The organism is Streptomyces formicae, from assembly GCF_002556545.1.
GTDB lineage: Bacteria > Actinomycetota > Actinomycetes > Streptomycetales > Streptomycetaceae > Streptomyces > Streptomyces formicae_A.
The window spans coordinates 3673250-3755000 of sequence record NZ_CP022685.1 but is presented as its reverse complement, the minus strand read 5'-3'; the positions used below and the strand labels follow the sequence as shown (position 1 = coordinate 3755000).

The 81751-nt window shown below is 72.3% G+C and carries 51 protein-coding genes and 2 rRNA genes (2 of these 53 cut by a window edge); 22 read left to right on the top strand and 31 right to left on the bottom strand.

Annotation, left to right across the window (positions count from 1 at the left end; translation table 11 throughout):
- Positions 1-1415, top strand: a 23S ribosomal RNA gene (locus KY5_RS16070); it begins 1708 nt to the left of the window's first position.
- An 88-nt stretch (positions 1416-1503) separates the two neighbouring features.
- Positions 1504-1620 (top strand): 5S ribosomal RNA (rrf, locus tag KY5_RS16065).
- Between the two features lie 102 nt (positions 1621-1722).
- Here rrf and KY5_RS16060 read toward each other — a convergent pair.
- From KY5_RS16060 to KY5_RS16040, 5 genes are read right to left on the bottom strand one after another with little or no spacing between them, the layout of a single operon-like run.
- A complete protein-coding gene (locus KY5_RS16060) occupies positions 1723-3033 on the bottom strand; it encodes a DUF58 domain-containing protein (protein ID WP_098242895.1) in 1311 nt (436 codons plus the stop codon).
- Positions 3033-4022, bottom strand: a complete 990-nt coding sequence (locus KY5_RS16055) for an AAA family ATPase (protein ID WP_098242894.1) — start codon at positions 4020-4022, stop codon at positions 3033-3035. Before KY5_RS16055 ends, KY5_RS16060 begins: the two co-directional genes overlap by 1 nt.
- Complete coding sequence (locus KY5_RS16050; protein ID WP_098242893.1) at positions 4022-5302, bottom strand: DUF4350 domain-containing protein; 1281 nt, start codon at positions 5300-5302, stop codon at positions 4022-4024. Before KY5_RS16050 ends, KY5_RS16055 begins: the two co-directional genes overlap by 1 nt.
- Positions 5299-6024 carry a DUF4129 domain-containing protein gene (locus tag KY5_RS16045; protein WP_418952783.1) on the bottom strand — a complete coding sequence of 242 codons (726 nt, stop codon included), beginning with the start codon at positions 6022-6024 and terminating at the stop codon, positions 5299-5301. Before KY5_RS16045 ends, KY5_RS16050 begins: the two co-directional genes overlap by 4 nt.
- A gap of 4 nt (positions 6025-6028) precedes the next feature.
- A complete protein-coding gene (locus KY5_RS16040) occupies positions 6029-7327 on the bottom strand; it encodes a hypothetical protein (RefSeq protein WP_098242892.1) in 1299 nt (432 codons plus the stop codon).
- Positions 7328-7467: 140 nt separating this feature from the next.
- On the opposite strand from KY5_RS16040, the gene mtnA reads away from it, so the two are divergent.
- The 7 genes from mtnA (at position 7468) to KY5_RS16005 (ending at position 16290) form a co-directional block, all read left to right on the top strand.
- Entirely contained in the window at positions 7468-8634 is a 1167-nt protein-coding gene (gene mtnA / locus KY5_RS16035) for an S-methyl-5-thioribose-1-phosphate isomerase (protein WP_098247283.1), read from the top strand.
- Between the two features lie 4 nt (positions 8635-8638).
- Complete coding sequence (mtrA, locus tag KY5_RS16030) at positions 8639-9328, top strand: two-component system response regulator MtrA (protein ID WP_189176211.1); 690 nt, start codon at positions 8639-8641, stop codon at positions 9326-9328.
- 1 nt (position 9329) lies between these two features.
- Positions 9330-11441 carry an MtrAB system histidine kinase MtrB gene (gene mtrB / locus KY5_RS16025; RefSeq protein WP_098242891.1) on the top strand — a complete coding sequence of 704 codons (2112 nt, stop codon included), beginning with the start codon at positions 9330-9332 and terminating at the stop codon, positions 11439-11441.
- 112 nt (positions 11442-11553) lie between these two features.
- Positions 11554-13311, top strand: a complete 1758-nt coding sequence (locus KY5_RS16020; protein WP_098247284.1) for an LpqB family beta-propeller domain-containing protein — start codon at positions 11554-11556, stop codon at positions 13309-13311.
- A gap of 188 nt (positions 13312-13499) precedes the next feature.
- Positions 13500-14345 (top strand): ComF family protein, encoded by an 846-nt coding sequence (locus tag KY5_RS16015; protein WP_098247282.1) that lies wholly within the window; start codon positions 13500-13502, stop codon positions 14343-14345.
- Between the two features lie 313 nt (positions 14346-14658).
- Positions 14659-15351: a ribosome hibernation-promoting factor, HPF/YfiA family gene (hpf, locus tag KY5_RS16010; RefSeq protein WP_418952782.1), complete on the top strand. Its 693-nt coding sequence runs from the start codon at positions 14659-14661 to the stop codon at positions 15349-15351.
- Between the two features lie 195 nt (positions 15352-15546).
- Positions 15547-16290: a response regulator gene (locus KY5_RS16005; protein WP_055543608.1), complete on the top strand. Its 744-nt coding sequence runs from the start codon at positions 15547-15549 to the stop codon at positions 16288-16290.
- 18 nt (positions 16291-16308) lie between these two features.
- Here the strand turns inward: KY5_RS16005 and KY5_RS16000 are convergent, their stop codons facing one another.
- Both KY5_RS16000 and KY5_RS15995 read right to left on the bottom strand, forming a co-directional pair.
- Positions 16309-17496, bottom strand: a complete 1188-nt coding sequence (locus KY5_RS16000) for a winged helix-turn-helix domain-containing protein (protein ID WP_098242889.1) — start codon at positions 17494-17496, stop codon at positions 16309-16311.
- Positions 17497-17590: 94 nt separating this feature from the next.
- Positions 17591-18163 carry a GNAT family N-acetyltransferase gene (locus KY5_RS15995; RefSeq protein ID WP_098247281.1) on the bottom strand — a complete coding sequence of 191 codons (573 nt, stop codon included), beginning with the start codon at positions 18161-18163 and terminating at the stop codon, positions 17591-17593.
- A gap of 246 nt (positions 18164-18409) precedes the next feature.
- On the opposite strand from KY5_RS15995, the gene secA reads away from it, so the two are divergent.
- Entirely contained in the window at positions 18410-21247 is a 2838-nt protein-coding gene (gene secA / locus KY5_RS15990) for a preprotein translocase subunit SecA (protein ID WP_098242888.1), read from the top strand.
- A gap of 108 nt (positions 21248-21355) precedes the next feature.
- Here secA and KY5_RS15985 read toward each other — a convergent pair whose 3' ends face one another.
- A complete protein-coding gene (locus KY5_RS15985; protein ID WP_098242887.1) occupies positions 21356-21853 on the bottom strand; it encodes an Rv3235 family protein in 498 nt (165 codons plus the stop codon).
- Between the two features lie 295 nt (positions 21854-22148).
- On the opposite strand from KY5_RS15985, the gene KY5_RS15980 reads away from it, so the two are divergent.
- From KY5_RS15980 to KY5_RS15970, 3 genes are all read left to right on the top strand, one after another.
- Positions 22149-22655 (top strand): DUF6912 family protein, encoded by a 507-nt coding sequence (locus tag KY5_RS15980; RefSeq protein WP_098242886.1) that lies wholly within the window; start codon positions 22149-22151, stop codon positions 22653-22655.
- 327 nt (positions 22656-22982) lie between these two features.
- The gene (locus KY5_RS15975) at positions 22983-23654 is read left to right on the top strand and encodes an HAD family hydrolase (RefSeq protein ID WP_098242885.1); all 672 of its coding nucleotides are present in this window, start codon (positions 22983-22985) and stop codon (positions 23652-23654) included.
- Between the two features lie 121 nt (positions 23655-23775).
- Entirely contained in the window at positions 23776-26082 is a 2307-nt protein-coding gene (locus KY5_RS15970) for a LuxR C-terminal-related transcriptional regulator (protein ID WP_098242884.1), read from the top strand.
- Positions 26083-26473: 391 nt separating this feature from the next.
- Here KY5_RS15970 and KY5_RS15965 read toward each other — a convergent pair whose 3' ends face one another.
- Positions 26474-27040 (bottom strand): DJ-1/PfpI family protein, encoded by a 567-nt coding sequence (locus KY5_RS15965; RefSeq protein WP_098242883.1) that lies wholly within the window; start codon positions 27038-27040, stop codon positions 26474-26476.
- A gap of 479 nt (positions 27041-27519) precedes the next feature.
- Here KY5_RS15965 and KY5_RS15960 point away from each other — a divergent pair, with 479 nt between their 5' ends.
- Together KY5_RS15960 and KY5_RS15955 are read left to right on the top strand one after the other, a co-directional pair.
- Positions 27520-32463 (top strand): NAD-glutamate dehydrogenase, encoded by a 4944-nt coding sequence (locus tag KY5_RS15960; RefSeq protein ID WP_098242882.1) that lies wholly within the window; start codon positions 27520-27522, stop codon positions 32461-32463.
- Between the two features lie 269 nt (positions 32464-32732).
- Entirely contained in the window at positions 32733-35006 is a 2274-nt protein-coding gene (locus KY5_RS15955; protein WP_098242881.1) for a bifunctional glycosyltransferase/CDP-glycerol:glycerophosphate glycerophosphotransferase, read from the top strand.
- Positions 35007-35012: 6 nt separating this feature from the next.
- Here KY5_RS15955 and KY5_RS15950 read toward each other — a convergent pair whose 3' ends face one another.
- Complete coding sequence (locus KY5_RS15950) at positions 35013-35804, bottom strand: ABC transporter ATP-binding protein (protein WP_098242880.1); 792 nt, start codon at positions 35802-35804, stop codon at positions 35013-35015.
- Positions 35797-36717 (bottom strand): ABC transporter permease, encoded by a 921-nt coding sequence (locus KY5_RS15945; RefSeq protein WP_098242879.1) that lies wholly within the window; start codon positions 36715-36717, stop codon positions 35797-35799. The genes KY5_RS15950 and KY5_RS15945 overlap by 8 nt, the downstream gene beginning before the upstream one ends.
- 149 nt (positions 36718-36866) lie before the next feature.
- On the opposite strand from KY5_RS15945, the gene KY5_RS15940 reads away from it, so the two are divergent.
- A complete protein-coding gene (locus KY5_RS15940; RefSeq protein ID WP_098242878.1) occupies positions 36867-37487 on the top strand; it encodes a TetR/AcrR family transcriptional regulator in 621 nt (206 codons plus the stop codon).
- Between the two features lie 26 nt (positions 37488-37513).
- On the opposite strand, the gene KY5_RS42150 is transcribed toward KY5_RS15940, so the two are convergent.
- The gene (locus KY5_RS42150) at positions 37514-37678 is read right to left on the bottom strand and encodes a hypothetical protein (protein ID WP_199843100.1); all 165 of its coding nucleotides are present in this window, start codon (positions 37676-37678) and stop codon (positions 37514-37516) included.
- Positions 37679-37869: 191 nt separating this feature from the next.
- On the opposite strand from KY5_RS42150, the gene KY5_RS15935 reads away from it, so the two are divergent.
- Positions 37870-39048 (top strand): sensor histidine kinase, encoded by a 1179-nt coding sequence (locus tag KY5_RS15935; RefSeq protein WP_098247280.1) that lies wholly within the window; start codon positions 37870-37872, stop codon positions 39046-39048.
- Positions 39036-39680: a response regulator transcription factor gene (locus KY5_RS15930; RefSeq protein WP_098242877.1), complete on the top strand. Its 645-nt coding sequence runs from the start codon at positions 39036-39038 to the stop codon at positions 39678-39680. Before KY5_RS15935 ends, KY5_RS15930 begins: the two co-directional genes overlap by 13 nt.
- Here the strand turns inward: KY5_RS15930 and KY5_RS41800 are convergent.
- From KY5_RS41800 to KY5_RS15910, 5 genes are all read right to left on the bottom strand, one after another.
- Positions 39677-39850 carry a hypothetical protein gene (locus tag KY5_RS41800; RefSeq protein ID WP_159072532.1) on the bottom strand — a complete coding sequence of 58 codons (174 nt, stop codon included), beginning with the start codon at positions 39848-39850 and terminating at the stop codon, positions 39677-39679. The two genes, KY5_RS15930 and KY5_RS41800, sit on opposite strands and share 4 nt — an antisense overlap.
- A gap of 473 nt (positions 39851-40323) precedes the next feature.
- The gene (locus KY5_RS15925) at positions 40324-42864 is read right to left on the bottom strand and encodes an FtsX-like permease family protein (protein ID WP_098242876.1); all 2541 of its coding nucleotides are present in this window, start codon (positions 42862-42864) and stop codon (positions 40324-40326) included.
- Positions 42861-43631, bottom strand: a complete 771-nt coding sequence (locus KY5_RS15920) for an ABC transporter ATP-binding protein (protein WP_098242875.1) — start codon at positions 43629-43631, stop codon at positions 42861-42863. Before KY5_RS15920 ends, KY5_RS15925 begins: the two co-directional genes overlap by 4 nt.
- A gap of 115 nt (positions 43632-43746) precedes the next feature.
- Entirely contained in the window at positions 43747-44730 is a 984-nt protein-coding gene (gene galE, locus KY5_RS15915; protein ID WP_098242874.1) for a UDP-glucose 4-epimerase GalE, read from the bottom strand.
- 99 nt (positions 44731-44829) lie between these two features.
- Positions 44830-46503 (bottom strand): glycosyltransferase family 2 protein, encoded by a 1674-nt coding sequence (locus KY5_RS15910; protein ID WP_234362744.1) that lies wholly within the window; start codon positions 46501-46503, stop codon positions 44830-44832.
- Positions 46504-46614: 111 nt separating this feature from the next.
- On the opposite strand from KY5_RS15910, the gene KY5_RS15905 reads away from it, so the two are divergent.
- Positions 46615-48216, top strand: a complete 1602-nt coding sequence (locus KY5_RS15905; RefSeq protein WP_098242873.1) for a glycosyltransferase family 39 protein — start codon at positions 46615-46617, stop codon at positions 48214-48216.
- Between the two features lie 4 nt (positions 48217-48220).
- On the opposite strand, the gene KY5_RS15900 is transcribed toward KY5_RS15905, so the two are convergent.
- Together KY5_RS15900 and KY5_RS15895 are read right to left on the bottom strand one after the other, a co-directional pair.
- Positions 48221-49762 (bottom strand): hypothetical protein, encoded by a 1542-nt coding sequence (locus KY5_RS15900; protein ID WP_098242872.1) that lies wholly within the window; start codon positions 49760-49762, stop codon positions 48221-48223.
- Entirely contained in the window at positions 49759-53268 is a 3510-nt protein-coding gene (locus KY5_RS15895) for a bifunctional glycosyltransferase/CDP-glycerol:glycerophosphate glycerophosphotransferase (protein ID WP_098242871.1), read from the bottom strand. The genes KY5_RS15900 and KY5_RS15895 overlap by 4 nt, the downstream gene beginning before the upstream one ends.
- A 149-nt stretch (positions 53269-53417) precedes the next feature.
- Between KY5_RS15895 and KY5_RS15890 the strand changes: the two genes are divergently transcribed.
- Positions 53418-55517, top strand: coding sequence for a bifunctional glycosyltransferase/CDP-glycerol:glycerophosphate glycerophosphotransferase (locus KY5_RS15890; RefSeq protein ID WP_098242870.1), 2100 nt, complete (start codon positions 53418-53420; stop codon positions 55515-55517).
- On the opposite strand, the gene KY5_RS15885 is transcribed toward KY5_RS15890, so the two are convergent.
- From KY5_RS15885 to KY5_RS15830, 12 genes are all read right to left on the bottom strand, one after another.
- Positions 55505-58321 (bottom strand): stealth conserved region 3 domain-containing protein, encoded by a 2817-nt coding sequence (locus tag KY5_RS15885; protein ID WP_098242869.1) that lies wholly within the window; start codon positions 58319-58321, stop codon positions 55505-55507. The two genes, KY5_RS15890 and KY5_RS15885, sit on opposite strands and share 13 nt — an antisense overlap.
- The gene (locus KY5_RS15880) at positions 58318-59316 is read right to left on the bottom strand and encodes a hypothetical protein (RefSeq protein ID WP_098242868.1); all 999 of its coding nucleotides are present in this window, start codon (positions 59314-59316) and stop codon (positions 58318-58320) included. Before KY5_RS15880 ends, KY5_RS15885 begins: the two co-directional genes overlap by 4 nt.
- A 103-nt stretch (positions 59317-59419) precedes the next feature.
- The gene (locus KY5_RS15875) at positions 59420-60346 is read right to left on the bottom strand and encodes a class I SAM-dependent methyltransferase (protein ID WP_098242867.1); all 927 of its coding nucleotides are present in this window, start codon (positions 60344-60346) and stop codon (positions 59420-59422) included.
- Positions 60347-60394: 48 nt separating this feature from the next.
- A complete protein-coding gene (locus KY5_RS15870) occupies positions 60395-62107 on the bottom strand; it encodes a hypothetical protein (protein ID WP_098242866.1) in 1713 nt (570 codons plus the stop codon).
- Entirely contained in the window at positions 62104-64347 is a 2244-nt protein-coding gene (locus KY5_RS15865) for a bifunctional glycosyltransferase/CDP-glycerol:glycerophosphate glycerophosphotransferase (RefSeq protein WP_098242865.1), read from the bottom strand. The genes KY5_RS15870 and KY5_RS15865 overlap by 4 nt, the downstream gene beginning before the upstream one ends.
- Positions 64348-64394: 47 nt before the next feature.
- Entirely contained in the window at positions 64395-66212 is a 1818-nt protein-coding gene (locus KY5_RS41795; RefSeq protein WP_098242864.1) for a hypothetical protein, read from the bottom strand.
- A 28-nt stretch (positions 66213-66240) separates the two neighbouring features.
- Positions 66241-68487 (bottom strand): bifunctional glycosyltransferase/CDP-glycerol:glycerophosphate glycerophosphotransferase, encoded by a 2247-nt coding sequence (locus KY5_RS15855; RefSeq protein ID WP_098242863.1) that lies wholly within the window; start codon positions 68485-68487, stop codon positions 66241-66243.
- Positions 68488-68547: 60 nt separating this feature from the next.
- The gene (locus KY5_RS15850) at positions 68548-70794 is read right to left on the bottom strand and encodes a bifunctional glycosyltransferase/CDP-glycerol:glycerophosphate glycerophosphotransferase (protein WP_098242862.1); all 2247 of its coding nucleotides are present in this window, start codon (positions 70792-70794) and stop codon (positions 68548-68550) included.
- Positions 70795-70935: 141 nt separating this feature from the next.
- On the bottom strand, positions 70936-71817 hold the full coding sequence (locus KY5_RS15845; RefSeq protein ID WP_098242861.1) for a carbohydrate ABC transporter permease: 882 nt from the start codon (positions 71815-71817) through the stop codon (positions 70936-70938).
- The gene (locus KY5_RS15840) at positions 71814-73094 is read right to left on the bottom strand and encodes a carbohydrate ABC transporter permease (protein WP_098242860.1); all 1281 of its coding nucleotides are present in this window, start codon (positions 73092-73094) and stop codon (positions 71814-71816) included. The genes KY5_RS15845 and KY5_RS15840 overlap by 4 nt, the downstream gene beginning before the upstream one ends.
- A 70-nt stretch (positions 73095-73164) precedes the next feature.
- The gene (locus tag KY5_RS15835) at positions 73165-74556 is read right to left on the bottom strand and encodes an ABC transporter substrate-binding protein (protein ID WP_098242859.1); all 1392 of its coding nucleotides are present in this window, start codon (positions 74554-74556) and stop codon (positions 73165-73167) included.
- 298 nt (positions 74557-74854) lie between these two features.
- Positions 74855-78322: an FHA domain-containing protein gene (locus KY5_RS15830; RefSeq protein ID WP_098242858.1), complete on the bottom strand. Its 3468-nt coding sequence runs from the start codon at positions 78320-78322 to the stop codon at positions 74855-74857.
- A 434-nt stretch (positions 78323-78756) separates the two neighbouring features.
- Between KY5_RS15830 and KY5_RS15825 the strand changes: the two genes are divergently transcribed.
- Both KY5_RS15825 and KY5_RS15820 read left to right on the top strand, forming a co-directional pair.
- Entirely contained in the window at positions 78757-80415 is a 1659-nt protein-coding gene (locus KY5_RS15825) for a serine/threonine-protein kinase (protein ID WP_098242857.1), read from the top strand.
- Between the two features lie 131 nt (positions 80416-80546).
- A protein-coding gene (locus KY5_RS15820) for a serine/threonine-protein kinase (protein WP_098242856.1) crosses the window boundary here: on the top strand, positions 80547-81751 show its 5' portion. 37 nt of this gene lie beyond the right edge of the window; 1205 of the gene's 1242 nt are visible here — the first part of the coding sequence; its start codon is at positions 80547-80549; its stop codon lies beyond the right edge, outside the window.

Here is an 81751-nt window from a genome sequence, read left to right as displayed (position 1 = left end):
GCAAATCCGCCACTCATTAAGGGTGAGACCTGATGCCGAGCCGATTGTGGTGAAGTGGATGATCCTATGCTGTCGAGAAAAGCCTCTAGCGAGTTTCATGGCGGCCCGTACCCTAAACCGACTCAGGTGGTCAGGTAGAGAATACCGAGGCGTTCGGGTGAACTATGGTTAAGGAACTCGGCAAAATGCCCCCGTAACTTCGGGAGAAGGGGGGCCATCACCGGTGATGACATTTACTGTCTGAGCTGGGGGTGGCCGCAGAGACCAGCGAGAAGCGACTGTTTACTAAAAACACAGGTCCGTGCGAAGCCGTAAGGCGATGTATACGGACTGACGCCTGCCCGGTGCTGGAACGTTAAGGGGACCGGTTAGTGCGCTTTCGGGCGTGCGAAGCTGAGAACTTAAGCGCCAGTAAACGGCGGTGGTAACTATAACCATCCTAAGGTAGCGAAATTCCTTGTCGGGTAAGTTCCGACCTGCACGAATGGCGTAACGACTTCTCGACTGTCTCAACCATAGGCCCGGTGAAATTGCACTACGAGTAAAGATGCTCGTTTCGCGCAGAAGGACGGAAAGACCCCGGGACCTTTACTACAGTTTGATATTGGTGTTCGGTTCGGCTTGTGTAGGATAGGTGGGAGACTGTGAAGCGGGCACGCCAGTGTTCGTGGAGTCAACGTTGAAATACCACTCTGGTCGTGCTGGATGTCTAACCTCGGTCCGTGATCCGGATCAGGGACAGTGTCTGATGGGTAGTTTAACTGGGGCGGTTGCCTCCCAAAGAGTAACGGAGGCGCCCAAAGGTTCCCTCAGCCTGGTTGGTAATCAGGTGTTGAGTGTAAGTGCACAAGGGAGCTTGACTGTGAGACCGACGGGTCGAGCAGGGACGAAAGTCGGGACTAGTGATCCGGCGGTGGCTTGTGGAAGCGCCGTCGCTCAACGGATAAAAGGTACCCCGGGGATAACAGGCTGATCTTCCCCAAGAGTCCATATCGACGGGATGGTTTGGCACCTCGATGTCGGCTCGTCGCATCCTGGGGCTGGAGTCGGTCCCAAGGGTTGGGCTGTTCGCCCATTAAAGCGGTACGCGAGCTGGGTTTAGAACGTCGTGAGACAGTTCGGTCCCTATCCTCTGTGCGCGTAGGAATATTGAGAAGGGCTGTCCCTAGTACGAGAGGACCGGGACGGACGAACCTCTGGTGTGCCAGTTGTCCTGCCAAGGGCATGGCTGGTTGGCTACGTTCGGAAAGGATAACCGCTGAAAGCATCTAAGCGGGAAGCCTGCTTCGAGATGAGTATTCCCACCCCCTTTGAGGGGTTAAGGCTCCCAGTAGACGACTGGGTTGATAGGCCAGATCTGGAAGCCCGGTAACGGGTGGAGGTGACTGGTACTAATAGGCCGAGGGCTTGTCCTCAGTTGCTCGCGTCCACTGTGTTGGTTCTGAAACCACGAACAACCGTCGTAGCCATGTGCCACGGCTCCGGTTGACAGTTTCATAGTGTTTCGGTGGTCATAGCGTGAGGGAAACGCCCGGTTACATTCCGAACCCGGAAGCTAAGCCTCACAGCGCCGATGGTACTGCAGGGGGGACCCTGTGGGAGAGTAGGACGCCGCCGAACTATTTTTAGGGAAAACCCCCGCACCACATGGTGCGGGGGTTTTCTGCGTTCCGGGCCCTTTCGCTCTCCCTGGCTCTTCCTCTGCATCTCTTTTCTTCTCTGTCAGAGACGGCCTGCGGCTTTGAGGGACAGGTAGGCGTCTGCCAGTGCCGGGGCAAGCTCGTCCGGGGTGGCGTCCACGACCGTTACGCCTCGGCGCATGAGCTGTTCTGCCGTGCGGTGGCGTTCTGACTGAGCTTGGGCTGCGGCCGCCGCGTCGTACACCGCCTCTGTTGTGCCGCGGGACGTGGCCATCTGCTCGATGTGCGGGTCGGCCACCGAGGCGACCAGGACGGTGTGGCGTTTGGTGAGGCGGGAGAGTACGGGGAGCAGCCCCTCTTCCACCGGGGCCGTGTCGAGGCTGGTGAGGAGAACGATGAGGGAGCTGCGGGGGGCCGTGCGGAGGGCCGTCGCGGTGAGGCCACGGGCGTCGGTCTCGATGAGTTCGGGTTCGAGCGTGGCCAGGGCGTTGACCAGGGAGGGCAGGACTTCTCCTGCCGCTCGGCCCTGGACGAGGGCGCGCACCCGGCGGTCGTACGCGAGAAGGTCGACGCGGTCGCCTGCCCGGGAAGCCAGGGCGGCGAGGAGGAGTGCCGCGTCCATGGAGGCGTCGAGACGCGGGGCGTCGCCGACGCGGCCTGCCGAGGTGCGGCCGGTGTCGAGGACCAGAAGGATGTGCCGGTCGCGTTCCGGGCGCCAGGTGCGGACCGCGACGGTGGACTGGCGGGCGGTGGCGCGCCAGTCGATGGAGCGGGTGTCGTCGCCGGGGACGTAATCGCGGAGGCTGTCGAACTCGGTGCCCTGGCCGCGGGTCAACACGCTGGTGCGGCCGTCGAGTTCGCGCAGGCGGGCCAGCTTGGAGGGCAGGTGCTTCCGGCTGGCGAACGGGGGCAGGACGCGGACGGTCCAGGGGACCTGGTGGCTGCCCTGGCGGGTGAAGAGGCCGAGGGGGCCGTACGAGCGGATGGTGACGCGGTCGGCGTGGTGGTCGCCGCGGCGGGTGGGGCGCAGGCGGGTCGTGAGACGGCGGCGCTCGCCGGCCGGGATCGTGGACCGGTGTCGGGACGCGGCGACCTCGGTGCCCGGCTGCCAGCTGCTGGGGGGCCAGGCGTCACGGAGCTCGGCGAGCAGGGGGCGGCCGGAGGGGTTCGTGACGGTGAGGTCGACGTCGGCGGTTTCGCCGAGGCGTGCGGAGGTGTCGCCGGAGCGGGTCAGACGCAGTCGGCGTACGGGGGCGGCCAGGGCGAAGTCGCAGGCGCAGGCCAGGGCGAGCGGAGCGTTGACGGCGAGCATGCCGGTCCAGCCGGGGGCCCAGATGCCTACGGGGAGGCTGCCGATGGCCGCCAGGAGGGCGGTGCGTCCGGTGAGGGCCATCAGCGGGGGACCGGGACCTGGGCGAGGATCGCGTTGATGACGGAGTCCGCCGTGACGCCCTCCATCTCGGCCTCGGGGCGCAGTTGGACGCGGTGGCGGAGCGTGGGGAGGGCCAGGGCCTTCACGTCGTCGGGGATGACGTAGTCGCGGCCGGTGAGCCAGGCCCAGGCGCGGGCCGTGGAGAGCAGGGCCGTCGCGCCGCGGGGGGAGACGCCGAGCGTGAGGGACGGGGATTCGCGGGTGGCGCGGCAGATGTCCACGACGTAGGCGGTGATTTCGGGGGAGACGGTGGTCTTCGCGACGGCGGCGCGGGCGGCTTCCAGGTCGGCGGGGCCCGCTACGGGGCGTACGCCCGCGGCGCGCAGGTCGCGGGGGTTGAAGCCCTCGGCGTGGCGGGTGAGGACGTCGATCTCGTCCTGGCGGGAGGGGAGCGGGACCGTCAGCTTGAGCAGGAAGCGGTCCAGCTGGGCCTCGGGGAGGGGGTACGTGCCCTCGTACTCCACCGGGTTCTGGGTGGCCGCGACAAGGAAGGGATCGGGGAGGGGGCGCGGGGTGCCGTCGACCGTGACCTGGCGTTCCTCCATCGCTTCGAGGAGCGAGGACTGGGTCTTGGGCGGGGTGCGGTTGATTTCGTCGGCCAGCAGGAGGTTGGTGAAGACCGGGCCAGGCTGGAAGGAGAACTCGGTGGTGCGGGCGTCGTAGACGAGGGAGCCCGTGATGTCGCTCGGCATCAGGTCGGGGGTGAACTGGACGCGCTTGGTGTCGAGTTCGAGGGATGCGGCGAGAGCGCGTACGAGCAGGGTCTTCGCGACGCCGGGGACGCCTTCGAGGAGGACGTGGCCGCGGCACAGGAGCGCGACGACGAGGCCGGTGACGGCGGGGTCCTGGCCGACCACGGCCTTGGAGATCTCGGCGCGCAGGGCTTCGAGGGAAGCGCGTGAGCTGCGGGGATCTCCGGTGGGCCCGGCGTTGTCAGTGGTCGGGTCCATCATGAATGGCGTACCTCTCTTTCGAGGGCGTCGAGTTGGTCGGCGAGGGCGATGAGTGCTGCGTCGTTGCCGGGAGGCGGCCCGAAGAGGAGAGGGAGCAGGTCTCGGTCGGGGGAGGGGAATCGGGTGGAGAGCGCGGGGAGCAGGGTCTCGGGTGCGTGCGCCTGGGCGGGGGAGACGCCGACGAGCGGGGCGAGACGGCTGCGGGTGGCGGTGCGCAGTGCGGTGGCCGCGCGGTCGCGGGCGTTCGCCTTGCGGTAGAGGCGGGCGCGGCCTTCGACGGTTTCGGAGGCGCGGATGGCCACGGGAAGGCGTTCGAGGACGAGGGGGCCGAGGCGGCGTGCGCGCCACAGGGCGGCGAGTGCGGCGGCGAGGGTGAGTTGCAGGGTGGCCCAGCCCCAGCCGGAGGGGATCAGGTCGAAGAAGCCGCGGCGTTCGTCGTCGGTGGCGGCGGAGTCGTCGGAGAGAGAGGGGAGGTACCAGACCAGGTGGGGGCGTGAGCCCAGGAGTTGGAGGGCGAGCGAGGCGTTGCCGCGCTGGTCGAGGCGGTCGTTGTAGAGGATGTCGGGGGCGCCGAGGACGACGGTGTCGCCCTTTCCACGGGGGGTGGGGAGTTGCAGCAGGCTGGGCAGGCCGTCGCTGAGGTAGCAGGCTTCGGCGTCCGGGGCGAGGGCGTCGTAGCGGATGCCGCCCATGTCGGCGTCGCCCGCGCGGCGGGCCGCGGGCAGGGAGCAGCCGGGGGAGAGCGCGGAGTCGGTGCTGGGGACGCCGTCCGCGGTGACCCCGGGGGCGAGGGTGCTGACCGAGGGGGTGCCGGGGGCGACGAGGACGGTGCGTCCGCCGGAGTCCGCCGTGGCCGCGTGCAGGCGGGACTGCTGGCGCCTAGTGAGGACGTCGGGGTTGGCCACGAGGAGGGTCGTGTCGGGTCCGGCCGCGGTCCTTGCCTCGTCGACGGTGGTGACGACGCGGGTGGATACGCCTCGGTCGGCGAGGAGTTCGGCGACGGCCCGGCTGCCGTAGGGGTCGGTGGCGCGCGGGTCGAGGCGGCCGTGCTGGGCGCCGGAGCGGACCGCGGCGATGGCGACGGCCGCCGCCAGGAGGACGACCAGGGCGAGGGCGATGCCGCGGGTGCGGGTCCAGAGCTGGCGGGGGGTGGCCGAGGTCGACGTCGAGGCGGCGGCTGTGCCGGTGGCTGCGGTCGTGGCCGGGCGCGGGGGTGTGCCGGGCTGTCGTGCGGTGTCGGTCTCGGTGGAGCCGGTGGAGTTGGTGGAGCCGGTCATTCGGCGGCTCCCTGGGAGCTGCTGCTCGCTGTGGTGTGGGCGCTGTTCGTCAGGACCGGTTTGGTGCGTTCGAGGTCGCGGTCGAGTTCGGCGATGCGCAGGTATGCCGGTTCGTCGGAGGTGCGGCCGCCGTACGTCACGTCGTCGAACTCCCGGGCGGCGGTGTGCAGTCGACCGGCGTGGGAGGGAAGCGTGCGGCCCGCTTCGGCCGCCGCTTCGTCGGCGGTGCGTCCGGGGCGTACGTCCAGCAGGGCGCGCTCCTCCATGGAGCGGACGACGGCGCGCATGCGTTCCTGGAGGGCTTGGTTCCAGTGGCCCTGGGCCGCGTGTGCCTCGGCGGCCGCGCGGTGTTCCGCGGCGCTGCGGGGGCGGTCGTCGAAGAGGGGCGGCGCGGAGGTGGGTGTGCGGTGCGGGGTGCCGAGGCGCCACCACAGGGCCGCGGCCAGGAGGACGACGGCGAGGACGATGACCAGGAGGCCGAATCCGCCGCCCGGGGTGGCCCCCGAGGCGGCGGAGAACAGGTCCTCGACCCAGCCCCAGAAGCGGTTCAGGGCTCGCTGGAAGAGGCTGGGGTCGTTCTCGTGGTACATCGGCTTGGACAGTTCGCGCTCGGCCGCTTCCCGCGCGGGGTCGCGCGGGATCGTCACCGGAGGGTCGTCGCCGGTGCGCGGCAGGAGCGGTGCTGCCCCGAGCCTCGTGAGAACTGCCCCCGCCGCCGTCACCGCATCAGCTCCCCGGGGTGCCGGGCGTGGTGGGCCTGTGGCCGGGGAGGCCGGCGGCGCGGGCGAGTTCGAGGTCGAGGGCCTCGCGGCGGATGCGCTGGTCGATGTAGAGCAGCACGGTGACCCCGGCCGTGATGGGGAACGTGAGCATGGAGCCGATCACCGAGCCGATGCCGCTGACGATCAGGAAGGTCCAGCCCAGTTCGCCCGCGTTGTCGAGGAAGCCCGTGACGCCGTCGCCGCTGAGCGCGCCCGCGATGAACGTGAACGGGATGACGATGATCGATGCCACGACGTTCGCGATGATCGCGGCGAGCAGCTGGATGCCGAAGACGCGCCACCAGGAGCCGTTGACGAGCTTGACCGAGCGGGCGAGGGACTTCTTGACGCCCTGCTTCTCCAGCATCAGCGCGGGCGAGGCGAGCGAGAAGCGGACCACGAGCCAGAGGGCGGCGACGCTCGCGGCCAGACCGCCGAGTACGGCGAGGCTGGTGCCTGCCTCGGAGGCGCCCGCCAGCGCGATCAGTACGCCGGGCAGGATGCCGATGGCGACGACCGCGGCGCCGATGAGCGGGATGAGCAGGGTCAGGCCGAAGAGCTTGGCGAGCTGGGGCCGGGAGTCCTGCCAGGCTTCCGACGTGGTCACCGACTTACCGAGCACGGCGCGGCTGGTGACCATCGTGAGCAGGGCCGTCGCGACGATCGTGCCGAGCAAGGTGATCCCGAGGACCACTCCGGAGCTGAGCATCGTGTCGCCCATGGCGCGGGTCAGTTCGCCGAGGGTCGCGCTCGGGTCGTTCAGGGCGTCCGTGTCGACGGTGTCGTTCAGGACGAGGCCCTGGAGGAGGACGACGACGACTTCCGTGAGGACGGCGACCGTCAGCGAGATGCCGAGGACCGTGCGCCAGTGGGCGCGCATGGTGGACACCGCGCCGTCCAGGATCTCGCCCACGCCGAGCGGGCGGAGCGGGATGACGCCGGGCTTGGCGGCGGGCGGCGGGCCCTGCCACGCGCCCCAGCCTCGGTAGCCACCGGGGCCTCCCGGGGCGCCGGGACCGCCGGGGCGCTGTCCGCCCCAGCCGCCGCCCTGTGCGGGCGGCGGAGGCGGAGGTGGCGGGGTCTGGCCCGGGCCCGGGGTGCTGGGCGGGGACCACTGGGCGGGCGGCGGCTGCTCCTTGGACCACTTCGAGGACGGGCCGCTCTGCGGGGCGGCGTCCGTGGGCTCGGCGGAGTCCGGCTTGCCGGAGTCCGGTCCGTCGGAGGGGGCAGATCCGGGCGAGGCCCAGCCCGGAGTGTCGTTCATCGTCGCTCCTTCACGGTGCCCGTCCGCGGTTGCGGCGGCAGGTTGTCAGCCATCGTGTCACGGTGCACCGACGCGGGGGCCGGGCGCCGTAGGGGCTGGAGACCTTCAATTGTCCGATGGGTACGGGGCAGACTGGGCGGATGGCTGATCAGTACGCGCAATCCAGCGAGCACACACGGCCGACCGAGCTCCCGGCGATCCCGGCGATCCCCGCGATCCGTTGGGACGAACCCCCTGAAGGGCCCGTGCTGGTCCTCCTCGACCAGACCAGGCTGCCGGGCGAGGAAAGCGAGTTGGTGTGCACCGACGCACCGGCTCTGGTGGAGGCGATCAGGACCCTGGCGGTGCGCGGGGCACCGCTGCTCGGCATCGCGGGGGCGTACGGCGTCGCGCTGGCCGCCGTCCGAGGGTTCGACGTGGACGAGGCGGCGGACGCGCTGGCGGGGGCGCGGCCCACCGCTGTCAACCTTGCGTACGGTGTGCGCAGGGCGCAGGTGGCGTACCGCACCGCGATAGCCGGTGGTGAGGGTGTCGACCGGGCGGCCGGTGCGGCGCTGGCCTCGGCCAGGGCGCTGCACGCCGAGGACGCCAGGGCCAGCGCGGAGATGGCGGCGCACGGTCTGGCGCTGCTCGACGAGCTGTTGCCCGGCGGCGGGCACCGGATCCTCACGCACTGCAACACGGGGGCGCTCGTCTCCGGCGGCGAGGGCACGGCGTTCGCGGTCGCGCTCAAGGCGCATCGGGAGGGGAGCCTGCGCAGGCTCTGGGTGGACGAGACGCGGCCGCTGCTGCAGGGGGCCAGGCTCACCGCCTATGAGGCGGCGCGCAACGAAATGGCGTACACCTTGCTCACGGACAACGCGGCGGGTTCGTTGTTCGCGGCGGGGGAGGTGGATGCCGTGCTGATCGGTGCGGACCGCATCGCGGCCGACGGTTCGGTGGCGAACAAGGTGGGGAGCTATCCGCTCGCCGTGCTCGCGCGGTACCACCACGTGCCGTTCATCGTGGTGGCGCCGGTGACGACGGTGGACCCGGCCACCCCGGACGGGGCGTCCATCGAGGTGGAGCTGCGGTCCGGCCATGAAGTGACGGAGGTCACGGTGCCGTACGCGCCGGTGACCGGGAGGGAAGCGGGAGGCGGTATTCCGGTGGCACCCCTGGGGACCCAGGCGTACAACCCCGCATTCGACGTGACACCGCCGGAGTTGGTCACGGCGATCGTCACGGAAGAGGGCGTTCTGTCACCTGTGACAGCAGAGGGCCTTGTCGAGCTGTGTGCCAGGTCACGCCAGGTAACGATTAGCTAATGGGATGATGTCAGGCATGAAGGGACGAGTCCTTGTCGTCGACGACGACACCGCACTGGCCGAGATGCTCGGGATTGTGCTGCGTGGTGAAGGTTTTGAGCCGTCGTTCGTAGCTGATGGCGACAAGGCGCTGGCCGCTTTCCGGGAGGCGAAGCCGGATCTTGTGCTGCTGGACTTGATGCTTCCCGGTCGGGACGGCATCGAGGTGTGCCGCCTGATCAGGGCGGAGTCCGGGGTGCCGATCGTGATGCTCACGGCCAAGAGCGACACCGTGGACGTGGTGGTCGGTCTGGAGTCGGGGGCGGATGACTACATCGTCAAGCCGTTCAAGCCGAAGGAGCTGGTGGCCCGGATCCGGGCCAGGCTGCGGAGGTCGGAGGAGCCCGCGCCGGAGCAGCTGGCCATCGGTGACCTGGTCATCGACGTGGCGGGGCACTCCGTGAAGCGGGACGGGCAGTCGATCGCGCTGACGCCGCTGGAGTTCGACCTCCTGGTCGCGCTGGCCCGCAAGCCGTGGCAGGTGTTCACGCGTGAGGTGCTGCTCGAGCAGGTCTGGGGCTATCGGCACGCGGCGGACACCCGCCTGGTGAACGTGCACGTCCAGCGGTTGCGCTCGAAGGTCGAGCGGGACCCTGAGCGGCCGGAGATCGTGGTGACCGTCCGTGGCGTCGGTTACAAGGCCGGACCGAGCTGACGTGTCCCGGGACAGTTCCTCCTCGGCGCCCGGGGATCCGGGGTCTCGCTCGGGGCGGACTGGACCGGCGCGGCGCGCGTCCCGGTTCGGGCGGCTCGTCGACGGCGGGCTGTTGTTGCAGGGCGGGGTGCAGGGCAGCCCCGTGCTGCGGCTCTTCGCGCGCTGGGTGCGCCGCCCGTTGCTGCCCGCGGTGCGGCTGTGGCGGCGCAACATCCAGCTCAAGGTCGTCGTCACGACCCTGCTGATGTCGCTTGGCGTGGTGCTCATGCTCGGCTTCGCCGTCATGAGTTCGGTGAACAACGGCCTGCTCAAGGCCAAGGTGAAGGCGTCGCAGAGCCAGGCCGACGGAGGTTTCCGGGCGGCCCAGGACAATGTGAACGCGGCTCGGCAGAGCGGCACCGGGCAGGGGCAGGACGGCGGCAGTACCGCGGACGGGCGCAATGCCGCCGTGTGGATGTCCGACCTGGTCGAGCAGCTCTCCAGCGGTGGGCAGAACGCGTTCGCCGTGGTGACGCTGAGCCCCACCTCGGCGGGTGACGCGGGAAGCGTGCGGGGTTCGCGGGCCTCGGGCGGCGTGGAGCCGATCCTGAGCGTGCCCGAGGAGCTGCGCCGCAGGGTCGACGAGGGCACCGAGGTCTACCAGGCCAATACGCGCATCGTCTACGACGACGGGCGCGCGCCCCAGTCGGGACTGGTGATCGGCAAGCGGCTCAACGACCTCAACGGCGACCCGTACCAGCTCTACTACCTCTTCCCGCTGACGCAGGAGGAGGAGTCGCTCAACCTCGTCAGGACGACCCTCGCGACCGCGGGGCTCTTCGTCGTGGTGCTGCTCGGCGCCATCGCCTGGCTGGTGGTGCGCCAGGTCGTCACGCCCGTGCGGATGGCGGCGGGCATCGCCGAGCGGCTGTCGGCGGGGCGCCTCCAGGAGCGCATGAAGGTCACCGGCGAGGACGACATCGCGCGGCTCGGCGAGGCCTTCAACAAGATGGCGCAGAACCTCCAGTTGAAGATCCAGCAGCTGGAGGAGCTGTCGCGGATGCAGCGGCGGTTCGTGTCCGACGTCTCGCACGAGCTGCGGACGCCGCTGACGACCGTGCGGATGGCCGCCGACGTTATCCACGAGGCGCGGGTGGACTTCGATCCGGTGACCGCGCGGTCGGCGGAGCTGCTCGCCGATCAGCTGGACCGGTTCGAGTCGCTGCTCGCCGATCTGCTGGAGATCAGCAGGTTCGACGCCGGTGCGGCGGCTCTGGAGGCCGAGGCGATAGACCTCAGGGAAGTCGTACGAAGGGTCGTCGGCGGCGCGGAGCCGCTCGCCGAGCGCAAGGGCACGCACATACGGATCGTGGGGGACCAGCAGCCCGTGGTCGCCGAGGCCGATGCCCGGCGGGTGGAGCGGGTGCTGCGCAACCTCGTGGTCAACGCCGTGGAGCACGGCGAGGGCAAGGACGTCGTGGTGCGGCTCGCGGCGGCCGGTGGCGCGGTCGCGGTCGCGGTGCGTGACTACGGAGTGGGGCTCAAGCCGGGCGAGGCGACGCGGGTGTTCAGCCGTTTCTGGCGCGCTGACCCGGCACGCGCGCGTACCACCGGTGGTACGGGGCTCGGCCTGTCGATCGCGCTTGAGGACGCGCGGCTGCACGGCGGCTGGCTGCAGGCGTGGGGCGAGCCGGGCGGCGGTTCGCAGTTCAGGCTCACGCTGCCGCGTACGGCGGACGAGCCGCTGCGCGGTTCGCCGATACCCCTGGAGCCGGACGACTCGCGGCGCCACCGCGGCCTGAACGACGCGGGGCTGCCGCTCGGCGGCACGAGCAAGCTCGCCACGGTGCCCGCGCAGACGTCGGCCGAGAGGGTGCCGCCGCCCGTACCGGCGAAGGGGCCGATACCGCCCCGGCTGCTGCAGGCCGCGGCCGTGGACGTGGATCCGACGGCGCTGCCGGGCAGTGGCGCGCGGGTCGTGTCGCGTCGGCCGGTGGACGATGAGGCGCTGGGGGATGCCGAGTTGGGCGATCCCGAGTTGGGTGATCCCGAGGTGGACGATCCCGAGGTGGACCGTCCCGCGCTGGACGGGGACGGGGCCGCGGAGGAAGAGGAGAGCACTCGTGGGCGCTGACCCCGACGGGAGAGGCCGTGGAACGGGCCGGCGGACGGGCCGAGGGCGGCGTCCGCTGCGTACCGGGCTGCTGCTGACCGGCTGTGTGTCGCTGCTGGCCGGGTGCGCCTCGATGCCCGACAGCGGGAACCTGAAGTCCGTCGACGCCTCGCAGCGTCCGGACTCCCAGTCGCAGGTCAGGGTCTACGCGATGCCGCCGCGCGAGGGTGCCCGCGCCGTGGAGATCGTGCAGGGCTTCCTTGAGGCGCTGACCAGTGATGATCCGCAGTTCGCGATGGCGCGCAAGTATCTGACGAGCGAGGCGTCGAAGAACTGGCACCCCGAGCGGTCCACGACGGTGCTCGCCGACGGTCCGAACACGAGCGCGGATGGCAACGCGGGCAATGACAGCGACGGGCGTACGTTCTCGCTGACCGGCCGCGAGGTCGCGACGGTGGACGAGCAGCACGCGTACCGCCCCCAGGAGCGGCAGTACAAGCAGACCGTCCACCTCAGTCAGCAGGGCGGCCCCGGCGGTCCCTGGCGCATCGACAGGCTGCCGCCGGGCGTGGTGCTCGGCGAGTCCGACTTCCAGCGCATCTACCGGTCCGTCAACAAGTACTACTACGCCACGCGCGCGTCCGGGATGGGTGCGGACGGCCAGCGGGCGCTCGTCGCCGACCCCATCTACATACGCCAGCGCATCGATCCGCTGACCGAGACGGTGAAGTCGCTCCTGCACGGGCCCACCAACTGGCTTGACCAGGTGGCGGATTCGAGCTTCAGCAGTGGTACGAAGCTCAAGGATCCCGACAAGTCGCTGACCCCCGACGACCAGAACAAGCTGACGGTGCAGCTGAACTCGCGGGCCGACCGCACCGGGCAGCGCCGTTGCAGCGAGATGGCGGCCCAACTGCTCTTCACGCTCCAGGACTTGACGTCGTCCGGGGTAGAGGAGGTGCAGTTGCAGCGGTCCAACGGCTCGATGCTCTGCGTGCTGAGCGAGGAGCGCGCCGAGTCGATCGCGCCGCACCGCACCGCGGACCGCCCCGACTTCCAGTACTTCATCGACGACAAGAAGCGGCTTGTGCGCATGCCGGCGGCCGCGGGCAGCACCGCGGAACCGGAGCCGGTCCTCGGCGCCATCGGCAGCGGTGACCAGCCGCTGCGCTCGGCCGCGGTCTCGCGCGACGAGAGGCGTGCGGCGGGGGTGTCGTACGACGGGCGCTCGCTGTACGTCGGGTCGCTCGACGCGAACGGCGAGCTCCACAAGGCGCAGGTGCGCAGCAAGGCCAAGCTGGAGGAGGACCGCCTCTCCACGCCGAGTTGGGACGGCAGGGGCGATCTGTGGGTGGCCGACCGCGATCCGAAGCGGCCTCGGCTGCTCTGGTTCGGTCAGGGCGAGGGCGAGCCGCTCCAGGTCGACGTCTCCGGTCTCGACGGGCACATCGAGGAGGTGCGGGTCTCCGCCGACGGCGTGCGCGTCGCGCTGCTCGTGGAGAAGGGCGGGAAGAAGTCGCTGTGGATCGGCCGGGTCGAGCGGGCCGGTGGCGGAGAGGGCGAGAAGCCGGACATCTCGGTGCTCGAACCCACTCAGGCGGCACCGCAGATGGAGGAGGTCACGGCCATGTCATGGGCGGGCGGCAGTCGGCTCGTGGTGGTCGGGCGCGAGTCCGGCGGAGTGCAGCAGATGCGGTACGTCCAGTGCGACGGATCGGTGCGTCCCGGCACCGCGCTGCCCGGTCTGACCGGCGTGAAGGAGATCGCCGCGTCGGAGGACGAGCGGCAGCCGCTGGTGGCGCACTCGGACGACGGGATCGTGCGGCTGCCCACGGGGGCGCAGTGGCAGACGGTGGTGAAGGAAGGGGCGGCTCCGGTCTATCCGGGGTGAGGCTGCGGGTTTCCCGAACACCCTTGGGCTGGCGGTGAGTTGCCCACCCGGTCGCCTGGGTGGTGTCCCGTGACGTCGCCCCACGATGTCGCTCCTTGACGGCGTCCTTGATGTCGCCCGGGAGGTTGTCCACAGGGGGTTATCCACAGGGGTGGCCGCGTGGCCCGTCGGTTGGCACAGTGGTGGACATGCGGGGCTGGTGGCAGGACCTGACCGACCTGGTGCTGCCGACGGAGTGCGCGGGATGCGGGCGACCGCGTGCGGCGCTCTGTGTCGAGTGCCGTGCCGCCCTGTGCGGGACCGCGCCGCGCCGGGTGCGGCCGGAGCCGGAGCCGCGGGGGCTGCCCGTGGTGCACGCCGCCGCGCCGTACGAGGACGCGGTGCGGGCCGTACTGCTCGCACACAAGGAGCGTGGCGCCCTGGGGCTAGCGAGGCCGCTGGGAGAAGCGCTGGCGGAGGCCGTGTGCGGCGTTCTGCGGGGCGAATCAGGGGTGACGGGTGATAGTGGGGCGCAATCCTGGGTAGGCGGCCCACACGGCGGTTCACAGGGGCGCACGGTGCCGTTGTCGCTCGTCCCCGTCCCGTCGTCGCGTGCCTCGGTGCGGGCGCGTGGGCACGACCCGGCGCGGCGGATCGCGCTCGCCGCGGCGGGTGAGCTGCGGCGTGCGGGTGTCCCGGCGCGGGTGCTCGCGGTGTTGCGTCAACGGCGTGCGGTGGCCGACCAGTCGGGGCTCGGGTCCCGGCAGCGGCAGGCCAATCTGGCGGGCGCCCTGGAGGTGACCGCCATGGGCGCCGGGCTGCTGGCGCCTGGTGGCCGGGTCGTTCTCGTGGACGACCTGATGACCACCGGTGCCTCATTGGCCGAGGCCGCGCGCGCAATACGTGAAGTGCGCACGCAAGAGAACACGGGGATCGAGACCGCCCGGAAACCCGTATCCGGGGCCGCGCGAGGCCCGGTAATGGGCCTGGAGAACAGGATCAGTGCGGCGGTTGTGGCCGCTTCACCGGAATCCTTCGAAATAAACCGGAACTGATTGAGAACTTGCGTCGTTGCAGGTGATGAGAGGGTCGATACACCTGAATGGAGGTACGAGCCCGTAGAGGGTGACGACATCCGTCCGGGCGAGATATGTTCGGTTGTGAGGAATGGCGGACGCCGTACCTCGTATATCGGAATGCCGGTTGCCGGGTTTTCGTAATCACCCGTACCGGTGGGGTGGAGATCTTGTCCACGGGGGAGGAGGAGGTGGAAGTCACCGAGTCCGAGGCTCCGGGAGTCACCGGAGCTTGGTGCAAAAGGGAGTTGCTCCGCCACAGGAGCGGAGCGATCCGGGAACGGAGTTCTGCGTGGACATCGTCGTCAAGGGCCGCAAGACCGAGGTGCCCGAGCGGTTCCGCAAGCACGTGGCCGAGAAGCTGAAGCTGGACAAGATCCAGAAGCTCGACGGCAAGGTGATCAGCCTCGACGTCGAGGTGTCCAAGGAAACCAACCCGCGTCAGGCCGACCGTTCCGACCGCGTGGAGATCACCGTCCGCGGACGTGGGCCCGTGATTCGCGCGGAGGCCTCGGCGGCCGATCCTTACGCGGCGCTGGACCTGGCCACGGCCAAGCTGGACGCCCGGCTGCGCAAGCAGCACGAGAAGCGCCACAACCGGCGCGGCAACGGCAGGCTCTCCGCCGCCGAGGTCGCCGAGCGCGTCCCGGACGCCGCGTACCTCAACGGGGACGGGTCCGTCGCGCGCGACGAGGAGCCGGACGGCGTCCCGGTCAAGAAGATCGGTTCGCTGGAGGTCCAGGGTGACGGCCCCCTCGTGGTCCGCGAGAAGACACACGTCGCGGCCCCCATGTCGCTCGACCAGGCCCTCTACGAGATGGAACTGGTCGGACACGACTTCTACTTGTTCGTCGACTCCGAGACCAAGGAACCCAGCGTCGTCTACCGGCGGCACGCCTATGACTACGGCGTCATCCGCCTCAACACCGACCCGATGGTCACCAGGCCCGAGACGGCCGGTGGTGGCGGTGCCCTCGGCGGCTGACGCTGCCCCGTGACCGCCGCCGTGGTGCCCCTGGAGCGCGTCGTGCGCCCCCAGGGGCACCCTCGTGCGACCAGTGCGCGCACCGTACCGGCGCCGGGCATGAAATCATGGGCGGGCCGGCCAACCGGTGTGCTGCCGCCCCGGGTTGGCGCAGCAGAGGTACAACCAGGCCACGGCCTTCATGGGGGAGGAACGATGGCGGACAGCTTCGGACCGATGCGTGATGAGGATGCCGGGGACGGCATCGGCATCGGCACGCAAGCGGGCGCCCCGCGCAAGGAGCCCATCCGGGTCCTTGTGGTGGATGACCACGCCCTCTTCCGCCGGGGCCTGGAGATCGTCCTCGCCGCCGAGGAGGACATTCAGGTCGTCGGAGAGGCGGGCGACGGCGCCGAGGCGGTGGACAAGGCCGCGGACCTGCTGCCCGACATCGTGCTCATGGACGTACGCATGCCCAAGCGCGGCGGCATCGAGGCGTGCACCTCCATCAAGGAGGTGGCGCCGAGCGCGAAGATCATCATGCTGACGATCAGCGACGAGGAGGCCGACCTCTACGACGCGATCAAGGCGGGCGCCACCGGCTATCTCCTCAAGGAGATCTCCACGGACGAGGTCGCCACGGCGATCCGCGCGGTGGCCGACGGGCAGTCGCAGATCAGCCCCTCGATGGCGTCGAAGCTGCTCACCGAGTTCAAGTCGATGATCCAGCGCACCGACGAGCGCAGGCTGGTGCCCGCGCCGCGCCTCACCGACCGCGAGCTGGAAGTCCTGAAGCTGGTCGCCACGGGGATGAACAACCGCGACATCGCCAAGGAGTTGTTCATCTCCGAGAACACCGTGAAGAACCACGTGCGCAACATCCTGGAGAAGCTGCAGCTGCACTCCAGGATGGAGGCCGTCGTCTACGCGATGCGGGAGAAGATCCTCGAAATCCGGTAGCCGCCCGGTGCGGCGCGGTCAGCCGAGGGCGCGGGTCAGCTCCGCCGTCAGCTCGGGGCGGTTCACCCGGCCCACGGCCACGGAGTCGCAGCCGACCCAGGACGCCGCCTCGCGCAGCGCCTGGGCCATCGGGGCGACCGCCTTGGCGGAGTCGAGCGAGACCTGCTTGGCGACCAGGACCTTGCCCTCGCGCGCCGGGTCGACCCGGCCGATCAGCTTGCCGCCCGCGAGCAGCGGCATCGCGAAGTAGCCGTGGATCCGCTTGGGCTTGGGCACGTACGCCTCCAGGCGGTGGGTGAAGCCGAAGATCCGCTCCGTGCGCGCCCGCTCCCAGACCAGTGAGTCGAAGGGGGAGAGCAGCGTCGTGCGGTGGCGGCCGCGGGGCGTGGTCTCCAGGGCCTCGGGGTCCGCCCAGGCGGGCTTGTCCCAGCCCTGGACGGTCACCGGCACCAGGCCCGAGTCACCGACCACCGCGTCGAACTGCTCGCCCTTGAGGCGGTGGTAGTCGGCGATGTCCGCGCGCGTGCCGACGCCGAGCGACTGTCCCGCGAGCCTGACGAGGCGGCGCAGGCACTCCGCGTCGTCCAGGTCGTCGTGGAGCAGCTCGCCGGGGACGGCGCGCTCCGCGAGGTCGTACACCCGCTTCCAGGAGCGGCGGTCGGTGCACACCACCTCGCCGTACATCAGCGCGCGCTCGACGGCGATCTTCGACTCCGACCAGTCCCACCACTCGCCCTTGTTCTTCGCGCCGCCCAACTCCGTGGCCGTGAGGGGGCCTTCGGCGCGCAGCTGCTTGATCACCTGGTCGTACGCGCCGTCGGGCAGGTCGTGGTGCCAGTGCGGGCGGGCGCGGTAGGCGCGGCGGCGGAAGGCGAAGTGCGGCCACTCCTCGATGGGGAGGATGCACGCGGCGTGCGACCAGTATTCGAAGGCGTGCGGACGCGCGGGGCCCGGGCCCGTCGTGCTGCCCCAGTACGCCGCCTCGACGCGGTCGCGGCCGACCGCGCCCAGGCGTGCGTACGGAATGAGTTCGTGGGAGCGGGCCAGGACCGAGATCGTGTCGAGCTGGACCGCGCCGAGGTGGCGCAGCACGCCCCGCACGCCGGACTTCCGGTCCGGGGCGCCCAGGAAGCCCTGGGCGCGCAGGGCGATGCGGCGGGCCTCGTCGGCGGAGAGTGCGAGGGCGGGGCGCGGCAGGCTCGTCATGGGCGAAACGATAGGGGTCGGCACTGACAATCGGCCGGGAGATCGGCGACCCGGTGCCGGGCGGGGGCGTCCGGCCCCGCGTCAGGCACCGGCGTCAGGTCCTCGCGGGCAGGTACGGCTGGTGCGAGGGCAGGCCGAGGTCCGAGGGGAGCAGGGCGCCGACCCAGCTGTCGCGGAGGGTGCCCTTGTTCAGCAGGCCGCCGCGGAGGGTGCCCTCGACGGTGAAGCCCGCCTTCTCGACGACGGACCGCGAGCCGGTGTTGCCGACCTCGGCGCGCCACTCCAGGCGCGTGCAGCGCAGGTCGGTGAAGGCCCAGCGGGCGAGGCCCAGCACGACCTCCGTCATGTAGCCGCGGCCGCGGTGCTCCTTCGCGGTCCAGAAGCCGACCTCCCAGGCGCCCGAGCGCGGGTGGTGCAGGCTGGCGGCGGCGACCAGCGGGCCGCCCTCCAGGGCGCGGACGGCGAAGGTGTACTCGGTGTCGTGCCGCCAGCCGTCCGGGACCATGCGGTTGACGAAGCCGTCGGCGTCCGCGCGGGCGTACGGCGAGGGGATCGTGGTCCAGCGCTGGATGTCGGGGTCCTGGCAGGCCTCGTACACCTCGCCCGTGTCGGCGGGCGTGAAGGTGCGCAGGCTCAGGCGCTCGGTGGCGAGGGTGACGGGCTCCATCAGGCGATTCTGCGGGGACGCGGTCCAGGTGGCCAGCCCTTTTCGCCGGTCGAAGGTGATCACCGGGCATACCTTCGTGATCACAACTCGGCAGCACTCATGGGCACAACCCGGCACCTTCGGCGCTCCTCGCCCGTTGACCTCAGGGCAGACCTCCCGGCGCAGCCGGGTCCTCGCATACGATGGCCGTTGCCCAACGAGTAAAACCGACCATGCCAGGCCCGACCGGCAAGGAGACCAACCCCCGTGTCCGTCCTCTCGAAGATCATGCGTGCAGGCGAAGGCAAGATCCTGCGCAAACTGCACCGCATCGCGGACCAGGTCAACTCCATCGAAGAGGACTTCGTCAGCCTCTCCGACGCCGAGCTGCGCGCGCTTACCGATGAGTACAAGGAGCGGTTCGCCGACGGCGAGACGCTCGACGACCTGCTGCCCGAGGCCTTCGCGACGGTCCGTGAGGCCGCCAAGCGCGTCCTGGGCCAGCGCCACTACGACGTCCAGATGATGGGCGGCGCCGCGCTGCACATGGGCTACGTCGCCGAGATGAAGACCGGCGAGGGCAAGACCCTGGTCGGCACGCTGCCCGCGTACCTGAACGCCCTCTCCGGCAAGGGCGTCCACCTGATCACGGTGAACGACTACCTGGCCGAGCGCGACTCCGAAATGATGGGCCGCGTCCACAAGTTCCTGGGCCTTCAGGTCGGCTGCATCCTGGCCAACATGACGCCGGCCCAGCGCCGCGAGCAGTACAACTGCGACATCACGTACGGCACGAACAACGAGTTCGGCTTCGACTACCTCCGCGACAACATGGCGTGGTCGCAGGACGAACTGGTCCAGCGCGGCCACAACTTCGCGATCGTCGACGAGGTCGACTCGATCCTCGTCGACGAGGCCCGTACGCCGCTGATCATCTCCGGCCCCGCCGACCAGGCCACCAAGTGGTACGGCGACTTCGCCAAGCTGGTCACCCGCCTCACCAAGGGCGAGCCCGGCAACCAGCTGAAGGGCATCGAGGAGACCGGCGACTACGAGGTCGACGAGAAGAAGCGCACCGTCGCCATCCACGAGTCCGGAGTGGCCAAGGTCGAGGACTGGCTCGGCATCGACAACCTGTACGAGTCGGTGAACACGCCCCTGGTCGGCTACCTGAACAACGCCATCAAGGCCAAGGAGCTCTTCAAGAACGACAAGGACTACGTCGTCATCGACGGCGAAGTCATGATCGTCGACGAGCACACCGGCCGTATCCTCGCGGGCCGCCGCTACAACGAGGGCATGCACCAGGCGATCGAGGCGAAGGAAGGGGTGGACATCAAGGACGAGAACCAGACCCTGGCGACCATCACCCTGCAGAACTTCTTCCGCCTCTACAAGCGCGACGGCTACGACAGCGGCCTCTCCGGAATGACCGGTACGGCCATGACCGAGGCCGCCGAGTTCCACCAGATCTACAAGCTGGGCGTCGTGCCGATCCCGACGAACCGGCCCATGGTCCGCGCCGACCAGTCCGACCTGATCTACCGCACCGAGGTCGCCAAGTTCGCGGCCGTCGTGGACGACATCGCGGAGAAGCACGAGAAGGGTCAGCCGATCCTGGTCGGTACGACCTCCGTGGAGAAGTCCGAGTACCTCTCCCAGCAGCTCTCCAAGCGCGGTGTCCAGCACGAGGTGCTGAACGCGAAGCAGCACGACCGTGAGGCGACCATCGTCGCCCAGGCGGGCCGCAAGGGCGCCGTCACCGTCGCCACGAACATGGCGGGACGAGGCACCGACATCAAGCTCGGCGGCAACCCCGACGACCTCGCGGAGGCGGAGCTGCGCCAGCGCGGCCTCGACCCCGTCGAGCACGTCGAGGAGTGGGCCGCGGCGCTGCCCGCCGCCATGGAGAAGGCCGAGCGGGCCGTCAAGGCGGAGTTCGAAGAGGTCAAGGAACTCGGCGGGCTCTACGTCCTCGGCACCGAGCGGCACGAGTCGCGCCGCATCGACAACCAGCTGCGCGGTCGTTCCGGACGTCAGGGCGACCCGGGCGAGTCCCGCTTCTACCTGTCCCTCGGTGACGACCTGATGCGTCTGTTCAAGGCGCAGATGGTCGAGCGCGTGATGGCCATGGCCAACGTGCCGGACGACGTGCCGATCGAGAACAAGATGGTCACGCGCGCGATCGCCTCCGCCCAGTCGCAGGTCGAGCAGCAGAACTTCGAGACCCGGAAGAACGTCCTCAAGTACGACGAGGTCCTCAACCGGCAGCGCGAGGTCATCTACGGAGAGCGTCGGCGCGTCCTGGAGGGCGAGGACCTCCAGGACCAGGTCACGCACTTCATGGACGACACCATCGACGCGTACATCGCGGCCGAGACCGCCGAGGGCTTCGCCGAGGAGTGGGACCTGGACCGGCTGTGGGGCGCCTTCAAGCAGCTCTACCCGGTGAAGGTCACCGTCGAGGAGCTGGAGGACGCGGCGGGTGACCGCGCGGGCCTCACCGCCGAGTTCATCTCCGACTCCATCAAGGACGACATCCACCAGCAGTACGAGGCGCGTGAGGAGCAGCTCGGCTCCGACATCATGCGGGAGCTGGAGCGGCGGGTCGTCCTCTCGGTGCTCGACCGCAAGTGGCGTGAGCACCTCTACGAGATGGACTACCTCCAGGAGGGCATCGGCCTCCGTGCCATGGCGCAGAAGGACCCGCTGGTCGAGTACCAGCGCGAGGGCTTCGACATGTTCAACGCCATGATGGACGGCATCAAGGAGGAGTCCGTCGGCTACCTGTTCAACCTGGAGGTCCAGGTCGAGCAGCAGGTCGAGGAGGTTCCCGTCGAGGACGCGGCGCCGTCGCTCACCAAGGACGGCGCGCAGGACGCGGTTCCGGCCGGTGCGGGTGCCGCTCGGCCGGAGATTCGCGCCAAGGGGCTCGAGGCTCCGCAGCGTCCGGACCGTCTGCACTTCCAGGCGCCGAACGCCGAGGGCGGCATCGACGAGGGCGACTTCGCCACGGATGGTGAGGGTGTGCGGTCCGAGTCGGACGGGATGACCCGGGCGGAGCGGCGCAAGGCCCAGAAGGGCGGGCGTCGCCGCAAGAAGTAGGCGCCGTCAGGTGTAGCTGCGCTTTTGGCGTGAGGCTGGACGTGAGGTTGGAGGGGCCGGGCCTTTGGGGTCGGCCCCTTTGGCTTGGGCTCTTCGGCTCGGGCTCTTTCAGGGTGTGCGTTCCGTTTCCACCGCCGTGCAGCGCCACTTTCTGTCCGTGCCGAGGTGCAGCCTGAACGCCAGCGCCCTGAGCCTCGGGCCCGTCGCGATGCGGGCGAAGACCTCGTAGGTCTCCGGGTGCGGCTGGTAGTGGCCGATGCGGTGGATCGTGGGGCGGTGTCCGCCGTCCGTGCCCAGGGGGCGGAGCTCCGCCAGGCGCGCCAGGTCGTCGAAGGCCGTGTTGGCGATGTGGCGGGCCACCCAGTGCATGGGGCGTTGGCCGCTGAGGACCAGGACCAGGCGTTCGGCGAAGAGTTCCGTGGGGTGCGGGGGTGGCTGGGCCGGGATCGCCGCCGGGGGCGCGGGCGGAGACGCGGACGGGGTCGTACGGGGTGGTGGCTGGCGGGTCGGGGTGGGGCGGCGGCTGTCCGTGCGGGTGGGCGGGCGGCTCGTCGGTGGCCGGCCCGTGGGTGGGCGTCGGCGTGGCCTGGTCATCACCTTGCGCATGGGTCCTCCTGCGATACCGGTAAGTAACTTTTCTGTTGGGGATCTTGTACGGCGGGCGCGGTGGGGGTCGCAAGGGATCGGCGGGGGCGCGGGCGGGGGTCTAGGGGTTCACCTATCCGGGTGGCCGGGGGCCCGCGAAGTGCGGTGGGCGCTGGGCGGTACCGGGTGAATGCCGGGACGCGCGTCGACGGTTCGCGCGGTGGCGGGGGCACCTCGAAGGGGGACTCCCGCACGTATCCTGGGCCTCTCACCGGCCACGAAGGCTCTCTGCGGCCACGGACGAAAGCGGTCAGTCATGCGCGTCTACGTTCCCCTGACACTGCCCCGGCTCGCGGAGGCGTACAAGGCCGGGGAGGTGGCGCCCGGACCGCTGGTCGCCTACGCCGTGACGCCCGCGCTGCGGGAGTGGTACGTCTCCGATGACATCGAGGAACTGGAGTACGCGGCGCTGAACCGGGCCGCGGCGGCGTCGCTGCGGCTGGTGGCGGGGGATCCGGATGCGGCGCGGCGGCGCGTCGTGCTCGCGGCGGATGTCCCCGACGGGGTGGCGGTGGCCGATCCGGACCGGGGGCTCGATCAGGGGGCGCTCGGGGAGGTGCGGATCGCCGCGGGGCTTTCGTTGGGGAAGGCGGCGGCGGTGCATGTGGACTCGGGGGACGCGGAGGAGGACGTGCGGGCCGCGGCGGCCGCGCTGGGGGCGGCGGATCAGGGGGACGACGACGCGCGGTTCGTGGTGGACGGGGCGGAGGATCATGAGCTGTTGTGGTTCGCGGTGCAGGAGATTCCGGGGCTGATCGACTGAGCGTGCGGGCGGGGGCGCCTTGGGCGTTGCCGGGGCTGGTGTCGCTTTGGGGTCGTCTGTGGGGCGGGGCCTCGGGGTCCCCTCGGGCGCGCTCGCGGCTGCGGCCCGGTGGGGGTTGCCCCGCCAGCCGCCGTCGTGGGGGCGGGGCCGCGGGGGTATGTGCGTACTCGCCGTCCCAGAGCATTGCCAATGGTGATGCTTCCGTGCCCCGGTTACTTATGTGCTCCGTGCGCACATACCCCCACGTCCCCTCAGGCGCGCTCGCGGCTGCGGGTGGGGTGTCCCCTCCGGCGGTGCGGGGGTGAGGGTGGCGGGTAGCGTTTGGGTATGGGGAAGCTGTTGCGCGGGGCGCATATCGTGTGGGACTGGAACGGGACCCTCCTGCATGACATACACACGGTGATCGAGGCCACGAACGCCTCGTTCGCGGAGATCGGGCTCGAGGCGATCACGCTGGAGAGGTATCGCGATCTGTACTGCGTGCCGATTCCCAAGTTCTACGAGCGGCTGATCGGGCGGCTGCCCAGCGACGCGGAGTGGCGGGTCATGGACGCCGTCTTCCACAAGCACTACTGGGCCCGGGTGGAGAGTTGCGGGCTGACCGAGGGGGCCGCGCAGTTGTTGGCCGCCCGGCGGGCCGACGGACGTACGCAGTCGTTGTTGTCGCTGGCTCCGCACGAGCACCTGGTGCCGATCGTGCGTCGGCACGGGATCGAGGAGCACTTCGTGCGGATCGACGGGCGGACCGACGACTCCCACGCGGGGAAGGCCGAGCGGATGGTGCGGCACCTCGATGCGCTCGGCGAGGTGGTGGCCGTGGAGCGGGTCGTGGTCGTGGGGGACGCCGTGGACGACGCCGTGGCCGCCGCTCACGTGGGGGCCAGGGCCGTTCTCTACACCGGGGGTTCGCACAGCAGGCGGAGCCTGGAGGTCGCCGGGGTTCCGGTGGTGGACAGTCTCGCGGAGGCCGTCGCGGAGGCAGAGCGGCTCGCGGCCTGACGGGATCCCCGCGAGTGGTTTCGGGTGACTCCGTTCACGCTCCGCATCGTTCTGCGTACGCTGTGGTGGGATCCTCGGCCGGGTGAGCCTTGCGGGACGACGTGACGGGGGCGGTAGCGCTATGGGTTTCGGCTTCGGGCAGCGGCGGGGCGGGCAACTGCCCGCCGAACTGACCTCGTTCGTCGGTCGTGTGGACGAACTGACGCAGGTGCGGGCGGCGTTCGCGTACGCGCGGCTCGTCACGCTGGTCGGGCCGGGCGGGGTGGGCAAGAGCCGTACCGCGCTGCGGGCCGCCGCGGGGCTCGGGGAGCGGTTTCCCGACGGGGTGTGGCTGGCCGAGCTGTCCGCGTTGCGGGATCCGGAGCTGATCCCCGCCACGCTCGCCGCGGTCCTGGAGCTGCCCGAGCAGTCGGGGATGGCGCCGCTGGACGCGGTGGTGGCCCATCTGCAGGGGCGACGGCTGCTCATCGTGCTGGACACGTGTGAGCATCTGGTCGACGCCTGCGCGATGTTGTCCGACATCCTGCTGCGCGAGGCCGCGGACGTGTGTGTGCTCGCGACCAGTCGGCAGCCGTTGGACGTGCCGGGGGAGCACTGCTGTCCGGTCGCTCCGCTGGCGCCCGATGACGCCGTGGAGCTGTTCGCCCAGCGGGCGGCTTCCGTCGTGCCGGGCTTCGCGGTGGGCGAGGGCAACCGCGAGCAGCTGCTCGCGCTGACCCGGCGGCTCGACTGCATTCCGCTCGCCCTGGAGCTGGCCGCCGTGCGGCTGCGGGCGGTCTCCATCGAGGAGCTTGTCGCGCGGCTGGACGACCGTTTCCAGGTGCTCACCGGGGGGCGGCGCACGGCGCTTTCCCGCCATCAGACCTTGCGTACGGCCATCGACTGGTCGCATGAACTGTGCACTCCCGCCGAGCAGTTGCTCTGGGCCCGGCTGTCGGTGTTCGCGGGATCGTTCGAGCTCACCGCGGCCGAACAGGTCTGCGGGGGCGGCGAGTTGCCCGTGGGCGAGGTGCTCGGGCAGCTCATCGGGCTCGTCGACAAGTCCGTGGTGCAGCGGCTCGGCGAGTCGGGGAACAGGTACCGGCTGCTCGACACCCTGCGGGAGTACGGGGCCGAGCGGCTCGGCGGGGTGGAGGGCGACGGGGGCGCGGGGCTGCGGGCCCGGCACTTCGCGTACTACCGGGATCTCGGCCGGCGCTTCGAGGAAGGTTTCTTCAGTGACCGGCAGCCCGCGCTGCACCGTGCGGTCGGCGCGGAGATCGCCGACCTGCGGGCCGCCCTCGAATACGCGTACGCGACCGAGGGCCGGGCGGCGGAGGGCCTCAGGCTCGCGGCCCGCCTCTGGCCGTACTGGCGCGCCTCCGGAGCGCTCTCCGAAGGCGGGTACTGGATGGAGAAGGGCCTGGAGCTGGTCCCCGAGGACTGCACGGCGCGGGCCTGGGGGCTCCTCGCGACCGGTGCCTTCGCCGTGTGGACCGCGGATCTCGCGACGGCCGTCGAGCACATGGCGCTCTCCCTGGAGTCCGCGGTGCGCGCGGGCGACGAGGAGGTGGCGCTCTTCGCCGAGGGGTACGCCAGCGGGCTCGCGGCACTGTGCGGGGAGGAGACGGGGCTCGCCGCCCTCGAGGACGTACGACGCCGGATGCTGGAGAGCGGCACCCTGCTCGGCCTGGTGGTGATGGGGTACGAGGGCGCGCTGCTGCGGGCCGTCCTCGGGGACACCGAGGGGGCCCTCGACCTGTGCGGGCAGGGGCTCGCGCGGCTCGAAGGAACCGGCGAGCGCCAGATCTACGGGTCCACGCTCATGGCCCAGGGGCTCGTGCAGTGGCTCGGGGGGGAGCGGGACGCGGGCGTCGCGTCGCTGTGCCGGGGTCTCGAGGCGGCGAGCGAGGTCGACGAGGTCCTGGTGGCCGCGATGTGCTGCCACGGTCTGGCGTGGGCGGCCGCGCGGGAGGGGCGGCAGGTGCGGGCGGCCTGGCTGTTCGGGTACGCGGAGAACGCGCGGCGGCTCGGCGGCGACCCCATCGGCATGCTGCCCACGCTCCTGGAGCAGCAGGAGGCGGCGCGCAAGTCGGTGCTGGAGGAGCTGGGGGCGGGCCAGTTCGAGCGCTGGCACGCGGTGGGGGCGCGGCTCTCCGGGCAGCAGGTGCTCGACGCGGTGCGGGTCGACGCGGACACGCCGTGCAGGCCGCCAGCCCAGCGGGCCGGGCGGCGGGCCACGGGCGCCGACGTGCTGACGCGGCGCGAGCGGGAGGTGGCGGTGCTGGTGGCGCAGGGGCTTTCCAACCGGGAGATCGCCGAGCGCCTCGTCATCTCGAAGCGGACCGCGGACGCGCACGTGGAGCACATCCTCGCGAAGCTGGGCGTCGGCTCGCGCACGGAGATCGCCGCGGCCACGGAGATCGCGGGTGTGACGGAGGCGGGGTAGTCGCGGGCGTGCCGGAGGCGGTGCGGTGGCCGGGTTCCGGGGCGGCCGGGGTCCGGGGCCGCCCCGGGAGGCCGGTGGCCCGGGGAGTGCGCGCGGAGCCTGCCCTCGCCGACAAGGGCAGGCGGCCGCGTCGACCGCTCCGTGGCGCGGCGTGCGGGCGGGGTGCCTTGCCATGACAGCCGTGGGGGATTGACCAGGCATGTCGCACCCCGCCGCACGTTGCCGCTGCCCGGGTGGGGCGGCGCACCAGAAGCCTGCCGTCCGCGGCGGTGTCCCGCCATCGGTATGCGGGAGGATCCGCATACCGATGTGGGGGTGGGCGCGGGGATCCGTATACCTAGCGGAAGGTGAGGATCCGAGTCCGTTTCCGGAGCCGCCCCCCTTACGTCCCTTACGTCACCGGCGCCTTCGCCCGCAGCACCGTCAGGAACTCCCTCATCCACCCCGAGTGGTCCGGCCAGGCGCGGGCCGAGACCAGGGTGCCGTCCACCACCGCCTCCGCGTCCTGGAAGGTCGCGCCCGCCGCCTGCATGTCCAGCTCCAGAGCCGGGTACGCCGTGACCCTGCGGCCGGTGAGGCCGCCGATCGCCGCCGTCAGGAGCGGGCCGTGGCAGATCTGCGCGACCGGCTTGTCCGAGTCGAAGAAGGCCTTGAGGATCTTGCGGAGCTCGGGGTCGTTGCGCAGGTACTCCGGGGCCCGGCCGCCGGGGATCACCAGGGCGGCGTACTGGCCGGGATCCACCTCCGAGAAGGCGAGGTCCGCGGGCCAGGTGTAGCCGGGCTTCTCGGTGTACGTGTCGAAGCCCGGCTCGAAGTCGTGCACCACGAACCGCAGCCTCTTGCGGGCGGGTGCGGCGATGTGGACGTCGTACCCCTCCTCGCGCAGCCGCTGGAAGGGGTAGAGGACCTCCAGCGACTCCGCCGCGTCACCGGTCACTATCAGGATCTTGGCTGCCATCGGCGCTCGCTCCCCGAGTCCGTCGCGCGTGTCCGTTGCCGTCCTGCTCAACGTGCATCCCCGCGTCCGGTTTGCCAAGGGGGCCTTACCGGTACGAGGGCCCCGCGGGACTGTGCAGACTGTCAAAGTTCACCCCCCGCTTTTGTACACATACGGCTCATGACGGGTCCCCGGTGCGGGGCGATAGCCTTGACCCGTGATCAGCGCGATATCCCGCGGGGGCGCGAGTGCCCCCGCCCTTCGCCCGGGGACCACGGAGGACATCCGTGCCCGGGCCATCGCTGACGCTTCTTCGCGGTGCGGCCGACCCCGCCGAGCAACCCATCTGTCAGCGAAACCGCTGAAGATGGCGGATAACCGCCCGCTCAACTCTCACCGCGGCATAACGTCGATCTCGGCCGGAGACCCCGCGCCCCGGCGTTACGTCACATCACTTCCTTCTACGTCACGCAATGGCGCGCGACAGGAGTCAGAGGACAATGCAGACCAAGCTGGACGAAGCCAAGGCCGAGCTGCTCGCGCGGGCCGCCCGGGTAGCTGAGAGCAGCCCGGCCGGGGGACGCCTACCGAGCGGCACACCGACCGGGACGACGAGCGAGGCCACGCCGGACCAGGACATGGCTCTCGCGTTCCTCCAGCGTTACTACCTGCACACCGCCCCGGAGGACCTCGCCGACCGCGACCCGGTCGACGTCTTCGGCGCCGCCTTCTCCCACTACCGGCTCGCCGAGAACCGCCCCCAGGGGACGGCCAACGTGCGGGTCCACACCCCGACGGTCGAGGAGAACGGCTGGACGTGCAGCCACTCCGTCGTCGAGGTGGTCACCGACGACATGCCCTTCCTCGTCGACTCCGTCACCAACGAGCTGTCCCGCCAGGGCCGCGGCATCCACGTGGTGATCCACCCCCAGGTCGTCGTCCGCCGCGATCTGACCGGGAAGCTCCTGGAGGTGCTGGCCGACGGCGCCGGCGCGGAGCGCCCGCACGACGCGCTCGTCGAGTCGTGGATCCACGTCGAGATGGACCGCGAGACGGACCGCGCGGACCTCAAGCAGATCACCGCCGATCTGCTGCGGATCCTCTCCGACGTCCGCGAGACGGTCGAGGACTGGGAGAAGATGCGCGACTCCGCGCTGCGCATCGCCGACGAGCTGCCCGCCGAGCCCACCGCGGGCGACGTGCCGGACCAGGAGGTCGAGGAGGCCCGCGAGCTGCTGCGCTGGCTCGCCGACAACCACTTCACCTTCCTGGGCTTCCGCGAGTACACGCTCACCGACGACGACTCCCTCGCCGCCGTCCCCGGCACCGGCCTCGGCGTGCTGCGCGCCGACCCGCAGCACGGCGACGACCACCACCCGGTGAGCCCGTCCTTCAACCGGCTGCCCGCCGACGCCCGCGCCAAGGCCCGTGAGCACAAGCTCCTCGTCCTGACGAAGGCCAACAGCAGGGCGACCGTGCACCGCCCGTCCTACCTCGACTACGTCGGCGTGAAGAAGTTCGACGCCGAGGGGAACGTCGTCGGTGAGCGGCGCTTCCTCGGGCTCTTCTCGTCCGCCGCGTACACCGAGTCCGTGCGCCGCGTCCCCGTCATCCGCCGCAAGGTGGCGGAGGTCCTCAAGGGCGCCGGGTTCTCGGCCAACAGCCACGACGGGCGCGACCTGCTCCAGATCCTGGAGACGTACCCGCGCGACGAGCTCTTCCAGACGCCCGCCGACGAGCTGCGCTCCATCGTGACCAGCGTCCTCTACCTCCAGGAGCGCCGTCGGCTCCGGCTCTACCTGCGCAAGGACGAGTACGGGCGCTACTACTCCGCCCTGGTCTACCTGCCGCGCGACCGCTACACCACCGGCGTCCGGCTGCGGATCATCGACATCCTCAAGGAGGAGCTGAACGGCGCCAGCGTCGACTTCACCGCCTGGAACACGGAGTCGATCCTCTCCCGCATCCACTTCGTGGTCCGGGTGCCCAAGGGCGCCGAGGTCCCCGACCTCTCCGACGCGGACGTCGAGCGCATCGAGGGGCGGCTCGTCGACGCCGCCCGCTCCTGGGCCGACGGCTTCGCCGAGGCGCTGACCGCCGAGTGCGGCGAGGAGCGTGCCGCCGAGCTGCTCCGCCAGTACGGGGGCGCCTTCCCCGAGGGCTACAAGGCCGACCACACGCCGCGCGCGGCCGTCGCCGACCTCCAGCACCTGGAGCACCTCACCCAGGGCGAGAAGGACTTCGAGCTCTCCTTGTACGAGCCGGTGGGCGCGTCCCCCGGTGAGCGCCGCTTCAAGATCTACCGCTCCGGCGAGCAGGTCTCCCTCTCCGCCGTGCTGCCCGTGTTGCAGCGCCTCGGCGTCGAGGTCACCGACGAGCGTCCGTACGAGCTGCGCTGCACCGACCGTACGCACGCGTGGATCTACGACTTCGGGCTGCGCATGCCCAAGTCCCCCAACGGCAACGGCGACTACCTCGGCGACGACGGCCGCGAGCGCTTCCAGGAGGCGTTCGGCGCCGCCTGGACCGGGGCCGCCGAGGTCGACGGGTTCAACTCGCTGGTCCTGCGCGCCGGGCTCAACTGGCGTCAGGCGATGGTCCTGCGGGCCTACGCGAAGTACCTGCGCCAGGCCGGGGCGACCTTCAGCCAGGACTACATGGAGGACACCCTCCGCAACAACGTCCACACCACGCGGCTGCTCGTCTCGCTCTTCGAGGCGCGCATGTCGCCGGGCCACCAGCGGGCCGGGACCGAGCTGACCGACGGGCTCCTCGAAGAGCTCGACGGGGCGCTCGACCAGGTGGCCTCACTCGACGAGGACCGGATCCTGCGGTCCTTCCTCACGGTCATCAAGGCGACCCTGCGCACGAACTTCTTCCAGCAGACGGAGAGCGGCAAGCCGCACAACTACGTCTCCATGAAGTTCGACCCGCAGGCCATCCCCGACCTGCCCGCGCCCCGTCCCGCGTACGAGATCTGGGTGTACTCGCCCCGCGTCGAGGGCGTCCACCTGCGCTTCGGCAAGGTCGCGCGCGGCGGTCTGCGCTGGTCGGACCGGAAGGAAGACTTCCGGACCGAGATCCTCGGTCTCGTGAAGGCGCAGATGGTGAAGAACACCGTCATCGTGCCGGTCGGCGCCAAGGGCGGCTTCGTCGCCAAGCAGCTGCCCGACCCGTCCGTGGACCGTGACGCGTGGCTCGCCGAGGGCGTGGCCTGCTACAAGACGTTCATCTCCGCGCTGCTCGACATCACCGACAACCTGGTGGCGGGCGAGGTCGTGCACCCGGCCGACGTCGTGCGCCACGACGAGGACGACACCTACCTTGTCGTCGCCGCCGACAAGGGCACCGCGACGTTCTCGGACATCGCCAACCAGGTCGCCGAGTCGTACGACTTCTGGCTCGGGGACGCCTTCGCCTCCGGCGGCTCCGCCGGATACGACCACAAGGGCATGGGCATCACCGCCCGCGGCGCCTGGGAGTCCGTCAAGCGGCACTTCAGGGAGCTGGGCACCGACACCCAGTCCGAGGACTTCACGGTCGTCGGCGTCGGTGACATGAGCGGTGACGTGTTCGGCAACGGCATGCTGCTGAGCGAGCACATCAGGCTCGTGGCCGCCTTCGACCACCGGCACATCTTCATCGACCCCCGGCCCGACGCGGCGACGTCGTACGCCGAGCGCCGCCGCCTCTTCGAGCTGCCGCGCTCCTCCTGGGCCGACTACAGCAAGGAGCTGCTCTCCGCGGGCGGCGGGATCTTCCCCCGCTCCGCCAAGTCGATCCAGCTCAACGCGCACATCCGCGAGGCGCTCGGCATCGAGACCGGCGTCGCCAAGATGACCCCGGCCGACCTGATGAAGACGATCCTCCAGGCGCCGGTCGACCTGCTGTGGAACGGCGGCATCGGTACGTACGTGAAGTCGTCGGCGGAGTCCAACGCGGACGTCGGCGACAAGGCCAACGACGCCATCCGCGTCAACGGCGCCGACCTGCGCGTCAAGGTCGTCGGCGAGGGCGGCAACCTCGGTCTGACGCAGCTGGGCCGCATCGAGTTCGCGCGGGCCGGCGGCCGGATCAACACCGACGCCATCGACAACAGCGCGGGCGTGGACACCTCCGACCACGAGGTGAACATCAAGATCCTGCTCAACGCGGTCGTCGCGAACGGCGACATGACCGTCAAGCAGCGCAACAAGCTGCTCGCCGAGATGACCGACGAGGTCGGGCACCTGGTCCTGCGCAACAACTACGCGCAGAACACCGCGCTGGCCAACGCGATCTTCCAGTCGTCGTCCCTGCTCCACGCCCACCAGCGCTTCATGCGCCGCCTGGGCAAGCAGGGCCACCTCGACCGGGGTCTGGAGTTCCTGCCCAACGACCGGCAGATCCGCGAGCTGCTCAACTCCAGCCGCGGCCTGTCCCAGCCCGAGCTCGCCGTCCTCCTCGCCTACACGAAGATCACGGCGGCGGACGAGCTGATCCAGACGACGCTGCCCGACGACGAGTACCTGCGGCGCCTGCTGCACGCGTACTTCCCCAAGGCGCTGCGCGAGCGGTTCCCCGACCAGGTCGACGGGCACGCGCTGCGCCGCGAGATCATCACGACCGTCCTGGTCAACGACACGGTGAACACCGGTGGTTCGACCTTCCTGCACCGGCTCCGCGAGGAGACGGGCGCGTCGCTCGAGGAGATCGTGCGGGCGCAGCTCGCCGCGCGCGAGATCTTCGGCCTGAGCGAGGTGTGGGACGCGGTCGAGGCACTCGACAACGTGGTCGCCGCCGATGTGCAGACCCGCATCCGGCTGCACTCGCGCCGCCTGGTGGAGCGCGGTACGCGCTGGCTGCTCAACAACCGGCCGCAGCCGCTGCAACTCGCCGAGACCATCGGCTTCTTCAGCGCGGGCGTCACCCAGGTCTGGGACGAGCTGCCGAACCTGCTCCGCGGCTCCGACCTGGAGTGGTACCAGGGCATCCGCGACGAGCTGACCGCCGCGGGCGTCCCCGGTGAACTCGCCCAGCGCGTCGCCGGGTTCTCCTCCGCCTTCCCGGCGCTCGACATCGTCGCGGTCGCCGACCGGATGGGCAGGGAGCCGATGGACGTCGCCGAGGTCTACTACGACCTCGGTGACCGGCTGCGGATCACCCAGCTCATGGACCGCATCATCGAGCTGCCGCGGGCCGACCGCTGGCAGTCCATGGCGCGCGCCTCCATCCGCGAGGACCTGTACGCGGCGCACGCCGCGCTGACGGCGGACATCCTCGCCGTGGGCAACGGCGGCTCGACGCCGGAGCAGCGCTTCAAGGCGTGGGAGGAGAAGAACGCGCCGATCCTGAGCAGGGCGCGGACGACCCTGGAGGAGATCCACAGCTCGGACGCGTTCGACCTGGCGAACCTGTCGGTGGCGATGCGGACGATGCGCACGCTGCTGCGCACGCACTCGTAGGGCGCGGCGGAACACGTGAAGGGGGGGCGTCCCGGGCCTTGCGGCTCGGGGCGCCCCCTTGCCCGTACGGGACACGTTCCTTGCCCGTTCGTCCCTCCGGGGGTGTGTCCGTGTTCGGCGGATCAGGGACCTTCTTCCTGTCCGTTTCGGGACCTTTGGCGGGCGGCGAAGTTCATCAAACGGTCATAGACTCGAAAGGAGGTACCTATAAGGAAATCTCCACACTGCCCTGTACTCCGGCCCCACCTGCCCGAGGAGCTCCGCCCGAAATGCCACGGATCAGCATTGTCGTCCCTGTCTACAAAGTTCAGGGATACCTCCGCGAGTGCCTCGACTCAGTGCTCTCGCAGAGCTACGGGGACTTCGAGCTGATCGCGGTCGACGACCTGTCCCCGGACGGCTCCGGAGCGATCCTCGACGAGTACGCGGCACGCGACCTGCGCGTCATCGCCGTCCACCAGGAGAAGAACGGCGGCATAGGCAACGCCCGGAACACGGGCGTCGCGCGGGCCAAGGGCGAGTACCTGCTCTTCCTGGACAGCGACGACACCCTCGTGCCGGGCGCCCTGGAGGCGATCGTCGAGCGGATCGACGCGACGGGTCGCCCCGACATGGTCCTGTACGACTACGCGCGCACGTTCTGGTGGAACGGCGAGCGGCGCAACCGCGACGCCGACCTGTTCGCCGAGCCGGGCCCGGACGTCTTCACGATCGCCGAACGCCCCGAGCTGCTCGACCTGTTCACGGTCGTGTGGAACAAGGCGTACCGCAGGGAGTTCTACCTGGAGGGCGGCTTCAGCTTCCCCGAGGGCTTCTACGAGGACGCGGTCGTCGTCTACGAGTCGCTCTTCACGGCCGCCAGCATCTCCCTGCTCGACCGCGTCTGCGTGCACTACCGCCAGCGCCGCCAGGGCAACGCGCTGCGCACGCCGAGCCGTGAGCACTTCGCCGTGTTCGCCACGTACGAGCGCCTGTTCCGCTTCATCGAGGAGCGCCCCGAGCTGCACCGGTGGCGCGCGTTCATGTTCGAGCACATGATCGACCACTACCTCTTCATCCTCAGCCGCCCGGACCGGGTGCCGCCGAACGCCCGCGCCGAGTTCTTCGGCAAGGCGGCCGCGCACTACCGCCGCTACCTGCCCGCCGGTTTCGAGGTTCCCGAGGGCATACAGGGCGCCAAGTTCCACGCGGTGGGCCGCGGTTCGTACCGCGCCTTCCAGGGGCTCAAGCTGGTCAACAGCGGCTATGTGAAGGGCCGCGCCAAGGCGCGCAAGACCAAGAACAAGGTCGGCAAGCGCGCGTACGCGACGTACTACCAGCTCCAGCGCCAGCGCCCCATCGACGAGAACCTCGCGGTGTACGCGGCCTACTGGTACCGCCTGCCGTCCTGCAACCCGCTGGCCGTGTACGAGAAGGCCAAGGAGCTCGCCCCGAACGTGCACGGGGTGTGGGTCGTCAAGAAGTCCCTGGAGGACCAGGTCCCCGAGGGCATCGACTACGTGGTCGCCAACACCCCCCGCTACTGGGAGGTGATGGCCCGCGCCAAGTACTTCGTGAACAACGTCAACTTCCCCGACCGCGTGATCAAGCGCCCGGGCCAGGTCTACCTCCAGACCCACCACGGCACGCCGCTCAAGCGCATGGGCATCGACCAGCAGCGCTACCCCGCGGCCGCCAAGGGCATGAGCTTCCGCAAGCTCCTCGAGCGCGCGGACCGCTGGGACTTCAGCGTCTCCTCCAACCAGCACACCACCGAGGAGTGGGAGCGCGTCTACCCCTGCGCCTTCGAGTCGGTCAACTCCGGCTACCCGCGCAACGACGTGTACTACCGGGCGGGCGCGGACGACGTGGCCGCGATCCGCGAGAAGCTCGGCATCGAGCCGGGCAAGACCGCCGTCCTGTACGCGCCGACCGTGCGCGACTACCAGGCGGGCTTCATCCCGCGCCTCGACCTCGCCAAGGTCGCCCAGGAGCTCGGCCCCGACGTCGTCCTGCTCGTGCGCACCCACTACTTCTACGGTGCGGACCCGCAGCTCGCGCGCCTGGAGGACGAGGGCGCGCTGATCGACGTGTCGGCGTACCCGGTCGTCGAGGAGCTGAACCTGGCCGCCGACGCGCTGATCACGGACTACTCGTCGATCATGTTCGACTACGCCAACCTCGACCGCCCGATCATCACCTACGCCGACGACTGGGACGTCTACGTCAAGTCGCGCGGCGTCACCTTCGACCTGCTCTCCGGCAAGCCGGGCGAGACGCCGGGCGTCATCGCCACGGACGAGGACGAGCTCATCGAGGTGTTCCGGAGCGGCAGTTGGCGCGGCGCCGAGGCCACCGCGCTGCGCGCCGCCTTCCGCGAGCGGTTCTGCCAGTGGGACGACGGCAACGCGGCGGAGCGCGTCGTGCGCCGGGTGCTGCTCGGCAAGGAGATGGCCCCCGAGCCCGTCGCCGGGCGCACGCCCGCTCCCGCGCCGGGCGAGGAGGCCGCGTCCGGCCTGCGTCTGGTCCCGGGCGACGACCCGGACAAGCTGCTCGCGGGCTGAGCGGGGCTACTTCTTGCCGCCGGTGAAGTCCTCGTAGGCCGCGAGGACTTCACCCGTGGGGCCGTCCATCCGCAGCTCGCCGCGCTCCAGCCAGAGCACGCGGTCGCAGGTATCGCGGATGGACTTGTTGTTGTGGCTGACCAGGAAGACGGTGCCCGCGCGCTTGCGCAGCTCGCGGATGCGGGCCTCGGAGCGCTTCTGGAAGGAGCGGTCGCCGGTCGCCAGGGCCTCGTCGATGAGCAGGACGTCGTGGTCCTTGGCCGAGCCGATGGAGAAGCGCAGGCGGGCCGACATGCCCGAGGAGTACGTGCGCATCGGCAGCGTGATGAAGTCGCCCTTCTCGTTGATGCCGGAGAAGTCGACGATCTCCTGGTAGCGCTCCTGGACCTGCTCGCGGGACATGCCCATCGCCAGGCCGCCGAGCCGCACGTTGCGCTCGCCCGTCAGGTCGTTCATCAGAGCCGCGTTGACGCCGAGCAGCGAGGGCTGGCCGTCGGTGAAGATCCGGCCGCTCTCCACGGGGAGCAGTCCCGCGACCGCCTTGAGCAGCGTGGACTTGCCCGAGCCGTTGGTGCCGATGAGCCCGATGGCCTCGCCCTTGTAGGCGGTGAACGAGACCTTCTTGACCGCGTGCACCTTGCGTACGCCGGGGGATTCGCCCTTGCCGCGCTTGAGGATGCGGCCGAGCGCGGCGGTCGCGCTGCCCCGGCCCGCGGTGGCTCCCGCGCCGTGCACGCGGTAGACGATGTCGACCTGGTCGACGATGACGGTGGGGGCGCCTGCCCGGGAGTCAGCCACGGCCGTAGGTCTCCTCTGCCTTCCAGAAGTAGATGAACCCGCCGAGTCCGGCGAGCACCGCCCAGCCCACCGCCCAGGCCCACACGTGGTGCGGCAGCTGGTCGTGGTGGAAGGTGTCGATCAGCGCGAACCGCATCAGGTCGATGTAGACGGCCGCGGGGTTGCACTCCAGGAGCGTGGTCACCAGGTGCGGCAGGTCGCGGCCCTTGAGGACCGCGTCGAGGCTCCACATCACCCCGGACGCGTACATCCAGGTGCGCAGCACGAACGGCATCAGCTGCGCGATGTCCGGTGTCTTGCTGCCGATCCTCGCCATCACCAGTGCGAGGCCGGTGTTGAAGGTGAACTGGAGCGCGAGCGCCGGGAGCACCAGGAGCCAGGCGGGCGTGGGCGGGACGCCGAAGCAGAGCAGGATCACCAGGAGCGCGCACATCGAGAACAACAGCTGTTGGAGCTGTTGCAGGCAGTACGAGATGGGCAGCGAGGCGCGCGGGAAGTGCAGGGCGCGCACCAGGCCGAGGCTGCCGGAGATGGCGCGGGTGCCCGCGAGCACGGACTGCTGGGTGAAGGTGAAGACGAAGACGCCGGTGACCAGGAACGGGACGTAGTCCTCGACGTCCCGCTTGGTGTTCATCAGGACGCCGAAGATGAAGTAGTAGACCGCCGCGTTGAGCAGCGGCGTCATGATCTGCCAGAGCTGGCCGAGCTTCGCCTGGCTGTACTGGGCGGTGAGCTTGGCGGTGGAGAAGGCGGTGATGAAGTGGCGGCGCTGCCACAGCTGCCGGACGTAGGCGGGCAGGGAGGGGCGGGCGCCGCTGACGGTCAGGCCGTACTTGGCGGCCAGCTCGGCGGGGGTCAGGCCCTGGTCGGCGGGGGCTGCTGTGGGAGGCGGTGCGTCGAGGACCTGGCTCACGTCCGTCGCTTTCGCTCGGGGAAGCCTCGGAGAAGGCTCGGGGAAGCAGAGGCGAACGTCGGGACGGGCCCGTATCGTCGCAACGTCGAGACTAGGGCGACGGTACGTCGGAACGCAACCGTATCGTCGTGGCGCTTTATGCTGTTCGCATGACGACGAGCAGGCCATCAGGTGAACAGCCGCGCCGCAGGGCGCCCGCCGGGGCCGCCGTGCTCCGCGAGGACGTGACCGAGGCCATCAGGGCCGCCGTCTTCGAAGAGCTCGCCGCCGTCGGCTACGCGCGCATGTCCATCGAGGGCATCGCGCGGCGCGCCGGGGTCGGCAAGACCGCCGTCTACCGGCGCTGGCGCTCCAAGCTGCACCTCGTCCTCGACCTCGTCTCCGCGATAGCGGTGCAGGGCCTCCCGGCGCCCGACACGGGCTCCCTGGAGAGTGATCTGCGGCTGCTCTACGAGGTGACGTCACGGGCGCTGCGGCACCCCGTGGCCTCGCAGATCATCCCCGACCTCCAGGCCGAGGCCGCCCGCAACCCGGAGATCGCCGAGGCGTTGCAGAAGGCGCTGCGAGAGGGGCAGCACGGGGTCGCGAGCGGCATCGTGGCCGCCGCCGTCGCGCGGGGCGAGGTGCGCGAAGGGGCCGACGAGGACCTCGCGCTCGACCTCGTGTCGGGGCCGCTCTACTGGCGGTCGGTGGTGGTGCGGGCGAAGCTGCCCAAGGGCTATCTGGGCAGTCTCGCCACGGCCACGGCCGCGGCGCTCCGGGCGCTCTGAGGCGGGGCTCCGGGCGCCGGTGGGCCTCAGGCGTCGCGGCGGCGGGTCAGGTACAGGCTCACCCCGGTGCCGAGCGCCACGACGCCCGTACCGACGCTGATCAGGACCTGCTGCACGCCGTCGAAGGCGAAGCTGGTCATGACGTTGACGACGAGAGCGGCCGCGAGGACGAGCCAGAGCAGGGCCTTCATGGGGTGCTTCCTTCCGGGCGGAGCGGCCGCCGCTCCGTGCGGCGGCCTGGGATCAACTCTGCGGTCCGCGCCGCGCGGAAACGATGGGGCGCCCTCCCGGATCCATGGTGTAGCGCACTCCACCACAGGGCCGGGAGTCCGCCCGCTCTCGCCCGCGCGCCCGGTGACCTAGCCTGACCGGTATGACCGGCATGAAGGAGACGCTGCGGCGTGCGGGGCTCGCCATGGCGCAGCTGGGCAAGGGGGCCGGGCTCGCGCTCGTCTCCTACCTCTTCATGGCGCTGCTGCTCTTCACCGCCTTCGTCACCCTGCTCGTGGTCGGCGCGGCCGTGCTGCCCGAGACGGTCCAACTCCTGCGCAGGACCGCCGGGTTCAAGCGGCGCCTGGTCGGCACCTGGACGGGCCGCCCGGTGCCCGAGGCGTACGCCCCGCTCACCGGGGACGTCCGCGAGCGGGTGACCGCCGCCCTGAAGGACCCCTGCACCTGGCGCGACCTGCGCTGGCTCTTCGTGCACTTCGTCTACGGCCTGGTCCTGCTGTACGTCGCGATCCCCCTGTTCGTCCTCGGCGTGCTCGTCGACGGGGTGTGGTGCGGGCTGCTGCGCCAGCGGGCCGTGCTGCTGCCCCTCGTCGCGGGCCTCGCCGGCCTCGACGCGCGGTGGTCGCGGGTCCTGCTCACCCCCTCGCCGGACGCGCGGCGCAGCGCCGAACTCGCCGAGCGCGTCGAGGAGCTGACGGTCACCCGGGCCGGTGCCGTCGCCGCGCACGGTGCCGAACTGCGGCGCATCGAACGCGATCTGCACGACGGCACCCAGGCGCGCCTCGTCTCCCTCTCGATGCGGGTGGGCCTCGCACGCCGGGCGTTCGACAAGGACCCCGACGCCGCGCGCAGGCTCCTGGACGACGCCCAGGACCAGGCCGAGGAGGCACTCACCGAACTCCGCCACGTCGTGCGCGGCATCCACCCGCCGATCCTCACCGACCGGGGCCTCGCCGGTGCGGTGCGGGCACTCGCGGCGGGCAGCGGGCTCGATGTGACGGTCGCCGCGGAGGGTGTCGAGGACCCGGCGGGCGAGGCGGTGCGCGCCCCCGCGGCGGTGGAGGCCGCCGCCTACTTCGTCGTCGCCGAGGCGCTGACCAATGCCGCCAAGCACAGCGGCTCCGCGCGGGCCTTCGTGGACCTGTCCCGGGCGGCCGGGGTACTGCGGGTCGTGGTGCGCGACGAGGGGCGGGGCGGCGCGGACGACGCGGGTGGCAGCGGGCTGCTCGGCATGCGGCGCAGGGTCGCCGCGCTCGACGGGACACTTGAGCTGACGAGCCCCGTCGGGGGGCCGACCGTGATCGAAGTGGAGCTGCCGTGCGCGTGGTGATCGCCGAGGACAACGCCTTGCTGCGGGAGGGTCTCGTGCTCCTCCTCACCTCCGCGGGGCACGAGGTGGCGGCGGTCGCCTCCACCGGGCCCGAGGTGCTGCCCGCCCTCCTGGAACACCGGCCCGACGTGGCGGTCCTGGACGTGCGGATGCCGCCCGGGTTCCGCGACGAGGGACTGCGGGCCGCCCTCGCGGCCCGCGCGCGGATCCCCGGACTTCCGGTGCTCGTCCTCTCGCAGTACGTGGAGGAGACGTACGCCGCCGAACTCCTCGGCGGGGGAGCAGGTGGGGTCGGCTACCTCCTCAAGGACCGGGTGGGGCGCGTCGACGAGTTCCTCGACGCGTTGGAGCGGGTGGCCGGTGGCGGCACGGCGCTCGACCCCGAGGTGGTCACGGAGCTGCTCACGCGGCGGCGCGACGACCCCCTCGACTCGCTGACGCCGCGCGAGCGGGAGGTGCTTCAGCTGATGGCCGAGGGGCGGGACAACGCGACGATCGCGTCGCTGCTCGTGGTCTCCGACCGGGCCGTCAGCAAGCACATCGGCAACGTCTTCGCGAAGTTGGGGCTGCCGCCGAGTGACAGTGGGCATCGGCGGGTGCTGGCGGTTCTCGCCTATCTGAACAAGGGCTAGGAGGTTGCGCGCTGCCTGCGGTGTCTGACGGCGAGCGTGATGCCCGAGGCGAGGGCGGTCAGGCCGGTGGCGATGCTGATCAGGGCCTGCTGGGCGCCGTCGAAGAGGAAGCTGCTGGATATGTTCACGGCGAGCGCGACGAGGAGCAGGAGCCAGAGGAGGGGCTTCATGGGGGTGGGTTTCCTTCGGTTTCGGTGGGTGGGTACAAGTCTGCCGGGTGCGGGGTCGCGGGGGCTCGGGTGGGTGCGGGTGTGCGCCTTGGGTTCGGTTGTGGGGCGGGGCCGCGGGGGTATGTGCGTACTCGCCGTCCCAGAGCATTGCCAATGGGTTTGCTTCCGTGCCTCGTTCACTGATGTGCTCCGTGCGCACATACCCCCACGTCCCCTCGGGCCGTCTTGGCGGCTGCGGCCCGTTTTAGGGGCGCGGGGAACTGCGCGAACCCCCGTGTGCCGTCGCACTGGACGTGGGGATGATGCCACCACCTCCCCCACCCACCCTCGCGCGGTGGGGCCGGGGGGATGCCGCCACCTCCCCCACCCACCCCCGCACGGTGGGGTCGCTTTTAGGGGCGCGGGGAACTGCGCGAAACCCCGGGTGACACCGCACCGGACGCGGGGGAGACGCCACCTCCCCGAAGAAGCGGTCAGCGCACCGGATAGCGCCCCCGCAACACCGGCCAAGCCGGCACAAGCGCCCCCGCAACAGTCGTCGCCCCGACCGTCAGGGCGATCAGCGCCGCCTGGGGCAGGGGAAGGTGCGGGAGCGTGCGGGCCGTCGAGAGGCTGAAGGCGAGCAGGGGGAGCGAGGCCACCGCCGCGCCCACCGTCAGGCCGGTCAGCGCCGTCGCCGCCGCCTCCAGGCGCAGCATGCGCCGCAGTTGGTCCCGGCCCGCACCGGCCAGGCGGAGCAGGGCGAGTTCGGGGCGGCGGCCGATGGTGATCAGGGACAGCGTGCTCAGGACGGCGATCACCGTGAAGCCGCCGACCGCGCCGACCGCCGCCACGCTCACCACCTCCCCGAGCGCCCGGTCCTCCGGATCGAGCCGTTCGGGGCCGGGGTCCGCCGTGACCCGGGCCCCGGGGGCCGCCGCGCGCAGCGCCTGTGCGGCGCCGCCCGGCGCGGCCACCAGGACGCGGTCGGGGCCCGGTGACGAGGTGTGGCGCAGGAGTTGGTCCCGGGAGAACAGGAAGGCGCCGAGGGCCAGTTCGCGGTCGTACGTCGCCACCACCTTCAGGCGGGCCTCCACTCCGTCCCCGAAGCGCAGCGTCACCTTCGAGCCGGGGCCCACGTCCAGGTCGCGCGCCTGGTCGCGGCCGACCGCCACCGTGCCGGGGCGGAGTGCGGACAGGGCGCCCTCCCGTACGGCCGGGTCGAGCGTCCGGGACAGGCCCTCGGGGGTCACGCCGAGCACCGGCAGGCGGTCCAGGCGCGGCGAGCCCGTCTCGCGGCGGGCCAGGACCACCGTGCCGCGCGTGACGGCGGTCGCCGCTCGTACGCCGGGGGTCTCCCTGATCCGCTCCAGCGTGCCCCGGGGCAGGCCGCCCGCCGCGGTCACCGCGTAGTCGGCCCGCGCCGCCTCCTCGGCCTGGTCGCCCGCGGCGTGCGTCATCGTCGCGCCCGCGGCGAGCTGCACCGAGACGAACGCCGTGACCAGGATGATCGGGGTGAGCGCCGCCCCCAGACGCCGCGCGGACGCCGTGCAGTTGGCCGCCGCGAGATGTCCTGCGGGGCCGCCGTGGCGGCGCAGTCGGCCGCCGAGCACCCGCATGGCGCCCTCGGCGATCCACGGTCCGAGCAGCGCGCACCCGATCACCAGGACCACCGCCGCCGCACCGGCGGCCGCCGCCGCGGCCTCGCCGTGCTGAAGCGTCGCGGTCCCCGCCGAGCTCACTCCGATGAAGAGCAGTACGAGCCCGGTGATCCGCCGCGCGTTGCCCGGCGTCGCCTCGCGCAGCGCCTCGGCGGGACGTACCTTCGCCGTCCGCGCGCAGGCGATCAGCGCGGCGACGCGGGCGATGAGGAGCGTCAGGCCCGCGGTCAGCAGCGGCGCGGGCAACAGCCAGGGCGGGAGCGGGAGTTCGAGCCCCGGCGGCAGTGCGCCCTGTGCGTCGAGCAGGGCGCGCAGCGCGACGTACGCGGGGACGGCCGCCACCGCTCCCGTCAGCGCGGCCCGCACCGCGACCCTGCCGACCTCCCGGCCCACCGCGCCCCGCAGCTGTCGCGGCGTCGCCCCGACCGCCCGCAACAGGCCCAGTTCGCGCGAGCGTTGCTGCAACGCCTGCACCACCGTCGACGACACGACGAGCAGCGCGATGAGGACGACCGTCGCGGTCACCGAGCCGAGCAGCGCGAGCATGCCCGACCTGGCGGGTGCCGCGCCGAGGAACTCGGCACCGCCGCGCCCGTCCCCCGTCAGTACGCGCAGTCCCGCGCCGTCCCCGTCCGCCCGGTGCCCCACGCCGTGCGCCCCCGCCGTGTCGAGGGCGTGCCGCACGCGCGCGTACAGGGCCGACGTGCTCGTGCCGGGGTCGGCCCGCACGCCGACGGCGGCCACGGAACCGGGGTGACCGGCCAGGCGGCGCGCCTCGGCGGAGGTGAAGTAGGCGGCGTCGCGCGGGCCTTCGGCCACGCCTGTCACCCGGTACGTGGCGTCGGTCCCCGCGACCCGTACCGTCACGCGCTCGCCGACGCCGACCGTTCCCCCGCCCACGACGACCTCGGACGCCCGTCGGGGAGCGGCTCCCTCCAGCAGGGAGTAGGAGCCCAACCGGGCCGCGTCCCAGGGGCGTCCGGTGATCTCGGTTCCGTCGACGCCCGCCGGGAACACCTCGTCGGCGATCGCCGCGCGCACCCCGGGGACCGCGCGCACCGTCTTCAGCGCCGCCCGCGGGACCCGTACGCGCTCGGTGAGCCCCGCCGTCGCCGTCTCGGGTTTGCTGCCCCACGGTTTGGCCGTGAAGCGGGTGTTCTGGTCGCCGGTGACGACGAGGTCGGCGTCCGCGTAGCGCTCCACGCGCGCGTGGCCGAGTCCGGCCGAGGAGAGGGCCAGGGTGAAGGCGCCCAGGAGGAGGGAGGTCAGGGCGAGCGCGGCGAAGACCGCGGCCCATGCCTTGCGGTGCGTGTGCGCCGCGCGCGCGGCGAGCAGCGCGGTGACGCGAGTCTTCTTCGGGGCCGTCTTGCTCATGCCGCTCGCCGCCCCAAGTCCCGCATGATGGCGTGCACGTGGCTGCTGTCCGGGTGTTCGACGCGCGCGGCGATCCGGCCCTCGGCCAGGAACAGCGCCTCGTCCGCCCAGGCCGCGGCCGCCGGGTCGTGCGTCACCATCACCACCGTGTGGCCGTCCCTGTCGACCGCCTGCCGCAGCAGCGCGAGCACGTCCTGTGCGGTGGCCGGGTCGAGGGCGCCCGTCGGCTCGTCGGCGAAGACCACCTCGGGCGAGGTGACCAGGGCGCGGGCGATCGCGACGCGCTGCTGCTGCCCGCCGGAGAGTTCGGCGGGCCTGTCGGCGCCGCGCTCGCCGAGGCCGACGGAGTCGAGCGCGTCCCGCGCCCGCCCGTCGTCGGGCACCTCGCCGAGCAGCAGCGGAAGGGCGACGTTCTCCAGGACGCTCAGCGAGGGCACGAGATTGTGCGCCTGGAAGACGAAGCCGACGCGCTCGCGCCGCAGCCGGGTCAGCGCCGTCTCGCTCAGCGGCGCGATCTCGACGCCCCCGATGCGCACGCTCCCCGACGTCGGCCGGTCCAGGCCCGCCGCGCACTGCAGGAGCGTCGACTTCCCCGAGCCCGAGGGGCCCATGACGGCGAGGAACCGTCCGCGCGGCACGGCGAGGTCGACCGGTTCGAGCGCGACGGTGCCGCGCCGGTAGGACCTGCCGACCCCGTCGAGCACGAGCGCGTCCGGCTCGGCCACCTCCGCCACGGCCGTACGGCCCGAACCTCGTCGCCTGAACATCGCCTACGCCCTCTCCGTGGTCACAGATCCCACAGAGAACGCTAGAAACCGCAGGTCAACGGGGCGAGAGAGTGCGCACCCGGCTTGGGGGTGGAGCCTGCTACACCCTCAGCCGCTAGCCGCGTGCCGCGTCCGGGTGCTCGCGGAGCCAGCCCGCCCAGGCCGAGGCGATCATGTCGCGCACGTCGTGCTTGGCCGACCAGCCCAGTTCCGCGGCGATGCGGTCGGCGGCGGCGACCACGCGGGCCGGGTCGCCGGGGCGGCGCCCGGTGACCTCGGCGGGGGTGGTGTGTCCTGTGACCTCGTTGATCAGGTCGGTCATCTCGCGGACGGAGACGCCTTCGCCCCGGCCGATGTTGAGGGTGAGGTCCGTGCCCCGGGGCGCCTCGGCCAGCCTGCGCGCCGTGGCGACGTGGGCCTCGGCCAGGTCGACGACGTGGATGTAGTCGCGTACGCACGTGCCGTCGGGGGTGTCGTAGTCCGCGCCGAAGATGCGCGGGGCCGTGCCGTCCGTGAGCTTCTCGAAGACCATCGGGACGAGGTTGAAGACGCCGGTGTCGGCGAGGTCGGGGGAGGCCGCGCCCGCCACGTTGAAGTAGCGCAGCGACGCCGTCGTCAGGCCGTGGGCGCGGCCCGCGGCGCGGACCAGCCACTCGCCCGCCAGCTTCGTCTCGCCGTACGGGTTCATCGGCAGGCACGGCGTCTCCTCCGTCACCAGGTCCACGTCGGGCATGCCGTAGACCGACGCGGAGGAGGAGAAGACGAGGCGGGTGACGTCCGCCGTGACCATCGCGTCCAGGAGCGCCCGCAGGCCCTCCACGTTCTCGTGGTAGTAGTGCAGCGGCCGCTCCACGGACTCGCCGACCCGCTTCTTGCCCGCCAGGTGCACGACCCCGGTGACCGCGTGCTCCTCGAAGGCGCGCACGAGTCGGTCGCCGTCGAGGACCGAGCCGACGACCAGCGGCACCCCGGCGGGCACGCGCCCGGCGTCGCCGGTCGACAGGTCGTCGTAGACCACGGCCGTCTCGCCCGCCGCCGTCATGGCGCGGACGACGTGCGCCCCGATGTATCCGGCGCCGCCGGTGATCAGCCAGGTCATGCTCGCCCTGTCTCCTTCTCGTCCTCGTCCTTCGGGCCCGCCGCCTCGGGCGTCCGGTGCGTGGAGGTGCAGTGTCGCAGAGGCGGCGTACGGGACACGTCAGCGGCCGCCGACGCGGTGGGCCACCCGGGACAGGCGGCGCCGCACGACCTCGGCGACGCCCCGCACCCCGGGTGCCACGCGCACCGAGAGGTTGCCCGCCGCGGTGGCGTACGGCTGGACGAGCAGCACGCCGTGCCGCCCGCCCGGCACCACCGTGCGGCGCAGCAGGCCGGGCCCCGCGAGCGCGTGCGCGGTGCTGTCGCGCGAGGTCCCGTCGGCGAAGCGGAGCCGCAGCCGGACGTCCCACACGCCGCTGTCGAGCGAGGCGAGGTCGAGCAGGACCGTGGCGGTCCAGGTCGCGCCGGACGTCTCGCCCTCCGGTGTGCCCCGGTCGGCCGCCGGGCGGAACGCCGCCGTGCGCCGCAGCCAGGGGCGGCCGCTCTCCCGGTGGACGATCTCCACGTCGACCGTGGCGGGTCCGGCCTCGGCCACCCGCCCGTACAGCTCGTGCAGCCGCAGCGTGAGCCGTCCGCCGCCCGCGCGCGGGCGCAGCTCGCCGTCGACGGCCAGCGGCAGCAGCCTGATGGGGCGTACGAGGAGGTGCTCCAGGGTGACCTGGGGCAGGTCCGCCGACCAGAGGGGGGTGCCGTCGGCGCTCTGCGGGTACGGCGGCGCGAGCCGGGCGGGGCGGGCCGCCACCTGCTTGAGGCGGTTCAGGTCGCGCGGCTCGGCGGAGGCGAGGACCACGCGCGCGATGACGCGGCCGGGGGCGGGCGCCGCGTCCAGGTCGGCGGCGTCGAAGGTCTCCAGGTACGCGCGCGTGCAGGCCCACCACTCGCGCCGGTACTCCGCGCCGCGCGAGGTCAGTTCGCGGGTGTACATCCGCAGGCCGTGGTCGATGAACTTGGCGCGGGCGGCCCGTGCGAGCCGCTTGCCGCCGGTGCCGAGGGCGTCCCGCAGGATCTCGACGGACTGGCGGTGCGCCTCCATGCGGGCCTGCCAGTTGGCTATGCCGGAGCGGTCCAGGGATATGGACAGCCTGGCCGCGGTGCGGCGCACGTGCCAGACGTAGACGGTGTCGGGGACGAGCGCGATCCGGGGCGCGGCGGCGAGCACGCGCGCGGTGAAGACGAAGTCCTCGTAGATGAAGCGGCCTTCGGGGAAGCGGACGCCGTGCTCGCGCAGGAAGGCGGTGCGGTAGAGCTTGTTGACGCAGAGCGTGTCGTGCACGAGGCGGGGCCGCAGCTCGGGGCTGCCGATCAGCTGTGCCTTGCGGTAGAGCTCGGGCTGCCACGGCACTTCGCGCCCCGACGGCAGCTCGCGGCGTACGCACAGTCCCGAGGCGACCTGCGCGCCGTGCCGCCGCGCCGCGCCGAGCAGGGCGTCGACGGCGCCGGGCGGCAGTACGTCGTCGCTGTCGAGGAACATCAGGTGCGCGGAGGTGACGGCGTCGATCCCGTCGTTGCGGGGCGAGCCGCAGCCGCCGCTGTTGGTGGCGCGGAGGATGACCCGCACCCGGCTGTCCTCCCGGGCGAGCGCGGCGAGCACGTCTCCGCTGTGGTCCGTGGAGCAGTCGTCGACGGCGATCACCTCGCGGACCGCGGGTCCCTGGGCGAGTGCGGAGCGCACGGCGTCGGCGAGGTGGTCGGCGTCGTTGTAGCCGATCACGACGACGGAGACGCCGTCGGCCGGTGGGACGGAAAGAGGCTTCTGAGGCAGGGTGCGGTCCACACGGGAAATTTTAGTGGTTGCGGTCAATTATCCGATAAGGGGTCTATGTACGGGGTAGGCAAGGGGTGTCAATACCCCTCATAGGCGGGCCAATCGCACAAGCTCGGCTTCATGCAGGCCACGCCGCGCCCCGCGCCCGTCTCCGCGCCCTTCTCCGCCCCCACCCCCGCGCTCGCTCCCTTCACCGCCGCGCTCCTGCCCGCTCTCGTCATGTTCACTCTCGGTCTGTGGGGCCTGGACCGGGGCACCATGTGGCGCGACGAGGGCACCACCCTGGACGTCGCGCGGCGCTCGCTCCCGGAGATCTGGCACCTGGTGCACCGGGTCGACGCGGTGCACGGCCTCTACTACGTCCTCATGCACGGTGTGCTCCCCGCCCATCCGGGTGAGGTCGCGCTGCGGCTGCCCTCGGTGCTCGCCGCGTCCGCCGCAGCCGCGCTCGTCGCGGCCCTCGGCACACGGCTGGCGCGGCCGCGCGTCGGACTGTGGGCGGGGCTCCTGTACGCGGTGACGCCGATCGCGGGGCACTACGCGCAGGAGGGCCGTTCGTACGCGCTCGTCGCCGCGGGTGCCGCGCTGACCACGCTGCTCCTCGTGCGGGCGGTCGAACGCTCCGGGCCCTCCGTCGACCGGCGCGCCTGGTGCGCCTACGCGGCCGCCGCCACCGGCACCGCGCTGCTGCACGAACTCGCCGTGCTGCTGCTCGTCGCCCACGCGGTGACGCTGCTCGTCGCCCGGGTGCCGCGCCCCGCCCGGCGCGGCTGGGCGGCCGCCGCGTGTGTCACCTGCGTCCTGCTGCTCCCGCTGTTCGTCGCGTCCGGCGGGCAGTCCGCCCAGGTGGCGTGGCTGGTGGCGCCGGACGGGGCGGCGGCGGACCGGCTGTTGCGCGCGTTCGCGGGGCCGACCAGGCTCGTCCTCGTCGGCCAACTGCTGCTGGCCGTGGTCGCGCTGCGCCCGCCGTGGTCCGGCGCGCGGCGGTGCGCTCACTCACGGCCCGCCCTCTCGCTGTGCGCGGTGGCGCTGCCGCTCCTGGTGGTGCCTCCTGCCGTGCTCCTCGCGGTGTCGCAGCGCTGGCCGCTCTACCAGGACCGCTACGTGCTGTTCGCGCTCGCCGGTCTGCCGCTGCTCGTGGCGGCCGGGGCGGACCGGGTCGTACGAGGGGTCGGCGCGGCCCTCCGTACGCGCCCCGGGGATCCGCCGTGGCCCGCCCCGCGACCGTGGATCTCGCGCGGCAGGACGGCGGTGGCCGCCGTGGGTGCCGCCGCCGTCGGTGTCACGCTGTGGTGGCAGTTGCCGCTGCACCGGCACGACCGGGCCTTCGGGCACGACCGCGAGAACCCCGCGGCGGCCGCCGCCTTCGCCGCCCGCGAAGTGCGCCCCGGCGAACCGGTCCTGTACCTGCCGCTGCTGGCCCGCCGCGTCAGCCTGGCCTACCCGGCCGGCTTCCGGGGCACCCGCGACCTCGCGCTCGCCAGGTCGCCCGGCAGCTCGGGCACGCTCTACGGAGTGGAGGTGCCCCCCACCGAACTGCGGCGCAGGCTGGCGGCGGTGGACCGCCTCTGGGTCCTGACGGAACCGCCCGCGCTGCGCCAGGCGCGGCGGGCGGGGCAGGGGGCCGAGGAGGCCAAACTGGCCGTACTGAAAAGGGAGTTCACCCCGCATGTCACCTATGCGGTGCCGGGCGCGACGCTGCGCCTCTACGTCCGGCGCTGACGTCTCACGCCCCCGCCCCGCCCCCGCCGTTGACCCGCGCGAGAACCTCACCCGTGTGCGGCCCCCAGTCCACCACCACGGCCTCCCCGGGCACCTTCTGATCGGGCGAGAGCAGGAGCCAGCGCACGTGGTAGCGGCGGACCACGGCCGCGCGTCGGGCCCGGGTGGAGTCGGGAGAGAGGTAGGAACGGACGTCGCTCAGGCGGTGTTCGCGGGTCTTCTCGGCGAGTGAGGGGTCCGGCCAGGCGGGGGCCACCAGGTTGACGCCGTAGCCGGGGACCGAGCGGGTGGGGCGGTAGCCGTCGGTCAGGACGACGTCGCCCCGGCGCATGTGGGAGGTCGCCCACGTGTAGTCGGGCCAGCGCGGCGGCTGGTCGAAGCCGACGGGGTCGAGGGCCCTCGGCACCACCGCGCCCGCCTGGATCTGGCAGAAGCCGACGCAGGCGCCGAGCGCGGCGGCCCCGGCGAGGGCGCCGCGCCGCCAGCCCCACGGCCGGGGCGCCGCCAGCTCGATGGCCAGGGCGAACTGGAGGGGGACCAGGGTCAGTCCGAGGATGCGGCCGTACGTGTAGTGGCCGCTGAGCCAGCCGTACGCGACGACCGCGCAGTCCAGCGCGAACATGATGACCAGCGGATCCCTGCGGTCCCTGCGCAGGCGCAGCCAGAGCGCGGGGACGCCGAGTGCGGCGAGCCAGAAGCGCTGCGGCATCTCGGTGTAGAGCTGCCGGTGGATCCCGTCCACCGACGCGTCGCCGACCAGCGCGAAGACGCTGTAGTACGGCCAGCACGCGGCGACGAGCAGGGCGGTCACGGCGGTCGCGGACCAGATCCACAGCCTGCGTCCGGACGCCGCGAACGCGACGACGCCGATCACCGCCGCCACCGACGAGATCGGGTGGACGAGGAGGACGAGGCCGCACAGGGCGCCGAGCCCCGCGTACGGCCACGGCCCCCGCCGCCCGCCCCGGGCGAGCGCGCCCGCCCAGGCCCACGCCCAGAACGCCAGGCCGATCGCGAACGTCGACGGATAGCCGAGGTTCCCCGTCATCGACATCAGGCCCAGATAGCCGCTCCACCACGCCATCCGCGTGCCCCAGAGCAGCACCATGGCGAACAGGGCGATGACCGGGGCCCACTGACGATCCGTCAGGCCACGGACGAAGCGGCCGATGCCGGTCAGCAGGACGATCAGGTTGAGCGGTCCGGAGAGCTTCACGACCTCCCAGCCCGCCAGGCCCGTCACCTTGGCGAAGAGCCCCTGCGCCACCGCGTACGGCGAGTAGTACGGGCTGCCCTGGCCCGGCAGGTCGGCCATCGGGTGCGCCGGGTGGAGGAGGTTCTCCTTGAGGCGTTCGACCACCGCCGCGTGCTGGCCGAAGTCGCAGCACATCGGGACCCGCCAGAAGGCGAGCGACATCACCAGCCAGAAGAGCCCGCCGAAGAGGAGGTAGGGGGAGGGGCGCCGGCGTGGTCCGCCGCGCAGCGCCGTCGCGCCGTGCACGGTCCTGCGGGTGAGGAGCGCCCCGCCGGGGCCTGCGCCGCTCACCGCATCAGCCTCTCCGCGACGCGGGCCGACGCCTTGCCGTCGTCCAGGTCGCAGTACGCCTCGCGGAAGGCGGCGTACGCGTCCGCGTGCCGCGCCGCGATGGCGTCCAGGTCGCGCAGCGCCTCGACGACCTCGCCGGTGGAGGCGAGCAGCGGCCCGGGGGCGCGGGTCTCGAAGTCGAGGTAGAAGCCGCGCACGGTGTCGCGGTAGTGCTCCAGGTCGTACGCGTGGAAGAGCATCGGGCGCCCGGTGTGCGCGAAGTCGAACATCAGCGAGGAGTAGTCCGTCACCAGCACATCGGCGATCAGCAGGAGTTCGGCGGTGCGGGGGTGTCCGGACACGTCGCGTACGAAGGGGGTGCGGGCGCCCGTCAGACGGCCCGCCGTCAGCGGGTGCTTGCGCACGAGCAGGACGTGGTCGTCGCCGAGCACGGACTCGGCCGAGCCGAAGTCGAGGGCCGCCTCGTAGCGGAACCGCCCCGGGGAGTAGGCGAGATGGTCCCGGTAGGTCGGCGCGTACAGCACGATCCGCTTGCCGGGTTCGATGCCGAGCTCGCGCCTGACCCGCTCGGCGACCTTGCCCCGGTCCTCCGCGAACAGCATGTCGTTGCGGGGCGATCCGGCCTCCAGGACCTCGCCGTCGTAGGCGAGCGCGCGCCCCAGGTGCGGGGTGGAGAAACGGTTCGGTGAGACCAGGACGTCCCACTGCCGAGCGAGCGCGGGCAGGGCGTCGAGATGGCCGTGGTCGGCGTAGAGCGTGCCGGTCAGATCGGTGCCGATGCGCTTGAGGGGCGCGCCGTGCCAGGTCTGTACGACGGTCTGGCCCGCGCGCCGTTCGAAGAACTCCGGCAGGTGTCCCGCCGTCACGACGCGGCGGCAGCGGGCGAGCGCCTCGTACCAGGCGGCGCTGTACCGCTCGACGCCGCGCGCCCCCGCGGGCACCCGGGTCTGCTGGTCGTCCGTCACCCACAGGTGTTCGACGCCCGCGCCGCGGCGCACCAGCTCCTCGTGGACGGCGCGCGGCGAGTCCCCGTCGAAGTAGAGGACGGCGTCGGTCAGCGGCTGGGTGCGGCGGGCCGGGTAGTGGCCCGTGCGCAGCCGGTGCTGGCGGTAGGCGCCCCGGTCGGAGCGGCTCAGGACCGACCCCGACTCGATGAGCAGCCGGTCGCCGAAGCGCCGGTCGACGGTGAACTCCCGCCCCCGCACGGTCCGGTGGAGCGGGAACCCGGCCGAGACGGACGCGAGGATCCGCACGGGCATGCCGTCGGCGGCGCGCGGCGCCGACGCTCCCGCCGCGCGGGGCCCCGCCGTCCGCTCGCGCAGGAACGCGTACCAGCGTCCCTCGCGCAGCGCCCCGCCGCCCGGTGCGACCACCGCGGTGAAGCGCTCGCCGCGCCGCTGTGCGGGCGTGGTCAGTTCCTCGTCGCGGCCGCTGTGCCGCAGCACGAGTTCGGCCTCGCCCCAGCTGGCGGACGCCACGTCGCCCTCGACGGTGAGCGTGCCGTCGGCGCCCCACACGACCCGGTCGGCGATCGGCTGGCGGGTCAGTTCGACCACGAGCTGGCCCTGGTCGTTGGCGGTGGCGCACAGTTCGCGTCCCGGGCGCGACGCGTATCTGCCGGGGGGCAGGCCGAGCGCCGCGGCCAGGGACTTCAGCTTGCCGTCGGGCAGCACCAGGTTGGCCTGCCAGCGGTCGCCGTGCGGGGGCTCGACCTCCTTGGGCGCCAGGTGCGGCGTGGGCGCCACGCCCTCCAGGTCGGCCAGGCGTACGCGCACCTCGAAGCGGTCGTCGGCGAGCGAGACCGGGTAGTCGAACTCGGTCCCCGTGTGCTTGTGGGTGAGCCGCAGGGCGGCGGGCCGCAGGCGGCCCGGCAGGTGCCCGCTCAGGACCACGTCGTCCCCGTCGCGCCGGTGGGCGTCCACGCGCGCCGCGTACTCCTGGACGCGCAGGACGAGTCGGCTCTTGCTGAAGCCGAGGGTGAGGCGGAGCCCGTCGCCGAGTTCGCGGACGACGGACTGCGCGGAGGCGCCGTCGGCGGCCCTGACGGCCGCGCGGCGCACCGTGCCGTGGCCCGCGACGACCACGCCGAGCAGCCAGTTCCCAGGACGCCAGCGGCCGCCGGTCTTCAGCTGCTCGGGGTCGACGGTCATCTCGAAGCCGGACAGGTCGTAGCAGTGCAGCCGCTGCCCGGACTGCTCGGTGGCCTTCGGCGCCGCGACCGTCTTCGTCGGCACCCGTCTGAACTGCCCCTTGCTGTGCGCCGACTTGAGCAGCCCGGTCTTGACGGAGTGCCCGGGGCGGGTCGCCGACAGGTTGCGTACGTACGCGTAGCCGCTGATCCGCAGCTTCCCCTCGGCGTCCCACCGCGCCTCGTTCACCCGCGCCACCATGGGCAGTTCGCGCCGCCCGATCCGCGCGAGCTTGTCGGGGACCTTGCCGACGCCCGGGTAGGAGGCGCTGCGCCGCACCGCGCCGCGCACCTGGAAGGCGGTGCCGTTGGCGCGTTCGAAGGAGAGCAGCTCGATGAGTTCGGCGGTGCGCGCCTCGCGGACGAGCTGCCATTTGACGCGCAGGTCGACGGGGAGTTCGGCGACGACGGCCGGATCGGCGCGGCGCAGGAAGGCCGCCGTGTCCGTCATGAACGCCGCGCGGTACTCGGGGCCGCCCATCGGCAGCCCTTCGAGGAAGTACACGAAGTCGTCGCGCAGACAGGAGATGTCGTACGTCTTCTTCATCTCGGGGGCGTGCTCGGCGAGGAAGGCGCTGACGTGCGCGCAGGCCGCGATGCGGTCGCGCACGCCCTTGACGTCGGTGCGCCGCCGGGTGATGGAGCCCTCGCGGACCCGCCAGTAGTAGACGTGGTCGCTGAGCACGTCCACGGATCCGGCGAGGAAGTGCGCCGGGATCATCACGGGGGTGTCCTCGTAGAGCTTGCCCTCGGGGAAGGCGAACTTGTGGCGGTCCCAGAAGGACCTGCGGAACACCTTGTTCCAGGCGACCCGGTCGGAGAGCAGGTCGAGGTCGCGCGCGATGTGCGTGCGGGTGCGCGGCGCGGTGAGCCACTTGTACTGCCAGGCCTGGGAGCGGCCGCGTTCGTTCAGGCGCCAGACGTTGCCGCTCGCGAAGTCGGATCCGGTGGCGTCCAGGCTCGCGATCATCCGCTGGTACGCGTCGTGCGGCACGACGTCGTCGCTGTCCACGAAGGTCAGGAACTCGGCGGTGGGTGACGCCTTGCGCACGCCGGTGTTGCGGGCGGCGCTCAGTCCGGCGTTGCGCTGGCGGACGTAGACGAAGCGGGGGTCCTTGGCGGCGAACTCACGGGCGATGCGGGGGCTGGCATCGGTGGACCCGTCGTCGACGAGGACGCACTCCAGGCCGCCGGGTCCGGCACGGCCCGCGCGGCGTCCGCCGCCGTCGAAGGTCTGTCCCGCGATCGACTCCAGGCATTCCGCCAAGAACTCCTCGACGTTGTAGATGGGTACGACGACGCTGAGACGGGGCTGCACGGCGGCCGACCTTTCGGGCGTAGTTCGGGCTTATTCGTCCTCTTTGCCCGTTTACGCGTCCCGAGCGTCAACTTCTTTGCCCTTCATCACCCCAATGAGTGATGAAGGGTCTTCGACAGGCGGTGTCCGGCTGACTACGGTCGGTGGGCATGACGCGCTTCTCGGTTGTCGTCCCCGCCCACCGCGTCCAGGGCTACCTGCGGGAATGCCTGGACTCCGTGCTCACCCAGTCCTTCGGCGACCTCGAACTGATCGTCGTCGACGACGCGTCACCCGACGCCTGCGCCGCGATCGCCGGGGAGTATGCGGAGCGCGACGGGCGCGCGCAACTCGTCCGCGTCCCCGCCCGCGCGGGCGCCGGACCCGCCCGCGCCATCGGCGCCGACCGCGCCACCGGCGACTACCTGCTCTTCCTCGACGGCGACGACCTGCTGCTCCCGGGCGCCCTCGCGGCCGTCGACGCGGCCCTTCGCGCGCACCGGGACCCGGACGTGCTGCTCTTCGCGCACGAGCGGACCGACTGGTGGGAGAACGTCCGCGCGGGCGGCGACGACCTCACGGGCGACCCCCTCGCGGCCACCGTCGCTCTCTGGAACCGCGTCTTCCGCCGCACCTTCTGGCACGAACGCCGACTGGGCTTCCCGCAGGGCGCGTACGAGGACGTGGTGCCCGTCCAGCGGGCCACCCTGGACGCGGGCGACGGCGTCGCCGTGCTCGACCGGGCGTGCGTGCGCTGGCGCGAGCGGCGCGCGGGGAGCTTCTCCAAGACCCCGGGCCGCGCGCACTTCGCCCTCGCCGCACGGTACGAGGAACTCCTCGCCGCCGCCGACCCGGACGAGCGGACCCGGCTCTTCCCGCCCGCGATCGCGCATCTGCTCGCCGTCCTGGAGGACCCGGGCCGGATCAGGGAGGCCGACCGGCGCGCGTTCTTCCGCGAGGCGGCCCGCGTCCACCGGACGTACGCGCCGGAGGGCCTAGCGCCCCGCACCCCCGAGGAGAAGGCGCTCGCCGCCGCGTCCTGGGGCGCGTACGAGGGGCTGCGCAGGGCGGAGACCCGGCGGGTGCGCGTCGCCCGCAGGCTGAAGCGGCAGAAGAAGAAGCTGCGCGCCCGCGCCATGAAGGCCGCCTACCGCGCCGACCTGCGCCGCGGACTCGACCCGGCACTCGCGGTCTACGGCGCCTACTGGAACCGGGGCGTCTCCTGCAACCCCGCCGCGATCCACGCCAAGGCCCGCGAACTCGCCCCGCACATCAGGGGCGTGTGGGTGGTGTCGAGCCGCAACAAGCACAAGGTCCCCGAGGGCGTCGAGTACGTCATCGAGGGCTCGCGGAGCTACTGGCGGACGATGGCGAGGGCGACCTACCTGATCAACAACTCCAGCTTCCCCGGCGGCTTCACCAAGCGCCAGGGGCAGGTCTACCTCCAGACCCACCACGGAACCCCGCTCAAGAAGATGGGCCTGGACCAGCGCCGCTACCCCGCGGGCACGCACGGCATCAGCTTCCAGAAGGTCCTGGACCACACCGACCAGTGGGACCTCAGCCTCTCCGCCAACCCGCACTCCACGGAGGTCTGGGAGCGGGTCTACCCGTCGGCGTCCTACCAGGCGCTGGAGGCCGGATATCCGCGCAACGACGTGTACTTCGGGGTCGACGACGCAGACGTCGCGCGCGTCCGCCAGGAGTTGGGGATCGCAGAAGGACGCAAGGTGCTCCTCTACGCGCCGACGCACCGCGACTACCAGAAGGGGTTCCTGCCCCGCGTCGACCTGCGCCGCTTCGTGGAGCGGCTCGGCGCCTCGTACGTCGTCCTGGTCCGCGCCCACTACTTCTACGGGGCCGACGCGGGCCTCGACCACCACCCGCAGCTCGTCGACGTCACCGGGCACGCGCGCGTGGAGGACCTCTGCCTGGCTTCCGACGCGCTGGTCACGGACTACTCGTCGCTGATGTTCGACTACGCGTGCCTGGACCGCCCGATCGTGACGTACGCCCCCGACTGGCAGGCCTACCGGCTTGCCAGGGGCACCTACTTCGACCTCCTTTCGGGGCGCCCCGGCGAGACGCCGGGAGCCGTCGCCACCAGCGAGGAGGAGCTGGCCGCGCTGTTCACGGACGGCGGCTGGGACTCCCCGGAAGCGGCGCGGCTGCGGTCCGCGTTCCGGAGCCGGTTCTGCCCCTACGACGACGGAAGAGCCGCCGAACGTGTCGTACGGCGGCTCTTCCTGAGCGGGGCTCAGACCTCGTAGGGCGAGCGCACCGGGAAGTACGCCGTCAGGAACGAGCGGATGGCGAGGGCCATCTCCTCGTCCGTCACGGCGCTGTCGGGCGACTCGCCGATGCAGAACGCCGTCTTGTCGCGGCTCTGGAGCAGCCGCCCGAGCCGCGCGTGGTCGTGCCGGTCGCCGATGTCCACGAAGTCGTACGAGATGCCGCCGGGCACGGCACGCCCGGTGAGGTACGCGTAGTGGTGGTGCAGCGAGGAGACCAGGGACAGATCGGTGACCGAGCGGAAGCGGCTGCGGGCGGTGTCCCCCGTCTCCGCGGGGAAGCGTTCGGTGATCTCCCGCAGGACGCTGCGGCGCAGCGCGTAGGGCACGTGGAAGAAGCTGTGCGTCGTGGTGCGGCCGAACGCCTCGCGCAACAGCTCCCTGTTGTTCTTCGCCGCCCCCAGATAGCCCTCGTCAGCGGGGGAGACGGGCAGCGCGGGCACGGACGCCGACGACCAGAAGAAGCGGGGCGTGCCGTTGCTGAGGAAGAAGGTCTCCGGGGTGGTGGGGCGGCCCAGGAACATGTCGTCGTTGAAGTAGAGGAAGTGCTCCGACAGGCCCTCGATGCGGTGCAGTTGGCTCTCGATCGCGTGCGAGTTGAAGGTCGGCAGACAGCCTTCGGGGTCCGCGAAGAGGTCGCGGTGGTCGACGACGGTCAGGCCCGGGTGCTCGTCGGCGAGCCAGTCGGGGCGCTGGCCCGCGGTGACCAAGTAGACGTGCCGGATCCAGGGCGCGTACATCGCGATCGAGCGCAGGCTGAAGCGCAGCTCGTCGCGGTTGCGGAAGCGCACGGCGCCGTTGTCGGCGGAGGCGGGCCCCGCGCCGCCGAGCGCCGCGTCGCGGCGGGCGCGCCACTCGGGGTCGCGGTCGTCGACCCAGGTGTAGACGGCGTCGACGGGGAAGTCCACGTCCTTGACGAGGAGTTCGGTGAACACCTGGAGCGTCGGGTAGGCGCGGTCGGCCACGCGCAGCGTCGCCGTGGGGGTGAGCGAGGGCAGCTCGGCGCCCGCGAGCGTCGTGCCGAAGGGCGCGCGGAACCCGGCCTCGTCCCGGTTCCAGAACGCCACCGTGCACGCCTGGCCCGCGCCGTGCCGCAGCGAGAGGGTCGTCGTGGTCACCGGCTTGAACAGCTTGACGCCCGCCAACTCGCCGATGCCGTCGAGGCGTTCGGCAAGGACGGTGCCGGGCGCCGCGTCGCGCGGATTGACCAGCTCGGCGTAGACGGGCTGCCCGTGCAGCGCGTCCGCGAGGGCCTTCAGCGCGCGGTCCCGGTCGTCGGCGTCCACCGCCAGGGTGTGCGAGGTGGAACCGGGGGTGCGGACGAGCACGTGCGGCACGTCCCGCGCGGCAAGCGCCGACGCGGCGAGCTCCAGGTTCCAGTCGGCCATCCTGGGCGTACGGACGTCGTCGCGGCGCTCGGCGAGCCTGCCCACCGAGCGGATGATCCGGCCCTCGGTGTCGGCGGCCAGGATCTCGTCCTCGCGGGTGCGCTCGTCGGCGCCCGCGGCCGCGTCGTAGGTGTGCGGGGCGGTGGGCCGGAAGCCGCAGCCGCCGGACGCCACGCCGAGCGCCACGCGGTCCGCGCGCCCGCCGAGCCGCTCGGGGCGGTCGCGCCCCGCCACCAGGCGCGTGTAGAGCTCCTCCCAGCGCGCGGTGACACCGGCGGAGGAGAAGCGGGCGTAGACCCCCTCGCGGGCCGCTCGCGCGTAGCCGCGCCTGGTCTCGTCGTCTCCCATCAACTCGTCCATGGCCACGGCCAGTTCGCCGATCTCGCCCGGCGGTACGAGCAGCCCGTCCACCCGGTGGCGCACGATCTCGGCGGGCCCGGTCACCACGTCGTACGCGATGACGGGCACCCCGGCGGCGAGCGCTTCGAGCAGGACGAGCGGGAACGCCTCGTTGTGGCCCGCCGTCATCAGGCTCAGCCCCGCCTTGGCCCACTCGGCCGCCATGTCCTGGCAGGGGCCGAGCAGTTCGACCCGGTCGTGCAGCCCGAAGCCGTCCACCAGGCGTCGCAACTGCCGCTCGCGGTGGCCGCCGCCGAAGATCCGCAGCGACCACTCGGGGTGCGCGTCCGCGATCTGCGCGAACGCCCGCACGGCGTGGTCGACGCGCTTCTCGCCGGTGAGCCGCGCGGCCATCACGATGACCTTGCTCTCGCCGTCCGCGCGCGGCCGGAAGCCGTCGGGCACGGCGTTCGGGATCACGGCGAGCTCGGGCGCGGTCGCGCCGAGGGACTCCGCGAGCCAGTCCCTGGTCCGCCCGGTGAGCGTGACCAGCGCGTCCAGGCGCGGCGCGTGCAGGAGCAGCGGCTCGCCCGAGGGGCCGCGCCGCTGGGTGGGGCGGTGCTCCTGGTGGACGGTGACGACCCGCGCGGGCGCGAGCGCCACGGCGGCGGCGAGCAGCGCGGGCGTGGTGGTGACCAGGACGTCGGTGTCCAGGGCGCCGAGCGCCGCCGTCAGCTCGATGTCCGAGAGCCGGTCGAAGGCGTCCTCCCAGGCGGGCCTGATCAGCTCGCTGGGCAGTGCGGCCAGGGTGCGGCAGGCGGCGTCGTCCAACTCGGTGGCGCGCACCGGGCGTTCGGGGGTGGCGGTGCGGTCCACCAGGTAGCGGAGGGGCAGCTCGCGCGCCTCGGGGAAGAAGGGCTCGGCGCGGGTCCTGAAGACGGAGAGGATCTCGACCTCGATGCCGGGCCGCTCGGCGAGGTGCTGCGCCTGGGTGTACGTGGCGAGCTCGGTGCCGCCCATCTCGTCGCCCCAGCCGAGCAGGTAGGTGATCTTCATGAGGTCTCCTTCGCGGGCTCGCGCGTGCGCTCCGCGGCGCCGTCGGTGATGTCGAGGCAGGTCACCGCGAACGCCCCGGACGCGGTGAAGTGGGCGTGCGCCCGGACCAGGGAGCCGTCCGCAAGCGCGAACACGCGGAAGGGGGTGGGGCAGGAGGCCGCCGGATCGCGCACGTCGGACAGCCAGCGCCCGAGCGGCAGTCCGCCCACGCGGACGTCCCACACCCACTGCCCCGGCCCGGCCCCCGTCATCGCGCCGAGCGGCATCCGCAGCGTGAACGCGTCGCCCTGCCACGCCACGTCGACGGGTACGACGACGCCGTCCCTGCGCCGTACGGCCAGGGCGCCGGCCCCCGCCGCCCCTGCGGCGCCCGCCACGATCCTGCCGTGCACGGTGATCCCGTCCCCGCGCGGCACGAACCGCACGAGTTCCGCGCGCGGCCGCGAGCGCGTCGCCTGGAGCACGGCCCGCCCGCCGCGCGTCCTGACGATCCGGACGAGCATTCCCGTCCGGGGGTCGGGGGCGTGTGCCGTGGTCGGCGTGGGCGGCGGCGCGGGGTCCCCGGCGATGCCGATGCCACGGCGTCGCACGCGCCCCCGGGGCCCGCGCGTCTCGACGGTGAGCCGCCAGACGCCGTCGCTGAGCGGCACTCCCGTGCGGCTCCCGTCGGCCGCGTCGCGCAGTGTCGCCGTCGCGGTCAGCAGGGTGTCGCCGTGCGCGTACGGCTCAGGGGCGAGCGGGACGGCGTACCGGCGAAGCCCCCGGGTGATCAGCAGCCGCGCCCGCGCCACGTCCTCGTGTGCGGGGTCGACGGCGAGAGCGACGTTGAGCGTGCGGCTGTCGCGCAGCGAGAGGTGCACGGGCGCGGGGAGCGCGCCGCCCCCGCGCCCCGCGGCGGCCCGCTCGACCCGGAACCGGGTGGTGCGGGCGGTGGCGAGCAGCCGCCGCACGGCGGGCGGCGGCGAGGGCGGCCGCGGGGACGGAGGCGGGGTCATGAGGCACGCTCCGTGCGTGTGCACGTGGGCCAGGACCGGGAGGCTGACGTGAACCCAATGTGGTGCATTGGGCCACTTTGCCCGGTCGGCAACCCGCACGGGGTCAGCGGCGCGCCCTCCGCACCGCCCGCGTGACCACGGGCGGGAGCAGGTCGATGACGAGCCGACGGGCCGCCGACGGCTTGCGGGCGGGCGGCCGGGGGCCCTGCGCGCGCGGCGCGGGCACCGCGGTGGGCTTCGGCGCCGCCGGGTGCCTTGACGTGACGAGCTCGGGCGCGGGGATCTTCGCCCGCGACGCCCGGATCACGTCGAGGCCCGCGATGTGCTGGATCTCGGGGGCGCAGTGCGGCACCCCGCGCAGCTCCGCCATCAGCGCCTCCCGCAGCGGCGCGGGGTCGCCCCAGGTGCCGTAGAGCTTGTTGGAGGAGAGCATCACGGGCTTCAGGCCGTGCCGGAACACGGCCTCCCAGGTGGCGGCGGCGACGCCCGGCGTGTGCTCGGTGCGGTAGTCGTCGAGGACGAGGACGCCGCCCTCGCGCAGCGCGTTCTTCGCCGTGACGATGTCGGCGGCCACGTCGTCGTACATGTGCGAGGCGTCGATGTGGACGAACCGGCACGAGCCCTCGGCGATCAGCTCGGGCAGCACGTCGGTGCGGCCCTCCACCAGCTCGGGCAGGGCGTCGTGGAAGGCCGAGTAGTTGGCCTCGAACGCCTGCCTGGTCAGGGACTTCTGGTAGAAGGTCCTGGTGGCCTCCTTGGTGTAGCCGTCGTCCGAGCCGAACAGGTCGCAGACGGTCATCTTCTCGCCGGTGCGCAGGAACTCGCCCATGACGATGGTGCTCTTGCCGAGGTAACAGCCCATCTCCAGGAGGTCCCCGGGCGGCGTCTCCGCGGCGCCCGCGCCCAGGAACCAGGCGAACAGGCGCTGGTCCAGGGGCCAGAACCAGCCCGGCACGTCGTCCAGGGAGGCGGGACGGGGCAGACCGTCGCCGACGTCCTGGCTGGTGGCTTCGCTGCTGGTCGTTGTCATGGCGTGGTCTCCATCAGGGTCGGTACGACAGTTCAGTGGTGGGTCGGATCAGTGGTGGGTCGGGCACCGCTCGCGCCCGTTCTCGTACGCGTCCGGCACGGCCCTGGCCGCCCACGCGCGCAGCGGCCCGAGGCGCTCCGGGTGGGCGACGGCGTCGGCCCGCACCCAGTCGCCGCCGCCGTCGGCCGTGCGGTAGAGCGGCAGATAGCCCTCGGCGGTCAGCCGGCGTTCCGTCATGCCGGTCTTGCGCGCCCAGACGCCGACGGCGTGCACGAACGTGGGCCGCAGCTCCTGGAAGGCGTACCTCCGCAGCCGCTCCGCGTCACCCGCGGCGAGCGCGTCGGCGATCGTCGGCTCGGTGAGGCCCGCGAGGTCGTACACCTTCAGGTCGCTGGTGAGCAGCGTGCCGCCGAGGCTCGGCAGCAGGACGGACGCGTCGCGGGTGCCGAGCCGGTCCGCGTACTCGTTGAACATCACCCCGTCGCGGTTGACGACGAGGCACATCGGAAGGGTCGGCTCGGCGCGGAACGCGGCGGCCCGCTCGCCCTGCGCCGACCACGACAGGAGCAGCGTCGCGCTCAGCGCGGCCGCGATGAACGCCCGAGGCCGAGGCCCGCCGCGCTCGGCGAGGCCCACCGCGGCGAGCCCGAGCGCCAGAACTCCCAGCGGCCACACGGGAGTCGCGAACCGGTACATGCCCATCCAGTCCGGTTCGAGGATGCCGAACGCGCAGAGCGTCAGTGCGAGCGGCAGGGCGACGGCGCCGAGGGCCGCGCGCGGCATCCCGGGCCGGGTGAGCGCGATGCCGATGAGCGCGGCGGCCACCAGCACGAGGGGCCAGCCCGCGAACGTGAGCAGCTCGCCGGTGGTCCTGCCGAACAGCTCGGCGTCCGGCAGTTCCTGGGCCTTGGCCACCGCCGTGTTGGGCACGAACCGCCCGAAGACGAGGTGGCGCCAGGCGATGAACAGGGCGTACGGCACGGCGAAGGCGGCGGTGCCGAGGGCCGCGGCGCGCGCCCTGGGCCCCAGCTGTCCGCGCCGCAGCGTCAGCAGGAGCAGCAGCGGATAGACGCCCGCGAGCACCGCGCCGTCCGGTCGGGTCAGCGCCGCCACCAGCGCGAGCAGCCCGGACGCCACCGCGGGCCACCTGCCGAGCAGGTCGCCGGTGGTGACCGCGCGGACGAGCGTCGCCGCGAGGACGGTGGCGACACAGGCGTACAGCGGATTCTCCAGGCCCGAGAACATCCAGGCCACGAAGGAGATGTTGGCGCCGAGCAGCACCCCGGCCCCGGCCGTGACCAGCCAGGAGCGGGTCACCAGACGCCGTGCCGCGCACGCGATCGCGATCAGCACCCCGAGCGCGCACAGCATGCCGAGCGCCTTGGGGAAGAGGATCAGGTCGGGCACCCCGAGCACGGCCCGGTGGTCGAAGAGGCCGAGCCGCCTGCCGACGACGAGGAGGCCGAGCCAGGCGGGGTTGGAGTACCCCTCGACGGGCGCGGCGCCCGCCTGCTGGACCGGACCGAGGCCCTCGTCGATGCTGCGCGCGTACGCGAAGGTGATGGCCGCGTCGTCGACCACCCAGCGGCCGAGCAGCGAGCCGTGCAGCGCGATCAGGGCGCCGCCCGCCGCGACGGCCGCTCCGTCGGCCCACCAACTCCGCTTGGGGGTGTGCGAGTTCGAGGTGTCGGAGGTGACGTCGGCCGGCTGGGGCGTCGACTGCCCCGGGATCTCGGGGGCCGAGGTCGTCGCGCCGCTCATCGGGTGCCGTGGGGGACGGCGAAGAGCGGGGCCGGGCCGCGGCGGCCCGCGTGCTGCTGGGGGATGGGCGTCAGCGGGTACTCCTGGCCCAGCATGACGCGGGAGACCACCCGCGCGGCCGCGTGCCCGTCCTCGTACTCGCAGAACCGCGCGCGGAAGTCGGCGCGCAGCGCGTCCGAGCGCGCGTCCCGCCAGGTGCCGGAGGCGAACAGGTCCGCCAACTGGGCGGTGCTGGTGGTGACGTGGCCGGGCGGCGTCGCGAGCAGATCGATGTAGGTGCCGCGGGTGACCTGGTAGACCTCCCAGTCGTCCGCGTGCACGACGATCGGGCGGTCCAGGCACGCGTAGTCGAACATCAGCGACGAGTAGTCCGTGACCAGCGCGTCCGACGCGAGCATCAGGTCCTCGACGGACGGCTCGTCGGTGACGTCGACGAGCAGCCCGCGCCGCTCCAGGTCGCGCAGTTGCAGCCCCCGCACGGCGGCGTTCGCGTACTGCGGGTGGAGCCGCACGAGCAGCGTCACGCCGAGCCCCGCTTCGCGCGTGAGCCGCTCGAAGTCCACCCGTGGCTCGTACCACTTGCGGTGGTCGCGAGGCGTCGGCGCGTACAGGATCACGGTGTTGCCCTGGGGCACCCCGAGCCGCCGCCGCACCGCGATGCCGCGCAGCGGATCGCCCTTGACCAGGACGTCGTTGCGGGGCGCTCCGGTGGGCAGCGAGGTGAAGCGGCAGGGGAAGGCCCTGTCCCAGGCGAGCTCCGCGTGCCGTCCGGACACCAGGCTGTAGTCCCAGCGGTCCGAACGCCACAGCTGCGCGCGGACGTTGAGGTGGTACGTCGCGGCGGGACGGCCGATCAGATCGGCGCCCATGTGCTTGAGCGGCGTCCCCCGGTGGGTCTGCACGTGGATCTGTCCCTCGCGTTTGACCAGACCCGGCGCCCAGTTGACGTTGTTGAAGAAGTACGTCGCCCGGCTCATCGCCCGGTGGTAGGCCGGGGTGTCGGGCATGACCACGTCGACGCCCTCGGGGGCCTGCGCCACGGCGTCGGGCCGCAGTACCCACACCGACCTGATGTGCGGGGCGAGTACGCCCGCCGCCTGGTGCACGGCGGCCGGGTCGCCGAGCAGCCCGCGGTGCGCGAAGGCCGAGTACACCGCGAGGTGCGGGTCGAGCGGTCGGGTGCGCTGGACGCGGGTCAGGGTCCGCTTGGCCTTCCTGGCGGCCTGCTTGCGCAGCTTGTCCTTCTTGCGCAGCGCGGCGGCGCGCAGCGAGTGGGCGGCGGCGACGGTGCGGAACACCGCGTAGGGACTGCCCGCGGCGAGCCGCCACTGGAGGCGGTAGCGGTCGTCGGGCGGGGAGAACCCGGCCGGTTTGTAGCGGCGGTGGAACGCCACGATCGTGCGGTAGAAGTCGGCGCGGTCCTCGGGCAGGACGCGCTCGGTGAGCGGCAGCGTCGCGAGGAAGTGGTTGATCATCCGCTCGAAGAGCAGCGGCCGCGCCGCGTCGAGTTCGGGGTGCTCGTCGAGGAAGGCGAAGAGCCCCGCGTACTGGTCGAAGATGTCGAAGTGCTTGCGGCCGGGGGTGCGGGTGATGGCGCCCTGCCTGCGCTGGCGGTACTCGACGCACACCCGGTCCAGACAGCCGACGCGCCGGGCGGAGACCAGCGCCTCGTAGGTGATCGGGGCGTCCTCGTACAGGCCCTTCTTGTACGTGAAGCCGTGCGCGGTGAAGAAGTCGCGGCGGTAGGCCTTGTTCCAGGCGACGAGGAACAGGTGGAGGTAGTGCGGGCTGGAGAGGACGTCGAAGGTGTCGGTGCCCGCGGAGGCCAGCAGGTCGGCCGTCATGCTCCGGCCGCCCCGCCCCCACCAGTGCGTGCGCACGTGGTCGAAGACCAGCACGTCGGGATCGGCGGTCTGGCCGAGCCGCTCGTCGATCGCCGCGAGCGCGCCGGGCGTGTAGCTGTCGTCGCTGTCGAGGAAGAGGAGGTAGTCGCCGGTGGCGTGGGTGACGCCCGCGTTGCGGGCCCCGCCGAGCCCGGCGTTCTGCGGCAGGTGGACGGCGCGGACCCGGGAGTCGGCCGCGGCGTACTCGTCGATGATGGCGCCGCAGTGGTCGGGGGAGCAGTCGTCGACCGCGATGACCTCGATGTCGGTGAACGACTGCGTCAGGACCGAGTCGAGGCACTCCCGCAGGAAGCCCTGCACCTTGTAGACGGGGACGATGATGCTGAAACGGGGCACGGGCTCTTCCACGGGTCGGGACGGATGGGACGGCGGCCGGGGTCGGCTCAGGGTCTGGGACACAGGGCGCGCTCCGCGGCACGCGGGTCGGCGGGGAAGCGGAAGGCCGTGCGCTGCCAGGAGCCCGCGAGGTTCCGCCAGAAGCGCCCCGGGCTCATGGGCGCCCGCACCGAGTCCCGGAGTTCGGGCAGCGGACCGCAGGTCAGCGCGTGGCGCGCGGCGGCGACCGCGCGCGGGTCGACACCGCGCGGCAGGGGTACGCCGGGGTCGGTGAGGTCGGCGACGAGCCAGGCGGGCGCCACCGGCTTCTCGTGTCCCGCGCGGGCGGTCGCCGAGCGTTCCATGTGGGCGCCGAGCGGATGGGCGAGGCTCAGCGGATCGACGGCCAGGCCCCGCAGCGGCACGACGATGCCGTTGTGGCCGAGGAACCCCATGGCCCCCGCGACGGGCACGCGGCGGTCGCGGGCCAGCGGGAGCGCGAGCGCGGGCCGGTTGTAGGAGGTCTCGACGACCAGCAGGGGCCGGTCCGCGCGCAGGGCGCGGGCGATCTCGGCGCGGTAGCGGGTGGGGCGGTCGCCGTGCACGCGCTGGCCGACAGGGAACGGGTCGCGGGTGGCCCGCTGGTAGCCGACGTGGGTGTCCCAGACCTCGCCCGACGCCGAGACGACTGGCGGCCGCCACAGCAGCAGACAGCACCCCGCCCAGACGGCGAGCGCGACGCCCGCCGCGACCACGGCACGGCCCCGGGGCAGCGCCCACACCGGCAGCAGGAGCAGGAAGAGCCCCGGCAGCAGCATCCGCCCGTGCATGAAGTCCCCGCCCACGCGCACCACGTAGAGCAGCGAGAGCAGCCCGGAGAGCACCGGTGCCGCCGCCAGGACGAGCAGCGGGCGGCTGGGCGGACGTCCGGTGCCGCGCACCGCGCCCGCGGTCCCCCGCATGGTGCGGCGCACCACCAGGACGGCCCCGAGCGCGGCGAGCACGAGCAGCGGGAACCACAGGCGGTACGGCAGCACGAAGTTCTCGGCGTACAGCGCGCCGCGCCCCCAGTTGGCGCCCGACGCCTCCTTGGCGAGTCCCGGCAGCGGCACGAGCACGCCGTAGTACCCGGCGCGGAAGACCTCGTAGCCGCCGGGCAGCGCGCACGCGGCCGCCGCGAGCCCCGCCGCCGTACGCCACCGGGCCCGCAGCAGCACGCACCAGGCGCCGACGAAGACCACGCTGACCAGGCCCAGGTCCGGCCTGACCAGCGGACCGAGCCCCAACACGACGGCGGTGAGCACCCGTTGGCCGCGCGCGTCACGGACCAGGAGCCACCAGCAGCCCGCGAGCCAGCAGGTGACGAGCCCGGTCTCCAGGCCCGAGGTGGCGTAGTCCCAGACGGCGCAGACCGGCAGCAGCACGAGCACGCCCCCGGGCACCAGCGGCGCCTTGCGCCCGTGCAGCCGCCGCGCCGCGTCCCCCGCGAGGAGCCAGCCCGCCACGGTGGCCAGGAGCCCGAGCGCGACCGCGAGCACCGCGGGGTCGGCGCCGGTGACCAGGCCGCCGAGGGCGAGCAGCCACTGCCACAGGGTGCCGGTGGACGCCTCGGCCCGTTCGCCGACGTTGAACACGGGTCCGTTCCCGGCCAGGATCTGCCGCACGGCCCGGGTGTAGATGAGCGCGTCGTCGCCCACCCACCGGTGCCGGTACCCGAGGACCAGGACGGCCGCCGCCGGGACCGTCACGACCAGCGCGTTCCACCACCGCCAGGTCCCCGCCACGGCTCGCACCGCCCCGCCCGTGCCCGCGGTGCGCTGGGCGACGACGCGCGGCGCGGCGGGCGGTGCGCCGGGCGCCGGATGCCGAACGCGCGGGTGGGACATGGCGGACGTCCTCGGTAGGGGCCGGTGGTCAGTGCTGGGGGACGCGGGGCGCGGCGGGCGCCGGAACGCGCTCGCTCAGCGGAACGACCGGCGGCAGGTCGGCCACGGCCTCGCCGAGCAGCACCCTGCGCACCACCCGCTCCGCCGCGAGACCGTCGTCCAGATCGCAGAACCGCGCGCGGAACGCGGCCCGCAGCCGCCCGGCCGACGCGCCCTCCCAGGCCCCGCTGCGGAACACCGCCGTCAGCTCGTCCTGGGTGCGGGCCACCGCGCCCGGCGGCTCGGCGAGGAGGTCGAAGTAGACGCCTCGGGTCTCGCGGTAGACGTCCCAGTCGTCGGCGTACACGACGATGGGCCGGTCGAGGTTGGCGTAGTCGAACATGATCGACGAGTAGTCCGTGATCAGCGCGTCCGACGCGAGGCACACCTCCTCGGGCGAACGGTGCTCGGTCACGTCGATCAACTTGCCGGAGCGCACGATCCCTTCGAGCCCCGCGGAGCCCTCGTAGAAGTGGTGGGCGCGAAGCAGCACCACGAACTCCTCGCCGAGCGCGTCGCAGAACGCGGGCAGATCGAGCTGGGTGGCGAAGTCCGTGCGGTAGTCGCGGTGGGTGGGCGCGTAGAGCAGCGCGATCTTGCCGTCGGGCACTCCGAGCCGCTTGCGGATCGCGCTCACGTCGTCGGCGCTCGCGCTGTAGAAGGCGTCGTTGCGCGGATATCCCACGGCGAGGCTCTCGTACGCCCCCGGGTACGCGCGCTCCCACACCTCGGTCGAGTGGTGGTTGGAGGAGATGTTGACGTCCCAGCGGTCCACGCGCTGCAGGAGTTTGCCGAGCGGCCCGGCGGCAGCGGCGGCGGCCGGGAAGTCGACCTGGTCCACGCCCATCCGCTTGAGCGGCGTGCCGTGCTGGGTCTGCACGTGGACCGTGCCGGGGCGCTTCTTGACGGCCATCTCGAAGTTGACGTTGTTGAACGTGTACTTGGCGGTGGCCATCACCTCCCAGTAGCGCGTGCTGCCGATCTCCACGCCCTCCACGCCGTCGGGCAGCGCGGCGGACGCGGCGTCGGAGACGAGGAAGACCGTCTTGACGTGCGGGGCGAGACGGCGGGTCGCGGCGTGGATCGCGGCCGGGTTGCAGGCGTAGCCGCGCCCCCAATAGGCCGAGAAGACGGCGAGATCGGCGTCGACGGGCCGCTTGAGGAAGGTCTTGTAGGGGTGGCGGTGGCGCTGGATCCGGCGCACCACGCGCCGCAGGGTGGGACCGATGAGCGCGGGCAGCCGGTTCTTCGCGCCGCGCAGCGCGCAGAAGCCCGCGTAGGCACCCGCCGCGAGCAGCCGGTGCTGCACGCCGATGCTGCCGCCAGGCGCCCTGAACCCGGCGGGCCTGTGCAGCCGGTACGCCTTGGTGGCCCCGCGGAAGAAGCGCCTGCGCAGCCGCGCGGAGGGCAGCCGTGAGGGCGTCGACGCCGTCTTGAGCAGCTCGTGCGTGAGCCTGCGGAAGACCCGGTCGAGCACCGGCGCGGGCACGTCCAGGCTCTCGGCGTCCGTCATCGCCAGGTCGAACTGGCCGAGCAGGTCCAGGTGGTGGACGCCGGGGCGGCGGTTGCGGGCACCTTGGCGGCGCAGCAGATGGCGCACGCACACCCGGTCGAGGACGGCGATCCGCTCGGCCCGCAGCGCGGTGCTCACGCTCCACACCAGGTCCGTGAACATGCCGGGCGCGAAGCAGAGCCGGTGCCGGGTGACGAAGGCGCGGCGGTGGGCGGCGGAGAAGGCGGGCACCAGCGGATCGGGCAGCGCCGGGTGGTCGGCCACGCCGAAGGTCCCCCGGGGGGCGCCCTCCCACAGCCGCTGGAGGGCCGGGCCCTGGCCGCCGTCGAACCAGTGCACGCGCTCGTGGTCGAAGAGCAGCAGATCGGGGTCGCCGGTCTCGGCGAGGCGCGCGTCGAGCGCTTCGAGGGAGCCGGGCGTGAGGGTGTCGTCGCCGTCGAGGTACAGCAGGTAGTCGCCGCCCGCCGCTCTCGTCCCCGCGTCCCTGGCCCCGGCGAGCCCCTCGTCCGAGGGGGATTCGGTGCGCCGCACCCGGTGGTCGCCCTCCGCGTGCTCGGCCACGATCGCGGCGCACAGACCCTCGCCGTCGGCCGGGCCGCCCGCGTCGTCGACCACGGCGATCAGCTCGAAGTCGGTGAAGGACTGCCCGAGCACCGAGGCGAGGCAGTCGGCGAGTCGCCCCGGTACGCCGTGGGTGGGGACGATGATGCTGAAGCGCGACAAGACAGCCTCTCTCGATGGTGGTTCACACGGGGTCGCCCGGCACGGGGGGCACGGAGGGGATCACGTACGGGTGCCGGACCGCAGTCCGGTGACGGCCACCCGGTCCTGCGGCGCGGCGGCCGACGGCGCGGGGTGCCGCTCGTCGAGGGGCACCACGGACGGCAGCCCGCTCCGCTCGCCGAGCACCACGTGGCGTACGACGCGCTCCGCGGCCCGCCCGTCGTCGTACGCGCAGAACCGCTCGCGGAACGCCCGCCGCAGCTGCGCCGAGCGCGAGCCCGCCCAGTGCCCGGTGGCGAGGATGTCGGTGAGCTCGTCCTCGCTGCGCGCGACCGCGCCCGGCGGGAAGTCGCGCACGTCGAAGTAGGTGCCGCGGGCCGCCTCGTAGGCGTCCCAGTCGTCCGCGTACAGGACGATGGGCCGGTCGAGGTTGGCGTAGTCGAACATCAGCGACGAGTAGTCCGTGACCAGCGCGTCCGAGGCGAGGCAGAGCGATTCGACGCTCGGGTGCGCCGACACGTCGATGATCCGTCCCGACGACCCGGTGAGCGGCGCGTCGTAGGTGTGGTGGGCGCGGGTCAGGACGACGAAGCCGGGCCCGAGCGCGTGCAGCATCCGCTCCAGGTCCAGGGTCAGGCGCTGGGTGCGCCGGTAGTCGCGGTGGGTCGGCGCGTACAGGACGGCGATGGCGCCGTGCGGGATGCCGAGCCCCTCGCGCAGCCGGGCCACCTCCGCCGACGTCGCCTGCTGGAAGCGGTCGTTGCGCGGATAGCCGTACTCCAGGGTCGCGTACCCCGAGGGGTAGACGCGCTCCCACACCAGCGTGGAGTGGCGGTTGGCCGACAGGACGTAGTCCCACTTGTCGGCGTTGCGCAGGAGCGCGGCGAAGTCCGTGCCGCGCGCCGCTGCGGGCCGGTCCTGGAGGTCGAGCCCCATCCGCTTGAGCGGGGTGCCGTGCTGGGTCTGGACGAGGACCTGCCCCGGGCGCTTGACCAGCCTGCGGTCGAAGTTGACGTTGTTCACCAGGTACTTGGAGCGGGCGAGCGCCGTCCAGTACGCGGCGGTGCCCGGGCGCAGCCTGCGGGTGCCCGTCGGGATCGTGTGGTGGTGCTCGGGCGCGGCGATCCACGCCGTCCGCATGCCGGGGACGAGCTCGCGCATCGCGGCTTCGAGGGCGCCGGGGTTGCAGCCGTAGCCGCGCCCCCAGTACGAGGAGAAGACGGCGTGGTCGGCGCGGACCGGGAGGCGCAGCTGGACGCGGTAGTGCAGCTGGAGCCGCGCGCCCCGGAGGCGGCGCCGGGTGGCCGCCGCGTACCGCTTGGCGCGCGAGCGCACCCGCAGAGCCGTCCACAGACCGCGGTACGTCCGGTGCGAGCCGAGCCGCACCAGACCGTGCCTGACCCGGGTGCGGACGCGGACCGGGGCGCCGGGGACGCGGTAACGGCGGTAGTGGGCGCGGGCCTTGCGCAGGAACTCGGCGCGGCTGCCGCGCGGCAGCCTGTCCCGCTTGGTGAAGATCGTCGAGAGGTGGTCCACCATCCGCCGGAACAGCACGGCCCGCCAGGCCGCGGAGAGGTCGGGGTGCTGGTCGAGGAAGGCGAAGACCCGGTCGTACTGGTCGAAGATGTCGAAGTGCTTGCGGCTCGTGGTGCCCAGGATGTTGCCCTGGCGCCGCTGCCGGTAGTGCACGCAGACCCGGTCCAGGGTGGCGAGCGAGCCCGCCGCCATCAGGATCGGGTACGTCCAGGGCGTGTCCTCGTAGTACCCGGTGGGGAAGGTGAAGCCCTCGCGCTCGATGAAATCGCGGCGGTGCGCCTTGTTCCAGGCGACCATCAGGACCTTCAACAGGCCCGGCCGGTCGGCGAGTCGGAAGGGCGCCTGGCCCTCCTCGTGGAGCTGCCCGGCGAACTGGTTGCGCACGGCCTCGCCCGACCAGTACGTGCGCGCGTAGTCGTAGACGAGGACGTCCGGCTCGTCGGTCTGCTTGAGGCGGTCGGAGATCGCGTGCAGGGCGCCGGGGGTGAGGGTGTCGTCGCTGTCCAGGAAGATCAGGTACTCGCCGGTGGCCCGCTCCATGCCCGCGTTGCGGGCCATGCCGAGGCCGACGTTCTCCTTGAGGTGCACGGCCTTCACCCGGGGGTCCAGGGCCGCGAACTCGTCGATGAGCGCCCCGCTCGCGTCCGGCGAGCAGTCGTCGACCGCGATCAGCTCCAGATCCGTGAAGGACTGTGCCAGCACGGACTCCAGGCACTCGTGCAGATACGCCTGCACCTTGTACACGGGGACGATGACACTGAACCGGGGCAAGGCACATCCATGGGTCGGCGCGGGCATACAGCCCCGAACGCCCGAAGGGGCGGGTCGGTTACGCCGGATGTGGCATACGGGGGATGGACGCGAGGAGACGGCCCGGTTAAAGGCCGTCTCCGTGCGTCGCCGCGGTGCCCGTTACTTGACCGCGCCCGCCATCACGCCGGACACGAACTGCCGCTGGAAGGCGAAGAACACGGCCAGCGGGATCACCATCGAGATGAAGGCGCCGGGCGCGAGGATCTGCACGTTGTCGCCGAAGAACCGCACCTGCTGCTGGAGAGCGACGGTGATCGGCGGGTTCTTGGAGTCGGCGAAGATCAGCGCGATCAGCATGTCGTTCCAGACCCAGAGGAACTGGAAGATGCCGAGCGAGGCGATCGCGGGCGCCCCCAGCGGCATCACGACGCGCAGGAACAGGCGCAGTTCACCGGCGCCGTCGAGCCGCGCCGCCTCCAGGAGTTCGCGCGGGATCTCCGCGAAGAAGTTCCGCAGGAGGAAGATCGCGAACGGCAGACCGAACGCCACGTGGAAGGTGATCACGCCGATCGTGGACTCGAAGATGCCGATCTTGCCGAAGAGGTCGGCGATCGGCACCAGCGCCACCTGCACCGGGACCACGAGCAGGCTGACGACCCCGAGGAACCACCAGTCGCGCCCGGGGAAGTCCATCCAGGCGAAGGCGTATCCGGCCAGCGAGCCGATGATCACGACGAGCAGCGTCGCGGGCACGGTGATCATCACGCTGGACAGGATCGAGTCGGTGATCGTCTCGTCCTTGAGGAGGTTGGTGTAGTTGTCCAGCGTCATCTGCGACGGCGTGCTGAACACCTTCCACCAGCCGCTCTCGCTCATGTCCGCCGGGGTGCGGAACGAGCCGAGCAGCAGGCCGATCGTCGGCACCAGCCAGAACAGGCCCACCAGGACGAGGAAGACGCGCAGCGCGGTGCCGCTCAGGATCTCGGCGATCCGTCCGCCGACGGACCGTTCGGCCTTGACCACGTCGGTCTGGGCGGTCATCGCCTCGCCTCCCGCCTCATGCGCCGGATGTTGAACAGCATCACCGGGATGACCAGGAGGAAGAGCAGCATCGCGATGGCGCTCGCCACCCCCAGGTCCTTGTCGAGGAACGCCGAGTTGTACAGCTGGACGGCGAGCACGTTCGCCTCGTCCTTGGACGAGCCCGGCGGGATCACGAAGACCAGGTCGAAGATCTTCAGTACGTTGATCATGAGCGTCACCAGGACCACCGCGAGCACCGGGGCGAGCAGCGGCACGGTGATGCGGCGGAACACCTGCCATTCGTTGGCACCGTCCACCCGCGCCGCCTCCAGGAGTTCACGCGGCACGCTCGCCAGGCCCGCCGCGATGAGGACCATCGCGAAACCGGCCCACATCCACAGGTAGGAACCGATGATCGAGGGCGTGATCAGGGTCGGGCCCAGCCACTCGATGCCGTTGTACGCCTCGCGGAAGTTCGATGCCGGATAGCGCAGTTGGGCCCCGTCGGCCGCCTTCGGCAGCGCGAAGGTGCCGTCCGCCGACGCCTTGGTGGACGCCACCACCTTGCCGCCCTTGACGGCCTCGATCGTGATGCCCGCGTACCCGAACTCACTGGCGTCGGGTGCGTTGGGCTTGCCCCTGCCCTTGCCGCGCGTGAAGTCCTGCCAGGCCGTGCCGGTCACCTGCCCTGGCTCGGCCTTCGCGGCCTTCGCCGCTTTCGCGTCGTCCGGCAACTGGCCGGGCGCGACACCGGTCAGCGGAAGCACCACGGGCGTACCCGCCCGCACCGGCTCCTTGGTGATGAACGCGCCGCCGCCCGCCGCCTTCAGCGGCGAGTTCATGCTCGGATGTGCCTGCGGGAAGGCCGACGACTGGCTGAACGTGTCGTGCACGCTCACCGCGACGGCGTTGGCGACGCCCCGGTCGGGGTCCGACTCGTACACGAGCCGGAAGATGATGCCCGCGGCCAGCATCGAGATCGCCATCGGCATGAAGATGACGAGCTTGAACGCCGTTCCCCAGCGCACCCGTTCGGTCAGGACCGCGAAGATCAGACCCAGGATGGTGGCCAGGGTGGGCGCCACGACCACCCAGATCGCGTTGTTCTTGATGGCGGTCCGGATGCTGTCGTCGGTGAACAGCGTCTTGTAGTTGTCGAACGCGGTGAAGTCGCCCGAGTCGTCGAGGAAGCTGCGGAAGAACGAGTACCCGATGGGGTACAGGACGAGCGCGCCCAGCAGCACGAGGGCGGGCAGCAGGAAGAGCACCGCCACGGCCTTGCGGGTACCGGTCACGCTCCTGCGCGGGGTCGGGGCCGGGGGCGCCGTCGTCGGCACGCCCCCGGCATCGGCGGATGCCACCGCGTCAGTCCTTGTAGGCCTTGGCCGCGGCTGTCTCCAGGACCTTCTGCGTGCCCGCGACGTCCTTCGGGTTCGACAGGAAGTCCTGGAGCGCCTTCCACTCGCCCTTGCCCGGCGTGCCGCCGAAGGACTGCGGGGCCTGGTCGGACATGTCGAACCGGATGTCGTCACCGGCCGCGATCAGGTTCTTGGCGATGCCCCGCTGCACGTCGTTCGGGTACGCCGACATGGCCAGGCTCTTGTTGGGCGAGATGAAGCCGCCCGCCTGGGCCCAGATCTTCGCGGCGTCCGGCGAGGCGAGGAAGGTCAGCAGCGCCTGCGCGCCCTTGGAGTCCTTCAGCGCGACGGCCGCGTCACCGCCGACCACGGCGGGGGAGGCGTCACCGACCGCGGGGAAGGGGAACACCTTGGCGTCCGTGCCCACCTCGGCCTTGGTCTCCGAGATGGCGAGCGAGACCATGTCGCCCTCGAAGACCATGCCCGCCTTGGGCTGGTCGCCGCCGGTGAACGTCTGCTTCACGGAGGCGGGGAACTCCGTCTGGAGCGCGCTCTTCGCGCCGCCCGCCACGAAGCCCTTCTTGCCGAAGAGTTCGGCCAGCGTGGTCAGCGCGTCCTTCACGGACGGGTCCGTCCACTTGATCTTGTGCTGGGCGAGCTGGTCGTACTTCTCCGGGCCCGCCTGCGAGAGGTAGATGTTCTCGAACCAGTCGGTGAGCGTCCACGCGTCGGCGCCCGCCACCGATACCGGCGGTACTCCGGAGTCGTAGACGGTCTGCGCGGTCTTCAGGAACTCGTCCCAGGTCTTGGGCGCCTTGACGCCCGCGTTCTCGAAGACCTTCGTGTTGTACCAGACGAGGGACTTGTTGGCGGCCTTGAAGTACACGCCGTACTGCTTGCCGTCGACGGCCCCGAGCCGCTGCCAGCCCTTGGCGTAGTTCTTGTCGAGCTGCTTCTGCGCCGCGGGGCCGACCGGCTTGGCCCACTTGTTCGCCACGGCCTGGTCGATGGCGCCGACCTGCGGCAGCATCGCGACGTCCGGCGGCTGCCCGCCGGCGACCTTCGACTCCAGGAAGCTGATGATGGGGTCCTGCGCGGGCACGAAGGAGACGCTGGCGCCCGTCCGCTTCTCGAATTCGTCGAGCACCTTCAGGAAGACCTTGCGCTCCGCGCCGCCCCACACGGCGGCCACGGAGACGTTCTCCCCGTCCAGCTTGGGCAGTTGGAGCGAGCTTCCGGTGTTCTTGTCCCCGCCCTTGCCCCCGTCGTCGTCCTTGTTGTCGTCGCCGCCGCACGCGGTGACGGTGAGCGTGAGCGCTCCCGCGACGACTGCCGCGGCGATCCTGGCGGTGGTACGCCTGTGGTGCGATGCCCTACGTGTACGAAGAGTGCTGCGCATCACTGCCCCGTTCTCTTCCTGGCGAGTCCCGTGCGGTCTGGTCTACGCCCGCGCGGGGAGGGGCGGCAAGATGGCCCGCGCTGTCAACTCGGCGATCGTGATGGCGTTGTGACGTGACGTCATGAGAGGTGATGGGCGGGTTGCCCCTGTTGCGAACCCCGATTTGATCACGCTTGTGCACACCTGTGCCGCGCGCCCGTTGTGGGCAGGCGTTCCGCACGGCGGAACGGGTGGGCACAACCCTCGGTGCGGAGTACCGAAAAGGCGGCATTCTGCACCGGAAACGTACAGAGCACCTCTAGAGAAGGGACGGCACCTGTTCCGCCGAAACGGACCGCGCAGCCCGCTCCAACGCGCTGGCGAGCAACGCCAGATCCGTCGGCCCGTTCCCCAGCTCCCGGACGGGCCGCCGCGCGGGCGGATCCCCCATCCGGTCCCACTCCAGCGGAACGACCGTGGGCCGCAGCGTCGACGTACGGGGAATCCGCCCGGTCACCCGGCCCGCCTGGAAGGCCGTACCCCGCCCGTCGGGCGAGCGCAGCTCACCCCGTCCGGGCGCGGGCTCCTCGGGGCCCGGTGCCACCGCGTCGAGGACCACGCGGAGCGACGCCCGCCGCCCCAGCTCGGTCTCCGGCATCCGCTCGCTGCGCCCCGTGGCCACCACGAGATGCACCCCGAGCCGCTCCCCGTCCCGCGCGACCGCTTCGAGGGCGCGGACGACGGATCCGGCGGCGGGCCGCCCCGGCGAGCCGAGCGCGGGCGAGAGCAGCGCGTCGAAGTCGTCGACGAGCACCACGAGCCGGGGCAGCGGCGGCCCGGGGTCCACCCGGGCGCGCGCCGCCGCCGGGCGCAGCCGCAGCGTGGAACTGGGCGGGGCATCGAGGTCGCCGTCGGACAGCTGCGCGGGCACGTGCACCGCGCCGGAAGCCCCGGAGGACCCGAGGGAACCGGCACCCGCGCTCGCACCCGCACCGGCTCCGGACGTCGCGCCGGACGGCTGCGAGCGCTGCGCGACCATCCGCCCCGACACCTCCCGCTGCGTGTGCCACTCGGCGAACCCGAGCCTGCCGAGCAGCTCGGCCCGCCGCTTGAGCTCGGCGGCGAGGGACTGCGCGAACTCCCGCATCCGCACGGGGTCGTTGGCGACGAGGTGGGTGGTGACGTGCGGCAGGTCCGTACAGACACCGAGCCCCGTGGTCCGCCGCTCGGCCCCGCTCCCCGTGCTGTCCCGCCCGTCGACCAGGACGATGCCGAGGCGGTCGGGCCGCTCGGCGGCGGCCAGCGACGCGGCGACGGACCGCAGCAGTTCGGTACGCCCGCTGCCCCCGGGGCCCTCGGCGAGCAGATGCGGTCCTTCGGCGACGAGATCGGCCACGACGGGCCCGCGCGGCCCCGCGCCGAGCACCGCGAGGGCGCGTCCGCCGAGCGCGTCGGGATCGTCGGCCGCCGCGGCCCACCGCGCCATCAGCGAGGCGGGGGTGGCCCTGGCGAGCCCCAACTCGTCGAGCAGCCTGGCGGCTTGGGGCAGCGGCGCGGACACGCGCGCGTGCCCCTCGCCCGCCACGCCGTCCGTCCGCAGCGGGGCGAGCGCCCGCGCGAACCGCTCGGCCCAGGCCGCGGAGACCGCGTCCACGGCGGCGACGGTGCCGTGCCCCGCGGGGCGGCCACCGGCCGTCCGCATCAGCCGCAGCGCGGTCGCCACGTCACCGCTGAGCAGCGCGACGGCGCCGCACGCGCGGAAGGCGGGCGACACCGAGCAGGCCGCTTCGTAGGTGTCGGCGACCGGCGACGCGGGGGACGCGGCCACGGTCTCTGCGAGGCACACCACGTGGATCCCGGCCCGCGCGCCGTCCCCGGCGAGCCGGACGGTGGCCTCGCGCAGCCCGGCCGAACCGGGGTCGCCGTCGACGACGACCACGGTGTAGGGCCCCGGTGCGCCGGTGTCGGCACCGGCGCGCTGGTCGGCGATGCGGTCGTCGAGCCGCCGCAGCAGCTCGCCGGTGCGGGCCGCCGCCTGGTCGCGGTCGTAGGCGAGCAGGAGCCTGCAGTCCTGGCCGTGGGTGGGCCGCAGATGGGGGAGCCAGCCGAGCCAGGCCCACTCGGCGACGCGCTCCGGAGTGGGACGCGCGCGGTCCGTGCTGATCAGCACGATCTCCAGGGAGTCGGGGGAGTGCAGCGCGGCGAGCTGCGCGACGACGGCCCTGGCCAGCCCTGTGAGGCGCGCACGGGGCCCGGCGAGGCCGAGCGCGCCCGCCTCCCGCAGGCCGACCGTGACGGGCACGGCGGGCAGCAGGCCGCCCGCGCCGTCGTCGGTGGGCGCGGCCCGGTCGACCGTGCCGAGCCGGACCGCGAGGGCCTCGGGGTGGCCGGGCCCGCGCTCCCAGAGGCGGGGGCCCGGGCCGAGCGCCGTGAGCAGCAGGGCGGCGGGATCGGGCCAGGACTCGGGGGTGCGCGCGGCGGCGGCCACGGCGAGCTCTTCGGGGGTGGGAGCGGGCGGCGCGAAGGCGTCGTCCTCCGGTGCGTACTCCTCGTAGACGTCGGCTTCCTGGCCGCTCTCCCGGCCGCCGGTCAGCCGCCGGGCCCAGGCGGAGAGGCCGCCGCGCTTGCGCAGCCCTCGCGGCACGGTCGTCCCGCGCGCGGGGGTCCCGGTACGGCTGGTGCGCTCGGCCTCGGGCGCGGTGCCCTGCTGCGGCACGACCGGTGCGGTGGGTCCCGTGGGGTTGCCGTGGGCCGCGGGGGCGCCGTACGCGTCGTGGACCTCTCGGCCCCCTTGCGCCCCTGCCGCGCCTTGTTCCCCTCGCGCCCCTTGAAACCTGTCCTGCGTCCCGCCGTGCGTCCCGCCCTGTGCCCTGTCCTGTGTCCCGCCCCGTGTTCCGTACACCCCTTGGATGCCGTACGGCCCCGGTGTGCCGCCGCCGTACGCCCCGTCCCGGACCGTCTCGCCCGCCGCGCCCCAGCCCGCCGTGCCGTACGCGTGGTGGGTGGCGCCCTCGGGGGCGCGGGGCGTCGCCGTCCCCGGTGCCGCGTCGGGGGCGGGGCCGGGGTCGGGGTCGGGGGAGAAGTGCTCGGGCGCCCCCGCGGTGCGCACGCGCACGTGCCCCTCGCCGTCAGGGGCCGTCGGGAGCGTGCCGCCGGGGCCCGCGCCGGAGCCGAGGCCGAGGCGGCCGTCCGCGAGCCGGAGCGCGGACTCGCCGATCCGCAGCAGGGATCCCGGCGCGAGGCCGACCGGGCGCTCCGTGACCTCCCTGCCGTCCACCGACGTGCCGTTGGTGGAGCCGAGGTCGGTGACCGTGACGCGGCCGTCGTCGGCGAGCGTGACCGCGCAGTGCAGCCGGGAGACGTCCGGGTCGTCCAGCGGGACGTCGGCATCCGCCGAGCGGCCGACGCGGATCTGGCCGCCGTGCAGCAGATGGACGCCGCCCGCGTCGGGGCCCGCGACCACGTGCAACTGGGCGGCCGCACCGGCCGGTTCGGGCCCCGGCTCGGCGGGGGCGCCGAGCGAGAGCACCGCTCCGTCGGTCAGCGGGGGCTCGCCGATCGTGCAGCGCTGGGCGTCCAGACGCTCCGCGTCCGCGTAGAGCACCAGGGGGGCGTCGGTGCCCGCGACGGCCGTGGCGAGGCCCGATGCCACCGCCGCGAGAGCGGTCCCCGCGGGCGCGGTGACCAGCACGTCACAGGCGCCGTGCGGGCCGCCCGCCGCTGCTGGGCGGCCTTGCGGCTCGGTCTGGCCGCTGCGCGGCCCGAGGACGGTCAGCCGGATCTGCATCGCCGTCAGCGGTCCCTTCTGCGCTGGGCGCGGCATGGGGACTCGCGCTGTGATTCCCCCCACCGCGCACGGACACGTCGGCCAGTACTGGAGGCATCCTCGCACCTGCCACTGACAACACGCCCGGCGGCCACCCGTAAGTGATCTTGATTGGTCGCCTCTGCTCGGAAAAGTTCCTGCTTGGACCGTTGTGGATATCCGCTCGCGCTCTTGCGGGAAGGGCAATTCGGGACCACTCGGCAACCAATGGCCACGGCTGAGCGTCTTTCCTGCGGACAGCGATCCGGAGGAATCCGGAGGGATGCCGCAAGTGGAAGGGCGGGCGGAATCCGAGCCGCCGGTGCCCCGTTCTGCGGCACTAGAGTGGGTCGGAACATCTTCGGCCGAGGGCCGGAGCGCCACAGACCACCAGGAACCAGCAGGGAGCGCATGACGTGCGGCCGGTAGGCAGCAAGTACCTGCTCGAGGAGCCGCTCGGGCGCGGCGCCACGGGCACCGTCTGGCGAGCCCGCCAGCGGGAGACCGCGGGCGCCGAGGCGGCCGTTCCCGGCCAGCCCGGCGAGACCGTCGCGATCAAGGTTCTCAAGGAGGAGCTCGCCAACGACGCGGACGTCGTGATGCGCTTCCTCAGGGAGCGGTCCGTCCTGCTCAGGCTGACGCACGAGAACATCGTCAGAACCCGTGACCTGGTCGTCGAGGGCGATCTGCTCGCCCTCGTCATGGACCTGGTCGACGGCCCCGACCTGCACCGCTACCTGCGCGAGAACGGACCGTTCACGCCGGTCGCCGCGGCCCTGCTGACCGCCCAGATCGCCGACGCGCTCGCCGCGAGCCACGCGGACGGCGTCGTGCACCGCGACCTGAAGCCCGCGAACGTGCTGCTCAAGCAGGACGACGGCGGCATGCACCCGATGCTCACCGACTTCGGCATCGCGCGCCTCGCGGATTCCCCCGGCCTGACCCGCACCCACGAATTCGTCGGCACGCCCGCGTACGTCGCGCCGGAGTCCGCCGAGGGCCGTCCGCAGACCAGCGCCGTCGACATCTACGGCGCGGGCATCCTGCTGTACGAGCTGGTCACCGGGCGCCCGCCGTTCGCGGGCGGGTCCGCGCTCGAAGTCCTGCACCAGCATCTCAGCGCCGAGCCGCGCCGCCCCTCGACCGTGCCCGACCCGCTGTGGACGGTCATCGAGCGCTGCCTGGACAAGAACCCGGACCGCCGCCCCAGCGCCGAGAACCTCGCGCGCGGCCTGCGCGCCGTCGCCGAGGGCGTCGGCGTGCACTCCACCCCGGCGCAGATCGCCGCCGCCGAGGGCGTGGGCGCGCTGCTCATGCCGGATCCGGCACCGGCCCACGTCCCGGAGACCCCGGGCGCGGCCGATCCCACGCAGGTCCTGCCGAGCAACGCGGGTTCGTACGACCCGAACGCGGCCACCAGCGTCATGCGGAACACCGGCGGCACCGGCGACGCCGACCCCACCTCGGTCCTGCCGCACAACGGCGGCGGCGCCGACCCGACCGCGGTCATGCCGCCGGTCCCGCCGAACGCGCCCGGCGGCGACCCGAACGACCCGCACCCCTGGCAGAACCAGATGCGGGCGGCCCGCGACCGCAACGAACAGACCCAGTACCAGGCGCACCTGGACCCGAACGACGACCCGCTGCGCCGCCGCCCCCAGCGCCAGGTGGCCCGCCCCCAGCAGCAGCCGCAGCAGCGCCCCCAGCAGTACGCGCCGCAGCAGCCCCGCGGCCAGCGTCAGCCGCCGCCGCAGCAGTACGCGCCGCAGCAGCACCAGCCGCAGCACCAGCCCCAGCAGTACGCGGCGCCCCCGCAGCAGCAGCCGCCCCAGCCGCCCGCCCCGCGCGAGCCGCGTCAGCCGAGGCAGCGCAGCTCGAACCCGATGAAGATCCCGGGCCTCGGCTGCCTCAAGGGCTGCCTGTTCACGATCCTCATCCTCTTCGTGGCGAGCTGGCTGGTCTGGGAGTTCAGCCCGCTCCAGGACTGGATCGGGACGACGAAGGGGTACTGGGAGCAGCTGACGGACTGGTACAACACGGTCAGCGACTGGATGGGCAAGATCGGCAACAACTAGCGGCGGTCCCCGGACGGTTCTGCCGACTCTGGGGATTTGTCGACATCTGCAGAGTGATTTCTGCTCCCGGAGTGAAGGTTGGCGGCAATGCCGCGTAGTTTTGTCGCCAACACGCATCCGTAGGAGCAGTCTTGACGCGCAAGATCGGCAGCCGGTACACCGCCCACCAGATCCTGGGCCGTGGCAGCGCCGGCACGGTGTGGCTGGGCGAGGGGCCCGAAGGCCCGGTCGCCATCAAGCTGCTGCGCGAGGACCTGGCCTCCGACCAGGAACTCGTCGGCCGCTTCGTGCAGGAGCGCACCGCCCTGCTCAGCCTCGACCACGCGCGCGTGGTCGGCGTCCACGACCTGGTGGTCGACGGGAACGACCTGGCCCTGGTCATGGACCTCGTCCGCGGCACGGACCTGCGCACCCGCCTCGACCGCGAGCGCCGCATGGCCCCCGAGGCGGCCGTCGCCATCGTCGCGGACGTCGCCGACGGGCTCGCCGCCGCGCACGCCGCGGGCATCGTGCACCGCGACGTCAAGCCCGAGAACGTACTCCTGGACATGCAGGGCCCCCTCGGCCCCGGCGGCGCGCACCCCGCCCTGCTCACCGACTTCGGCGTCGCCAAGCTGATCGACTCCCCGCGCCGCACCCGCGCCACGAAGATCATCGGCACTCCCGACTACCTCGCCCCCGAGATCATCGAGGGCCTGCCGCCGCGCGCGGCGGTCGACATCTACGCCCTCGCCACGGTCCTGTACGAGCTCCTCGCGGGCTTCACGCCCTTCGGCGGCGGCCACCCCGGCGCGGTCCTGCGGCGGCACGTCACCGAGACGGTCGTCCCCCTGCCCGGCATCCCCGAGGAGCTCTGGCAGCTCCTCGTCCAGTGCCTGGCCAAGGCCCCCGCGTCCCGGCTGCGCGCCTCCGAGCTCGGCGCGCGGCTGCGGGAGCTGCTGCCGCTCGTCGCGGGCATGCCGCCGCTCGACGTGGACGAACCGGACACGGAGCCGGGGGTCGCCGACGAGGCGTACGAGGAGTCGGCCCCCGAGCCCCGCGAGGCCGCTCCCCGCCGGGGCGCGGTCCCCCTGGTGCCGGGCTCCGCGTCCGCCGACTCCAACCGCGACACCCACACCTCCATGCGTGTCCCGGGACCCGACGAGCTGGCGGGCGGCGCCCGGGGCACGGCCCGCGCCCCCCGCGCCGCGGGCGCGGCGCGGCCCGGCTCCGCCAAGCACCGGGCGTCGGCCCGGCGCCGCAGGATCACGCTCGGCGTGGCCGGAGCGGTGATCGTCGCCGCGGCGGGCATCGGCACGTGGGCCGCCACGAGCGGCGACGACGCGGAGACGCCGCC

Coding starts and splice junctions, on each gene's coding strand:
- KY5_RS16060 (WP_098242895.1), bottom strand. CDS start 3,033: ATGGCCCTCACCGGACGCACCGCCCTCCTGGCGGCCATCGGCAGCCTC.
- KY5_RS16055 (WP_098242894.1), bottom strand. CDS start 4,022: ATGGACCCGACCACTGACAACGCCGGGCCCACCGGAGATCCCCGCAGC.
- KY5_RS16050 (WP_098242893.1), bottom strand. CDS start 5,302: ATGACCGGCTCCACCAACTCCACCGGCTCCACCGAGACCGACACCGCA.
- KY5_RS16040 (WP_098242892.1), bottom strand. CDS start 7,327: ATGAACGACACTCCGGGCTGGGCCTCGCCCGGATCTGCCCCCTCCGAC.
- mtnA (WP_098247283.1), top strand. CDS start 7,468: ATGGCTGATCAGTACGCGCAATCCAGCGAGCACACACGGCCGACCGAG.
- mtrA (WP_189176211.1), top strand. CDS start 8,639: ATGATGTCAGGCATGAAGGGACGAGTCCTTGTCGTCGACGACGACACC.
- KY5_RS16020 (WP_098247284.1), top strand. CDS start 11,554: ATGCCCGACAGCGGGAACCTGAAGTCCGTCGACGCCTCGCAGCGTCCG.
- KY5_RS16015 (WP_098247282.1), top strand. CDS start 13,500: ATGCGGGGCTGGTGGCAGGACCTGACCGACCTGGTGCTGCCGACGGAG.
- KY5_RS16005 (WP_055543608.1), top strand. CDS start 15,547: ATGGCGGACAGCTTCGGACCGATGCGTGATGAGGATGCCGGGGACGGC.
- KY5_RS16000 (WP_098242889.1), bottom strand. CDS start 17,496: ATGACGAGCCTGCCGCGCCCCGCCCTCGCACTCTCCGCCGACGAGGCC.
- KY5_RS15995 (WP_098247281.1), bottom strand. CDS start 18,163: ATGGAGCCCGTCACCCTCGCCACCGAGCGCCTGAGCCTGCGCACCTTC.
- KY5_RS15985 (WP_098242887.1), bottom strand. CDS start 21,853: ATGCGCAAGGTGATGACCAGGCCACGCCGACGCCCACCCACGGGCCGG.
- KY5_RS15980 (WP_098242886.1), top strand. CDS start 22,149: ATGCGCGTCTACGTTCCCCTGACACTGCCCCGGCTCGCGGAGGCGTAC.
- KY5_RS15975 (WP_098242885.1), top strand. CDS start 22,983: ATGGGGAAGCTGTTGCGCGGGGCGCATATCGTGTGGGACTGGAACGGG.
- KY5_RS15970 (WP_098242884.1), top strand. CDS start 23,776: ATGGGTTTCGGCTTCGGGCAGCGGCGGGGCGGGCAACTGCCCGCCGAA.
- KY5_RS15965 (WP_098242883.1), bottom strand. CDS start 27,040: ATGGCAGCCAAGATCCTGATAGTGACCGGTGACGCGGCGGAGTCGCTG.
- KY5_RS15960 (WP_098242882.1), top strand. CDS start 27,520: ATGCAGACCAAGCTGGACGAAGCCAAGGCCGAGCTGCTCGCGCGGGCC.
- KY5_RS15955 (WP_098242881.1), top strand. CDS start 32,733: ATGCCACGGATCAGCATTGTCGTCCCTGTCTACAAAGTTCAGGGATAC.
- KY5_RS15940 (WP_098242878.1), top strand. CDS start 36,867: ATGACGACGAGCAGGCCATCAGGTGAACAGCCGCGCCGCAGGGCGCCC.
- KY5_RS42150 (WP_199843100.1), bottom strand. CDS start 37,678: ATGAAGGCCCTGCTCTGGCTCGTCCTCGCGGCCGCTCTCGTCGTCAAC.
- KY5_RS15935 (WP_098247280.1), top strand. CDS start 37,870: ATGAAGGAGACGCTGCGGCGTGCGGGGCTCGCCATGGCGCAGCTGGGC.
- KY5_RS41800 (WP_159072532.1), bottom strand. CDS start 39,850: ATGAAGCCCCTCCTCTGGCTCCTGCTCCTCGTCGCGCTCGCCGTGAAC.
- KY5_RS15925 (WP_098242876.1), bottom strand. CDS start 42,864: ATGAGCAAGACGGCCCCGAAGAAGACTCGCGTCACCGCGCTGCTCGCC.
- KY5_RS15920 (WP_098242875.1), bottom strand. CDS start 43,631: ATGTTCAGGCGACGAGGTTCGGGCCGTACGGCCGTGGCGGAGGTGGCC.
- galE (WP_098242874.1), bottom strand. CDS start 44,730: ATGACCTGGCTGATCACCGGCGGCGCCGGATACATCGGGGCGCACGTC.
- KY5_RS15905 (WP_098242873.1), top strand. CDS start 46,615: ATGCAGGCCACGCCGCGCCCCGCGCCCGTCTCCGCGCCCTTCTCCGCC.
- KY5_RS15890 (WP_098242870.1), top strand. CDS start 53,418: ATGACGCGCTTCTCGGTTGTCGTCCCCGCCCACCGCGTCCAGGGCTAC.
- KY5_RS15885 (WP_098242869.1), bottom strand. CDS start 58,321: ATGAAGATCACCTACCTGCTCGGCTGGGGCGACGAGATGGGCGGCACC.
- KY5_RS15880 (WP_098242868.1), bottom strand. CDS start 59,316: ATGACCCCGCCTCCGTCCCCGCGGCCGCCCTCGCCGCCGCCCGCCGTG.
- KY5_RS15875 (WP_098242867.1), bottom strand. CDS start 60,346: ATGACAACGACCAGCAGCGAAGCCACCAGCCAGGACGTCGGCGACGGT.
- KY5_RS15870 (WP_098242866.1), bottom strand. CDS start 62,107: ATGAGCGGCGCGACGACCTCGGCCCCCGAGATCCCGGGGCAGTCGACG.
- KY5_RS41795 (WP_098242864.1), bottom strand. CDS start 66,212: ATGTCCCACCCGCGCGTTCGGCATCCGGCGCCCGGCGCACCGCCCGCC.
- KY5_RS15845 (WP_098242861.1), bottom strand. CDS start 71,817: ATGACCGCCCAGACCGACGTGGTCAAGGCCGAACGGTCCGTCGGCGGA.
- KY5_RS15835 (WP_098242859.1), bottom strand. CDS start 74,556: ATGCGCAGCACTCTTCGTACACGTAGGGCATCGCACCACAGGCGTACC.
- KY5_RS15830 (WP_098242858.1), bottom strand. CDS start 78,322: ATGCAGATCCGGCTGACCGTCCTCGGGCCGCGCAGCGGCCAGACCGAG.